This is a genomic window from Noviherbaspirillum malthae (assembly GCF_015352985.1).
Lineage (GTDB): Bacteria > Pseudomonadota > Gammaproteobacteria > Burkholderiales > Burkholderiaceae_D > Noviherbaspirillum > Noviherbaspirillum malthae.
Map to the genome: position 1 here is coordinate 1 of NZ_JACYXF010000012.1, position 113784 is coordinate 113784.

Annotated in this window: 109 protein-coding genes and 1 pseudogene (1 of these 110 only partly in view); 33 read left to right on the plus strand and 77 right to left on the minus strand. The window is 60.4% G+C overall.

Annotated elements, in window-relative coordinates; translation table 11 throughout:
- Together IGW03_RS39260 and IGW03_RS16250 are read right to left on the minus strand one after the other, a co-directional pair.
- The coding region (locus IGW03_RS39260) for a transposase (protein ID WP_194723616.1) at positions 1–384 on the minus strand (384 nt) is incomplete at its 3' end.
- Positions 385–711: 327 nt separating this feature from the next.
- Positions 712–1422 carry a right-handed parallel beta-helix repeat-containing protein gene (locus tag IGW03_RS16250; RefSeq protein ID WP_194723617.1) on the minus strand — a complete coding sequence of 237 codons (711 nt, stop codon included), beginning with the start codon at positions 1420–1422 and terminating at the stop codon, positions 712–714.
- 814 nt (positions 1423–2236) lie between these two features.
- Between IGW03_RS16250 and IGW03_RS16255 the strand changes: the two genes are divergently transcribed.
- Entirely contained in the window at positions 2237–2518 is a 282-nt protein-coding gene (locus tag IGW03_RS16255) for a hypothetical protein (protein ID WP_194723618.1), read from the plus strand.
- Positions 2519–2672: 154 nt separating this feature from the next.
- On the opposite strand, the gene IGW03_RS16260 is transcribed toward IGW03_RS16255, so the two are convergent.
- The 5 genes from IGW03_RS16260 to IGW03_RS16280 all read right to left on the minus strand — a co-directional run bounded on the left by IGW03_RS16260 (position 2673) and on the right by IGW03_RS16280 (position 8643).
- Complete coding sequence (locus IGW03_RS16260) at positions 2673–2972, minus strand: hypothetical protein (protein WP_194723619.1); 300 nt, start codon at positions 2970–2972, stop codon at positions 2673–2675.
- A gap of 422 nt (positions 2973–3394) precedes the next feature.
- Positions 3395–4375, minus strand: a complete 981-nt coding sequence (locus tag IGW03_RS16265) for a Bug family tripartite tricarboxylate transporter substrate binding protein (RefSeq protein ID WP_194723620.1) — start codon at positions 4373–4375, stop codon at positions 3395–3397.
- Positions 4376–4439: 64 nt separating this feature from the next.
- Positions 4440–6113 carry a dihydroxy-acid dehydratase gene (gene ilvD / locus IGW03_RS16270; protein ID WP_194723621.1) on the minus strand — a complete coding sequence of 558 codons (1674 nt, stop codon included), beginning with the start codon at positions 6111–6113 and terminating at the stop codon, positions 4440–4442.
- Positions 6110–7498 (minus strand): FAD-dependent oxidoreductase, encoded by a 1389-nt coding sequence (locus IGW03_RS16275; protein WP_194723622.1) that lies wholly within the window; start codon positions 7496–7498, stop codon positions 6110–6112. Before IGW03_RS16275 ends, ilvD begins: the two co-directional genes overlap by 4 nt.
- Before the next feature lie 113 nt (positions 7499–7611).
- Positions 7612–8643, minus strand: a complete 1032-nt coding sequence (locus tag IGW03_RS16280) for a LacI family DNA-binding transcriptional regulator (protein WP_228535620.1) — start codon at positions 8641–8643, stop codon at positions 7612–7614.
- A 375-nt stretch (positions 8644–9018) separates the two neighbouring features.
- Between IGW03_RS16280 and IGW03_RS16285 the strand changes: the two genes are divergently transcribed.
- A complete protein-coding gene (locus IGW03_RS16285) occupies positions 9019–9975 on the plus strand; it encodes a Bug family tripartite tricarboxylate transporter substrate binding protein (protein ID WP_194723624.1) in 957 nt (318 codons plus the stop codon).
- 92 nt (positions 9976–10067) lie between these two features.
- On the opposite strand, the gene IGW03_RS16290 is transcribed toward IGW03_RS16285, so the two are convergent.
- Positions 10068–10832, minus strand: coding sequence for a FadR/GntR family transcriptional regulator (locus tag IGW03_RS16290; protein ID WP_194723625.1), 765 nt, complete (start codon positions 10830–10832; stop codon positions 10068–10070).
- Between the two features lie 242 nt (positions 10833–11074).
- Between IGW03_RS16290 and IGW03_RS16295 the strand changes: the two genes are divergently transcribed.
- Positions 11075–11944, plus strand: coding sequence for a TauD/TfdA dioxygenase family protein (locus tag IGW03_RS16295; protein ID WP_194723626.1), 870 nt, complete (start codon positions 11075–11077; stop codon positions 11942–11944).
- A gap of 155 nt (positions 11945–12099) precedes the next feature.
- On the opposite strand, the gene IGW03_RS16300 is transcribed toward IGW03_RS16295, so the two are convergent.
- Together IGW03_RS16300 and IGW03_RS16305 are read right to left on the minus strand one after the other, a co-directional pair.
- Positions 12100–13278 (minus strand): M20 aminoacylase family protein, encoded by a 1179-nt coding sequence (locus tag IGW03_RS16300; protein ID WP_194723627.1) that lies wholly within the window; start codon positions 13276–13278, stop codon positions 12100–12102.
- 5 nt (positions 13279–13283) lie between these two features.
- The gene (locus IGW03_RS16305; protein WP_194723628.1) at positions 13284–14282 is read right to left on the minus strand and encodes a Bug family tripartite tricarboxylate transporter substrate binding protein; all 999 of its coding nucleotides are present in this window, start codon (positions 14280–14282) and stop codon (positions 13284–13286) included.
- 111 nt (positions 14283–14393) lie between these two features.
- Between IGW03_RS16305 and IGW03_RS16310 the strand changes: the two genes are divergently transcribed.
- Positions 14394–15293, plus strand: coding sequence for a LysR family transcriptional regulator (locus tag IGW03_RS16310; protein WP_194723724.1), 900 nt, complete (start codon positions 14394–14396; stop codon positions 15291–15293).
- 30 nt (positions 15294–15323) lie between these two features.
- Here IGW03_RS16310 and IGW03_RS16315 read toward each other — a convergent pair whose 3' ends face one another.
- From IGW03_RS16315 to IGW03_RS16370, 13 genes and pseudogenes are all read right to left on the minus strand, one after another.
- Entirely contained in the window at positions 15324–15764 is a 441-nt protein-coding gene (locus IGW03_RS16315) for an SRPBCC family protein (protein WP_194723629.1), read from the minus strand.
- 6 nt (positions 15765–15770) lie between these two features.
- Positions 15771–17510 carry a flotillin family protein gene (locus IGW03_RS16320; protein ID WP_194723630.1) on the minus strand — a complete coding sequence of 580 codons (1740 nt, stop codon included), beginning with the start codon at positions 17508–17510 and terminating at the stop codon, positions 15771–15773.
- Positions 17511–17523: 13 nt separating this feature from the next.
- Positions 17524–18354, minus strand: a complete 831-nt coding sequence (locus IGW03_RS16325; RefSeq protein ID WP_194723631.1) for a phosphoenolpyruvate hydrolase family protein — start codon at positions 18352–18354, stop codon at positions 17524–17526.
- Between the two features lie 8 nt (positions 18355–18362).
- On the minus strand, positions 18363–19589 hold the full coding sequence (locus IGW03_RS38080; protein WP_228535650.1) for a Tm-1-like ATP-binding domain-containing protein: 1227 nt from the start codon (positions 19587–19589) through the stop codon (positions 18363–18365).
- 546 nt (positions 19590–20135) lie between these two features.
- Positions 20136–20666 (minus strand): annotated as a pseudogene (locus tag IGW03_RS38085) (ABC transporter ATP-binding protein); the annotation flags it as partial.
- A complete protein-coding gene (locus IGW03_RS16335) occupies positions 20647–21447 on the minus strand; it encodes an ABC transporter ATP-binding protein (protein ID WP_194723632.1) in 801 nt (266 codons plus the stop codon). The gene IGW03_RS16335 and the pseudogene IGW03_RS38085, both read right to left, overlap by 20 nt.
- A gap of 102 nt (positions 21448–21549) precedes the next feature.
- Positions 21550–22788, minus strand: coding sequence for an ABC transporter substrate-binding protein (locus IGW03_RS16340; protein ID WP_194723633.1), 1239 nt, complete (start codon positions 22786–22788; stop codon positions 21550–21552).
- A 36-nt stretch (positions 22789–22824) separates the two neighbouring features.
- Positions 22825–23946, minus strand: a complete 1122-nt coding sequence (locus IGW03_RS16345; RefSeq protein ID WP_228535622.1) for a branched-chain amino acid ABC transporter permease — start codon at positions 23944–23946, stop codon at positions 22825–22827.
- Entirely contained in the window at positions 23943–24908 is a 966-nt protein-coding gene (locus IGW03_RS16350) for a branched-chain amino acid ABC transporter permease (protein WP_228535625.1), read from the minus strand. The genes IGW03_RS16345 and IGW03_RS16350 overlap by 4 nt, the downstream gene beginning before the upstream one ends.
- On the minus strand, positions 24905–26200 hold the full coding sequence (locus IGW03_RS16355) for a metal-dependent hydrolase family protein (RefSeq protein WP_194723634.1): 1296 nt from the start codon (positions 26198–26200) through the stop codon (positions 24905–24907). The genes IGW03_RS16350 and IGW03_RS16355 overlap by 4 nt, the downstream gene beginning before the upstream one ends.
- A gap of 53 nt (positions 26201–26253) precedes the next feature.
- Positions 26254–27039: an alpha/beta fold hydrolase gene (locus tag IGW03_RS16360; RefSeq protein WP_194723635.1), complete on the minus strand. Its 786-nt coding sequence runs from the start codon at positions 27037–27039 to the stop codon at positions 26254–26256.
- 41 nt (positions 27040–27080) lie between these two features.
- Complete coding sequence (locus tag IGW03_RS16365) at positions 27081–27866, minus strand: alpha/beta fold hydrolase (protein ID WP_194723636.1); 786 nt, start codon at positions 27864–27866, stop codon at positions 27081–27083.
- Between the two features lie 25 nt (positions 27867–27891).
- Positions 27892–28764, minus strand: a complete 873-nt coding sequence (locus IGW03_RS16370; protein ID WP_194723637.1) for a fumarylacetoacetate hydrolase family protein — start codon at positions 28762–28764, stop codon at positions 27892–27894.
- Between the two features lie 234 nt (positions 28765–28998).
- Between IGW03_RS16370 and IGW03_RS16375 the strand changes: the two genes are divergently transcribed.
- Positions 28999–29847 (plus strand): AraC family transcriptional regulator, encoded by an 849-nt coding sequence (locus tag IGW03_RS16375; protein ID WP_194723638.1) that lies wholly within the window; start codon positions 28999–29001, stop codon positions 29845–29847.
- Positions 29848–30022: 175 nt separating this feature from the next.
- Here IGW03_RS16375 and argH read toward each other — a convergent pair whose 3' ends face one another.
- Together argH and IGW03_RS16385 are read right to left on the minus strand one after the other, a co-directional pair.
- A complete protein-coding gene (argH, locus tag IGW03_RS16380) occupies positions 30023–31555 on the minus strand; it encodes an argininosuccinate lyase (protein WP_194723639.1) in 1533 nt (510 codons plus the stop codon).
- Between the two features lie 120 nt (positions 31556–31675).
- The gene (locus IGW03_RS16385) at positions 31676–32644 is read right to left on the minus strand and encodes a Bug family tripartite tricarboxylate transporter substrate binding protein (protein WP_194723640.1); all 969 of its coding nucleotides are present in this window, start codon (positions 32642–32644) and stop codon (positions 31676–31678) included.
- Between the two features lie 359 nt (positions 32645–33003).
- On the opposite strand from IGW03_RS16385, the gene IGW03_RS16390 reads away from it, so the two are divergent.
- Positions 33004–33873, plus strand: a complete 870-nt coding sequence (locus IGW03_RS16390) for a LysR family transcriptional regulator (protein WP_194723641.1) — start codon at positions 33004–33006, stop codon at positions 33871–33873.
- Between the two features lie 211 nt (positions 33874–34084).
- On the opposite strand, the gene IGW03_RS16395 is transcribed toward IGW03_RS16390, so the two are convergent.
- A complete protein-coding gene (locus IGW03_RS16395) occupies positions 34085–34528 on the minus strand; it encodes a YjjA family protein (RefSeq protein ID WP_194723642.1) in 444 nt (147 codons plus the stop codon).
- A 112-nt stretch (positions 34529–34640) separates the two neighbouring features.
- A complete protein-coding gene (locus IGW03_RS16400; RefSeq protein ID WP_194723643.1) occupies positions 34641–34847 on the minus strand; it encodes a DUF6494 family protein in 207 nt (68 codons plus the stop codon).
- Between the two features lie 294 nt (positions 34848–35141).
- Here IGW03_RS16400 and IGW03_RS16405 point away from each other — a divergent pair, with 294 nt between their 5' ends.
- Together IGW03_RS16405 and IGW03_RS16410 are read left to right on the plus strand one after the other, a co-directional pair.
- Entirely contained in the window at positions 35142–36548 is a 1407-nt protein-coding gene (locus IGW03_RS16405; RefSeq protein WP_194723644.1) for a selenium-binding protein SBP56-related protein, read from the plus strand.
- A 23-nt stretch (positions 36549–36571) separates the two neighbouring features.
- Positions 36572–37207, plus strand: a complete 636-nt coding sequence (locus IGW03_RS16410) for a hypothetical protein (RefSeq protein WP_194723728.1) — start codon at positions 36572–36574, stop codon at positions 37205–37207.
- A gap of 17 nt (positions 37208–37224) precedes the next feature.
- Here IGW03_RS16410 and IGW03_RS16415 read toward each other — a convergent pair whose 3' ends face one another.
- The 9 genes from IGW03_RS16415 to IGW03_RS16455 all read right to left on the minus strand — a co-directional run bounded on the left by IGW03_RS16415 (position 37225) and on the right by IGW03_RS16455 (position 47066).
- Positions 37225–38172, minus strand: a complete 948-nt coding sequence (locus IGW03_RS16415) for a 2-hydroxyacid dehydrogenase (protein ID WP_228535627.1) — start codon at positions 38170–38172, stop codon at positions 37225–37227.
- A gap of 64 nt (positions 38173–38236) precedes the next feature.
- Positions 38237–40273: a TRAP transporter permease gene (locus IGW03_RS16420; protein WP_194723645.1), complete on the minus strand. Its 2037-nt coding sequence runs from the start codon at positions 40271–40273 to the stop codon at positions 38237–38239.
- 143 nt (positions 40274–40416) lie between these two features.
- Positions 40417–41376: a TAXI family TRAP transporter solute-binding subunit gene (locus IGW03_RS16425; protein WP_194723646.1), complete on the minus strand. Its 960-nt coding sequence runs from the start codon at positions 41374–41376 to the stop codon at positions 40417–40419.
- A 169-nt stretch (positions 41377–41545) separates the two neighbouring features.
- Positions 41546–42697 (minus strand): mandelate racemase/muconate lactonizing enzyme family protein, encoded by a 1152-nt coding sequence (locus tag IGW03_RS16430; protein ID WP_194723647.1) that lies wholly within the window; start codon positions 42695–42697, stop codon positions 41546–41548.
- A 30-nt stretch (positions 42698–42727) separates the two neighbouring features.
- Positions 42728–43954: an alpha-hydroxy acid oxidase gene (locus IGW03_RS16435; RefSeq protein WP_194723648.1), complete on the minus strand. Its 1227-nt coding sequence runs from the start codon at positions 43952–43954 to the stop codon at positions 42728–42730.
- Between the two features lie 83 nt (positions 43955–44037).
- Entirely contained in the window at positions 44038–44973 is a 936-nt protein-coding gene (locus tag IGW03_RS16440; protein ID WP_194723649.1) for a dihydrodipicolinate synthase family protein, read from the minus strand.
- Positions 44974–45054: 81 nt separating this feature from the next.
- Positions 45055–45780 (minus strand): ribonuclease activity regulator RraA, encoded by a 726-nt coding sequence (locus IGW03_RS16445; protein WP_194723650.1) that lies wholly within the window; start codon positions 45778–45780, stop codon positions 45055–45057.
- A gap of 30 nt (positions 45781–45810) precedes the next feature.
- Positions 45811–46596: an SDR family oxidoreductase gene (locus tag IGW03_RS16450; RefSeq protein WP_194723651.1), complete on the minus strand. Its 786-nt coding sequence runs from the start codon at positions 46594–46596 to the stop codon at positions 45811–45813.
- Between the two features lie 47 nt (positions 46597–46643).
- A complete protein-coding gene (locus tag IGW03_RS16455; RefSeq protein ID WP_194723652.1) occupies positions 46644–47066 on the minus strand; it encodes a VOC family protein in 423 nt (140 codons plus the stop codon).
- Between the two features lie 160 nt (positions 47067–47226).
- On the opposite strand from IGW03_RS16455, the gene IGW03_RS16460 reads away from it, so the two are divergent.
- The gene (locus IGW03_RS16460) at positions 47227–48138 is read left to right on the plus strand and encodes a LysR family transcriptional regulator (RefSeq protein ID WP_194723653.1); all 912 of its coding nucleotides are present in this window, start codon (positions 47227–47229) and stop codon (positions 48136–48138) included.
- 77 nt (positions 48139–48215) lie between these two features.
- On the opposite strand, the gene IGW03_RS16465 is transcribed toward IGW03_RS16460, so the two are convergent.
- Complete coding sequence (locus tag IGW03_RS16465; protein WP_438943651.1) at positions 48216–49217, minus strand: tripartite tricarboxylate transporter substrate binding protein; 1002 nt, start codon at positions 49215–49217, stop codon at positions 48216–48218.
- Between the two features lie 166 nt (positions 49218–49383).
- Positions 49384–51132, minus strand: coding sequence for an IlvD/Edd family dehydratase (locus IGW03_RS16470; RefSeq protein ID WP_194723731.1), 1749 nt, complete (start codon positions 51130–51132; stop codon positions 49384–49386).
- Between the two features lie 233 nt (positions 51133–51365).
- Between IGW03_RS16470 and IGW03_RS16475 the strand changes: the two genes are divergently transcribed.
- Positions 51366–52271 carry a LysR family transcriptional regulator gene (locus IGW03_RS16475; protein ID WP_194723654.1) on the plus strand — a complete coding sequence of 302 codons (906 nt, stop codon included), beginning with the start codon at positions 51366–51368 and terminating at the stop codon, positions 52269–52271.
- 44 nt (positions 52272–52315) lie between these two features.
- On the opposite strand, the gene IGW03_RS16480 is transcribed toward IGW03_RS16475, so the two are convergent.
- Entirely contained in the window at positions 52316–53137 is an 822-nt protein-coding gene (locus IGW03_RS16480; RefSeq protein ID WP_194723655.1) for a pentapeptide repeat-containing protein, read from the minus strand.
- A 329-nt stretch (positions 53138–53466) separates the two neighbouring features.
- Between IGW03_RS16480 and IGW03_RS16485 the strand changes: the two genes are divergently transcribed.
- From IGW03_RS16485 to IGW03_RS16500, 4 genes are read left to right on the plus strand one after another with little or no spacing between them, the layout of a single operon-like run.
- Positions 53467–54489 (plus strand): ABC transporter substrate-binding protein, encoded by a 1023-nt coding sequence (locus IGW03_RS16485; RefSeq protein ID WP_228535629.1) that lies wholly within the window; start codon positions 53467–53469, stop codon positions 54487–54489.
- Positions 54459–55256, plus strand: a complete 798-nt coding sequence (locus IGW03_RS16490; protein ID WP_228535631.1) for an ABC transporter permease — start codon at positions 54459–54461, stop codon at positions 55254–55256. Before IGW03_RS16485 ends, IGW03_RS16490 begins: the two co-directional genes overlap by 31 nt.
- The gene (locus IGW03_RS16495; protein ID WP_194723656.1) at positions 55253–56053 is read left to right on the plus strand and encodes an ABC transporter ATP-binding protein; all 801 of its coding nucleotides are present in this window, start codon (positions 55253–55255) and stop codon (positions 56051–56053) included. The genes IGW03_RS16490 and IGW03_RS16495 overlap by 4 nt, the downstream gene beginning before the upstream one ends.
- Positions 56037–56591, plus strand: a complete 555-nt coding sequence (locus IGW03_RS16500; protein ID WP_194723657.1) for a hypothetical protein — start codon at positions 56037–56039, stop codon at positions 56589–56591. Before IGW03_RS16495 ends, IGW03_RS16500 begins: the two co-directional genes overlap by 17 nt.
- Before the next feature lie 23 nt (positions 56592–56614).
- Here the strand turns inward: IGW03_RS16500 and IGW03_RS16505 are convergent, their stop codons facing one another.
- Positions 56615–56989 (minus strand): hypothetical protein, encoded by a 375-nt coding sequence (locus IGW03_RS16505; RefSeq protein ID WP_194723658.1) that lies wholly within the window; start codon positions 56987–56989, stop codon positions 56615–56617.
- Positions 56986–57999, minus strand: a complete 1014-nt coding sequence (locus tag IGW03_RS16510) for an alpha/beta fold hydrolase (protein ID WP_194723659.1) — start codon at positions 57997–57999, stop codon at positions 56986–56988. The genes IGW03_RS16505 and IGW03_RS16510 overlap by 4 nt, the downstream gene beginning before the upstream one ends.
- A gap of 124 nt (positions 58000–58123) precedes the next feature.
- Here IGW03_RS16510 and pqqA point away from each other — a divergent pair, with 124 nt between their 5' ends.
- From pqqA to pqqE, 5 genes are all read left to right on the plus strand, one after another.
- Positions 58124–58198: a pyrroloquinoline quinone precursor peptide PqqA gene (gene pqqA, locus IGW03_RS16515; RefSeq protein ID WP_194723734.1), complete on the plus strand. Its 75-nt coding sequence runs from the start codon at positions 58124–58126 to the stop codon at positions 58196–58198.
- Between the two features lie 83 nt (positions 58199–58281).
- Positions 58282–59202, plus strand: a complete 921-nt coding sequence (gene pqqB, locus IGW03_RS16520; RefSeq protein WP_194723660.1) for a pyrroloquinoline quinone biosynthesis protein PqqB — start codon at positions 58282–58284, stop codon at positions 59200–59202.
- The gene (pqqC, locus tag IGW03_RS16525) at positions 59199–59909 is read left to right on the plus strand and encodes a pyrroloquinoline-quinone synthase PqqC (RefSeq protein WP_194723661.1); all 711 of its coding nucleotides are present in this window, start codon (positions 59199–59201) and stop codon (positions 59907–59909) included. The genes pqqB and pqqC overlap by 4 nt, the downstream gene beginning before the upstream one ends.
- A gap of 19 nt (positions 59910–59928) precedes the next feature.
- Complete coding sequence (pqqD, locus tag IGW03_RS16530) at positions 59929–60192, plus strand: pyrroloquinoline quinone biosynthesis peptide chaperone PqqD (protein WP_194723735.1); 264 nt, start codon at positions 59929–59931, stop codon at positions 60190–60192.
- Positions 60185–61390 carry a pyrroloquinoline quinone biosynthesis protein PqqE gene (gene pqqE, locus IGW03_RS16535; protein ID WP_194723662.1) on the plus strand — a complete coding sequence of 402 codons (1206 nt, stop codon included), beginning with the start codon at positions 60185–60187 and terminating at the stop codon, positions 61388–61390. The genes pqqD and pqqE overlap by 8 nt, the downstream gene beginning before the upstream one ends.
- A 12-nt stretch (positions 61391–61402) precedes the next feature.
- On the opposite strand, the gene IGW03_RS16540 is transcribed toward pqqE, so the two are convergent.
- The 6 genes from IGW03_RS16540 to IGW03_RS16565 all read right to left on the minus strand — a co-directional run bounded on the left by IGW03_RS16540 (position 61403) and on the right by IGW03_RS16565 (position 67238).
- On the minus strand, positions 61403–62209 hold the full coding sequence (locus IGW03_RS16540) for an ABC transporter permease (RefSeq protein ID WP_194723663.1): 807 nt from the start codon (positions 62207–62209) through the stop codon (positions 61403–61405).
- Entirely contained in the window at positions 62206–63447 is a 1242-nt protein-coding gene (locus IGW03_RS16545; RefSeq protein ID WP_228535633.1) for an ABC transporter substrate-binding protein, read from the minus strand. The genes IGW03_RS16540 and IGW03_RS16545 overlap by 4 nt, the downstream gene beginning before the upstream one ends.
- Complete coding sequence (locus tag IGW03_RS16550) at positions 63440–64456, minus strand: PQQ-dependent catabolism-associated beta-propeller protein (RefSeq protein ID WP_228535635.1); 1017 nt, start codon at positions 64454–64456, stop codon at positions 63440–63442. The genes IGW03_RS16545 and IGW03_RS16550 overlap by 8 nt, the downstream gene beginning before the upstream one ends.
- A 62-nt stretch (positions 64457–64518) precedes the next feature.
- Positions 64519–65280 (minus strand): ABC transporter ATP-binding protein, encoded by a 762-nt coding sequence (locus IGW03_RS16555; protein WP_194723664.1) that lies wholly within the window; start codon positions 65278–65280, stop codon positions 64519–64521.
- Positions 65281–65426: 146 nt separating this feature from the next.
- A complete protein-coding gene (locus IGW03_RS16560; protein ID WP_194723665.1) occupies positions 65427–66035 on the minus strand; it encodes a glutathione S-transferase family protein in 609 nt (202 codons plus the stop codon).
- A 93-nt stretch (positions 66036–66128) separates the two neighbouring features.
- Positions 66129–67238, minus strand: a complete 1110-nt coding sequence (locus IGW03_RS16565; RefSeq protein ID WP_194723666.1) for an S-(hydroxymethyl)glutathione dehydrogenase/class III alcohol dehydrogenase — start codon at positions 67236–67238, stop codon at positions 66129–66131.
- Between the two features lie 187 nt (positions 67239–67425).
- Between IGW03_RS16565 and IGW03_RS16570 the strand changes: the two genes are divergently transcribed.
- Both IGW03_RS16570 and IGW03_RS16575 read left to right on the plus strand, forming a co-directional pair.
- Positions 67426–67653, plus strand: a complete 228-nt coding sequence (locus IGW03_RS16570) for a hypothetical protein (RefSeq protein WP_194723667.1) — start codon at positions 67426–67428, stop codon at positions 67651–67653.
- Positions 67654–67716: 63 nt separating this feature from the next.
- Positions 67717–69693, plus strand: coding sequence for a sigma-54-dependent Fis family transcriptional regulator (locus IGW03_RS16575; RefSeq protein ID WP_194723668.1), 1977 nt, complete (start codon positions 67717–67719; stop codon positions 69691–69693).
- A 93-nt stretch (positions 69694–69786) separates the two neighbouring features.
- Here IGW03_RS16575 and IGW03_RS16580 read toward each other — a convergent pair whose 3' ends face one another.
- Positions 69787–70254, minus strand: a complete 468-nt coding sequence (locus IGW03_RS16580; protein WP_194723669.1) for a DUF6647 family protein — start codon at positions 70252–70254, stop codon at positions 69787–69789.
- Positions 70255–70506: 252 nt separating this feature from the next.
- On the opposite strand from IGW03_RS16580, the gene IGW03_RS16585 reads away from it, so the two are divergent.
- Positions 70507–71469, plus strand: coding sequence for an ATP-grasp domain-containing protein (locus IGW03_RS16585; protein WP_194723670.1), 963 nt, complete (start codon positions 70507–70509; stop codon positions 71467–71469).
- Between the two features lie 39 nt (positions 71470–71508).
- On the opposite strand, the gene IGW03_RS16590 is transcribed toward IGW03_RS16585, so the two are convergent.
- The 9 genes from IGW03_RS16590 to IGW03_RS16630 form a co-directional block, all read right to left on the minus strand.
- On the minus strand, positions 71509–72165 hold the full coding sequence (locus tag IGW03_RS16590; protein WP_194723671.1) for a hypothetical protein: 657 nt from the start codon (positions 72163–72165) through the stop codon (positions 71509–71511).
- A 27-nt stretch (positions 72166–72192) separates the two neighbouring features.
- Entirely contained in the window at positions 72193–73107 is a 915-nt protein-coding gene (locus IGW03_RS16595) for a quinoprotein dehydrogenase-associated putative ABC transporter substrate-binding protein (protein WP_228535637.1), read from the minus strand.
- Positions 73104–73505, minus strand: coding sequence for a c-type cytochrome (locus IGW03_RS16600; RefSeq protein ID WP_194723672.1), 402 nt, complete (start codon positions 73503–73505; stop codon positions 73104–73106). The genes IGW03_RS16595 and IGW03_RS16600 overlap by 4 nt, the downstream gene beginning before the upstream one ends.
- A 107-nt stretch (positions 73506–73612) precedes the next feature.
- Positions 73613–75442 (minus strand): methanol/ethanol family PQQ-dependent dehydrogenase, encoded by a 1830-nt coding sequence (locus IGW03_RS16605; RefSeq protein ID WP_194723673.1) that lies wholly within the window; start codon positions 75440–75442, stop codon positions 73613–73615.
- A gap of 348 nt (positions 75443–75790) precedes the next feature.
- Positions 75791–76255: a DUF3280 domain-containing protein gene (locus IGW03_RS16610; RefSeq protein ID WP_194723674.1), complete on the minus strand. Its 465-nt coding sequence runs from the start codon at positions 76253–76255 to the stop codon at positions 75791–75793.
- Between the two features lie 87 nt (positions 76256–76342).
- A complete protein-coding gene (locus IGW03_RS16615) occupies positions 76343–76681 on the minus strand; it encodes a hypothetical protein (protein WP_228535639.1) in 339 nt (112 codons plus the stop codon).
- An 82-nt stretch (positions 76682–76763) separates the two neighbouring features.
- Positions 76764–76949, minus strand: a complete 186-nt coding sequence (locus IGW03_RS16620) for a hypothetical protein (RefSeq protein WP_194723675.1) — start codon at positions 76947–76949, stop codon at positions 76764–76766.
- 26 nt (positions 76950–76975) lie between these two features.
- Entirely contained in the window at positions 76976–77608 is a 633-nt protein-coding gene (locus IGW03_RS16625; protein WP_228535641.1) for a c-type cytochrome, read from the minus strand.
- Between the two features lie 100 nt (positions 77609–77708).
- The gene (locus tag IGW03_RS16630) at positions 77709–79436 is read right to left on the minus strand and encodes a pyrroloquinoline quinone-dependent dehydrogenase (RefSeq protein ID WP_228535643.1); all 1728 of its coding nucleotides are present in this window, start codon (positions 79434–79436) and stop codon (positions 77709–77711) included.
- Between the two features lie 240 nt (positions 79437–79676).
- On the opposite strand from IGW03_RS16630, the gene IGW03_RS16635 reads away from it, so the two are divergent.
- The 7 genes from IGW03_RS16635 to IGW03_RS16660 all read left to right on the plus strand — a co-directional run bounded on the left by IGW03_RS16635 (position 79677) and on the right by IGW03_RS16660 (position 86220).
- A complete protein-coding gene (locus IGW03_RS16635) occupies positions 79677–80351 on the plus strand; it encodes an ankyrin repeat domain-containing protein (RefSeq protein ID WP_194723677.1) in 675 nt (224 codons plus the stop codon).
- A 388-nt stretch (positions 80352–80739) separates the two neighbouring features.
- A complete protein-coding gene (locus IGW03_RS16640) occupies positions 80740–81330 on the plus strand; it encodes an RNA polymerase sigma factor (protein WP_228535645.1) in 591 nt (196 codons plus the stop codon).
- Positions 81327–81977 carry a zf-HC2 domain-containing protein gene (locus tag IGW03_RS38090; RefSeq protein WP_323744985.1) on the plus strand — a complete coding sequence of 217 codons (651 nt, stop codon included), beginning with the start codon at positions 81327–81329 and terminating at the stop codon, positions 81975–81977. Before IGW03_RS16640 ends, IGW03_RS38090 begins: the two co-directional genes overlap by 4 nt.
- A complete protein-coding gene (locus IGW03_RS16645; protein ID WP_323744986.1) occupies positions 81974–83242 on the plus strand; it encodes a S8 family peptidase in 1269 nt (422 codons plus the stop codon). Before IGW03_RS38090 ends, IGW03_RS16645 begins: the two co-directional genes overlap by 4 nt.
- 4 nt (positions 83243–83246) lie before the next feature.
- Positions 83247–83957 (plus strand): TorF family putative porin, encoded by a 711-nt coding sequence (locus IGW03_RS16650; protein WP_194723678.1) that lies wholly within the window; start codon positions 83247–83249, stop codon positions 83955–83957.
- Positions 83958–84554: 597 nt separating this feature from the next.
- On the plus strand, positions 84555–84746 hold the full coding sequence (locus IGW03_RS16655) for a hypothetical protein (RefSeq protein ID WP_194723679.1): 192 nt from the start codon (positions 84555–84557) through the stop codon (positions 84744–84746).
- 124 nt (positions 84747–84870) lie between these two features.
- A complete protein-coding gene (locus tag IGW03_RS16660; protein ID WP_228535647.1) occupies positions 84871–86220 on the plus strand; it encodes an OmpP1/FadL family transporter in 1350 nt (449 codons plus the stop codon).
- Between the two features lie 445 nt (positions 86221–86665).
- Here IGW03_RS16660 and IGW03_RS16665 read toward each other — a convergent pair whose 3' ends face one another.
- The 6 genes from IGW03_RS16665 to IGW03_RS16690 all read right to left on the minus strand — a co-directional run bounded on the left by IGW03_RS16665 (position 86666) and on the right by IGW03_RS16690 (position 92061).
- Positions 86666–87427 carry an SDR family oxidoreductase gene (locus IGW03_RS16665; RefSeq protein ID WP_194723680.1) on the minus strand — a complete coding sequence of 254 codons (762 nt, stop codon included), beginning with the start codon at positions 87425–87427 and terminating at the stop codon, positions 86666–86668.
- Between the two features lie 443 nt (positions 87428–87870).
- On the minus strand, positions 87871–88185 hold the full coding sequence (locus IGW03_RS16670; protein WP_194723681.1) for a non-heme iron oxygenase ferredoxin subunit: 315 nt from the start codon (positions 88183–88185) through the stop codon (positions 87871–87873).
- Between the two features lie 8 nt (positions 88186–88193).
- Complete coding sequence (locus IGW03_RS16675) at positions 88194–88670, minus strand: aromatic-ring-hydroxylating dioxygenase subunit beta (RefSeq protein WP_438943653.1); 477 nt, start codon at positions 88668–88670, stop codon at positions 88194–88196.
- A 2-nt stretch (positions 88671–88672) separates the two neighbouring features.
- Positions 88673–89935: an aromatic ring-hydroxylating dioxygenase subunit alpha gene (locus IGW03_RS16680; RefSeq protein ID WP_194723683.1), complete on the minus strand. Its 1263-nt coding sequence runs from the start codon at positions 89933–89935 to the stop codon at positions 88673–88675.
- Between the two features lie 77 nt (positions 89936–90012).
- Positions 90013–91059: a gentisate 1,2-dioxygenase gene (gtdA, locus tag IGW03_RS16685; RefSeq protein WP_194723684.1), complete on the minus strand. Its 1047-nt coding sequence runs from the start codon at positions 91057–91059 to the stop codon at positions 90013–90015.
- A 15-nt stretch (positions 91060–91074) separates the two neighbouring features.
- Positions 91075–92061 carry a 2Fe-2S iron-sulfur cluster-binding protein gene (locus IGW03_RS16690; protein WP_194723685.1) on the minus strand — a complete coding sequence of 329 codons (987 nt, stop codon included), beginning with the start codon at positions 92059–92061 and terminating at the stop codon, positions 91075–91077.
- Positions 92062–92191: 130 nt separating this feature from the next.
- On the opposite strand from IGW03_RS16690, the gene IGW03_RS16695 reads away from it, so the two are divergent.
- Positions 92192–93094, plus strand: a complete 903-nt coding sequence (locus IGW03_RS16695) for a LysR family transcriptional regulator (RefSeq protein WP_194723686.1) — start codon at positions 92192–92194, stop codon at positions 93092–93094.
- Between the two features lie 176 nt (positions 93095–93270).
- On the plus strand, positions 93271–94437 hold the full coding sequence (locus IGW03_RS16700) for an extracellular catalytic domain type 1 short-chain-length polyhydroxyalkanoate depolymerase (protein ID WP_194723687.1): 1167 nt from the start codon (positions 93271–93273) through the stop codon (positions 94435–94437).
- Positions 94438–94534: 97 nt separating this feature from the next.
- On the opposite strand, the gene IGW03_RS16705 is transcribed toward IGW03_RS16700, so the two are convergent.
- From IGW03_RS16705 to IGW03_RS16720, 4 genes are all read right to left on the minus strand, one after another.
- Positions 94535–96745 carry a hybrid sensor histidine kinase/response regulator gene (locus IGW03_RS16705; protein ID WP_194723688.1) on the minus strand — a complete coding sequence of 737 codons (2211 nt, stop codon included), beginning with the start codon at positions 96743–96745 and terminating at the stop codon, positions 94535–94537.
- A 787-nt stretch (positions 96746–97532) separates the two neighbouring features.
- Positions 97533–98318: an enoyl-CoA hydratase/isomerase family protein gene (locus IGW03_RS16710; RefSeq protein WP_194723689.1), complete on the minus strand. Its 786-nt coding sequence runs from the start codon at positions 98316–98318 to the stop codon at positions 97533–97535.
- 35 nt (positions 98319–98353) lie between these two features.
- Positions 98354–99550 (minus strand): CaiB/BaiF CoA transferase family protein, encoded by a 1197-nt coding sequence (locus IGW03_RS16715; protein ID WP_194723690.1) that lies wholly within the window; start codon positions 99548–99550, stop codon positions 98354–98356.
- Positions 99551–99579: 29 nt separating this feature from the next.
- Positions 99580–100548 carry a Bug family tripartite tricarboxylate transporter substrate binding protein gene (locus tag IGW03_RS16720; protein ID WP_194723691.1) on the minus strand — a complete coding sequence of 323 codons (969 nt, stop codon included), beginning with the start codon at positions 100546–100548 and terminating at the stop codon, positions 99580–99582.
- Between the two features lie 209 nt (positions 100549–100757).
- Between IGW03_RS16720 and IGW03_RS16725 the strand changes: the two genes are divergently transcribed.
- The gene (locus IGW03_RS16725; protein WP_194723692.1) at positions 100758–101726 is read left to right on the plus strand and encodes a LysR family transcriptional regulator; all 969 of its coding nucleotides are present in this window, start codon (positions 100758–100760) and stop codon (positions 101724–101726) included.
- A gap of 73 nt (positions 101727–101799) precedes the next feature.
- Here IGW03_RS16725 and IGW03_RS16730 read toward each other — a convergent pair whose 3' ends face one another.
- Together IGW03_RS16730 and dinB are read right to left on the minus strand one after the other, a co-directional pair.
- A complete protein-coding gene (locus tag IGW03_RS16730; RefSeq protein ID WP_228535649.1) occupies positions 101800–102930 on the minus strand; it encodes a DUF6607 family protein in 1131 nt (376 codons plus the stop codon).
- Between the two features lie 167 nt (positions 102931–103097).
- Positions 103098–104258 carry a DNA polymerase IV gene (dinB, locus tag IGW03_RS16735; RefSeq protein WP_194723693.1) on the minus strand — a complete coding sequence of 387 codons (1161 nt, stop codon included), beginning with the start codon at positions 104256–104258 and terminating at the stop codon, positions 103098–103100.
- A gap of 327 nt (positions 104259–104585) precedes the next feature.
- Here dinB and IGW03_RS16740 point away from each other — a divergent pair, with 327 nt between their 5' ends.
- Positions 104586–106256, plus strand: a complete 1671-nt coding sequence (locus tag IGW03_RS16740; RefSeq protein ID WP_194723694.1) for a methyl-accepting chemotaxis protein — start codon at positions 104586–104588, stop codon at positions 106254–106256.
- Between the two features lie 164 nt (positions 106257–106420).
- Here IGW03_RS16740 and IGW03_RS16745 read toward each other — a convergent pair whose 3' ends face one another.
- The 8 genes from IGW03_RS16745 to IGW03_RS16780 form a co-directional block, all read right to left on the minus strand.
- On the minus strand, positions 106421–107401 hold the full coding sequence (locus tag IGW03_RS16745; protein WP_194723695.1) for a Bug family tripartite tricarboxylate transporter substrate binding protein: 981 nt from the start codon (positions 107399–107401) through the stop codon (positions 106421–106423).
- A gap of 281 nt (positions 107402–107682) precedes the next feature.
- A complete protein-coding gene (locus IGW03_RS16750; protein WP_323744987.1) occupies positions 107683–108270 on the minus strand; it encodes a DUF2239 family protein in 588 nt (195 codons plus the stop codon).
- Entirely contained in the window at positions 108270–109337 is a 1068-nt protein-coding gene (locus tag IGW03_RS16755) for an SDR family oxidoreductase (RefSeq protein ID WP_194723697.1), read from the minus strand. Before IGW03_RS16755 ends, IGW03_RS16750 begins: the two co-directional genes overlap by 1 nt.
- A 190-nt stretch (positions 109338–109527) precedes the next feature.
- Positions 109528–110187, minus strand: coding sequence for a DUF1028 domain-containing protein (locus tag IGW03_RS16760; RefSeq protein ID WP_194723698.1), 660 nt, complete (start codon positions 110185–110187; stop codon positions 109528–109530).
- 179 nt (positions 110188–110366) lie between these two features.
- Positions 110367–111290, minus strand: coding sequence for a LysR family transcriptional regulator (locus tag IGW03_RS16765; RefSeq protein ID WP_194723699.1), 924 nt, complete (start codon positions 111288–111290; stop codon positions 110367–110369).
- Positions 111291–111362: 72 nt separating this feature from the next.
- A complete protein-coding gene (locus IGW03_RS16770; RefSeq protein ID WP_194723700.1) occupies positions 111363–112526 on the minus strand; it encodes an acyl-CoA dehydrogenase family protein in 1164 nt (387 codons plus the stop codon).
- Between the two features lie 3 nt (positions 112527–112529).
- Complete coding sequence (locus IGW03_RS16775) at positions 112530–112919, minus strand: cupin domain-containing protein (protein WP_194723701.1); 390 nt, start codon at positions 112917–112919, stop codon at positions 112530–112532.
- On the minus strand, positions 112916–113784 hold the 3' portion of the coding sequence (locus IGW03_RS16780) for a CaiB/BaiF CoA transferase family protein (RefSeq protein WP_194723702.1). The gene runs 367 nt beyond the window's last position; only the last 869 of its 1236 coding nucleotides appear in the window; the start codon falls outside the window, past its right edge; the stop codon is at positions 112916–112918. The genes IGW03_RS16775 and IGW03_RS16780 overlap by 4 nt, the downstream gene beginning before the upstream one ends.

Here is a 113784-nt window from a genome sequence, read left to right on the forward strand (position 1 = left end):
TAGCTTAAGCAAGAACTCACAGCCGCTTGCGCCGATACGTTTGCGAAAGCGTGACATCTGGCTGGGATCGATAGGTAAGCGATACTGGAAATACTGTTCTCCGCAAAAGTACTGCCAGTATGGGTTCTCGGCCCAATGCATGACGACTTGTTCATCTGAGAGATTGAAGGCATGCTTAAGATAATGCAGGCCCACCATGAGGCGAATTGAAATGGCAGGTCGACCACGGCCCGGGACATACAAAGGACCGAACTGGGCGCTTGCCGCCTGCCAATCCATCTTGCCAGCCAAGGTAACCAATGCATGCCGAGGGTCAACCATGTTGGCCAGCTCACGGGGCGCAAGGGCTGGATCTTGCGCGGGAGGAATCTCTTTGGGGGCCATGAATTCACCAAAAAATCGTAGCGGCGTACCCTATTTCTGGTGAATCCAAAACCCCAAAGTTCCCCGCCAACCCGCACCAGTACTGGCTCGCATCAGTACTTCAGGCACGACTAGCTAATATCGTCCTGGGCGACTTTTGACATCATCGCTCGAATGTCTGGAATCACCCTGTCGCCACCTCGTATGATGATCACGTCCACGCAAGAGGCAATGCTGAAGGAGCGAGTTGGGGCTCCATCCTACCGCACCGCTTGGCATAGGGCAGAGACAGTGATTTTGGTAACCATACTGTATTTCACACGCGGTCTCACTGCTTCGTACTCAGCCCTACCGAAATAGGTTATTACTGCAAGCCATTGCGTTACACAAGTTGCCGCTGTGTGAAGTTGCATGGGCATCGACCTGTATGCCATTGTTATTGTTTCCACCGAAAGTACTATCGGCATAGGATGAATCGCCATACGCCTTGAAACCATATTGCCGATTCTCGCTGATGACGCTTTCCTTCAAGAGGATGTCGACGCCGGCAATACCATCTCCACCGTTGTGTTCAATGACGCTGTTGCGGATGAGACCGCCAAACATGACGATGCCGCCGCTTCCGTTACCGGACACGTGTACGCTTTCCAATTGGCTCGAATTGGATTTCAGATATATCCCGACGTTTCCCATTCCGTAGATGCCGCCGTTTTTAATGACAACTCTCTCCCGTCCCAAGGCGTGTATTCCATTGCCCGTTCCGACCAAGGAACAGGATACAGGCGGCTGTGTGCAGGAGCCGGTACCGTAAATCGAAAAGCCGTTCAGGTCGATTGTCACATCATCGGCGTTGATCTCGATGGCGGTCGTGTGTGCGTCAGTCACGACCAAGTCCTCGCTGAGTCGGTAGGTTCCCGGTTCATTGATGACCATTAAGAACTTGGCCTCCACGTCGCCCCCGACATCTCCACCTGCCAGTGCACTGGCCGGAATTGTCAATGCTGCACCTGCTACACGTATGGCAAGCACTTTCCACATTCGGTGGCACATCTGGTTCATTTTGATTTGCACCCAAGTGTGCGCAGTATGAGTTAGCTACTGTCAGGATAGTCCTTCGAATTTACGTCATCAAGCTTGTTTCCAGTAACGCCTTTAAGCAAGGCACGCATCCGTTCCCAGGGGCTACCTTCCCGAAATAATTTCATGCAAACCTTGCAGGTGGAGAACCTTTCCTAGCGTGCCAGCATACCTGCTGGTCTCAGTCACCTGCCATTGCAAGGGAGCAGGAGATTTCATGCCTTGGGGCTCGGCAAAGACAGCGGGCCCTGACCGCCATTTCGCTCCCTCTACAAAATGATTTCACCTTCAATATCTAACTACTGATGCTGCAGGACGCGGCTGATAAAACCGTCATTGCCCCCCTGTTGAATATATTGAGCGGCGATCCCATGGGATCGCCAGCAGTTTCAAAGGCAAGCGCAAGGGTGCACCTCGTGGAGGGAGGCGACCGTAACCCATGCGCTTCTAACTCTCAGGACCGCTGGACATTGTCTTCTTCGACGGGCTCGGCTTGAAATCGAAAACGTCTGCCTGATAGGGAACAAGCGGGTTTCTTGTCCGCAAGCACATTCGTAGCTAGACGTCTCTGCTCCGCCGCGCATCGCTTGAATTTTTCCATCACTTTGGATGAACCGTTTCGCCTTGGCGTGGCATATACCGTCATGACCGCATGGCATGCAAGTGCAACGGCGGTGCGGCGCTGTCTGAACCGACATGTATCTCTGATTTCGACGATGTGGAGCAAGCCCATGAAGACGACCCATAACAAGATGGCGATATCACCAGTGATCATCCTGCTCGCCCTGCTGGCTGGATGTGGCGGCGGAGGAGGAGACGATACGGCACCGGCACAGACGGCGGAGCCAGCGTCGACACCGACCGCCGGGACACCTACACCCACACCTGCCACGCCGACTACTTCTGCGCCGGAAGTGCCGCCTGCGCCACCTGCACCTGTCCCGCCTGCGGCAGCAGCACCTACACCTACACCTACACCTACACCTACACCTACACCTACACCTACACCTACACCAGCCCCTGCCTCGCCAGCCTCCCCGATGGCGCCGACGCCGAGCGTGGCATTCAGCCAGATTAGGGAGATCGTGGCTGCACGCTGCTTGCTGTGCCACTCGGCAACCAGTGGTACCAGAATCGGTTTCAACCAATCTGGACTGGCCTTTGACTCGCCGGCGCAGATCGGTGCGGCAGCGCCGTTGATGAACGCTGCAATCCAGGCGCGCCGCATGCCGTTAGGCAATGCGACGAATATGACAGACGCCGAACGTGCCACATTTAATCAATGGATCGTGGAGGGAGCGAGTATCAATCAATAGTGCCGCTACATCGATGCGCTCAGGACGATGTTGCTTAAGCCGTCCGCTATTATTCGATGCCAGGCCCTTGTACCCTGCATTGCCATCCGCGTTGTCGATCACCCGGATGGCGCGGATCATGTCGACCGCCAGCGACCGTGCAGTGATCCAGCCATCTTCCGGTGGCAAAGATGAGCCGGCTCGCTGCAGAGGCGGCACCTCCTGCCACGTTTCCAATGCCAGTATCCTGAGGTAAGAAATGGGGACTGAATGGATTCGAATTATTCAATCCGTATAGCGGGCCATCGGGTTGTGTCGAGGCATGCAAATTCGCTGTTGACAGTGCTAAGGCGTCGTTACTGAAGCATTGGCGGTCCTTCCGTGGGCATCGATTTCGACATCTTTCGCCCGCAAGTCGCTGATCAGCATCTAGTACCGTGCCGGCCATTTGCAACACCAGGCGGTTCAAAAGTGCCGGATTTGCCCAAGTAGACCACACGGAGGTGACCTCGCTTTCGGACATGAAAGCCCGACAGTCCACCGATTGGTTGCCCGCCATACGGCACGGTCGCCCCAGGTAAGCCGATTGGCGCAAGAAACAGTTTTTCAGGCAGACCGGCCTTTTCCATCATAATCGCCCGGCTGCCTTCTCCATATCTTCAGTTGACCGTCGCGCCGGATTCCTTGACGACTTTCGCCCACTTGCTAGTCTCGGACTTGATGTATTCGCCGAACTGCTCCGGCGTACTGGCAACCACGTCAGATCCGAGCGCTTGCATCTTCTGCTCGACATCCGGCATCTTCAGAATCTTCACAGTGCCTTCATGCAGCTTAGCGATGATTTCCTTCGGCGTGCCGGCCGGCGCCAAGATGCCGCCCCAGGAACTGGAGTCGAAGCCGGGAACGCCTGAATCCGCGATCGGCGTAACACCGGGCAGTACTGCGGATGGCTTTGCGGTTGCCATTCCTATTGGGCGCACCTTTCCAGACTTGATATGCGGCAGCGCGGCTGGCAAGGTGGCGAACATCATTGATACCTGACCGCCGATCACATCATTCATCGCCGGGCCGTCTCCCTTGTACGGCACATGCATGATGTCGATGCCCCCCATCGATTTGAGCAGTTCGCCGGTCAAGTGGTTTGAGGAACCGTTCCCGGCCGAAGCAAACGTGAGCTTGTTAGTCTTCGCATAAGAGATGAGCTCCTTCACATTCTTTACTGGCAGCGAGTTGTTGACCACCAATACGATAGGAACGGTTGTGGTCTGGGTCACCGGCGCAAAGCTCTTGACTACATCGTAGGAAAGCTTGTACATGCTGGCGCTAATTGCATTCGGACCGACATTTCCCATCAGGATGGTGTAGCCGTCAGCGGGAGCCCGAGCCACGAATTCCGAGGCAATGTTGCCGTTGGCGCCGGGTCGGTTTTCCACCACCACCGGCTGCCCCCAGATCTCCGTCATTTTCTGACCCAGCACGCGCGCCGTTACGTCGGACGCGCCGCCCGGAGGATAAGGCACGATGAAACGGATAGGCTTATCAGGAAAATTGGCAGCACTCTGCGCCAATGCCGAGGTTCCGAATCCAGCGACAGCCACAGTACAGCACAGTACGCTAAAAATTCTGGTGATGGTCTTCATCAGATGCTCCTTTCAACTCTTTATATATGGACTTCGAACAAGTACTTGGCACCACTGGTGCGAATCATGTCTTTGGTTTCAGCGTGCCTCCTTCGGAAAGCGGACGGACCATGTGCTGATAGATGCGCAGCCAGCCTTTCGGCTCGGACGGCAGGAACGGTTTCAAAGCAGCGCGCCGGCTGTCAATTTCCAGAGCCGGCAGTTCGATCTCGACCTTGCGGCTCTCGACATCGATCAGCACTTCGTCACCGTCGCGCAGGAGAGCGATCGGTCCGCCGTCGGCGGCTTCCGGCATCACCTGGCCGATCGTGAAACCACGGTTCAGTCCTGACAACTGGCCGTCGGTGATCACCGCGATTTCCTTGCCAAGGTCGGAGCCGTTGACGGCGGCTACAAACCAGGATGCTGAAGCGACACCAGGGCCGCCGCGTGCGCCGAGACCACGCAGCACGATCACTTCGCCGCCGCGGATCTCACCGTTCGAGAGTGCGCCCATCGCGGCCTCCTGTGTCTCGAAGACCCGGCACTTGCCACGGAAGGAAGATGCCTTGTCGCCGATTCCGAGCTTCATGATCGCCCCTTCGGGCGCCAGCGAGCCGTGCAGGATCACTACCGAAGGCCCGGGGCTGACCGGCTTTTCCAGTGATGTAATCACGGCTTCATCGAGTACTTTCGCATGCTGCAGATTGTCTTTCAGCGTCTTCCCGGTTGCGGTCAGCACACCGGTTGCGAGCAGCGGCTCGAGCCGCTTCATCACCGCATGCGCGCCGCCCGCAGCATCGAGTTCCTCAATCCGGCCCGGGCCGTTGGGCTTGATCGCGGACAGCAGGGGCACCTTGCCGTCCAGTTCCTCCACTAGCTTGTAAACATCGACCGGGATCTCGCCCTCCGCCGCCACGCCTTGCAGATGACGCAACATGTTGATCGAACCGCTGACGGCCAACCCGACCGTAATGGCATTTTTGAACGCAGCCGGCGTCATGATCTGATGCGGCCGCAAATCTTCATTCACCATCTCGACAATGCGGCGCCCCGCAGCGCGCGCGTACTCCTTCATCTTTTCGCTACGGGCCGCGACCGGCGCGCTGCCGGGCAAGGTCATCCCAATTGCCTCCGCCATAATATGCATCGTGTTCGCAGTACCCATCCCAGCACAGACGCCCGGCCCCTGTACCGCGACGTTGCACATGTCGGAGATATCCTTGATCGAGATCTTCTTCGACGCCAGTTCGCCTACCGACTCGAATACATCCTCGATATCAACCGGCTTGCCTTCGTGCCGGCCGCATCCCTGGTAACCGCCTATGACCAGGATCGAGGGAATATCAAGCCGTGCCGCCGCCATCATGTGCGCCGGAGCGGTCTTGTCGCAGCTGCTCAGGCAAACCATGCCGTCCAGTACCGCGCCTTCGACCGAGACTTCGATATCGTTGACCATCAGGTCGCGCGCCGGCATCAGGTAGCGGCCGCTGCGGCCGGCGCCGGTGATGAAGTCGCTGGGTGCGGTGGTCTTGATTTCGAACGGCACGCCGCCGGCATCCCGGATCGCCTGCTTGACGATGTTCGCCACCTCGTCGAGATGGCTGAAACAGATCGACAGTTCCGAAGACGTATTGATCACCGCGATCTTCGGCTTTTCCATGTCCGCTTCCGGAATGCCGAGTGCATGCCATTGCGCCTTGCGCAGTGCCCAGCGGGTAGTGCCAGGTTCGAAATTGGAACGGTATTTTTTCGTCATGACGTGCTTTCTGTTTGCAGTTGTTCGGCAGCGGCCTTGCCAGCCGCCGGGGAGAGAATTGCGCCCTGCTTCAGCAATTGCGATTGCAGCAAGGCGATGTCTATTGCATCGAGTGCCACCCCGGAATCACAGGCGAGCGCGGCGGCCGTTCCGGCGGCTTCGCCGAGCGCCATGCATACGGCCGCGACCCGCATCGATGCATGCGCATCGTGTGATGCCGATGAGCAGCGGCCGGCAACCAGCAGTCCGCTCGCGCCTGCCGGCAGCATCATCCGGTATGGCAGCTGGTAATAGGCACCGGGTTCCAGAAATACCCATTTCGTAGCGCGCCCGGCGCCGTGCTCCTCGACAGGCCAGGCGCTGCAGGCGACTGCATCGGCGAAGCGCGCCTGGCCGAGCACATCCTGCAGCGACAGAGAGTACCGGCCCTGTATGCGACGGCTCTCACGCACTCCGATGAAGGCGCCGATGTCGGCGATGTAGCAGTTTTCATAACCGGGAACAAAGTTGCGGAAAGCTTGCAGATACATCTTCAGCTGCCTGCGGCCTTCCAGTTCCGCCTCGGTCAGTTCTGCGGTATCGAGCGGATCGGGGGCGCGATCGTCCTTGACGACGCGAGTGATGTTCATGTGCATCGAATTCGGCTGCGTGCTGAAGGCGCCGCCTGCAGTGCGGGGCAGATTGAGCCCGCTGGCAACCGCCTTTTCCAGATGGCTGCGCAGTTCGTCCCGCGAAATCCGGGTTGCCCGCGCCACATCGACGCCGCCGAAACGGAACATGGTGGTCGGCGCCTGGATCACCGCGGGGTCATGCTCGAACGGTACTCCGGCAAGCGCCGCAATATCTGCGTCGCCGGTGCAGTCGATGACAACGTCAGCCATACAGGCCCAGCGTCCGTCACGCCCCTCGAAGATCACGCCGCGCACACGGTCGTCCTGCTTGTGTACCGCAACTGCAGTGCAATGGAATGCAAGCTGCACCCCGGCTTCCGTCACGATTTCATCGCACGCTATCTTCATCGCCGACGGGTCATAGGGCATGGAGGCCGTCTTCAGCCAGCGCATCGGCTCGCTCGGCCCGCCCATCTGCTCCAGCCGGTCGATCAGCTCCTGCGCAAAACCGCCGACCACCGGCGTCACCTGCTCGCCGTCGACGGTATACATTCCGCAAATGCTGCCCAGCGTGACCATGGTGATGGTCCCGCCGAGAAAACCGTTGCGCTCGACCATCAACACCTTTCTGCCCAACCTGGCTGCTGCGGTCGCTGCCGCAATGCCTGCAGAGCCGCCGCCGACAACAAGGACTTCGACGACATGCCGAATCGGCACTTTCCGTGACGGCTCTTCCAGGTTGCCGGCTTCAATGTCTTTCGTTGTTAATGCCATGGATGACTCCTGCCTCGTTTGCAATTTTTTGGGCAAAGCGACCCCGTTGCGCCGGCTATCAGCGGCGGTCTGCGTCGCGTAAACTAGTTCTTTTCTTCCTGCGTTTGCCTGGCTCAGCCGCTGGCTGCGTACCGCGCGGTCGAACTGCGGATCACGAGGTCGTTCGGAAGGCAGACGTGCTGCCAGCCGTCGCCGATGCCACGCATCCGCTGCAGCAGCAGTTTGATCGCTGTCTCCGCCATCAATGCGAGCGGCTGGCGAATCGTGGTCAACTCGAAGCTGTGCCAGGACGCCATTTCGATATCGTCGTAGCCGACGATCCAGAGATCGGCCGGCACCTCGATGCCCCTGGCGCGTGCGGCATCCCTGGCACCCAGGGCGATTACATCATTCACGCAAAAGATTGCGTCCGGATAGTCGGCGAGATCGAGCAGGCGCGATGCGGCATCGAATCCGGTCTTGTACGAAAAAACATCGACTGCGACGCAGTGCATGCTGTCGATCGGGTTGCCGAGCGCTTCCAGCCTCCGGCGGAACCCGACTTCCCGATCGCGTATGGTGCTGGCATCGTCCGGGCCGGTGATCAGGCCGATGCGTCGCCGTCCGGATCTGAAGAGATATTCCGCGACTTTGCGGCCGCCGCCAAGGTTGTCGCTGGAAACCTGATCGCATGGCCATCCATCGACCACCCGGTTGATCAGCACAACCGGCGCGTTCAGCCGCAGCGCTTCGTACAAGGGGGTTGAATCGGCGGTTGCGGTGGTCATGATGACGCCATCCACGCGGCTTTCGTGAATCGCATCCATTGCCGCCTTCTCATCGAGTTCGTCGGAATTCCAGACCACCATCCTGAAACCGGCCTCGTTCAGGCTTTTTCCGAGAATCTGCAGCAGTTCGGGATACAGCGGGTTCGCGAGCCGGGAGACGACCACGCCGATGTTCCCGGTCTGGCTGGTGCGCATCGCGCGCGCCATTGCATTCGGGCGGTACCCAAGTTCTCGCACGGCGGCAATCACCCTTTCACGGGCTTCCTTGCCAACCTTTGTGTTTCCCGTGAGGACACGCGATACCGTGGATTGCGACACCCGTGCACGGCGCGCGATATCGTGGCTCGTGACAGGGCTGCCTTTCGAATACGTATGCAAGCTTGTCTCCAACATGCGTTCACTTGACGAGACGATTAAAGCATGAATACGTATTCATGCCAACCTGATTGGAAAATCTTTAATTTCTTAAATGCAAGCTACTTCTACGTCGAGCCTCTGCCTGGGGCGACACCTTCTCTGCCGAATTCTGCGAACCGGCGTATCGTCGCTGATATCGGCAGTCGGGCCATGCGGTTCAGCCTTTATCCTGGCGCAAACACGTCTCTTATTTCCTTGACATTTGGCGTCTCCAGTCCCTAGAATCCACTCAAAATACTGGTCCTACCACTTATCTTACATATTCAAACGCATTACTCGCCAGAATATCGGCTGAATATGCAAAAGACCGACGCATAATCAAATCAGGAGACATGTATGCTATCGCGCGCTTCAGTCCTTGCTCTAGCCTTGGTGTTCGCAACTGCGGCTCATGCGGAATATCCGGATAAGCCAATCAAGATCATCGTTCCGTATCCGCCCGGCGGCTCGACCGATGTCATGACCAGGATCATTGGCCAAAAGCTGCAAGACCAGCTGAAACAACCGGTGATCGTGGAAAACCGCGGCGGCGCATCTGGCATTATCGGCAGCGAGGTGGTGGCAAAAAGCGCCCCCGACGGCTACACGCTGCTGATGACCGGAAGCGGTCCTCACACCATCAACGTGAGCCTGTTTCCGAAGCTTCCCTATCATCCGACCAAGGATTTCGCGCCGGTCATCCTGACTTCGATCCTGCCCCTGCTCATGGTGGTGCCGGCTTCCCAGCCCGGCGATATCAAGGAGTTCATCAAATGGGCGCAAGACAACAAGGACAAGGGAAATTACTGCTCCATCGGCCCGGCCACACCCTCGCATCTTGCCGGCGAACTGTTCAAGACCATGGCCAAAGTGGATCTGACGCACATTCCATACAAAGGCAGCGCTCCGGCGCTCATGGATGTTGCGGCAGGCACATGCAACGTCATGTTCGACAGCGCTTTGTCTTCAGGACCGCAGGTCAAATCGGGGAAATTGAAGCTGCTTGGGGTTGCAACGAAAGAGCGGCTCAAGTCCTGGCCGAACGCCCCGACGCTGGCCGAATCGGGGCTGCCCAATTATGAAGCGTACTCCTGGACAGCGCTGCTGGCCCCCGCGGGCACGCCCAAGCCGGTCATCGACCGCTTGCAGAACGAAGTCGCCAAGATACTGAAAATGCCGGACATCACCAGCAAGCTGGCCGCACAAGGGGCGGAGCCCGGTGGCGGAACATCCGAGGAGCTTGCCGCATTCACCGAGTCCGAAATCAAGAAATGGGGCAAGGTGATCAAGGACGGCAATATCAAGATCGACTGATATCGTCACGTAACAAGGCAGGCAGTGAATCGGCAGCGCGGCAATTCTGGGCCCGGCCGTTCACTGCATGCGGAAGCAAAAGATTTAGCCGCTCATTCGTCCGGCTTGCCGCGCCCTGAGGCATTGCCGGGCTGCGCCGCCTTCGCGCTGAAGATTTTCTCCCATACCTTCGCGCCCTCCTTGAGGTGCTGCTTCATTACTGCAACGGCTTCCGCGGCGTCTTTTGCCTCGATCGCCTCGTACATCCTGCGATGATGCAGGTGCGAGCGCTGGCTGCGTTCGCCGTCGGAGAAGTAGACCATCCGGCGCGAACGCGACATGAGGTAAAAAACCTTGAGCATGCGACTGAGCACCGAATTCTTGGTCGCCGCGGCGATGGCCATGTGAAAAGCCTCGTCCTGCTCGTTGATCGACAAGCCCTCCGCGCTCCGTTGCTCGGCCTGCTTCAGTATCTGCTGCAGCTTTTCAAGGTCCGCATCGGTTCGACGCCGGCAGGCCAGGCGTATGGCCTGCAGTTCAAGTATGGAGCGCACTTCCATGGCCTGAAAGATGTCATCGACATTTCCCGGGAGCCCCAAGTCGGCCTGCAGCACAAGCAGGTCCACGCTGCTTTCAGTGCGGATATCCTTCACGTAGACACCGGAATTGGGACGGCGCTCGATGACGCGCATCGAATCCAGCACGGAAAGCGCTTCGCGGATCGTGTTGCGGGTCACGCTGAAGCGCTCCGACAGATCGCGCTCGGAAGGCAGACGGTCACCCGCTTCCAGACGGTTTTCCCGGATCAGCGAAAGAATGCCGGAAACAGCGAAATCGATATTGTCGGTTTTCTGGGTTTCCCCTGCCTGTTCTTTCATGGGTGTCTTCATGCCTCTTGTCGCGATAAGCGCCCAGACCAGTGCCGGAAGCCAGCGCGATTATATCGAATTACCCTCTATTTCCTTGAACGAAGGATAGAGCGCCGCGAGCAGAAGATTGATGTCGCACAAAACCGGTTCCTCGGGCCGTCGAACCGGCCCGCAGCGAATTGACGCCAGGGAGTGGCGATGCTATATTGGCCCCACCAATCTGGTAGTACCAATTAGAAGGAAAATGAGACATGAACTTATCATTCCGGCAGCTCCACCCTAAATTCGTCGCAGAGGTAAGCGAGATCGATCTCAAGGAGGCGCGCGATCAATCGGTTCTTGACGAAATACGCGCAGGCATGGACAAGTATGCCGTTCTGGTATTTCGCAACCAGCAGCTCACGAACGAGGAACAGCTGGAATTCTCGCAGCGCTTCGACGGCAAACTGCATACGCAAACCTCGCTGTCAGTGCTGACCAAGAACCGCCACGGCAATGAAGCGCTCTCAGATATCGCCAACGTCAATGAAAAGGGCGAACTCATGGCCAAGGATGATCGCCGGCGCATGAATAATCTTGGCAACCGTCTCTGGCATACCGATGCTTCATTCGTGGATCCGGCCGGCCGTTATTCCCTCCTGCTCGGCAAAGTGATACCGCCGGTACGCGCAGACACCGAGTTCGCCGACATGCGGGCCGCCTACGACGCGCTTGACGACGAACTCAAGGCCACCATTGAAGATTTGCATGTGCACCATTCCATCGTGTACTCGCGCCAGGTGCTTGGCTTCGAATTCACCCAGGAAGAGCAGGACAAGCTCAAGGGAGCCGTGCATCCGCTCGTGCGTACCATCCCCGGATCGAAGCGGCGGGCGCTGTATCTCGCTTCGCATGCTTCGCGCGTGGTCGAGTGGCCGGTGCCGGAAGGAAGGGCGTTGCTGCGCGACTTGACCGAGCACGCGACCCAGCCGGAATTTGTCTACCAGCACGAGTGGCGGACCGGCGATCTGGTCATCTGGGACAATCGCGCCACCATGCATCGCGGCCGTCCGTTCGACGATGCCAAGCATCGCCGCGAACTCACGCGTACGACAACGCTCGATATCGCTTTAGCGTCCTGAGCAAGCTGCCGCGGAGCCGACGCCCTGCGGCAACTAGTCGGGAACACCGCCGCACATGCAACCGATATGCATGGCGGCATGCGTAACGCTCGTTTTTCATGCGTTCACTGGATCACTGGATATGATGTCTTCTCGAACGAAGACATTATTTGCTCTTACTGCAAGAAACGTTCAGCTAACGAACTCCAGTAAGCACTGCCTATCGCGATATTGTCGTCGTTAAAGTCATAATTCGGGTTGTGCACCATGCAAGCACCATGACCACCGGTTGTCCGATCTCCATTCCCGATAAGCAGGTAACTTCCAGGCACCTTTTCCAGCATGAAGGCGAAGTCTTCGCTGCCAGTTAATGGCTCAGTCTGGGAAACCACCTGTTGTTCTCCAAACAGTTCGCGTGCGACGGCGCGCGCAATTTCGGTCTCGGCCAGGGAATTGACAAGCACCGGATAGCCGCCGTGGAAGTCAATACGGGCTTGTACGCCGTAGCTGGTTGCCTGGGCGTTCACCAGCTCCTCAATACGGCGTTTTACCATTTGGTTTACATCACGATCAAGCGTACGCACGCTCAAGCGCAAGGTCGCCGTCTGCGGAATTACATTATTGGCTTGCCCGGCGTGCAAGGCTCCCACAGTAATGACGGCCATTTGCAAGGGCGGTACATTGCGCGAGACGATGGTTTGCAGCCCGAGCACGATGGCTGCGCTGGCGACTACCGGGTCTGCTGCATGATGAGGCATCGCACCATGGCCGCCGACGCCTTCCAGCGTAATGGTAATGTTTTCACTCGACGCCATTGTGGCACCGTCGCGCAACAGGATCTGCCCGACCGGAAAACCCGGCATGTTGTGCAGCGCGAAGATCGCATCGCAGGGAAAGCGCTCGAACAGCCCGTCGTCCATCATTTTCTTGGCACCGCCCAACCCTTCTTCCGCAGGCTGAAAGATCAGGTTCAGAGTGCCGTTGAAACGGCCGTGCTTAGCCAGATATTTTGCAGCTGCAAGCAGGATGGCTGTATGGCCGTCATGTCCGCATGCATGCATGACGCCGGCATGGCAACTGGCGTGCGGCAATCCGGTCGTTTCATGAATCGGCAACGCATCCATATCGGCGCGCAAGCCGAGGGATTTGCTGCCGCTGCCACGCCTTAATTGCCCGACGACACCCGTGCCGCCCAAACCGCAAGTCACCTCATATCCCCATTCGCGCAAGCGTTGCGCAACCAGTTCGCTGGTGCGCGTTTCCTCGAAGCCAAGCTCCGGATGACGATGGATGTCGCGACGCAGCGCCACAAATTCCCTGGACTGTTCCAGGAGTCGATTCTGCAACTCCGTCATGATGCTTACTCGGGCTGGAGGTTAATGGACTTTGCGATGGCGCGGAATTGCCCTATCCCATCCGCATAGGCTTTTCCCACAGCGGCCAGGGGAAGCGGCTTGGGCAGCAGCTGGCTGTTATCTTCCAGTTTCCCGCGTACGGCCGGATCGGTCAGCGTCTCGGTGATTGCCTTATGCAAGGCATTCACGATCGGTTCGGGGGTATCTTTCTTGACGAAATAGCCGGTCCAGATGTTGAAGGTAAAGTTCTTCAGGCCCTTGCTCTCGCTGATCGCCGGATAGTCCTTCACCCCGTCAAGACGCTCGCTGTTTAGCATGGCCAGTATCTTCAGCTTGCCTTGTTTATGCATGCTGTCGTACTTCTTGCCATAGGGAGCCAGGAATATATCTACCTGGCTGCCCATCAAATCCTGCTCCGCCGGCGCGGCGCCCTTGTAAGGGACATGCAGCATCGGGATATGGGTAAGCTTGGACATGTGCTCTCCCAGCAGGTGGTAGAACGAACCAGGGCCTACGCTGGCAAAAGTGATCGGCTTGCCTTCCTTGGCCATTTTTTGCGCATATTCGAGAAACCCGTCCACGTCGTTGACGGGAAGATCTTTCCGCGCGAGAAACGCAATTTGCGCTGTCGCGATCATTTGCACCAGACGGAATTCTTCGCTCTTGAACTTGATGGCCGAGTTGGCAAGCGGTGCAAGGATCAGTTCGTTGGGCGACCCTTGAAAAATGATATGGCCGTCAGCCGGAGCGTTCAGCGCTCGCTGCGCCGCCACGGATCCGCTGCCGCCCCCGAGATTTTCCACAATCACCGGTTGCCCAAGCTGCTTGGCAAGTACTGGGTTAACCGTGCGGGCGATCAAGTCTGACAGGCCTCCGGCAGGATAAGGCACCAGTAGCGTCACCGGCTTGCTTGGATACTGTTGAGCTAAAGCTGCACCAGTCAAAGCCAGGCTCGCCGTCATAGCAATCAAGGTGCGTTGCAACAAATGTTTCAGCATGATCATGTCTCCGTCCTTTTATTGTGGAAAACCGCCAGTGAAACTATGCTACGACTACTGTTTTCAATGTGTCCAATGTATTATTTTTCTTATTATCATTCGTTTTCCGAATGGATCATGAACATCAAGCACCTTGAACACTTGTTGGCGGTGGCGGACACGAAATCCTTCAGTCGCGCGGCGGAGAGCCTTTTCATCACACAATCGGCATTGAGCCGAAGCATCCAGGCGTTGGAGGACGAACTCGGTAGCCGCCTGTTCGACCGCATCGGCAAGCGCAATGAACTCACTCCATTGGGACAGGACGTGGTCATACGCGCCCGCCAGATTGTGCAGGACGCTTGTGAATTGCGGCGCAGCGTTCAATTATTCCAGCAAGGCAGCGGTGGTGAAATTCGCGTTGGATTGGGTTCAGGACCGGGCGCCCTGCTGATGACTCCCCTGCTGCATCATATTGCCGAGCACCATCCTGAGGTACGCGTCAGCATTACGCGCGGGACGACCGAACTTCAGCTGGGACAACTACGGGCGCGTCAGCTCGAAGCATTAGTGGTTGATGCTCGCCGGGTCATACCGGCTCCTGACCTGTTGATCGAACAGGTAGCGGAATTGCGGGCATGCTTCATATGCCGAGCCGATCATCCGTTGGCCAAGTCTCCGTCGGTAACAATCTCACAAGTATTGAATTATCCAGTGGCATCCACGCCTTTGTCGGACGAGGTTGCCCGCATCATGGTGAATCACTATGGGGCCGAAGCTGACCCGGCTCAAATGACCACATTGCAGTGTGAAGACGTGGGAAGTCTGATCGACACCGTCGAGCATTCCAAGGCAGTGTTTCTCGGCGTGGCTGCAGCGGCGCGTGACGGTTTGCAAGCGGGACGGCTGGTTGAGTTGCGCATGACGCCGAAGCTGGAAGCGACTGCTCGCTATGCCTACGTCACTTTGGTTGGTCGTTCCGAGGCCCCGGTGATGACACTGTTCCGCCAGTTCGTAGCGGAACGGCTACAGGAGTAACACTGGCTTGCAACCCGCTCCAAGGGAGCATCAGCGCCCGACAACCATATTCTTGAGCGAATCGAACGCAGCCTGAAACACGCCCTTCCCGATCGACTCGGCAAGTTCCTTCTCACGCTCCCTGGCGCAGTCGAATTCCGCCGACCATTCAGCGAAGGTGCGATTGCCGTCGGTGACAGGAGTCAGCTTCAGCGTCGCCACATAATTGTCGACGCCCATCGGGCTCTCAAGTATCGAATAGACGCAGGTGAACTCGTAATCCGATAGAGAGAGCAACTGTTCGCGTATCGTACCGCCCGATCGAAGCCGGAAGTTGCGGACGCAGCCGATCCTGTCGGAGGGAAGATTGCCCTCGATCCGGCTCTCGGCAACAAACGGTGTCCACTGCGGCAGGCCATTGAAGTCACGCAGTTTTCCCCATACCTGATCGGCCGGAGCATCGATAACGCTGCTGGTATATACACGTATCATGAGGCTCTACTCCGACGACGTGCCATCTTTACGCTCCGCCGCGGTAGTTGCAGCCGATGTCGTGGCGGCTGGCACCGCCGCAGGCAATGCCGCTGCGGCAGCGCGGGTCAGGTCCTTGGCATCCAGTCCGATTTCACGCAGCAGCTGATCAACGATGGGGGCCTGCGCGCGGTAACGCAATGCGGAGCTCACCACGCCGTCCGCCAGTCCAGCGCCCTGTCCGTGATCGCCTCCGCCGCCACCGCTGCCATTGCCACCAGCGCCGCCGAAACCGTCGAGCTGCAGGATCTTGATGCTTTCAATGCGCTCCATCGGCTTGACCGATTCTCGGATGATGGCATCCATTCTCTCGACGACTTTCATGCGCAGCGCCGAGGTACGGGCGTCTGCCGACAGCACGTTGGAGGCCTCGTTCATCTGACGCAGGCCTTCCGCTTCGATTTCCTGCCGAATACGGGTTGCCATGGCACGGATTTTCTCAGCCTCGGCCTCAGCCTCGGCATGGGCACGAATCGCTTCGCCACGGTCGGCGGAAGCAAGCTTTTCCGCCTCGGCTGCCAAACGCTTGCCGAGGGCTTCACGTTCAGCGGCCTGGCTGGCGGCGATCAGCTCGATCTGTTTTCGGCGCTCGGCAATTTCCACTTCACGCGCCGAGAATACCCTTTCCTCCGCAGATACTGCCTCTGCCCGGGCAGCATCGGCTGCGGCCTGTGCCTCGGACTGCGCCTTCGACTGCTGGGCCACGGCGATGGCGCGCTGCTGCTCGGCCAGCTCCAGCGCCTGGCGGCGCTCGATGTTGGCAGCCTGGATCTCGCGCTCCTTCATGATGCGTTCGGCCTCGATCAGCTTCTCGGAACGCACGCGCGCCTGCTCGATCGCCTCTCGCGAAGCAATCTGGGCACGCTCGGCCTGATGATCGGTCTCCGCACGTTCCCGCGCCAGTTCGGCACGCTGCTGGGCGCGGGCAATCTCGACCTCCCGTTCCTGAGACAGGCGCGCATACTCGGCCTCCCGGTCGATCGACAGCGACAGCTTCTCGGCTTCCAGGTTCTTGGTGCGAATGGAGATCAGTGTGTCCTGCTCGATGTCGTTGCGCTGCTTCTTGCGGCGCTCGATCTGCTCGGTCAGCCTTGTCAGGCCTTCGGCGTCGAACTGGTTGGAGGGATTGAAATACTCCATCGAGGTCTGGTCGAGCTGCGTCAGGGATGCCGCTTCCAGTTCCAGTCCATTCTTCGTCAGGTCGTCGGCAACGATGGCGCGCACGCGTTTGACGTACTCGCCGCGCTTCTCATGCATCTCCTCGATGGTCATTTCGGCGGCGGCGGTGCGAAGCGCATCCACGAACTTGCCTTCGACCAGTTCCTTGAGCTGCTCCGGCTCCATGCTGCGCTGGCCGAGCGTTTGGGCAGCGATGGCCACCGCCGATGCATTCGCAGCCACGCGGACATAGAACTCGGCGATGACATCCACCCGCATGCGGTCCTTGGTGATCAGCGCCTTGTCGCGGCCGCGCTGAACTTCCAGCCGCAGGGTGTTCATGTTGACCGGAATGACATCATGCACGATCGGCAGCACGAACGCACCGCCGTTGAGCACCACTTTCTCGCCGCCCAATCCGGTGCGCACGAAGGCGCGCTCCTTGGACGAGCGCAGGTACAGCCAGTGAAGCAGCCAGAATGCCACCGCAACAACAATGGCCGCCGTGACGAGGCCCAGCATGAATACTCCGAAATCAGCACCGCTCATGGTCATACTCCTCTTAATACTTGATGTTCTTGAATTCGCGCGTACGTTCAGTCAACGCAATCTCGACCGGCAGGCGCTCCATGCTGGAAGCGCCGTAGAACCCGTTGCATTCGCGGCATTCGCCAAGGATGAATTGCGCATCGGCCGGCGTCGCGATCGGCCCGCCATGGCACAGCACGATCACGTCAGGATTGACGCGCCGCGCCGCGGCAGCCCACGCCTGTATTCGGGGAACGCACTCGGCCAGGCCTAGCGCCGTTTCCGCACCGATCGCACCGCCGGTGGTGAGGCCGAGATGGCAGACCACGATGTCGGCACCGGCGCGGGCCATGTCGGCTGCATTGCCCTCGCTGAATACGTAAGGCGTGGTCAGCAGGTCGAGTTCCCGGGCCTTGCGCACCAGATCGACTTCCAAGCCGTAACCCATGCCGGTTTCCTCAAGATTTGCCCGGAAGCTGCCGTCGATGAGCCCGACGGTCGGAAAGTTCTGGATGCCGGAAAATCCGAGATCGATCAGGCTGCGCAGGAATGGCTCCGGAATCATGAACGGGTCCGTGCCGTTGACACCGGCCAGTACCGGCGTGTGCCTGACCACCGGCAAGACTTCATGCGCCATTTCCACCACGATCTCATTGGCATTGCCGTAGGCCAGAAGTCCGGCCAGCGAGCCGCGACCGGCCATGCGGTAGCGCCCGGAGTTATAGATCACGATCAGGTCGATGCCGCCGGCTTCCTCGCATCTTGCCGACAGTCCGGTGCCGGCGCCGCCGCCGACAATCGGTTCGCCGCGTTCGATCATTGCACGAAACCTGGCCAGGATCCGTTGCCGTTCGATTCTTGCCATATCCTCTCCTAGCGTGCCTGGCGCAGCGGTGCGCCGTGGTTGCCCGCAATCTCCAGCCACGCTTCGACCAGAGCCTGCGCGAATTGCGCATCGTTGATGTTGCAGGGCAGTTTGAGCAACTTGCGCTGCGGGCCGGGACGGAAGTTCTTCTCGATCGCCGCAAACAGCGCCCGGTCTGCCGACGGGTCATGGAAAGGCTGGCCCGGCGCATCCAGCATCGAAACGCCGCCTTCCGGAATCAGGAAGCGCACCGGCCCTTCCATGCGATTCAGTTTGGCCGCGATGAATTCACCGAAGCGGCGGTTTTCTTCAGGCAGTGTGCGCATCAGCGTCACGTTGTCGTTATGCCTGACCAGGGTGCGGCCGCGGAACCGGGCCGGCACGGTATCGATGCCGTGAAAGTTCACCATGTCGAGCGCCCCGCAGGAGCCGACATAGGGCAAGCGGCTCCGTATGATGGCGTCCATGCGCTGCTCGCCGGCCGAGAACACTCCGCCTACGAAGTGGTCGGCGATCTCGGTCGTGGTGATGTCGATGACTCCGTCGAGCAATCCGGATTCCGCCAGCTTTTCCATCGACTGGCCGCCGGCGCCGGTGGCATGGAACACCAGGCAGTCGAAGCGCTCCTCCAGCGCCCTCGTCACCGCCTGCACGCATGGCGTGGTGACGCCGAACATGGTCAGCCCAACCGCCGGTTTGGCATCGGATGCGAGCTGCACCGGGTGGGCGATCATGCCGGCCAGCGCATGCGCGGCGTTGCCGAGCACCTGTTCGCTGATGCGGTTCAAACCGGAGACATCGGTGACCGAGTAGATCATGCAAATATCGGTCTGCTCCACATACGGTTTGATGTCGCCGGATGCAACGGTCGACACCATTACTTTCGGCACGCCCACCTGTAATGCACGCATCGCAGGCGTGGCCAGCGCGGTGCCGCCGGAGCCGCCCGCGGAGATGATGCCGCCAAGGTCGCGCCGGGTAGGCAGAAAGGCCTTGAACGCTTCCGCCATTGCGCTGACCGCGGCACCGCGGTCGCCGCAGAACACTGCCTGCTCGCCTCCGGGATGAAAGCGCGCCACTTCGCGCGGGTGCACGCTGGCGGGAGACGGCGCGCCGCTGGTAGACAAATCCACTGTGACCGTGCGGATGCCCATGCGGTCGATGCAGCTGCGCAGGTAGAGCAGTTCGCGGCCCTTGGTGTCGAAGGTGCCGACGATATAGGCTGCGCGTTCCATGGTTGCTGCGACCGGGAAGTCGTAGACGCGGGCTTCGCCCGCCGCTTTGGCAGTCGCCGGCGCAGGCGGAGCTGGAAGCTGCGCCGGCAACGAAGGCTGTGCCGATGCGGTGGAATGCGGCGTTCGCTCCCAGCGCGTCACCCGCTCCAGGCTGGCATCGGCATCGCCGTCCATGCCTGAGAGGTCGCCGCCGCGACGCACCGTGAGCACGTTGACGACAGAGCCGCTCGGTTCGCCTGCGGCGTCGTTTTGTTCACCTGCGTGCGCCGGCGCAATGCGCGGTACGGATTCTTCATTCTCTTCTTCGCCGCCGCGCACGCCCAGCAGCCTTTGCTGCATGTCCCGGTCGGCACCGAGTTCGGCAGCCGGCAGCACCCGCGCCACACGGCCGTTGACCATGACCGCAACCGTATCCGAGACATCGATGGCGACGCCGAGATTCTGCTCGATCAGCAATACCGACACGCCTGCTTCCCGCGCCAGCCTGCGGATCATGTCCGCCACGTGTTCAACGATCACGGGCGCCAGCCCTTCGGTCGGCTCGTCCATGACCAGCAGCTTCGGGTTGAACAGCAGGGCCCGGCCGATCGCCAGCATCTGCTGCTCGCCGCCCGACAACTGGGCGCCGCCATTATCCTTGCGTTCGCCCAGCCGCGGGAACAGCTCGTAGATCCTTTCCACTGTCCACTCACCGCGCCGCGCCGTTCGGGAGGCCAGCCGAAGATGTTCGTCCACGCTGAGCGACGGCCATACCCGCCGCCCTTGCGGCACGTATCCGATGCCGGCATGGGTAATCCGGTGTGCCGACATGCCAAGCATTTCAGTTCCCTGAAAGCTTACGCTGCCGCGCGCGGGTACCAGGCCCGTGACGGCGTTGCACAGCGAGGTCTTGCCCATGCCGTTCTTGCCGACCACAGCCAGCACGCCCTTGTCGAGCGTCAGCGATATGCCCTGCAGCGCATGCGCTTGCCCGTAGTAGACGTCTAGATCGCGGATCGCGAGAATCGGCGTATCGGCCGCACCGGCCCTACCGCCGGTCTGGCCGCGCAACATCCCCTTAATGCTGACCATGGCCATGCTCTCCCATGTAGATTGCCTGCACCTGCGGGTTGTCTTCGATCTCTTGCGGCGTTCCGTGGCACAGCACGCGCCCGTTATGCATGACCGTGACGCGCTCGACCACGTTGAGCGCAATCTCCAGGTCGTGTTCGATGATGACGAAACCGATGTGCTGCGGCAGGCCCTTCAACAGCGCGACCAGTTCCTTGCGCTCGGCCGGCGACAGTCCCGCGGCCGGTTCGTCGAACAGGATCAGGCGCGGCGCTCCGGCCAACGCCATGCCGATCTCAAGCTGGCGCTGCTGGCCATGCGACAGTTCCGACACTGGCGCATCGGCCAGATGCGCGAGGCGCGCATGCTCGAGCAGGTCCCTTGCCGACACCGCGCTGGCGTCGTCCATCCTCGGACGGATAAAACTGAAGCGACCGCGGTTGATGCCGCGAACGGCCAGAAACAGATTGTCTCGTACCGTCAGATCGCGAAACAGCAGCGACGACTGATAGGTCCGGCGGAGCCCGCGCCGGATACGCTCCTGCGGCGGCAGCACGGTCACATCCTCGCCGAACAGCAGCACTCGTCCTGCGGTCGGCAGGAAGTCGCCTGTGATGGTGTTAAACAGCGAGGTCTTGCCGGCACCGTTCGAGCCCAGTACCGCATAGCGCTCGCCGGCGGCGACGTTGAATGAGACGTCATCGATGGCCTTGAGCGCACCGAAGCTGCGCGAGACGCCGTGCAGTTCGAGGGCATTGCCGGAATTGAATCCGGTTGCCGCTCGGGTTGCAATGCTGGTTGCATTCATCGATTATGGTTCCGAATGGGTCCTGATCGCTTGGCACCGGCAATCCGCTACCCGCCGAGACACGGCGGGCAGCGGCGCCGATGGTTCTGGTTGGTTCGCTGCTTACTTGCACTCGGGGTTGCTGCGGGAGCCGATGCCCATCTTCTGGAAGTCGTCGCGGCTCATGCCCAGCGTCTGGCCAACGTTGGGAGTGACCTTCACCACCTTGTTGTACAGATTTCCATCCGGTCCCTTGGCGACTTCAGTCAGGAAGATGCTGGCCACGCCATTGCGGTTTTCATCTAGCTTGACATCGCCGGTGGGCGTTTTCAGCGTCATGGAGGCAAGCTGCTTGCCGAGCTGCGAGACGTCGCCCTTGGTGGCCTCGAGGCCGTTGAGCACCGCCTTGGTGTTGACATAGTAGGCATGGGCAAACAGACCCGGGGTCGGATAGGCATCCTTGAAGCTGGCTTTCTGGTAGGAAGCCACGAATTTCTTCCAGTCGGCATTGTCCCAGTTGTCGGCGATCGGCCCGGCGGCCGGCGTGCCGACGAGGCCATCCCGGCGCTTGCCTTTGTAGCCGAGTACGGTCTGGTCGACGGTGATGGAGCCGGCGATGAACGGCTTGTTGCCGCCGGCCTGCTCGTACTGCGAGAAGAAGTTGACCGCATCCGAGCCGCCCAGCACGACATAGATGGCATCGATATCGTTCGGCAGCTTGGCAATGACCGAGGAGTAGTCCTTGGTGCCGAGCGGCACCCACTGCTTGTCCACCACCTTTCCGCCCACCTTGCAGAACTCGGCCATGAAGCCCTGCACTTGGGAATACGGGAAGGCATAGTCTTCGGCCACGACCGCCACCTTCTTGTAGCCCTTCTGGTAGGAGTAGGAACCAAGACCGTAGGACCACTGGGCGCCGTCGGTCGTGAAACGGAAGAAGTTGGGTGAAGGATCGGACAGCGTTGTCTGCTGGGCCGCCGAGGAGCCATTGACGAAAATCACGTTGGGCTGGGTCTTGGCATAGTCCTTGATGGCGATGCCCTCGGAGCCCGACAGCGGTCCGATCAGTATCTGCACCTTGTCCTGCTCGACCAGCTTGCGGGCGGCGTTGACGGCCACGTCAGGCTTGCCGTTGGAAGACGCACGGACCACCTCGATCTTCTTGCCGCCGGCGCTGAAATTATGTTCCTTCATCGCCAGCTCCATGCCGCGCATGCCATCCTGGCCCGATACCGCGAGAGCGCCTTCGAGAGTGGCGAGTACGCCAACCTTGATCACCTCCTGGGCCTGAACCGACATGCCGATGCCGGCCAGCGACAGGGCAAGGACCGTGGCGCGCAATGTTTCAATTTGCAGATTCATCTTTCGTCTCCTGGTTTTGGTTATGGAAAGCTCACCCTATCGCTTGGTGGCCGGGTGAAGGTAGCCACGCGCCCGATGCCACAATCCAAGCAGGCCATCAGGGGAAAACAGCACAATCAGCAGGAAGGCGCCGCCGATCACGAGGTTGAAGCGCTCGCGGTCGATCAGGTCGATCGCAAAGTTCTGAAGCAGCACGAACACCAGTGCGCCAATGAAGGGTCCGATCGGATGACGCATGCCTCCCAGCACGGCGACGATCAAAATGTTGATCAGGGCGTCGGCACCGATGGTGCCTGGAGAAATGGCGGCGTTGTACCAGACCAGCAGCACGCCGCCGATACCGGCGAGCAGGCCGGCGAAGGCATGTGCCGCTACACGGTGCGCCGTCACGTCGAACCCCAGCGCCCGCATGCGGCGGGCATTGTCGCGCACGCCCTGCAGCGCCATTCCGAACGGTGCCCGAACGAGATACTTGACCGCCGCATATGCGCCCAGTGCCAGCGCCAGAGAAAGATAAAAGAATGGAATGGGATCACGCAGGCTGATGCCGCCAATCATCGGGGCGGTGACGCGCGAAAATCCCTGGAAACCGTTGAACACGGTATGGTTCTGCTGTGCCAGGTAAAACATGGCGACGCCGATGGCCAGCGTGATCATGATGGTGTAGATACCGTCGGTGCGCACCGAGATCATGCCGATCAGGGTGGCGACAATGACGGCCAGCACCACGCCCGTCAGCGCTGCGAGCCACCACGGCCAGCCCAAGCTGATGTGACTTACCGCCGACTGCCCGAAGATGGCCACGGCATAGCCGGCGATGCCGGCCACGGTCATCTGCGACAGGCTGACCATGCCGCCGTAGCCTGCCAGAAAAGCGAGAGACAGGCCGATGATGCCCAGCACCAGTGCCTGACCTGCAACCTGGAAGGTGAAGAAAGAGGAAGCCACCCAGGGATATACCGCAAGCGCGACCAGTACCACGGCATAGCGCAACGCCTGCATTGATCGCCGCGGTCCTGCCGGGGATGCCACTGCGGATGCCGGCGTGGCGGCAGCGAGCTTCAGGTGCGGCCGGGCCGCGGTTCTTGATGCTGCGGATTGCTCATGCCGCGTCGCCGGGACCGTGCTGGTGGCGTGCCGCCATTTGTTTGCGCTCATGCTTTTTTCCCCATCAGTCCCTGCGGACGGAAGGCCAGCACCACCACCATGATGATGAAGGTGAACACCACGCCGTAGGTGGGTGCGTAGGCCATGCCCATGGTTTCGGCGATGCCGATCAGCAGCGCGCCGACCGCCGCGCCGCTGATGCTGCCCATGCCGCCGACGATGACCACGATCAGCGAAGCCAGCAGATAGCGGGTGTCTTCGCCGGGCGCGATCGACAGCGCGGTGCCGCCGATGACGCCGGCCGCCCCCGCCAGCCCGGCCCCGATGGCAAACGTCAGCGCAAAAATCCGCTGCACGTTGACGCCGCTGGCCGAGAGCATTCGCTTGTCGTCGACACCGGCGCGTATCATCATGCCGATGTGGGTGCGGTTGAGAAACAGCCACAGCACCAATCCCACCGCGACCGCCGCCAGCAGCACCAGCAGGCGGTAGCCCGGATAGGCATTGATGATCGGCAGAGGTACCGGAAACTGCGTCCACTCCGGCGGGTCGAACTGGTAGGTGTCGCCGCCCCAGATCCACAGGTAGATGTCGGCCAGCACGATCGAAATGCCGATGGTGACCATGGTCTGGCGCAGGTCTTGTCCATCCATGTGGCGCAGGACGAGAACCTGCAGGAGCAGGCCTGCCAGCGCCGCGAACAGAAATCCGGCGGCGACCGCCAATAACCATGATCCCGAGGCGTCGCCGACGCTGTAACCGACATAGGCGCCCATCAGGTAGAGCGAGCCGTGCGCGAGATTGACATTGCGCATCAGGCCGAACACCAGCGTAAAGCCGCTCGCCACCAGGAAGTAGAGCGCAGCCAGCGTCAGGCCATTGAGCAGCGAAAGGATGAACAGCTTGGGCTGGGTGGATAGCGCCAGGATGGACAGTGCCAGCAGCGGGATACCGATCACTGCCGCTGCCGCCAGCGTCGACGTACGCGGCATCGAGGCTTGGGCGAGCCTCATGCGTAAGCCGCCCAGCGCGAGGTGGACGTGCTGCGGGCACTGCGGATTGCCGGCGCCTTGTGGAACTCGCCATCCTTCATCACCGCCAGGATGCGCTCCGGATCCTGCAATATGCGGATATCCGCCAGCGGGTCGCCGTCGATGAGAAGCATGTCGGCCAGGTAGCCCTCCTTGACCTGTCCCAGTTCGTTCGGCCGCATCATCATCTCGCCGCCGAACTTGGTCGCCGAGAGCAGCGCTTCCATCGTGGAAAAGCCGAGGTATTTGACGAAGTACTCCAGGTCGCGTGCATTGGTGCCATGCTTGATCCAGGCAAAGCCATAATCGCCCCCCGGCAGGATGCGCACGCCGCGCTTGTGGATTTTTTTCATCGACTCGATGGCATGTTCCAGCTCGCGGTGGTAGCCCATTTCCTTGGCGGCCTCCGGGGTGATGCCGTACTCGCTGGCGTTGTAGCTGGTATTGATCAGCCAAGCCAGACCGGGCGCCACGAACACGCGGTGCTTGTTGGCTTCCAACATGTCCAGCGCCTCTTCATCCGTAAAGCTGGCGTGGTAGATCACTTCGATGCCGTGACGGATGCACTGCTTGATCGATTCGCAGGAACGGGCATGCGCTGCGACGCGCTTGCCGTGCCTGCGCGCCTCTTCGACCAGCGCTGCGATCTCGGGGTCGGTGAACGGGCTGGATTCGGCCGAGCTTCCGGCGATGTATTCGCCGGAAAGATTGATCTTGAGCGAATCGACGCCATGCTTGATGAAGGTACGTGCGACCTTGCGCATTTCGTCGGCGCCGGTTGCCACGCAGCCGAAGCTCAGCTCCGGATACGGCAAGTGCGGGCGGGTTTCATCGCCGAGGCCGCCGATGGTGGTGATCTCCTGGCTGGCGGCCAGATAGCGGGGCCCGGGGAATTCGCCGGCTTCGATCGCATTGCGCAGCACTACGTCCAGCCGTGCCTTGGCGGTCGCCGCGCCGACGCAGGAGGTCCAGCCCATGTCCAGGTAACGTTTGGCCACGCGCACGCACCAGAGAATGTGTTCTTCCGGCGGCATCATCTGGATCGCCGACAGCGAAGGCTGGTCGTTCCAGGCGAAATGAGTGTGGGCCTCGGTCATGCCCGGCATCAGGAAGGCGCCGGCGCCGTCGATCACGGTAACGTCGCCGGGATGGAACGTCCGCGCGCTGCGAGCGATGCGGGTGATGCGCTTTCCCTCGACCAGCACTTCGCCGCTGTAGGGCTGGGTGCCGCTGCCGTCGAAGATGCGCACATTCGTGAACAGTACATTGGCCATGCTTGTCTCCTTGTCGGTGTTTTATGCTGCCTGCGGCTGCTGCCCGGAAATACTCAGAAACGCCCGGCGTGGAAGTCCCTCAGGTCGCGCAGGCACTCCTCCGGCCGCTCAAAGGTGGTCCAGTGCCCGCATTGCGGATAGATAACGGTACGGCTGCCGGCGATGCGTTCGCCAATGGCACGCACCGACTGCGGCGGCGCGACCGCGTCTTCGTCGCCGGTAATCAGCAGTGTCGGACAGTCGATCTGCTCTACCGGCGGCGCAACGGCCTCTGCCAAGGCTTCGCAGCTGCGTGCATAGCCCTCGGGGTCCTGGCGCATCACGCTTTCGCGCACCATGGCCACCGTGACCGGCTGCTCGCGCCTGGTGCGGGCTGACAATGCGGCCCCGACAATGGCATCCGCGATCTCCTGCATCGCCGCAGCTCCGCCTTCGCGTGCCTTGGCGGCACGGGCGCGGATGTTCGGGCGCGCGCCGTCCGGCGGACACAGCATCGGACCGAACAGCGCCAAGCTGCGTACCAGGCGCGGCTCCATGACGGCCGCCTGAAAGCAGACGATGCTGCCCAGCGAATGGCCAAGGAAACGGGCGCCGGTGATGTCAAGACGCCGGCAGACCTCGATCACGCTCTCGGCCAGGCGCTCGATCGACAAGGGCCCCTCCACCCGGGCGGAACGCGCACTGCCCGGCATGTCGATGCGGACCCGGCGCATCCCTGCCAGAGCCTGCTCGACCGGCGTCCAGTTGTTGGATGAGCCGCCCAAGCCGTGGATGCACACCACCGGCTCGCCTTCGCCTTCGACTTCCACGGCGATGCGGTCAAAGAATGTCGTCGTCATCGGCTTGCTCTTTCAATGAGAAGTTTTTCGGCATCGGATATTCATGCGGCCATGCGCAGGAAGCTGTTGAGTTCGGCTCCGCAATGGACCGGCTTTTCGAAGGTCGGCCAGTGACCGCATCCCGCCAGCACCACCACGCGACTGGATCGGATGCGCGCCGCCATTTCCTTTACGGCCGCCACGGGAGCCACGCCGTCCTGATCGCCGGTGACCAGCAGGGTCGGCACTCCGATGCGCTCAATGGCTGCAGGCTGGGCGCTTGCCAGCGCCAGGCAACTTTGCGCATACCCCTGCGGCGACTGGCGCATGACGCTTTCCCTGACTAGTGCAACTGCAGCCGGCTGCTCGGCCCGGGTTTCCTGGCTGGTGGCCGCGGCGACGATGGCGTCGGCAATTTCCTGCATGGCTGGCAGGCCACCGCTGCCGGCCTTGGCCGCGCGGGCAATGATGTTGGGCCGTGCCGCGTCCGGCGGGCAGGTCAGAGGGCCGAACAGCGCCAGGCTCAGCACCAGCTGCGGATACCGGATCGCGAGGTGCTGGCAGACGATCGTGCCCATCGAATGTCCGATGAAGTGGGCGCTGGAAATGCCCAGGTGCCGGCATACCGCCGCTACCGCCTCCACCATCTGCGCAATGCTCAAGGCAGTGTCGGCATTGGCTGAGCGGCCGCTCCCCGGAAGGTCGATGCGCACCACGCGATAGCCCTGCATCACCGGCAGCAGGGGCGTCCAGGTATTGCTGCTGCCGCCCAGGCCGTGCACGCAGACAATGGCGGCCCCTTCGCCTTCTATCTCGACTGCGAGGTTGGTGATGATTTGCGTCGCCATGGTTTTCCTCTGCTGGAGTGCGGAATCAGACAAAGCGGTTTTCAATGGCGCCGAGACCGTCGATCTCGATGCGCACCACATCGCCGGACTTGAGAAACCGGGGCGGCTGCAAGCCCATCCCGACCCCGGCAGGCGTGCCGGTGGCAATGACGTCGCCCGGATACAGGGTGATGCCGCGCGAGACGGTCTCGATCAGGGTCGGGATGTCGAAGATCAGATTCTCGGTCGGACCGTCCTGGCGCAGTTCGCCATTGACCCAGCAGCGCACGCGGGTCCGGGTGCCGTCGAGTTCATCGGCCGTCACAAGCCAGGGACCCATCGGGCAGAAATTGTCGAAGGACTTGCCCATGTCCCATTGCTGGTGCCGCATCTGCACGTCGCGGGCAGTCACGTCGTTGACGGCGGTATAGCCGAAGACATGCTGCATTGCGTCAGTGCGCCGGATGTTCTTGCCGCCGCGGCCGATCACCACCGCCAGTTCGGCCTCGTAGTCGATCGGCTCGGAAACCGCGGCGCCCGGCAGGCTGACGTCGTCATAAGGACCCACCACGCATTCCGGCACCTTGGTAAAGACAATCGGCCAGGACTCCGGATTGGCATCATTGCCCTTGAAGACAGATGCCTGCAATTCCTTTGCATGCGCATGGTAATTACGTCCAACGCACCAGATGTTGCGGCGCGGCACCGGAATCGGCGCCTCCAGCCTGACGGACGATATCTCCAGCGCCGGCCCCTCCGCCGGCGGCAATGCCTGCCCGGCTGCCGCCATCTCGATAATGGCCAATGCGCCGCGCTCGGCCTGTTCCTTTGACAAGGCCAGTGGTATTACCTTGGTCCGGTCTTCCGACACCAGGCCGACAAAACGCCGGCCGTCCACTCGATAACTTGCAATCCGCATTCCTACATCCTTCCAGGATATTGTTGCCACCAAGGCAGGTTGCCAAGGCGCTGTTCAAGTGGATTCGAGTGTAGGAAGGGATTGCAAAAGCCGCTTATCGGCCCGTCGCTTGACTTATCCGGCCGTCTTCAGGCTTATCGCTGAGTCTGATATCTTTTACGTGAATACGTGATATCACAAAAAAGTGTGGTTACAATCGGTCAACACGCCGCATAACGGCGGGAGGAGACAAGCATGTCAGAGGCATACGCTTTTCATGAAGGCCCCTTCGGTCAGGCCATTGTGCTGGAATCCCGCACCAATCTGGTGGCGCACTCGCACACCGAGTCTCAGGTCGCGTTCTGGCTCGGCGGCGCGCGTGCCAAGGCCCAGGTAGGCAAGGACGTGGTGCATTACGCCGAGGATGTGGGGGTGGCGACCAATGCCTATCAACTGCACGACATGACATTGCTGGAGCAGAACGGCACTGCGGTGTTCCTGCTTCTGATGATTTCCCGGGATTGGCTCAATGAGCAGCGCAGGACCACCGGCCGCCCTTTTCTCTTTCCCTGTCCCCGCATTCCGATCGACGACACCCTGCGCAAGGCCTGCTGGCGGCTGCTGAATCTTCTCATGACGAACAGCGGCAACCGGGCCTTGATCGATGCCGAAGCCGAAAGCCTGATCGGCGCCTCGGTTGCAGCGGCGACCGGCTCCAAGGAAGCGGCTGCCGTGCGCATGTTGCCGCCGCTGCTCGACCATCGGCTGCGCGCCGCCATTTCCCTGATGCGGGAACATGTCGGAGGCAGTATCGGCGTAGAGGAAATCGCTGAGAAGGTGGGCATGTCGCGCGCGCATTTCTTCATGCTCTTCAAGGAGCAGCTCAACACCACGCCTCAGGTATTCTGGAGCGCGCTGCGCGTGGAGGAAGCAATGCGGCGGCTGATTTCACCGAAGGCGACGCTGACCGACGTCGCCTTCGATCTCGGATTTTCCGCGCCCAGCAATTTTTCGCGCTTCTTCAAGGAACATATCGGCGTTTCCCCTTCCACTTTCCGTCGCGCGGCAATTGGTCAGTCCACAGCACCGCAGATGACCAACTGAAGGGGCCACTAAACTGCGCGGATGCATGCTTGCATGAATGGAAAGCTTGTCTCCCAAGTTTCAACAAGTCAGTGAGCCGGATCCCGATGCGGGGCGCAGGTGATGACCAAGCCCTGACCCTTCTTCGTCAGGCTGCAAGGCAGCCCGGACGTCTGATGTCATCACGCCAAGACTGCTATTGCATGGAGGCGTGTGCGTCTTCCAGAACCTCCGCAGCAAGTGCCGTGACTGCATTCTTCAGCCCTGCACGCGCCTCTGTCGAATGCATCCTGCGCCGATCATTGTTTGCAATCGTGTCCATGCACGATGCCATGGCAATTTCGATATGTTCCCGCACCCGCACCGGCGCAGGACCTCCGGCGACGGTGCGTGACTGCACGCCTGCCGTAGGGTCGACGCAGCGGCGCACCGTCTCTTCGGCCAGATGCACCTTGCGTCCGATGTGTGCTTCAGCAGCGGTATCGACCATGGTGCTGGTAATCGAGTGTGCAGGAATGCCGGCGTCCATCGCACTCCTGACAACCGCGCCTACCACATGGTGGGCTTCCCGAAACGACAGGCTCGCGTCGCGGACCAGCGCGTCGGCGAGGTCCGTCGCGGAACTGAAGTCCTCAGACACCCGGCGCAACATCGTCGTCTCCATCGGACGGGCGGTACGGACGACGAGCTCGAGCAGTTTCACTATGCGCAGACACTCGTCACCCGCCTCCCACAGACTGCGCACGCTTTCGCGATTGCCGTCGCCCGTGTGCGTGAAATTAACGCCCTTGACCGTCGTCATCGCGGCCATCAGCAAGCCCACCAAGTGCCCGGCCTTCCCCTTCAAGTGCTCAAGCACGACCGGATTCTTCTTCTGGGGCATGATGCTCGAGGTGCCGGCCACGCTGTCCGGAAAATCGATCAGGCCGAATTCATGCGTGCACCAGACGAAATAGTCCTGCGCCACGCGGCTCCAGGTCACGCCGCCGATCGCCATTGCCGATAGCAGTTCAAGCGCGAAGTCGCGGGAAGCCACCGCGTCCAGCGCATTGGGAACGATACCCTTGAAGCCCAGCAGCCGGGCGCTTTCTTCCCGCTGGATGGGAAAGGCGGTGCCGGCGAGCGCTCCCGCACCGAGCGGACACAATTCCAGCCGTGCATGTACCTGTTCGATGCGCTGGATGTCGCGTGCAACCGCTTCTGCCACTGCAGCGAGGTAAAACCCGTAGGTCACTGGCTGCGCGGGCTGCAGGTGCGTGTATCCGGGCATGACTGTGTCTGCATACGTCTTTGCCTGCCTTAGCAGCGTCTTCTGCAGCGTGCAGAGCGCTTCGATCAACGAGAGCACCAGTTCGCGTGCTCGCAGGCGGTCCTGGGTGGCCAAAATGTCGTTGCGGCTCCTTGCCAGATGCAGGCGTCCGCCCGCTTCCGGACCCGCCAGTCTCATCAAATGGGCTTCATAGTTGAAATAGGCATCCTCGCGGGCAGGATCGAGTTCCACCTCGTCAGGCCCGGCCTCTTCCATCTCCACCATGGCTCTGGCAATCGTGGATGCAGTGGTGCGGTCGAGCAGACCAGCGCCCTCAAGCATGACGAGATGCGCCTGATTGATGTCATTCAAAAACCGGAAACCAGGACCGAAATCGCGCTGGAGACGGGGGGCATAGATGTAATCGCAGACTTCCTGTGCCGTTGCTTCCTTGAGCCGGCGACTGACTTTTGATTCCATATGGAGTGATCCTGTTATACGTGACGACGACATACCGACGCCTGCCAGTTCGTCCGGTCAACGTCATGGACGGCACGAACAGGCTGCGGCATGAGAAAAGAGAGAAGTATCGAGACGGCTTTACTGTGCCTGGAGGCCGACAGAGCGGGCAACCTTGGCCCAGCGTTCGGCCTCGCTTGCGAAGTATTTCGCGAACTCGGCCGGCGTGTTGGTGACGGGCTCGACGCCTTGCTTGATGAGCGCAGCCTGCGCATCCGGCGTGGCGACGACCTTGGCGACATCTCTGGCGATGGCATCGATAACGACCTGCGGCGTCCTGGCCGTCGTGAAGATTCCGTACCAGGTCGAGACATCGAAGCCCGGCACGCCGGATTCCGCGACCGTAGGAATATCCGGCAAGCTCTTCACACGGCTTGCCGTGCTGACGGCAAGCATGCGTATCTTGCCGGTCTTGACGCCGGCAAGTGCCGCCGGAAGGGTTGTGAAAGCCATCTGCACGTTACCCGCCATTACGTCGGTGACCGCGGGGGCGTCGCCCTTGTAGGGAACATGGGCGATATCGACGCCTGCCATGCTTTTGAACAATTCAGCGGTGAGGTGCGCACCGGTCCCATTGCCGCCGGAGGCGTACATGGTCTTTCCCGGATTGGCCTTAAGGTAAGTCACGAGCTCGCGCATATCCTTCGCCGGCACCGCGCTGTGAACGACCAGGGCGGTCGCTGTTCTGGCGACCAGCGTCACCGGAACAATATCCTTGAACGGGTCGAACGTCAGTTTCGTGAACAGCAACGGCGCGATGGCCTGGCCGCCGGTCGAACCCATCAGCAGCGTGTGCCCATCCGGCTTTGCCTTCGCGAGTTCGTCGGCGGCCAGCGTGCTGCCTGCGCCTGGCTTGTTGAACACCAGGACCGGTTTGCCGGACTGGACCTGCAAGCCCTGCGCGACGATGCGTCCGATGGCATCGTTTGCGCCTCCAGGCGCCCAGCCGACCAGCATGCGCGCTTGCTGTGTCGGGTAATCCTGTGCCATGGCCAAGGAAGAGGAAGCAAGGAGAAGCAGCGCAGCAGCTGTTTTGCGGAAAAGCATCATAAGCACTCCTGTCGGGAAAATAGTACACCCTCGGATGAATGAAGGTGCATGCAGTGTGCAAGGCGGGGAGACATGGCGTCAAATACCAATTTCCAGCGCATCCATACGAAAATGATATGGGCTAGAATTGGGCATGTTTGCTTTGTCCTGGCATAGGCATTGCGCACCGATATGTGCCGATTCCAGCCCCGGCCTTGCACCCGGCGAGTGCGACATGAGGCGTCATCATTGAATGACGCTCCCTTCCGGTGCGGCTTGGCCGGGTGCATCGGACAATGCGTTTCGAGCAGGCGCGGCGCCCCATGGAAGGCCAACCATGCCGCATCAACGTTCTCTTACAAGCAGGCGGAAAAAAATCGATGAACTACAAGCAGGTTGAAGCCTTCCGTACCGTCATGCTCACCGGATCGATGACAATCGCGGCGCAAAAGCTTTTTACGTCGCAGCCCAACATCAGCAGGCTGATGAGCCAGCTGGAAAAAGACACCGGCCTGCGGCTCTTCGAGCGCAAGGCGGGAAAAATACTGCCGACTCCGGAAGCCGAAGCACTGTTCAGGGAAGTCGAGCGCTCATTCATCAGCCTGCAGACGCTGGATGAAGCGGCAGCATCGATCCGGCGGATCGGTGTCGGCGAACTGCGCATAGGATCCGTTTCATCCATCGCGATCGGGCTGCTTCCCCAGGTCATCAAGACCTTCCGCGACCGCTATCCCGACGTTCCGGTATCGGTGCAGATAAGCGATTCGCCAACCGTCAGCAAGTGGACGGCAACAGGCTACGTCGACTTCGGACTTGTGGCATATATCGTCGATACGCCCGGCACCGCGGCGAGCATCTTCCATCGGGAGAAAGGGATGTGCGTCGTCCCGGACACGCACCCGCTGGCAGTAAAAAAGCGTATCCGCAAGTCCGACCTGCATGGCCAGCCTTTCATTTCGCTGCCCAAAGGGGATGCTACGCGCACGGTGATTGATGCGGCGTTTCAACCTGATAGCCGCAACCACATATTGGAGGCGACGTTTGCGCCGGCGATCTGCACGATGGTTGCGGCGGGACTCGGCGTAAGCATCGTCAATCCGCTTGTGGTCCGTTATCTGCACATTCCTTCGCTGAAGGCTATTCCGTTTGAACCCGCCATCACTTTTGAAAGCTATTTGCTGCGCCCTCAGAACCGGGTCGAACACTCGCTGTCCACGGCATTCTATGCATGCCTGCATGAGTTCGCCTGAACATGATAACTCGTGCCGACACCCTCTTCATCCGTTGAAGACATTCTGCGAAAGGTCCTTGCGCTGCGGTACCGATGCCATACGATCATCGAATGATCGCACAGCGGCCACACGTCGACAGATCAGAACCTCTTGCGCGTTAATCTGTCCGGTGCGAAATTGGCTGGCATGAACGGACGGCAAGGCAGGCGCGGACACAGTGCAGCTATTGTCACAGCATGGATTTTCCCTGAGCAAGAATCTTGTCACAGACTTGCCTGGTGACTTCTCCCTTCAGGCCACCGCCGCTCAAATTGAGCTGCTTGCCATCGCTCCCATTCAGCAGGCCTTTTGCACCGTCGCTATATCCCGCGTCGGATGAAGTTTTGCCGCCGGAGAGCTTGCCGAGCAGCTTGTCCTTGACCGAAGAGGCGCCGTCACCGCCGAGGTAATTGTTCTTGATGCAAAATTCCAGGATGCCCGCGACATTGCCGGTACTGCCTGATGTGACGGACTGGCCGGACAAGGCACCGCCCAGACTTCCCAGGCCGCTGGACGATCCGGCGTTCTCGCCCCGCTTGAGCAAGTCCCCAAGCTGCGCATGTGCGGCGGTAACGGGCAGCAGGAAGGCCATCACGGCACTCACCGATGCAGCACGACAGATAATGGCTTTCATGGCAACCCCGCTTCAGGTGAAGTCGATCCGGCTTTCACTATAGTGCATCTCAAGCCGGCGGCCCTAGCAGATTGGTCGCTCATCGAGGTTTGCCCGGCTTCTGCATCGCAGTTTATTCAAGTGTGATTTTCCCGTCGAACTTTACGTTCAAGCGGATGCCTGGAATATCCAGAGTCATCGTCGCAGGCAGGGTCTCATTGCCGTTGATTGTCTTTTCCGACAATGCCTGCGCTACCGCTTTTTCAATTTCCCCTTGAGAACTTACGCCAACCATCTTCAAAAACTTGCGCAGGCTTAAATTGAATGTTTCCTCGTTCATGAGCCGCCCCTTTCAGTCACGATACCGGCTGTCGGTAATGCATTCGATTCTGACAGTACACGCCTGCCGGGGGTGGATCGACAACTAGAACTAGATCAAGACTCTTTCGGATCGGGGCAGGAAGCACGCACAATATTTTTCCCTGGCGGAAGAACGCGACACTCCTTTCTTGACATCGGATAGTTCAGCGTACAGCATGAAAACTGGTGAGAAAACCCGGTGCGAACCGAGGCCGAATGGTCACGTGAGTCGACATTCTCGCTAGCCATCCTTATGCCAGGAAGGAGGACTGCCATGCTGGAAACATTGCGTCCCGACCCCAGCTTCTATCCATCGCCGAAGCTGGCAATGGAAGCGGAAGCGGAGCATCTCTCTTACACTGCCCTGCTATCTCCGGACCGCTCCCGGCCCGATGCCCTTGCAGTGGTTGATGTCGATCCTGCCTCGAAAACCTATGGTTCGGTGCTGTACCGGCTGGACATGCCGCATGCAGGCGACGAGTTTCACCACTTCGGCTGGAATGCATGCAGTTCCGCGCTGTCGCCGCTGTCGGCTCACGGGGAGCTGAGAAGACGGTATCTGATCATCCCCGGCATCCGCTCGTCCCGCATCTACATCGTCGATACCCATCCGGATCCGGCTGCGCCGAAACTGGTGAAGACGATAGAGCCGGAAGAGGTCATGCGCAAGACCGGTTATTCCCGCCCGCATACCGTGCACTGCGGTCCTGAAGGCGTTTATCTCAGCACCCTGGGCGGCGCCGGCGAAAGCGGTACGGAGGGGCCGCCGGGCATTTTCATTTTGGATTGCCAGAGCTTCGACATCCTGGGCCGCTGGGAAATCGATCGCGGTCCGCAAAAACTGCATTACGATTTCTGGTGGAATCTGCCGCGCGACTACATGGTCTCCAGCGAATGGGGACTGCCGCCGCAATTTGAAAACGGCATCGTTCCCGAAGACCTGCTCGGCAACAAATACGGCCATGCCCTGCACTCCTGGGACTTGCGCGATCGGCGTCATCTGCAGACCATCGATCTCGGCGAGCAGCACCAGATGCCGCTCGAAGTTCGTCCAGCACATGATCCGACCCGGGAGTACGGTTTCGTCGGCGTGGTCGTGGATACCACCAACCTGGAAGCGTCGATCTGGACCTGGTACCGCGAGAACGGCGAGTTTCATGCGAAGAAGACGGCGACCATTCCTGCCGAGCCGAATGATCCCGACAAGCTTCCGCCGCTGCTCAAGGGTTTCGGCGCGGTACCTCCGCTGATCAGCGACATCGATCTCTCGCTCGACGACCGCTATCTTTACGTCGCCTGCTGGGGCACGGGCGAACTGCGGCAATACGACGTGACCGATCCGATGAAGCCGCGGCTGGCCGGAAGCGTGCGGGTCGGCGGCATCGCGGACGGCGTGCCGCATCCATCCGGCCGCGCATTCGACGGCGGCCCACAGATGACCGAAATCAGCCGTGACGGCAAGCGCGTCTATTTCACCAATTCGCTGTACAGCAGCTGGGACAAGCAGTTCTATCCGAAGGGCGTGCGCGGCGTACAGGTGATGTGCAAGGTGAACCCGGACGGCGGCATTACTCTGGATCCGGATTTCTATGTCGACTTCGGGGCGGAGTACGGCGCCCACCAGATCCGCTTGCAGGGAGGCGACTGCTCCACCGACTCGTTCTGCTACCCCTCGGCTTGAACGCAAGCACCTCATTGTGGCCGATGATCGCTGCGCTCGGCCTGTATCACGGCATCAATCCCGCGATGGGGTGGCCGCTGGCCGTGGCTAACGGCATGACCGCGCGCCGGGCCGGTGCGGTGTTCTCCACGCTGCTGCCGCTGGGGGCCGGTCATTTGATGGCCATGATGGTCGTGCTGGTGCCGTTCGCGTGGCTGGGATGGTTTATGGAATGGAGCCGTGAAATCCGCATCAGCGCCGGCGTGCTGGTGGTCGCGTTCGGTGTGCGCCAGCTCGTCGCACGGGGCCATCCGCGCTTTCTTGCACGCGTCAAACCCACACGGCTTGCGTGGTGGTCATTTCTGATGGCCACCGCCCACGGTGCCGGCCTGATGCTGGTGCCGGCCATGCTCGGCCTGTGCGGCTCGGGAACGGCAAGCGAGGTAACGGAAGGACATGCCGCGGTCATGACTTCGCTCATGCGTTCCGGCGTCCTTGCTGCCGTTCTCGTGGCGGCCGTCCACACGCTGGCCATGCTGCTCGCCGGAATGGGCATGGCATGGCTCACCTACCGCTATCTTGGATTGAATTTTGTTCGGCGGGCCTGGTTCAATCTTGACAAGGTCTGGGCTGCGAGCCTGGTCGCTGCGGGAGGCGCGGGCATCATGCTTGCGGTGTGAGCCGACGGCTTGCTGCACTATGCCGCCACCGGCGTAAGCAAACGGCCGGTCTCGAAAAAACTCTTCAGGTTCGACAGCACGAGATTGCCCATCGCCGCCCGTGTCTCATGGGTGCCGCTGCCGACATGAGGCAGCACCACGACGTTTTCCATCGACAGCAATTCCTCCGGCACCTGCGGCTCGTTCTCGAATACATCGAGCGCGGCACCGGCAATGCGCTTGCCGGCCAGGGCGGCGACCAATGCGTTTTCATCGACCACGCTGCCGCGCGAGATGTTGATGAGATAGCCCTTGGGTCCAAGGGCCTCGAGCACCGTTGCAGATACGAGGTGCCTTGTCGCCGGACCGCCTGCACAGGCAACCACCAGGAAATCAGCCCATTCCGCAAGCTCCGCAGCCGAGGCCGAGTACTGCCACGACACGTCGGCAACGGGATGCCGTGAATGGTAGCGGATATCCATGCTGAACCCGAAGGAGCGCTGGGCGATTGCCTTTCCAATGCGGCCCAGGCCGAGTATTCCAAGCCGCTTGCCGGTAACCTGGGTCGCAAGTGGAATGGCCGCATTGCGCATCCAGTCGCCACGGCGTACAAAGCGGTCACCGAACGAAATGCCGCGTGCCACATCGATCAGCAGGCCGAATGCAAGATCGGCCACGCAGTCATTGAGGACGTCGGGCGTATTGCTGACTGTTACGCCCTGCCGGCGCGCGGCATCGACATCAATCGTTTCGTAGCCGACGCCGAAACTGGAGATGACCTTGAGGTTGGGCAGCGAGGCGATGATCCTGGCATCCGCTCCTGTCCGCGCAGAAGTCACCAGGCCGATGAACTCGCCGCCACGCGCGGCAAGGAAGCCGGAAGGATCGGCTTCCTTCCAGAGGGGAAGGATGTCGAAATCGGCCTGCAGTTGCGATTCAAGCGCCGGCATCAGGCGGCCATGTTGCAGCAAACGGGGTTTTGTCATGAGAATCCTGTGTTCAATGATAAGCAGGCCCTTGAAGCTCGCTCCTATCAAGCCTTGACGACGCTCACGCCCTGAGCGCCACGCGCCGGCTGCGCAGATACTGCGAGACGAGCGCCACCAGCACTAGGCCGAAGCCGAGCACGTCTGCGATCATGCCGGGATAGACAAGCGCGAAGCCGGCGACGATCAGCATGATTCTTTCCGGCAGCGTGGTGCGCACGAACATCCATCCCTGGAAGCCGGCCGCAATCGCGGCAATGCCGATGGCGGCGGTAATCGTCACCTCGGCGATCGACCACCAGTTGGCAGCGGCCAGCGCCTTGGTGGAACCCATCAGCAGCAGTCCCTGGCCGCTCGGGTCAAGAACGAACATGAACGGCAGCAGGAAGGCGGGCACCGTGTACTTCCAGCACTGCATCGTGGTCTTGTAGGGGTCGCCGCCGGTGATGGCCGAGGCTGCAAACGGCGACAAGGCGGTCGGAGGCGACACTTCGGACAGCACCGCGTAATAGAAGATGAACATGTGGGCGGCGAAGTCCGGCACGCCGAGCTTGGTCAGCGCCGGTGCGGCAATGACGGCGCAGATGATGTAACTGGCCGTCACCGGCACTGCCAGTCCGACAATCCACACGACCAGCGCGGTATAGACCGTGGTAAGGAGCAGCGAGCCGCCCGCATAGTCGATGACGATGGAGCTGAATTTCAGTCCCAGCCCGGTCAACGTGACGACGCCGACGATCAGCCCCGCGCCAGCGCATGTCGCTGCGACATTGAGCATGCCGACGGAGCCGGCTTCGAGCGCCTTCACCAGCTTGGAATTGAGGACGTGTTCCTTGAAAGATCCCTTGCCGCGGAACAGGTCATAGGAGAGCAGCGTGGTATCGGAGCGCAGGAAGCTGACCAGGAAGGTGACGACGGTGGCCCAGAATACCGACAGCACCGGCGAATAGCCGAGCATCATGAAGACGACGATGGAAATCAGCGACAGGAAGTGAAACCAGTAGCGCTTCGTCAGGTTCCATACGGTGTCGACCTTCTCGAAGGTCGTGTCGCCCATGCCGTATTTGCGCGCATCGATTTCGACCATCAGGAACAGCGCAAGATAAAACAGGATGGTCGGGATGGCCGCCATCATCAATACGTCGAGATAGGAAATCTTGAGGAACTCTGCGATCAGGAACGCTGCAGCGCCCAGCACCGGCGGCGAAATGATTGCTCCGAGGCCGCCGGCCGCGAGCAGCCCCCCGGCCGCATTGCGCTCGTAGCCCACCTTGGCCAGCATCGGCCAGGCCACCGAGCCCAGGGTAACGGTGGTTGCCACTCCGGAACCGGACGGACCGCCGAGGAGGAAGGAGGCGAGCACCACGGTACGTCCGGCGCCGGTGGGCTTGCCGCCCATCGCGGAAAACGAAAAGTCGATATAGAACTTGCCGGCGTTGGAGAATTGCAGGAACGCGCCGAAGATCGTGAACAGGATGATGAGCGACGACGACACGTCGACCGCCACGCCGAAAATGCCTTCCAGCGTCATGTACATCTGGCCGACGAGGCGGCCGACCTCATAACCCTTGTGCGTCCATGGCTGCGGCAGGTAGGCGCCGAACAGCGCATACATCAGAAAACAGATCGTCACGATCGGCATGATCCAGCCGGTGGTGCGGCGCATCGCTTCGAGCACCAGCACGATCAGCGCCACGCCGAAAAAGATATCCAGCGGCTCGGGCATGGTATTGCGGTCGGTGAAATCGTCGCCGCCCATGATGGCATACACCACGATGGCAATCGTCAGGAATGCCGCAATCCAGTCCCACCACATGATGCGATGGCGAAAGCGCCTGGCCACGGGAAACATCAGGAAGGACAGGAAGAGCACGAACGCGACATGCACGAACCTCAGTATCTGCGTCGGCACGATGGCATAGGCCGCATACAGGTGAAACAGCGACATGACGACTGCGACCAGCACCAGGAAGCCGCCGATCCATCCGCTCATGCGATTCGCCGCGCCTTCTTCTTCCTCGATGTATTGTTCTGCTTTTCGCAAGGCCTCTTCGCTGATGACCGGCTCGGTCTGCGGAATCGATTCATTTGGTGCGCTCATTTCCTTGTCCCCACGTTTTTTATGCGGCATGGCGCAGCGCGTTACTGCGCATGCGATGCTTATCGCTCTTTCGGTGAAACCGTTACAAATGGAACAGCCCCGCGTGCAGGCGGGGCTTCAAGACACAATCGCTTTGTGATGGCCTAGTTGAGCTTGATGCCCTTTTCATTGAAATACTTCACCGCGCCGGGGTGGAACGGCACCGGTGAATTGGCGGTCTTCTGGTTGTCGAGCTTGAAGTTTTCCGCTTCCTTGTGCACTGCGATCAGTTCGTCGCGCTTCTCGAAGATGGTCTTGACGATGTTGTAGGCGGTCTTGTCGTCCATGCTGGCATTGGCGACCAGGATGTTCATTACCGTGGCCTGCTTGTTGTCGGCTTCCATGCCCTTGTACGCAGACTTCGGAATGGTGTCCTCGATGTAGAGGTTGCCGTATTTCTTGTTCATCGCATTGACCACCTCGGAATGGTCAATCATCTTCATCTTGGTGCCGGGCGTGTTGGCAAGGTCGGTCACGGCCGCGGTCGGCAGGCCGCCGACCCAGAAGAATGCATCGATCTTGTTGTCCTTGATCGCATTGACCGATTCCGCTACCGAGAGGCGTTCGCGTTTGACGTCCTTGTCCTTGTCGAGGCCGGCGGCTTCGAGGATGCGGAAGGCCATGACTTCGGTTGCGCTTCCCGGCGAGCCGGTGGAGATGTGCTTGCCCTTGAGGTCGGATAATTTATTGACGCCGCGTCCCTCGACCGTCACCAGGTGCATGCGGTTCGGATACAGCACGGCGAGCGTGCGCACGGCCACCTTGCCGGACTTGAACTTGTCTTCGCCCTTGAAGGCGTCCTGCGCTGCGTCCGACATGGAAAAACCGACATACGGCTTGCCGCTGCCGACCAGCTTGAGGTTGTCGACCGAGCCGCCGGTCACTTCCGCAGTGGCCTGCATGCCGGGGACATACTTCGACAAGACCGAAGCCAGACCGCCGCCCATCGGATAATAGACGCCGCCGGTGCCCCCGGTGGCGACCGAGATATTCTGGGCCGAGGATGCGGCTGCCAGACAGAAGGCGGCGACTGCAAAAGAGGCACGTAAGATTTGACGGAACATTTCATCTCCTTTTGTTTTAATGCATCAGGGAACGACGCATGGGCGGTCGTTCTTGTCTCCAGTTGTATTGCATGGCGTCCGCTGCAGACCGTGCAATGCCATCTACTCTATCAACATGCCGGCCCGCAAAGTACCGCACTGCAGCACAGCGCATGGCACATCGTGCTTTTCAAGCCCATCCATCGAGCGCATGGCGCTCCACCGCTTTTTCATCAAACCCGAAGCCCAGGCCCGGCCGGTCGGGAACGATCAGGTCTCCGTCCGAAAACTCCAGCTGCGTATCCACCAGCCTGCGGAAATTGAGTACCTGGTCATCGGGGAAGAACTCGACCAGGCGGGCATTGGGTGTCGATGCCACCAGATGCACATGCAGATCATGGAACCAGTGCGGGCATAGCGTGACGCCGAAGCCGGCCGCCATCGCGGCGATGCGCCGGAATTCCGTGATGCCGCCGCATACCGCGGCATCGGTCTGCAGGATCATCGCAGCCCGCTTTTCCAGAAGTTCCTGGTGGCGCCAGCGGCCCGCCTCGATCTCGCCGGTCGCCACCGCCACCGAGGTGCGGCGCGCAAGCTGCGCATGGTTCTCGATATCGTCGGGGCTGAACGGCTCCTCGATCCAGTACGGGTCATAGGGTTCGTAGCGCTTCATGTACTCCAGCGCGGTAGGCAGGTCGTGCCAGGCATTGTTGGCGTCCAGCGTCAGCAGGATATCGTCGCCGATCGCTTCACGCGCGGCCGCGATGCGCAGCTCCTCCTCACGCGGCGACAGCATGCCCACTTTCATCTTGACCGCCTTGAAGCCGAGCGCGACATAGCCGGCCATTTCCTCGGCGAGCTTGTCCGGGGTCTTGCACTCGAGATAATAGCCGCCGCTGGCATAGGCCGGTACACGCTCCTTCGCCATGCCGCCGAGATAGCGCGACAGCGGCAGGCCGGCCGCACGGGAATTGCGGTCCCAGAGCGCGATGTCGAGAATGGAGAGCGCGCGCATCACCGATCCGGCGCGGCCGTGCAGGAGCGATTCCTGGTACATCTCCTGCCATAGTCCTTCGACGCGCAGAGCGTTCTGGCCGATCAATTGCTCCTTGAACAATTCGCGCACCGCGAGGGTCACCAGCCCGCCGGCCCGGCTGCCGGCATAACAGAATCCGATGCCCTCGGCGCCATCCGCCGTGCGCACCCGCACCAGCGTGTAATTGCGCGCAGTAACCTTGCGCGTGGAGAACGAGGTCGCATTATCCAGCGGAATGCTGACGCTGCGCGCTTCCACCGACACGATACGTGCATCGGCATCGCCTTGAACGGCTGTGTTTGTCATCCTTGTCTCCTCTTCTTCTGGGCGGCTACCCTAGCGGTTTCGAAACAGATGCATGTCGGCATCGAGTTCATCAAGCCTGGTGATGCCCAGCATCGCCATGTTGCGTGAGACTTCCTGCGTCAGCAGGTTGATCGCATGGGTCACGCCCTGCGCGCCGCCGACCGCGAGCGCGAAACCGAAGGGCCTGCCGACGAAGACGAATTTCGCCCCCAAGGCCAGCGCCTTGATCACGTCGGTGCCGCGCCGAATGCCGCCATCCAGCATCACCGGAATGTCCGGGCAGGCCTTGACGATATCAGGCAATACGCGAAGCGGCGCAACCGCACCGTCGAGCTGGCGGCCGCCGTGGTTCGATACGATGATGCCGTCCGCTCCCATGTCGCGCGCGATGCGGGCATCGTGTTCATGCAGGATGCCCTTGACGATGATCTTGCCGCGCCACATGCCGCGAAGCAGTGCGAAATGCTCCCAGTTCAGATGCCCGCGGTCCGAGAAATCCCGCGTGACCGACGACGACAGGATCGGGGCGCCACGCCTTGCGTAGTTGTTCTCGAAGTGCGGCACGCCGTGACGTGCAAATGTCTTGAGAAACGTGCCGAACAGCCATCCTGGATGGGTGACGCCTTCCCAGAACAGCCGCAGGCTGGGACGCAGTGGAGAGGTAAAGCCGTTGCGGGCGAAGTTTTCCGGATTGGGCGTGACCGGCGTGTCGACGGTGATGACCAGGGTCGTGAATCCGGCCCTGGCAATACGCTCGGCAAGCGCGGCAACGCTGTCCGCATCGCCGGGCAGATAAGCCTGGAACCATGCGCCCAGCTTTTCGCTAGCAACGTCTTCCATCCTGATCAGCGAGGAACTGCTCATGATCATCGGGATGTTGGCCTGTGCCGCAGCGCGCGCGAGCACCAGGTCGCCACGATAGGCATACAGGGCGCTGATGCCCATGGGCGCCATGCCGAACGGCGCCGCGTACTCCTGTCCGAGCAGGGTGGTTGCCGTCGAACGCTTGGACACATCGATCATGACCCTCGGCACGAAACCGAAGTCGTCGAAGCTTTCCCGGTTGCCGCGCAACGACCGCTTTGTCTCCGCCGCTTCAGAGAGGTAGCCGAATATCGGCCGCGGCAGGCGCAATCGCGCCGCCTGCTCGAAATCGTCAAGGCAGCGAAGCGATCGCAATCGCGGCGGAACAGCGGTTGATGCCGGAGCGGGATGCGAGGTGGAAGATGTTTCCCGGGATGCAATCACAGCGGTCATGGCAGCTAAGGGTCGATGTTTTAGGGAAATGCCATCTCTATGAAACGCCATCGCCGCCCGGCCGGCAGCGGCACGTCAGCGCTTCACTGGATCTCGCGCAGCCGCCTTTCCTGCCGCCGCGTCAGGCGCTCGATATCTGCAATGTCGGCCGGCGTCAGCTTCGGTCCGGGCTTGCGTACCGCAGCAGAAGCGATCACGCCGCGTTCGGCCATGATGTGCTTGCGCACCGCGAGACCGATATTGGGCTGCTGCTCGTAGCGCGCCAGCGGCAGATAGGCATCGAAGATGTCATGGGCCCGCTCGATGTCGCCGGCGGCATGCGCATTGACCACGCCCACCATCATTTCCGGATAGGCAAAGCCCGTCATCGCGCCATCGGCGCCGCGCGTCATTTCTTCCGGCAGGAAGAGGCCGCCGCCATTGCCCGTAAGAATGGAGATGCGCCTGATGTCGCCGCGCTCGCTTGCCGCCCGTATCGCCGACAGCTTGGCAAGGCCCGGCATGTCCTCATGCTTGAGCATCACGCAGCTCGGGGAATTCTTGAGGATGCGGAGGATCACGCTAATCGACATCTGCACGCCGGTCGATACCGGATGATCCTGCAGGCACCAGGGCACGTCGGGTCCAAGGGTTTCGTTGACCATGTCGAAGTAGGCGGCGATCTGGTCATCGGTGCGCACCGTCGAGGGCGGCGCCACCATCACGCCGGACGCCCCCATTTCCATCACGCTGACCGTCAGCTCCCGCATCGGCGCAAACCCGGGCGCCGATGCGCCGACGATGACCGGCACCCGGTTGTTCACGCGCGCCAGCACCCGCTTCACGAAGATGCGGGACTCCTCGGCGGTCAGCTTGGTCGCCTCACCCATGATGCCGAGGATGGTGAGGCCGGTGGCGCCCTTGTCAATATAAAAATCAACCATGCGGTCGGTGCTTTCCAGGTCCAGTTCGCCGTTCTCGCGGAACGGCGTGACTGCGATCAGGTAGACGCCCCTGGCGGATGTGTCGAGTGGTTTCATGCTGGTTCCTTGATGCTGCACCTTGTTGCCATGCGATGTGAACGCGCCCGGTGGCATCACCAGGCTCTCACGACTAATTCGTTACCCTTGCTTGCCTGCCTTGAATGCCTCGTACCTTGCCTTGTTTTCCGCATTCGGCGGATACAGTCCCGGCAGCGGCGTTCCCTGCTCGATCTGTTCCATGATCCAGCCTTCCAGCCGCTCCTGCTCCGCAGAAAGCGCCACCACCTCGTCCAGCAATGCGGCCGGAATCAGCACTGCGCCGTCCTGGTCGACCACCACCACGTCGTTGGGAAACACAGCGACGCCGCCGCAGCCGATGGGCTCCTGCCAGTTGACGAAGGTGAGACCCGCCACCGAGGGCGGCGCTGCGGCGCCGCGGCACCAGACCGGCAGGCCGGTGCCGAGCACGCCTGCCAAATCTCGCACCACGCCGTCGGTCACCAGCGCCGCGATGCCCCGCTTTTTCATGCGGGCGCACAGGATGTCGCCGAAGATGCCGGCATCGGTGACGCCCATGGCATCCACCACCGCTACGCAGCCTTCGGGCATGGCTTCGATCGCCGCCCTCGTCGAGATCGGCGACGACCAGGATTCCGGCGTGGCAAGGTCTTCACGCGCAGGAACGAAGCGCAGGGTGAACGCGCGTCCGACGATGCGCGGCTGGCCTTCCGCAATCGGCACGGTGCCGCGCATCCAGACGTTCCTCAGGCCTTTCTTGAGCAGAACGGTCGTCAGCGTGGCGGTCGAGATGCCTGACAGTGCTTCACGGATCGCGGGATCGAGCGGCTTGGATTCGGTACCCATGGGTTTCCCTTTCTGTATGGTTGGCTTGGATCAGACGCTGGCGATCAGGCCGCCATCGACGCGCACCGTCGAGCCGGTCACGTAAGCCGCCTGCTGGCTGGCAAGGAAGGCTACGACGGAACCGTATTCCTCCGGACGGCCATAGCGCCCGACCGGGATGGCGGCCGTGCTTTCGGCGGTCACCTGCTCGACCGGACGCCCTTCGCGCTTGGCCTTCTGTTCATCGAGGAAGGTGATGCGCGAGGTGGCGACGCGGCCCGGCAGCACAATGTTGGCCGTGATGCCGTCGCCGCCGACTTCACGGGCCAGGGTTTTCGACCATCCGACCAGCGACATGCGCAGCGCATTCGACATGCCGAGATTGGGAATCGGCGACACGACGCCGGAAGAAGTGCTGGTGATGATCCTGCCCCACCTCCTGGCACGCATGCCGGGAAGCACGCGGTCGGTGATCGCAATGACCGACATCACCATGGCCTGGAAATGCTTGGCCCACACCTCCGGCGGCTGACCCGCGGCCGGCGTGGGCGGCGGTCCGCCGGTATTGTTGATCAGGATATCGACGCCGCCAAAGCGCTGCTCGATGGCGCCGATATGGGCGTCGATCAGGGACAGGTCGGCCAGATCCCATGTCAGCGACATGGCCTGCGCGCCGGTGCCCTGAATGTTTTTCGCCGTTGCGGACAGCGCTTCGGCGCTGATGTCGGCCAGCACGATATTGGCCCCCTCCGCCGCCAGGGCCTGCGCGATCGCGCCGCCCAGTCCGCCGCCGGCGCCGAAGACCAGCGCGGTCTTTCCCTTGATTCCGAGATCCATGTTGTCCCTCTTCGCTTCCTGCTGTCGATTTCGTTGTATTGGACGGCTTACTTAGCGAAAACCTGGCTAAGGTCGCCGAAAGCCTTGAATTCAAGGGCATTGCCCGACGGATCGAGAAAGAACATCGTGGCCTGTTCGCCGATTTCCCCCTTGAAACGGACATGGGGCTCGATCACGAAGGCGATGTTTTCCCTGCGCAGCCTGTCGGCCAGCGCTTCCCATTGCTCCATCGGCAGGATCGCGCCGAAATGGCGAACCGGCACATCATGGCCATCGACCGCATTGGTCGGGCCCTGACTGCTTTCCTGCGGTGCGAGATGGGCAACGATCTGGTGGCCGTGGAAATTGAAATCCACCCATTCATCGGAACTGCGGCCTTCGGGGCATTGCAGCAGGCCGCCGTAGAAACGGCGCGCCTCGGCAAGATCGTTGACGGGAAACGCGAGGTGAAACAGCGGGTTGGCCGACATGGGGCTCCTTTCTGAATGCTGGGTAATACCTTTACCTTTGGCGGGCGAGCTTGAAAACCGTGCCGGCTAAGGCCGCGGCGCATTGCCAATTGATTATAGTGAGACGAATCTTTAATATGAAACGAAAGATTTTTAGCCTTGGCATAAAAGATTTTCATACATGATCCGATATCTGCGCACCTTCATCGTCGCCGCCCAGACCTCTTCCTTTTCCGCCGCCGGCATGAAGCTCGGGCTCACCCAGTCGGCGGTGAGCATCCAGATCCGCAAGCTGGAAGAGGAATTCGGCGCCGTGCTGTTCGAACGTACCGGCAAGTCGGTCTCGCTCAGCGATGCCGGCCAGGCCTTGTTGCCGGACGCCATCCACATGATCGAACTGTACGACCGCATGAAGGGCGCCAGCCAGGGTTCGTCGGACAGCCGTCCCATCGACCTAGGCGCGATATCCACGGTGCAGACCGCCCTTCTGCCCAAGGCCCTGCATCGCTTCCGCTCGCACTTTCCCAATGTCCATATCAACATCATTCCCGGCATGTCGACCCAGCTCCTCACGCAGATCGATGCCAAGGAGCTAGACATTGCCGTGATCATCAAGCCGCGCCTGGGCATTCCTCCCGACCTGAAATGGATACTGCTGGTGGAGGAGCACTATGTCGTGGTGCTGCCCGCCGGCTGGCCGCAGGACATGGCCCAGCTCTCGGCCACCCTGCCCTTCATCCGCTACAACCGCAATTCCTACGGCGGCCATATCGTCGACCGCTACCTGAAGCAGCATCATCTCTGGGTGCAGGACGGCATGGAGCTCGACGAGCCGTCCGTCATCCTCGAAATGGTCAGTGAAGGCCTCGGCTGGTCGATCATCCCCGGCGGCCTCGTGCCCCTGCATACCACCAGGGGCATTGCGGTATTGCCCCTGCCGGGACGTCCTCTGAGCCGGGAAATCGGCGTGCTGGTCCGGGTATCGACGCTGAAGCGGCAGACGACCGTCCTGCTGATCGACAGCCTGCGTGAAGAAGCAAGGCGCAGGCAGGGAATCGACCCGACGGCGCAGGCGGCCGCCAAGGCTCCGTGATGCCGCCTCGATGCCGCGTCGGTGTCGCGTCGGTGTCGCGTCGGTGTCGCGTCGGTGTCGCGTCGGTGCCGCCCCGATCAATCGTTGGTGATCTTGGCCTCCTCGATCACCTTGGCCCACATGGAAATTTCCTGCCTGATCCGCTCGCTGGTCTGGTCAGGCGAAGTCGACATCGCGTAGGCGCCCTGCTGGAGCAATTGCTCCTTGACTTCGGGCATCTGAAGAATCTTGACCAGTTCCGCATTCAGCCGGTCGACGATGGGTTTCGGCGTATTCGCCGGCGCCAGCACGCCGAACATCGAACTGACCGAAAAGCCGGTGAGGCCTTCCTCGCTGGCGGTGGGCACGTCCGGCAGCATGGAAATGCGCTGCGGCGTGGTGACCGCGAGGGCGCGCAGCTTGCCGGCCTTGATGAAGCCCTGCGCCGCAGGCACCGTCTCGACCATCGTCAATACCTGGCCGCCGACCAGATCGTTCATCGCGGGGCCGCTACCCTTGTAGGGCACATGCATCATGTCCACGCCTGCGGTGCGCTTGAACAGTTCGGCCGCCATGCGCTGCGGCGCGCCGGCGCCCGATGAGGCGTAAGTCAGGTAGCCGGGCTTGGACTTGGCATAGGCGATCAGTTCCTTCAGGTTCTTGGCGGGCACCGACGGGTGCACGACGAACACCAGGGGCACCGAGCCCACCATGGTGATGGGCGCAAAATCCTTTTCCAGGTTGTAGCCCAGCGACTTGCGCTCCAGCGTCTGCATGATGGAATGCGAGGTCAGCGCGCCCATCAGGAGCGTGTAGCCGTCGGGCTCCGCCTTGGCCACCGCGGCCGCGCCGATATTGCCGCCCGCGCCGCCGCGATTGTCGACCACCACCTGCTGGCCGAGCGCGCCTCCGAGCTTCTGTGCGACCACGCGGCCGATGATGTCGGTGGCGCCGCCGGGCGGATAAGGCACCACCAGCTTGATCGGCTTGTCGGGATAGGCAGCCTGCGCCGGGCCGGCGGCTGCAAGGGTGAGGCCTGCGGCCGCGCCCAGCAGGCCGAGCATGCGGACGATGGTCTTGCACGTGGTTGGAAATTTCATGGGTGTCTCCTCCTTTATAGGTGGTAATGCGGATCCGTTCCGTCAGCCGGAATCCATGCCATGCAGGCGCGCAGGTTCGTTGTCCGTCTTCTCTCCATGAAGCTCCATGAAGCGCCCTGCTCTTTCCCTGCATGCGACGAGCATCTATCTCGTCTCGCCGCGGTCTTCAGCCGCGGTCGCGCGGAATGCGCTCCGTCGTTTCGCCGGCGCGCAGGAAGTCGAAGTCCACGCCCTTGTCCGCCTGCGTCACGCATTTCAGGAACAGCTGGCGATAGCCGCGCTCCGCAGTCGGGGGCGTGACCGGATTGTCCTTGCGCCGGGTTTCCATTTCAGCCTCGGATACCAGCATGCTGATCTCGCGGTTCTTCACGCTCAGGCGGATGCGGTCTCCGCTCTTCACATAGGCAAGCGGACCGCCGACGGCCGACTCCGGCGTGACATGCAGCACGATGGTGCCTGCCGCCGTGCCGCTCATGCGGCCGTCGGAAATGCGCACCATGTCTTTCACGCCGGCACGCGCCAGCTTCTTCGGAATCGGCATGTACCCGGCTTCCGGCATGCTGGCGCCGGTCGGGCCGATATGCTTGAGCACCAGCACGTCATCGGCTTTCACATCGAGGTCTTCATCGTCGATGCGCGTCACCAGGTCTTCGAGGTTTTCGAATACCACGGCGCGGCCTTCATGCTCCATCAGTTCCGGGTTGGCAGCCGACTGCTTGATGATGGCGCCGCCGGGGGCGAGATTGCCGCGCAGTACGGCAATGCCGCCCTGGGGATAGATCGGCTGGGAGAACGGGCGCACCACGTTCTGCGGAAAGCCGGGGCCGGCGCTTTCCAGTTCCTCGCCGAGTGTGCGGCCGGTGACCGTCAGCGTATCGAGATGCAGCAGCGGCTTGAGTTCGCGCAGCAGCGCATGCACGCCGCCGGCTTTATGCAGGTCTTCCATGTAGTACTGGCCGGACGGCTTCAAGTCGATCAGCACCGGCGTTTCGCGCCCCATCGCGTCGAGCCGCTCGAGGTCGATGTCAAAGCCGAGGCGGCCGGCCATCGCGGTCAGGTGAATGATGCCGTTGGTGGAGCCGCCGATGGCCAGCAGCACGCGCAGGGCATTCTCGAAGGCCTTGCCGGTCATGATCTTGTCGGGCGTCAGGCCTTGCTTTGCCATAGCCACGGCGGTCGCGCCGGTACGCTCGGCGACGCGGATGCGGTCGGCGGTGACCGCCGGCGGCGAAGCGCCTCCCGGCACCATCATGCCCAGCGCTTCGGTCACGCAGGCCATGGTGCTCGCGGTGCCCATGACGGAGCAGGTGCCGACGCTGGCAACGAGCTGGTTGTTAACGTCGGCGATCTCCTCGCCGTCGATTTCCTCGGCGCGGTACTTGCCCCAGTAGCGGCGGCAGTCGGTGCAGGCGCCCACGCGTTCGGCGCGGTGCGATCCGGTCAGCATGGAGCCCGTCACCAGCTGGATTGCAGGGATGCCGGCCGAAGCTGCACCCATCAGCTGAGCGGGCACGGTCTTGTCGCAGCCGCCGATGAGCACCACCGCATCCATCGGCTGGGCGCGGATCATTTCCTCGGTGTCGATGGACATCAGGTTGCGCAGATACATGGAGGTCGGCGAGGCGAAGCTCTCATGGATGGATATCGTGGGGAAGTCCATCGGCAGGCCGCCGGCCAGCATGACGCCGCGCTTGACCGCTTCGATCAGCTGCGGCATGTTGCCGTGGCAGGGGTTGTAGGCGCTGCCGGTATTGGCAATGCCGATCACCGGCCGGTCCAAGGCATTGTCGGTATAGCCGGCGCCCTTGATGAATGCCTTGCGCAGGAACAGCGAAAAGCCGCTGTCCCCATAGCTGGTCAAGCCCTTGCGCAATCCCTCTGCCGGTTTGTCGTCCTTCTTGTTCGAATCATCCATCCAGTCCTCGATAAGCGTGTGAATCATCAAATTGCGCATGCCGGCGATCGAGCTGCTTCAATGACGAACCAGCCCGACGCCGGAAAATGCCTTTGAAATACCTTTGAGATGTCTTTGAACCACTTTTGGTTGAGGCAGTATCAATCTTCCAACACGAAAATCAAAGTAGCTTCTTTCATCTTCAAACCATAAAATAATTATCTTTTTAACCCTCCTCGGGCGATGGATCAACCATGGACATGCGTTACATACAGAGCTTCGTGGAAGTGCTGCAGTGCGGATCGATCGCCGAGGCGGCGCGGCGCCTCGATCTGACGCCGGCTGCCGTGGCGGCCCGCATCCGGGCGCTGGAAGAAGACCTGGGCGCGTCGCTGATCCAGCGCTCGGGCCGCTACGTGCGGCCGACTGCGGAAGGCGTCAAGATCATGGACAGTGCGCAATCGGTGCTGCGGGCGGTCCGCGACATGCGGGCAGTGGCGCAGGACGGCGACACCCTGGCCGGGGAACTGCGCCTGGGCACCTTCCATTCGGCAATGACAAGCGTGCTGCCAGCGGTACTGGAGCGGCTGTATGCGCGTCATCCGGATGTGAAGATCTTCGTCGAACCCGGCAAGTCGGTTGATCTGTGCCGCAAGGTCGGCGCTGGCGAACTCGACATTGCGATCGTCGTCGAGCCGCAGTCTGCGCTTCCCAAGACCTGCGAATGGCAGGTGCTGACGGAAGAACCGCTCGTGGTGGTCGCGCCGCGGCATTTCGCGGGACGGGATGCGCATGCCTTGCTGAAGGAGGAGCCGTTCATCCGCTATGACCGTTCGGTACTGGGCGGGCAATTGGCCGACCGGTATTTGCGCGACCACGGCATCCGGCCTCGCCAGCGGCTCGAGATCGACGGATTGCTGGCCATCGCGGCGCTGGTCGACAAGGGTTTGGGGGTGGCACTGCTGCCTGACTGGCCATCGATCTGGTCGAGCGGCCTGTCGCTGGCCCGCATTCCCTTGCCGAACCGCGCGCCGGTCCGGCGCATCGGCCTCGTCATGGCAAGGCACACAGCGCATTTGTCGCTCGCCCATGCATTCTCGCGCGAGGCGGATGAACTGTTCCGCCCGGCCGGCACCCGGCAACAACATAACCCGTCATGAAGCGGCAGGTGCTGAAACAAGGGCAACTTTCGATGTGCGCCCGCTTACTTCAACCCGGCTTCAAGGCCGCGGGCACCTTGGGTATTCGCCTTGTCGAGTCCGATGACGCTGCGAAATGTGGCGCCGGTGAAATTGGCGTTCGTTAAATCAGCGCCCGTGAAGTCGGTATCGATGAATTTCGAACCGCTCAGGTCGGCATCCACCAGCCTTGCATGACGCAGATCGGTGCCGCTGAACTCGGCGCCCTGCAGCCGGCTGCCCGTGAGGTCGGCGCCGGACAGGTTTGCAAAGCTGAAATCCGCGCGCGATAAATTCGCGCCGGACAGATTGGCATTCTTCAGGTTGGCCGAGGCCATGTTCGCGCGCATCAGCCCCATCGACTGGTTCTTCATGTCCGCTGCACCATCCATGTTGGTAAGCACTGCCTTTTCCAGATTCGCCCTGCGCAGGTCACCGACGAAACGCGCTCCGGAAAGATTGGCGCCGGACAGGTTGGCACCCTGGAGCTGCATGGAAAACATCATTGCGCCTTGCAGATTGGCGCCGGACAGATTCGCGCCTTCGGCGAAACTGACGGTCAGGTTGCAGCCGGAAAGATTGGCGCCCGCAAGCTTGCTGCCGTTCAGGACGGCGGCGGCGAGATTGGCCCGCTTGAAGTCGACTCCCGACAAATCGAGCCCGGACAGGTTCTTTGCATAAAAACTGACCGGGGTCGAGGAGCTTGCCTTGTCCAGCATCTCGATGATCCTGTCCCGTTCGAGCTTTTCATACCCGGACCAATCAGCCGTTGCGGCGGGGCGCATTATCAATATCGGCAGCGCCAGCAGTAATGCAAACGGGCCGATCCTCATACGGTTCCATGTCATGTGAGCGCACCCTGCCCTGCGCCGTCGCGCGGCTGGCGCCCGGCGCTTTCCCCCCTGCTCGGCGCCGCAGCAATGGAAATGACTCTGACATTCATGAAGGTTGTTGTTCCGGTTCCGGGACAGCTGTTCCGGTACGAGTGTCAATGCGTTCGAATCGCCCGCGTCCGGGATGGCAAGACGCAGCGAGGCAATACGGGCCAACCTGAGCAATACCGCGCATGGCACACGCGGATACAGCAGGGTTCATGCCAATGGTGTTCTCCTGATCCACGGAATGGATATTGCTTCAAGCCTCTGACGATTCCTCGGCAAACGGAACAGCGATCGACATGTTCAGCAAGAATGCTCGTCAGCCTTATCGGCTGCGCCTGGTGTGGATGGCTGTGGCCGTCGCCGCCACGCTGGCCTGTTCCGCTCATGCCAGCGACAAGGCGCCTGCCAAGGTGCGTGTCGGCGTGCTCGAATTCGGTTCGGTCAACTGGGAAGTTGATGTCATGCAAGCGCATGGACTCGCCCGCAAGCAGGGTATCGAACTGGTCGAGGTGAAGCTGGCTTCCGGCGATGCTTCCACCGTCGCGCTGCAAGGCGGTGCCGTGGATGTGATCGTGTCCGACTGGATCTGGGTGTCGCGCCAGCGCGCGCGGTCGAATCTCTATGCATTCGTTCCGTTCTCCAATGCGGTCGGATCGCTGATGGTGAAGAATGACAGCCCCTATCGCAAGCTGGCCGACCTGAAGGACCGCAAGCTCGGCGTTGCGGGCGGCCCCAACGACAAGACCTGGCTCTTGCTGCGTGCCTATGCTCAAAGACATCTGGACGCCGATCTGACGCGCTTCCTGAAACCGAGCTTTGCCGCTCCTCCCCTGCTCAACGAACTGGCTATGCGCGGCCAGGTCGACGGCGCGCTCAACTACTGGCATTACGCCGCACGGCTTGAAGCCAACGGCATGCATGCCCTGGTCACGATGCCGGAAATCCTTCGCGGACTCGGCATCGACAAACCGATTCCCCTGCTCGGCTGGGTTTTTCGCGATGACTGGGCGGCCGGAAACCAGGACGCCGTGAAAGGCTTTCTGAAGGCTTCCTACGAAGCAAAGGCGCTCCTTGCACATTCGGACGCCGAATGGGAAAGGCTGAGGCCAAGGATGCGCGCCGAATCGGAGGTGATCTTCAAGGCCCTGATCAAGGGTTTTCGGGAAGGCATACCTACCTGTTCGGGGCAGGCAACCATGGCTGCCGTCGAGAAGACCTACGGAATTCTGGCCGAGGTCGGCGGCAGACAGCTCGTCGGCGACACCACCACTCTTGCACCGGGGACATTTTGGCCGAGCTTTCAACTACCGGCGTGCTAAGGCCCGCGAAGTCCGGCCGTGCTTCCTGGCCTGATGTCGGGCAGCGGCTTGCGTCGGTGCTTGTTCTGCTGTGCATCTGGGAACTGGCGGCGCTCGGACTGCAAAGCAAAAGCCTGCCTTCGCCGCTGGACGTGCTGCGTGCCTTATGGGAAGAGCTCTATGCGGGCGAATTGCTGTTTCACCTTGCCAAAACGCTCTTCAGGGTGGCAGTCAGCTTCCTGCTTGCCATGCTGATCGGCGTCGCGCTCGGGATTGTCATGGGCAGCTTCCGGCGCTGGGACAGCCGGCTGGACATCCTTGTCGTCCTCGGCATGAACATTCCGGCGCTGGTCACGATCATTCTCTGCTATGTCTGGCTCGGCCTCACCGAAACCGCCGCCATCATTGCCGTGACGCTCAACAAGATTCCGATGGTCGCCGTGACCATCCGTGAAGGCGCGCGCACGATCGACCGGCAGCTGCTGCAGGTGGCCAGCGTCTATCGTCTTTCGCGGCGCGATACGTTTTTCGCGGTCTATCTGCCGCAGCTCTACCCCTACCTCTTCGCGTCCGCCCGCAACGGCTTGTCGCTGATCTGGAAAATCGTCCTGGTCGTGGAACTGCTCGGGCGCAGCGACGGCATCGGATTCCGGCTTGCAAGCTTCTTCCACTTTTTCGACATTGCAAATATTCTTGCCTACACGCTCGCGTTCATCCTCGTCATTTTCATCATTGAAACCCTGCTGTTTCGTCCGCTCGCCTCCCGTTTGACCCGGTGGAGAACATGACTTCGCTCGCCGTCCAGGTCCGCAGCAAGATGTTTCCCAACGGTGTCTGTGCGATCAGGGACCTGGCGTTCAATGCTCAACGCGGCGAGTTCGTGGCCATCGTCGGTCCGTCCGGAGCGGGAAAAACCACGCTGCTCGGCCTGGTCGCGGGGCTCGATGCCGACATGGACGGCTGCATCCGCATGGAGGCCCGCGGCGCGTCCCAGGATTCGCCAAGGATAGGATTCATGTTCCAGGAACCGCGCCTGATGCCATGGCTGACCGTGCGCCAGAACATCGACCTGGTATTGAGGCCGTACGCCGGTACGCGCAATGCGCTGCAGGACGATGCACGTGTCAGGGAGATGCTTGACATGGTGGGATTGAAGGATTTCGCCATGATGTTTCCGGGCCAGTTATCGGCAGGCATGCGCCGGCGCGTCGCCTTGCTGCGCGCATTCATCATCGAACCGGCCCTGCTATTGATGGACGAGCCTTTCGAATCGCTGGATGCGCCGACCGCCGAGCAGCTGCGCAGCATGCTGGCCGACCTGTGGCGGCGTACCTCGCCTACGGTGCTGTTCGTCACGCACAATCTGGCTGAAGCGGTGAGCCTTGCCGATCGCATCCTGTTTCTTTCCGCCCGCCCGGCCCGCGTCATCCTGGACTATGCCGTTCCACTGCCTCGCCCTCGCGCGCCGGCAAGCGCTTCGGTGCTGCAGGTACAGCATCATCTCCTTGCGCGTCATCCGCAGCTGCTGGAGGGGCTGGTGCAGCCGGCCGTAAAGACCGGCGCTTGCCATGCCGGTGCAGGCTGAAGAGACCGTCATCGCCATGCCGCATCCGATCATGCATTTATTCCGTGTACCCGTTTCGCTGCCTCCCTGCGGACCATCAGGGGTCTCCGGAAAGTTCAGGGTTGGCTTGTTCGCATCCGTGCTCGGCATGGTATCGGTTCCCTCGCCCGCAAAGGCGGAGCAGGCCGCCTGCAGAATGTACGATGTTCTAGTTGAAACCGTAATGCCGCATCTGGAAGAAAACCTCCGCCAGGCTGCGGTCCGGGAGCTGCGTTGCCTGATGCCGGGGAATGTCCCGGCGACCTTCCCGCTCCTCGGCCATCCCGCGCTGCAAGGCTGCCGGCTGGGCGATGAGCGGCAGGCCGCAGAAACCGCTTCCTATTTGCTGCTATGCGGCGAAGGAAGCGGCACCACCGGATCAGCCCGCTGGGAACGCTGGAACAGCCGGATCATGGGCACGCTGGAAGTCAAGCTTGGCGGCAAGAACATGACGCTTATCCAGCGAATCACCATGACTCCTTCGGAGAGCATGGATACAGGCGCGGGCGCTTCCCGATAAGCGGGGCCGACGGAAAACCACGCCTACTGGCTGGATTTGGGCTGTTGTCCGCTCTGTGTCGTCGGGCTGCCCGGTATGCCCTTCGCATCCGACTTCGATTCATCCCTGGACATCGTCACCTCTTCCCCGGATTTCGCCGCCCTGTCCGTACTCGGTCCGGATGCACCGGATGCGTTGTCGGAGGCTGAGCCGGAAGACGAGCCGGTAGAAGATCCGGATGCCTCGGCCGGCGCCTTGCCGCCCTGTGTGGAAGGACTGCCCGGCACGCCTTTCGGGTCCATCTTCGCCTCATCCTTTTCCGGAGCGGCAGGCTTGTCCTGGGCCTGAGCATAAAATGGCCCGCCTGCGACCCCCATGCTCAGCAACGATGCTGCCACCAGCTGAATAACGATCTTCATGGCAACCTCCTTCTTGAATTGAACGGTTCATCATTATTGGAACCCGCCGTCGGCGGGTCATGCGCGATGCGTGCTGGCGCCGGGTCCTGCAAGTCCCGGATCGCCTGCCGCAAAGCTTCAAGAATCGCCGGATCGGACGGCGCGTGCGTTCCATTTGCAACCCAGCGCAATTGCGCATGCGGCATGAAGCGGGCCAGCCGCAAGGCGTTTTCAGGAGGGCAAATCCAGTCGCGGGTGCCGTGCAGCAAAATTGCGGGTATTCCGGCGGCACGCTGCGCGCAACGAAACAGCCGGCGCGGACTTGTGAAGCAGGCATTGCCGAGGTAATGGGCCTGTATCCGGTATTTGGCGAGCCAGGCAGGATCGAACTCGACGGCTGCAGCAGGCCGGCCGCTCATCGCCTGCATTACCGCTTCCTCATATTTTCCCCACCGGTGTGCCGCCTCGCGCTGTTCCTGCTTCGGAACATTCTGTAACTGCGCTATCAAGGTTTGGAGCACATTCCGCTTCTGCAATGCCGTCCAGCCGACGGTCAATTCCTGCCATCCAACCGGCACCATCGCTCTCAAGTCCTGGAAGAACCACTCGGCTTCCCTTCTGCTTGCAAGGAACACGCCTCTCAGCACCAGGCCGCGAACGGCATCCGGATAGTGCCCGGCATAACACAGCGCCAGCGTGCCGCCCCAGGAGCCTCCGACCAGCAGCACGCGGCCAAGGCCGAGATGCGTACGAACGCGCTCTATGTCCTCCACCAGGTCTGCGGTGCGGTTATTCCCGGTTTCTCCGCCGGGACGGCTTCTTCCCGCGCCGCGCTGATCGAGCAAGACCACCCGGTCTTGAGCCAGATCAAACCAGTCGAGCATATTGAGCTTGCACCCGCTGCCGGGTCCGCCGTGTAATACCAGGGAGGCGCTCGCATCCGCGCGGCCGTACTGGGCGACATACAGTTCATGTCCGCCGCCCACCGGAAGATATCCATCATGAAACGGTAGCGATGCAGGCTTCGGCATAAAGATTGCCTGTTCAATTCAATGCACCGGCTTGGCCCAATAAGGACGTTGGGAGACGTGCAGGATAAGGGTAATTGCCAGGGATCTTTCAACCCATTCATATTTGCCATGCAAGGAGACTGCCATGAAATGGACCAAACCCGAATTTTCCGATCTGCGCTTCGGATTCGAAATCACCATGTATATCGCCAGCCGCTGAAGCGAATCTGACGCGGCCGGTGAATGGGGCGCGGCGAACGCGGAAGCGTTTCGCCGTGCTCCTTCCTGCGTCCCTGCCCTGCAATGAAGATCATCATCCTGGGCTCCTCGGCGGGCGGCGGTTTTCCGCAATGGAATTGCAACTGCCGCAACTGCGACGGCATCCGCAAGGGAACGATACGGGCCCGCGCCCGCACGCAATCCTCGATCGCCGTTTCCGCAGACGGCGTGAACTGGGTGCTGATCAATGCCTCGCCCGACATACTGGCCCAGATACAGGCGACCCCGGCATTGCAGCCTGGCCGCGCCGACCGCGATACCGGGATCGCGGCGGTGATGCTGATGGATGCGCAGATAGACCATGTTGCCGGCTTGCTGATGCTGCGCGAGGGCAAGCCCCTGGAGTTGTACTGCACGCCATCGGTGTGGGACGATCTGAACCACGGCCTGCCGCTGGCTTCCGTGCTGGGGCATTACTGCGGCATGCGCTGGCATCCCATCGCAGGCGCCGCGGACGATCTTTCGCCGGTCGCCATACCAGGCATTGCCGGTATCCGCTTCATCCCGGTGGCCTTGAAAAGCAAGGCGCCGCCTTATTCCCCTCACCGGCAGCAGCCACGGGCGGACGACAACTGCGGCCTGCTAGTTGAAAATACGGCAAGCGGCAAAGTGTTGTTTTATGCGCCGGGACTCGGGGAAATCGATCCCCGTGTCGAGACCGCCATGCGCAGCGCCGACTGCGTGCTCGTCGACGGCACCCTGTGGACCGGAGACGAGATGATACGCATGGGATTGTCGGCCAAGACGGCATCCGACATGGGGCATCTGCACTTGTACGGCACCGGCGGCATGATCGAACTCCTGGATACGCTCGGGCCGCGGCGCAAGATCCTTGTTCATATCAACAATACGAACCCGATACTCGATGAAGATTCCGCCGAGCGGGCGCTGCTCTCGCGGCACGGCATCGAAGTCGCGCATGACGGCATGGAGATCCTGCTATGAACACGGTCACCGACCGCAAGCTTCTGCCGCCATGGAGCCGTGAAGAATTCGAGCAGCAGCTGCGGGCGAAGGGAGCGGGATATCACATTCATCATCCGTTCAATATCAGGATGAACAGCGGCCTGCTCTCTCCGGAGCAGATTCGCGGCTGGGTGGCCAATCGCTTTTATTACCAGATCAGGATTCCGCAGAAGGACGCGGCAATCATCGCCAACTGTCCGGACCGTGACACGCGGCGCAAGTGGGTGCGGCGCATTCTCGATCACGACGGCGACGACAGCCATGAAGGCGGCATCGAGGCATGGTCCCGGCTCGGCGTGGCGGTCGGCATTCCGCGCGATGAGTTATGGTCGCTCGGGCTGGTGGTGCCGGGCGTGCGCTTCGCGGTGGATGCCTATGTCAATTTCGCCAGGACCGCCCCGTGGCATGAGGCGGTCTGCTCCTCGCTGACGGAAATGTTCGCGCCGCGCATCCACAAGGATCGCCTTGCCGGCTGGCCGCAGCATTACCCCTGGATCGACCCCGACGGCTTGCGCTACTTCCGCGAACGCATCACGCTGGCCGAACGTGATGTCGGCCATGGCTTGCAGGTAACGCTGGATCATTTCACCAGCCGCGCGCAACAGGAGCGCGCGCTGGAGATCCTGCAATTCAAGCTCGATATCCTGTGGGCCATGCTCGATGCGGTGGAAAAAGCCTATCCTTGACATGGAGGGGGAGATGACGATGACAACTGTTCCCGACAAGCCGAAACTCTCCCGCCTGTTTCGTTTTCAATGGGAGGAAACGCAAGGCAATTACGTCCTGCTCTACCCGGAAGGCATGGTGAGGCTGAACCAGAGCGCGGCGGAGATCCTGAAGCGATGCGACGGCGAGCATGATGTCGGCCAGCTTGTGCGCGAACTGGAGCAGTCTTTTTCCACCTCGGGCCTCGAAGACGATGTCAAGAGTTTCCTGAGCACCGCAACCGAACGAGGCTGGCTTGTCTGAGTTCCATGGCGAAGCCGCCCAAGGCGCCGCGGCCCCCGGTATCGCTCCTCCGCTCTGGCTGCTGGCGGAACTGACCTATCGCTGCCCCATGCACTGCCTGTACTGCTCCAATCCTCTCGATTACGCGGCGAGCGGGCCGGAACTGAGCACCGCACAGTGGATCGATGTCATGCGCCAGGCGCGCCGTCTCGGGGCGGCGCAGATCGGCTTTTCGGGCGGCGAACCGCTCGCGCGCGACGACCTGGAAGACCTGATCGGCGAAGCCCACCGCCTTGGCTACTACACCAACCTCATCACTTCCGGCGTCGGCATGAACGAGGCACGCATCGCGCGCATGCGGCAGGAAGGGCTGGACCATATTCAGCTGTCGTTCCAGGACTCCGGCAAGGAAATGAACGATTTCCTGTCGAATACCAGAACCTTCGAACTGAAGTCGCGGATCGCGCGATTGATCAAGCAGCATGAATATCCGATGGTGCTGAACGTGGTGCTGCACCGCTATAACCTGGATCATGTGGACCGCATCATCGACATGGCGCTGGAGATGGGAGCGGATTACCTGGAGCTGGCCAATACGCAGTACTACGGCTGGGGGCTGGCAAACCGCGACGTCCTGCTGCCCAGCCGGGAACAGCTGGAGCGGGCGGAAGCGGTCGTGAGCCACTATCGGGCCCGCCACGGCAATCGGATACGCATCCTGTTCGTCGTGCCGGATTATTTCGAAAGCCGGCCGAAGGCCTGCATGAACGGATGGGGCTCGGTTTTCCTTGCCATCTCGCCCGACGGCATTGCCCTTCCCTGCCATGCCGCGCGGACGCTGCCGGGTTTGGAGTTCCCCAATGTCAGTGAATGCAGTCTGCATGACATCTGGTACCGCAGCGCCGCCTTCAACCGCTATCGCGGAGACGGATGGATGCGGGAGCCGTGCCGGTCATGCCCGGAAAAGACCAGAGATTTCGGCGGATGCCGTTGCCAGGCCTATGCCTTGACGGGCGCCGCCGAAAACGCCGACCCTGTCTGCAGCAAATCGCCGTTGCATGGGGACTTGCAGGCCATCGTCCTGCAGGCCGAACGCAGGCAAAGGGAGCAGCAGCAGGCGGCGGGATCCCGGAACGAACAGCCCATCCTGTTCCGCAGCGACGCCAATTCGAAGCGCTTCGCTGCTGGAGTTGCTGGGACCGCTGAATCAGGCAAATAGCCAGCGTCACGTTCAAGCCGGACGCACCGCGCGGATCAGGCTGCCCTGCGGGTTGTAGCCGATGAGCGCCACGAAATAGAACACCGCCGTGCACAGCACGAGGACCGTCAGCGACGTCGCCTCAACCTGGAGATACAGCGCGAAACGCAGGGCTTCGACCGCGTGCGTAAACGGATTCAGGCTGGCGATCCGGTAAATCCATTCCGCCCCGGACTCGCGGACCTTCCACAGCGGGTACAGCGCGGAAGACAGGAAGAACATCGGAAAGATCACGAAATTCATCGTGCCTGCGAAGTTTTCCAGCTGCCTGATATAGACCGACAGCATCAGGCCGAAAGCGGACAGCATCAGCGCGCCAAGCACGATGACCGGCAGCCCCGTCAAAATCTGGAGTGGGCCGAGATCCACGCCGAACAGCAACGCCAGGACAATGAAGGCGATGGCTTGCAGGACCGACAGGAAGGTGCCGCCCGCGAGCTTGCAGGCCAGCAGGTAGGTTCGCGGCAGAGGCGCCGTCAGAAGCAGGCGCATGACGCCCATCTCGCGGTCGTACACCATGGCCAGCGAAGATTGCATGCCGTTGAACAGGCACACCATCATCACCAGCCCCGGCAGCAGGTAGACGCGGTATTCGATATAGGTGTCGTAGGGCGGAATGATCGCGACGCCGAACACGTTCTGGAAGCCGGCGGCAAACACCACCAGCCAGAGCGCCGGCCGCACCATCGACGATACCAGGCGGCCCGGCTGGCGCAGGAACTTGTGCACCTCGCGGCCGGCAATGGCGCGCAGCGCAAGCAGTGCATGACCGGTTCTCATTTTTTCGCTCCCGTTTGGGTCTGTCCGGTCGCGCCGGGTGCATCCCCCAGCCTGCAGGACGATTCCTTTTCATCGGCGCCCAGCGTGTCCAGGTTGTTCTTCGGATGCAGGAATCCGTCGAAAGGTGCAATCCCCGCAATGCCCCCGCCGATGCCTCCATGCGCCAGAAACACCGGCTGCCGCAATTGCTGGTCCCAGGGCCGGAACGACAGCCGTGCGCCCTTGAAGCCGTCCAGCACCAGTTCCTGGCTGCGCAGTGCGGCACGATGCCGGCTTGCGTCCGGCAGCTTGAGCGCTACTTCAATGATGGCCTTGGTTGCCATCCATGCCGCCCAATCCTCGGCTGCCATGACCCGGTTCTCCGCCTTCCTGAAGCGCCGGTTCAGCTGCGGCGCGCCGTTGCGCTCCCAGGAGGAATGCCAGCCTTCAGCCACCAGGCCGGCGCTCCCGACGACCGGACGCGGCAGCACGGTACGGTAAGGCACGTCGCGCGCGAACTCGCCGTCGCTGTCGACTACCCACACTACATCGCTGTCGATGCCGGCGGTGAGCAATGCGACGTTTGCCATGTCGCGCTCACGCGGATCATTGGACAGCTTGAAGCTCTTGCTCGCCACCGGCTTGAGTCCGTAGCGCTTGATCGCCCCCTGCGCCGCCGCCAGCATGACCTGGTCGGCCGGCGAGGTGCCGGCAAGGAGCAGAACCTTGCTCCATTTGCGCGTGACAAGAAACTGTGCGATCGCATCCGCGCGCATGGATTCGTCGGGCAAGGTATGGAACAGCTGGGCGTGGCATGCCGCTCTTCGCAAGGCGGGATCGGAGGCGGAGACATTGAACAGCAGCGCGGAGCCAGGCTGCGCCGCCTTGCTCAACTGCTCCACGGCGGAGCCGGGCAGATCGAGCAGGAAATGCATGACCCCTTTCTTCGCGAGCGCCTCGATCTTCGCATGCGCGTCTTCGATATTGTCGGCCGCCACGTCGATCAGGCTGACCTTCAGGTCCGCCTGCGCCAGGCTGAACTCGGATTCGGCGATGGCCAGCGCGGCGCCCGCCTTCGGCCGGCCCAGCGGCTGGCCGGGATAATTCTTTTCCAGCCGCGTGCGGTCATAGCGCGAATCGGCCGGATCGAACACTACGCCGATCTGCAGCTCCCGCGCCGGCAGGGCCATGCTGATGCAGGCCAGCGTGCCGGCCAGAGCCATTCCGCGCAGACGACGCTGAAAGAGATCTTCAGTCATCGATCGCCACGCTATGCGGCACCCGCCCGACCTTGACGGACTTGATCGCTCGGCCGGCCGCGACATCGACGACGGACACATCGTCCGACAGGCCATTGGCAACGTACAGCAATTTGTTGTCCCGCGTCAGTGCGACGCCCCAGGCGCGCTTGCCCACCAGCACCATGTTCCTGACCGACTTGCTTTCCACGTCGACGAACGCCACATGATTGGCGCGGCCCAGCGTGACGAACGCCGTCTTGCCGTCGCCCGACATGACCATGCCGACCGGCGTGACCTGATCGGAACGAATGCCCTTGGGTTCGAAATTGATGGTATGGCTGACTGTATAGTCTGACGTGCGGATCACGCTGACCGAGGAACCGAGTTCATTCGTCACCCACAGTTCCTTTCCATCCGGTGTAAGCGCAAACCGTCGCGGGCGCTTGCCCACCGCGACGTTCTTGACCACCTTGCCGCTGCCCAGGTCAATCACATGGACCAGACTGGCGACCTCGGAGGTAACGTACAGGTTTTTTCCATCGGGAGCGATCAGCACGCCTTCCGGCTCCTGTCCGACCTTGATCTGGCCGGTTGTTTTCTTGGTGGCGAGGTCGACGGCCACCACGGCAGCTTCGTCTTCGTTCGAAAAATACAGTGTCTTGCCGTCATGGGACAGATCGAAAATCTCGGCCCCCTCTTCCAGTGCGATTTTATCAACGACTTTTCTGGCGGCGACGTCGACCACCACGGCGGCACCGTCATCCCCGCAGGCGGCGATGAGCCGCTTGCGGTCGGGTGTGAACTGCATGTGGCGCGGGCGCTTGCATGTCTTGATGAGACCGATCTGCTGCTGCGTCTTGCCGTCCAGCACGGTGATCGTGTTGTCCTTTTCGCTGGACACAAAGACGGCGCCGGTCGCCGACCATTCCGGCACATGCGGCGCGAGCAGGAGGAGACCGGCGAGGGCGCCGGCAGGAATGGCGGCCATTGCAGTCAGATGCCGATATTTCCTCGTCTTCTTATCCATCTTTTCGTCTCCTTTGCACAGCGCCCGAACTTCCCGGCACCGGCATTCTGCAATCGGCGATGTCAGCGCGTCAGATGAAGGAAGGCATCGGTCACGGAGCCGTGCCCGTGACCGGCCTTCAGTTCCATGACCGTGCCATCGAATTTCACCTGCCCCTTCGCCAGCACCACGATGCGGTCGGCGGCCTCGGCTTCGTCGACCAGGTGCGTCGCCCACAGCACGCCAAGGCGCTGTTCCCGGCACAAAGCCTTGACATCCGCAATGATCTGAATGCGCGATGCCGGATCGATACCGACCGTAGCTTCATCCATCAGCAGAAGACGCGGACCGGATAGCAGGGCACGGGCCAGTTCAACCCTGCGGCGATTTCCTCCCGATAAGGTGCGTACCGGATCGTCGGCGCGATCCGCGAGGCCGAAACGCGCCAGCCAGTGCACGATACGACGGCGAGCTTCGGCGCGAGGAATACCGTGGAGATCGGACTGGAACTGCAGATTTGCCCTGACGGACAGATCAAGGTCAATGGCCGGCTGCTGAAACACGATGCCGAGCTTGGCCAGTGCGGGCAAGGGAGCAGTCGCTATCTCGGCGCCGAAAATCGCTGCACTGCCGGCGTCGGCCGTAAACAGGCCGGAAAGCATCTGGAACAAGGTGGTCTTGCCGGCGCCGTTGGGCCCAAGCAAGACCACAAACTCGGTTTCGGCAACGGTCAGGCTGATGTTGTCGACCGCCTTCCGGCTGCCGAACGATTTGCTCAGCCCGCGCACATCAAGCGGAAGCAGCAACGAGCGGGCCTTGCTGTGTTCGCTTCCGATTTCCGTCATTACAGGGATGGCATTGGCGGCGGGCAGGATGGCTGAACTCCTTCGAAAGAACGGGATGAACCCGAAAGCAGCATGTGCAGCAGCGTGCGCAAAGGCATGGCCGGCATCCGGGCGAACCCTGGCGCGGCCATGTCAGTCTGCTGCGCTCATGCAGCTGCCGGTATGCCCGGCATCGTAATGAAGCCGGGAATGCGCTTCATGTTGTTGATCCATTTCAGGATATTCGGATACGGCGCAAGATCAATACCGCCTTCGCCTGCCATCGCGGTGTATGGGAAGCAGGCAATGTCGGCAATGGTCGGACGGCCCAGCTCGAGGAAGTCGCGGGTCGCCAGATGGTCGTCCATGATCTTGAAGACACGCTTGGCCCCGGTCTGGAGCTTTTCCAGATCCAGCGGATAATTCAGGATCTTGACGAGCCGTGCTCCGGCGGAATTCATGATTTCGCCGCCGCCGGTCGACAGCCATTGCTGGATCTGTCCCATCGACCTGGCATCGTCTGGATACCACTGATTGCTCTTGTCATACTTCTTCGCAAGATAAACCAGGATCGCCTGGGCATCGCGCAGGCGCAGATCGCCGTCATCGAGAATCGGGATTTCCCCGAATGCATTGAGCGCCGTGTATTTATCCGTCTTGTGTTCCTTGTTGACGAAGTCGACCGTCACCGTTTCGTATTGCAAGTCGAGGATATTCATCATCATCCGGATCTTGTAGCAGCTTCCGGACAATTCGAAGTCATATAGCTTGATCATGTTGCCTCCTTCGTTGGGTTTCCTTAAACAACAGCACAGCGGCTACAACAGATGAATGGCGCGCCCTGTCGGCTCGACCGGCTTCGGCCTGCGTCAGAACGTCACCACGGAACGAATCGATTTTCCTTCGTGCATCAGATCGAATGCCTCATTGATTTTTTCCAGCGGCATGACATGCGTGATCAGATCATCGATGTTGATCTTGCCGTCCATATACCAGTCGACGATCCTCGGCACATCGGTGCGTCCGCGCGCACCTCCGAACGCAGTGCCCTTCCATACCCGGCCGGTGACCAGCTGGAATGGCCTGGTCGAGATTTCCTGCCCCGAGCCGGCAACGCCGATGATCGTGCTCACCCCCCAGCCCTTGTGGCAGCATTCGAGCGCCTGCCGCATCAGATTGACATTGCCGACGCATTCGAAGCTGTAGTCAGCGCCGCCCTTGGTCAGGCTCACCAGGTGCGGGACGATGTCGCCTTCGACTTCCTTGGGATTGACGAAATGGGTCATGCCGAACTTCTCCGCCAATTCCTTGCGGCCGGGGTTGATATCGACACCCACGATCATGTCGGCGCCGGCCAGGCGCGCTCCCTGGATCACGTTCAGCCCGATTCCTCCAAGGCCGAAGACCACGACCTTTGCCCCCTCTTCCACCTTTGCCGTGAACAGCACGGCCCCGATTCCCGTCGTCACGCCGCAGCCGATATAGCAGACCTTGTCGAAGGGAGCATCCTCCCGGATCTTGGCCAGTGCGATCTCCGGCACCACGGTGTAATTGGCGAATGTGGAGGTGCCCATGTAATGAAACAGATCCTTGCCGTTCAGGCTGAACCGGCTTGATCCGTCCGGCATCTTTCCCTGCCCTTGCGTGGCCCGGATTGCCTGGCAGAGATTGGTCTTGCGCGACAGGCAATATTCGCACTGGCGGCATTCCGGCGTATACAGCGGAATGACATGATCTCCGGGCTTGAGGCTGTTGACGCCGGCACCGACTTCGACGACGATGCCGGCCCCCTCGTGCCCCAGAATGGTAGGGAACAGCCCTTCGGGGTCTTCGCCGGACAAGGTGAAGGCGTCGGTATGACAGATGCCGGTCGCCTTGATTTCGACCAGCACTTCGCCGGACCTTGGGCCCTGCAGCTGTACGGTCTCGATTGTCAGTGGCTTTCCTGCCTTGTGTGCTACTGCCGCGCGTACGTCCATGTCCTGCTCCTTGATAAGTAAGCGACGATGTGTCTGCGCATGTTTGCCGGAAGCAAGCAGCAAAGGCGGCTCAACGGCCGCTCAATGACCACTCAAGGCCGCTCTCCCGGGCCGGACATGCCGAAGGCAACCCGCCGGATTCATTCTCTCCATCCATGCTTCGATGTTCGGATTCGTAACAGTCCTCATGGTCAGTGTTCAGCGCACTGCACAGTTGCAGCGGCACTCTGCGGTGCTCGCTTGCGGATTTATCCATGCTGCAGAATGGGTTCCCTTTCTGACAGAAGCGCGTACCATACAAGATGCAAAGGCAGCAATTTCCGACTATTCTTATAAAGAGACCAAGAGCAAAAAGCAGACCATTGGAATCAAGGCTCACCGCTGTTCCATGACGAAGAAAATTCAAGTGGAGTAAGAAAGCAGGCCATCTTGAAGAGACATCAAGAAGTTCTGGATGGCATGCGCACAGGAGACACCCATGTCCGGGATTGATGTTAATCATGTCCGGCGCGTACACTCGGCAGTCCGGGATGAAACGCGTTGCAATGGCGGCACCAACGTCAAGAGCGAGATTACGGAATCATGGATCCGATGTTTCAGGCAATACCATCTCGACCCCGAACACAGCCACGAAATTGTCGTTATCCCGCGCCCGGAACTGCAGGAGCGCCAGGAGAAGATATCGGATGTGCTTGAAGTCGCCAGCATCGAGATGGCGAACCTGTATCAGCAGTTGTCCGGCTCCGGCTATGCAATCATGCTGACGGACCGCGAAGGTGTCGTGCTGAACTACTTCGGCGACCCGAGCTTTACGCATGCCGCATCGAAATCGGGGCTGATGCAGGGCGCGCTCTGGAGCGAAGCCGCCCAAGGCACCAACGGGATGGGAACATGCCTCTACGAAAAGCGCCCGCTGATCATCCACAAGGACGAGCACTACCTGTCGAAGAATACCGGCATCACCTGCGCGGCGGCGCCGATCTATAACCATCGGGGAGACATCGTGGCTGCCCTCGATGCTTCCGGCGAATCGCGGCTCGCCCAGCAGCATACCCTCGTGCTGGTCAACATGTCGGTACACATGATCGAGAACCGGGTATTCCAGCGCCAGTTCCACAATGACTACATCGTGCATTTCCACGGCCGACCGGAGTTCGTCGGCACGCTCAATGAAGGCCTGATTGCGTTCAGCCCCGACGGCATGGTGCTTGGGGCTACGCGGACCGCATTGTTCCAGCTCGATATCGCGGCACCCGCCGACATAGAAGGCTTGCAGATCGGGCAACTGTTCAATGCCTCGTTGCCCGTGCTGGTGGCAAACAGCCTGAGCAAGGGACTGCGCCCCATTCCCATCTTCGATGTGCGGCGAGGCGGCCGTTTCTATGCCGTTGCCTATCCGCCGGAACCGGCTACGCGCGCCGTACGCCAGGTGAGCGCATCGCGCGGCAGGCACAAGCCCGACATCAGGATGCCCGAGGCCGACCGCACGCCACTGGACGGCCTGCATTTCGGCGATGCCGCGATGGAAGCCAATATCAGGTCCGCAAAGCGTGTCCTTGAACGCGATGTCGCGGTTCTGCTCTACGGCGAAACCGGCTCCGGCAAGGAGTGGTTCGCCAAAGCCATGCATCAGTCCGGCGGCAGGTCCGGCAAGCCGTTCGTTGCGATCAACTGTGCATCCATACCCGAGTCCCTGATCGAGAGCGAACTGTTCGGCTACAAATCCGGCGCCTTTACCGGGGCCAGCCGGGAGGGCCAGCGCGGCAAGCTGTTCCAGGCCAACGGGGGAACGCTTTTCCTGGATGAAATAGGAGACATGCCTATCCTGCTGCAGGCGCGCCTGCTGCGCGTGCTGGAGGAGCGCGAAGTTCTTCCGCTGGGCAGTGAAACGCCGGTCAAGGTCGATATTTTCGTGATCAGTGCAACGCACTGCGACCTGATGCAAAAAATCGAAGCCAAGGAATTCCGCGAGGATCTCTATTACCGGCTGCACGGCTTGACCATCACGCTTCCGCCCCTGCGCGAGCGGGGCGACAAGCGTGCGCTGATCATGCATGTCCTGGAGAGGGAGGGTGACGGCGACTTCGGCATGGACGAGCAATTGCTCGATGCACTGATGCATTACGATTGGCCAGGCAACCTGCGCGAGCTTCGCAACACCTTGCGCACCATGATCGCGCTGTCAGGCTCCAGTACGCTGACGATCAGCGACTTGCCGAGGGACTTCCCCGGAAGAAACATCGGATTGGCCGGAGAACACGGCGGAGCATCCGGAGAGCCGGGCAGCTTGAATCCGCTGGAAAACGCCGAGCGCGATGCCCTGCTCCAGGAACTGGCTCATCATCACTGGAATATTTCGAACCTGGCGAAAGGCCTCAAGATGAGCCGCAACACCTTGTATCGCAAGCTGCAGCGTTTGAACATCAAGGATTCGGACAAGACGGCCAGGCATTAGAGCGGGTTCAACGACGAAAGGACGAGATCGGATGACGCCTGCGATGCGTTGAAAGACGCATTGCAGCCCTGTCCTGACCGTCGCGCCGTTCATCTACGGGGGTACTGCATTGCCGTCGCCATCCGGCTTTTTGGCGGGCGGGCACTTCATATGGCGCAACATGGTGCCTTCCCGCTGCCGCAGGCCCAGGGATTCCATGTAGCGGTTTTGCGTATCGAAGGCCTCGCGCTCGCTCTCGATCACGGCCTCGCAGCTCATGAAGCGCGTGCTGCCGTCCTTCTTGTACTGCAATACGTGCACCATTTCATGAACAAGGAAGGAGTTGTCGCCAGGCTCGTCCATGTCCAGTGTATCCCGGATCACGATCCGGTAACGCTGGGTATCGAATGCCGCCATGACGGGGCCGCAGCGTGCCGGCTTGAATGGACACACCGTATTGAGAAACACTTCCGTGCTGACCACATCGATCGGCGGCAGATCGCTGGCCTCGATAGGCGGCAAGCCCGAAAACTGGATGGCTGCGGCCAGCAGGCGGCCGAGCAGCGGCAAGGGTAAAGGCATGAAACAGGAACCGTCGATACCGGATGGGGCTGGGCATGAGGGAGCCGATTGACTTGACACGTCAGGAGGCGTCATGCCGTGCAGCTGCTTAGACACTCGCCGCGATTCTGTAGTTTTCACTATACCCTCGCCGATCATCGTTTTGTAACGCGACGGCTTGACGATGGCATATTAGTTGCGTACATCGCAATACTTCCCTATGCGACGGCAGCCGTGAAGATATTTGCCTATGAGTATGGATCAGGCGGTGGCATGTTCGACCTGACGATGAGGCCCCCCTTGGTGTATCAGGGCGATTTCATGCTGCGCGCTCTGGTCTGCGATCTGGCAGACCTTTACGGCATCGAGGTTCTGACGACGCGCGACATGCGCTTGCCGGCGCTGGACTTGCCGGCTTCGGTACAGGTCGTCTCCTGCGATGCACAATCGGATGAGGGATTCAAGGTTTGCCTCCGAGCGGCGGACGCGGTCTGGCCCGTCGCGCCGGAATGCGCCGGCATTCTGGAAAGGCTGTCGCTGAAGGTCGTCAGGAGCAGGCGCATCCTGCTCGGCAGCCGGGCCAGCGCCATTCGCGTGGCCGCCAGCCGCCTGCTCACCGCGCGCCGCCTCGCGCGAGCCGGTATCATGGTCGTCGATACCTATCTTCCATCGGACGACTTGCCGAGGGACGTCCATGCATGGGTGGCCAAGCCGGATGATGGGGTTGGATTCAATGCCACTCAGATATTCCATGGTGCAAGCGATGCCCTGGACTGGATTGCCGAAAGCGGCGTAAGAAATTATGTTCTCCAGCCTTTCCTGCAAGGCAAGCCATGCAGTCTTTCGCTGCTTTGCTGTGACGGCAGGGCGCATGTGCTGAGCTGCGACGAACAGCGTTTCGCCGTCAGGAACAACCAGTTTCATTATCTCGGCACGTCAGTCAACGGCATCAATGACACAGCGGCGCAATGCGATCGCCTTGCCAGCAGGATCGCCCGAGCCATTCCAGGCTTATGGGGTTATGTGTCGGTTGATTTCATCCTGACCGGCTCAGGCCCGGTCGTGCTTGGCATCTATCCGCGATTGACGGCATCCTATGCGGGCTTGCGTGCTTCGCTCGGCTGCAATCCCGCCGAACTCGTGCTTGGACTCTTGAAAGAGAACGTCGACGTCAAGTCTTTTCCGTTCAACAAAGTTGTCGTGAATGTCGATGCGCAGGTCTTTGCATTGGAATAGGCAGGTAGCGGACGCCTGGCTCAGGCCCGCTGTTCATGCTTATTGTCTTGGCTTTCGATCCGCCGACATGAGCGTCAGTGTTTCAACAACGCCTGACTGGTCCTGCATGGATGAACTTCTGATTCGATACAGGCTGCCGGGCAGATCCTGGCAGAAGATGAAGACATAGGCCTTGTTCTCGAATTTCGGGAAACGCTCGCGCATCGGGTCGTTCAGATAGGGCTGTATGCGCACTTCCTTTCCTTCGAAGTCCTTCCCGGCGTAGCTGACACGGATGGGCTTTATCTCCTGGGTGTTAGCCAGCGCCATGCGGATTCGCTTGCGGAAATAGCCGGTCGAGCCGCCGGTCAGGCGCTTCATCTCCACGATATCCCGCTCCAGGAAGCCCAGCACGGCCGGATTGCCGTGCGCCCCTTCTATCGCGGGAAGCGGCACGTTCCTGTCGCCGGACAGGAACTGAGTGGTGACGGCGACAGTGGCATCCGGGTTAATCCTGGTAATGTCAACCTTGACCTCGTCCTTGAAGCCGTCTTCGCCGGCTGCTTCCTTCTGATAGGAATACGTCAGGATCGTCGGCGCCTGGATGCCTTGCATATGGTTGGTATCGAACAGCAGGCGCTCGGCGGCAGAGATACCCTGCGCCGATGCCATGGCGATCCACGGGAACAGGAAAAGAACGCATATCGATTTGACCAATCTCGCTTTCAATGCACGCACGGCGGCCTACCTCCCCGCCGTCGGCACGAGCAATTCGCCGCGTTCATCAACCCGCGGCACTCCATACGCGCTGAGGATGCCGTTGATCTTGTCCTGATTTTTCTCGATCAGCTGGTCGATGCGGTCCCTGAATTCCTTGTCGCCATGGCGTACCGCCATCGCGATGCTGAAATCGAATTTCATGTCGGGCTGCGATCTGAACGGTATCGCCATGATGGGGGTATTCGCGGAATTCCTGGCGAAGTAGGAAACGATCGGACCCCACGCGAAAGCGAAGTCGATTTTGCCCTGCGCCAGATCCTTTTCGATGATTTCACCCGGATACTGGTTCTCGTCACCGGTTTGCGGCTGATAGGGAACGATCTGGCCGATCAAGCCATTGTTCAGCAGCCAGTCGACCGCGGGCGAGCGCGCGAAGACACCAAGCCGCAAGGTCTTGCGTTTCTCCGGATCGAGCGCCAGCAGGTCTTCCGGAGTCTTGATGGAATCGAAACCCCTTCCCTTCACATAGGCCATCTCATAGGTGGAACGATAGTAGGGACGCGTCGTCGCACCGAGTTCGAACTCCTTGGGTACGCCGACGATCAGGTCGCACTTGTACTGGTTCGAATCCGGCAATTTGGCGCGCAGCGTATTGCGCACGAATCCCATGCGCTGCGGATACCAGGTGTACTCAACCTTCCAGCCGAGTTCCTGCCCCAGCAGCTGGGCAATCTTGTTCTCGAAGCCCATCAGGTTGCGATTCGAGAAAGGCAGGTTGTTGGGATCCTGGCATACCCTCAGGGTCTTGTCCTGCTCGCCGGCGCCTGCCGGCGGCAGCAGCGTGCCTGCGAGGATTGCGCTCAGCATGCCGCCCACGACGGCTCGCCGTTCGCATGCCGCCCGAGCCAGCCCGCGGATAAAGGAGGAGATGGTCATCATTGGTCGATGGCGGAGACGCGCCCTGGTTCAATCTTGCCGTCCGACCGCCCTTTCAGATACGCGTACAGAAAATCGATATTGTTCCGCACCTGTTCGCTGCCGTTAAAGTTCGGCATGCCTTTGTCCGGCCTGCCTTCCAGCACGGTCTTTTTGAAGTCTTCCTTCGACAGTACCTTCAGGCTTTCCACCAGCGAGGGACCGACCAGTCCTTCCTGCTTCGCGCCATGGCAGCGCTCACAGGCGGCGGCCCGCCAGGTTCTCCAGCCCTTGAGGGTATTGGCATCGACCTTGGTTCCGTCGACGACCTTGTAAAGCGGCGCATCGTCCGTCCGGGCAATACCGGATAATGTGCCGGACAATATGAGCAAGACCAGGATGCCTTTCGCCAAGCGTCTCATCTCAAGCCTTCCTGTCAATAGCGATTAAAGAAAGTCCGACATTCCGGCCGAAGCCGGAATGTCGGCAAACAAACGTGACGAACCACTGTCACGATAGGAGACCAGGCTCAATTGCCTGACGACGACGTTGATCTGTTCGGCAGCGCGAAAACTGTCAGGACACCGCCAAGTTCCGTGTACTTCGACAGTTCCTTGTATCCGCCCACCGCGCCGAGACCATCCGTATCCTTTTCCAGCCCCGCAGCCATGCCGATACCTGCCCAGCCGCCTATGCCGGAAAGCACGCCGACATACTGCTTGCCGTTGTACTCCCATGTCGTGACATTGCCGATGATGCCGGACGGAGTCTTGAATCTCCAGAGTTCCTTGCCGCTGTTATCGACCGCCTTGATATGGCCTTCGAGCGTGCCATAGAACACGACATCTCCCGCCGTCGACAGCGCACCGCTCCACACCGAGAATTTCTCCGGCCGAGACCAGACGATCTTGCCGGTGGTCGCGTTATAGGCGATGAAGTTGCCCATGCCGCCGTGGCTGTCCATTGCCGGGTACATCGAAAGCGTCGCACCTACATACGGCTGACCGGCCGTATAGTCGACCTGGAACGGTTCATAGTCCATGCAGACATGGTTGGTCGGCACATAGAACAGCCCGGTCTTCGGCGAGTACGATGAAGGCTGCTGATCCTTGGTTCCGAGCGCCGCCGGGCAGATGCCCTTCGAATTGACATCAGGCCCATTCTGCTGGGTGCTGTATTTCGCGACCACCTGCGGACGGCCGGTCTTCATGTCGACGTGAGTCGCCCAATTGACCTTTGGGTCGTATTTTTCCGCCACGAGAAGTTCGCCCGTCTCGCGATTGAGCGTGTAGGCAAAGCCGTTGCGGTCGAAATGCACCAGTGCCTTGACCGGCTTGTCCTTGATCTTGAGATCGGCCAGGATGTTTTCGTTGACACCGTCATAGTCCCACTCGTCGTGAGGCGTCATCTGATAGGCCCATTTCGCCTTGCCGGTATCGACGTCGCGCGCGAAGATCGTCATCGACCACTTGTTGTCCCCCGGCCGCTGGCTCGGGTTCCATGTGCTCGGGTTGCCCGTCCCGTAGTACATCAGGTTCAGCGCCGGATCATAGCTGTACCAACCCCAGGTGGTGCCGCCGCCGACCTTCCACTGGTCGCCCTTCCATGTCTTGATCGACGAGTCCTTGCCGACCGGCGCCATCTTGCCGTCGGTCCAGGTCATGGTCTTTTCCGGATCGATCAGCATCTCCTCGTCGGGGCCGACGCTGTACGCTTTCCATACCTGCTTTCCGGTATTGATGTCATAGGCCGTCACATGCCCGCGCACGCCGAATTCGCCGCCGCTGATTCCGGTGATGACCTTGTCCTTGAACACATGCGGCGTATTGGTATTGGTTTCTCCGATCTTCGGATCGCCGTTCTTGACCTTCCAGATCTCCTTGCCCGTTTTTGCATCGAGCGCAACGAGATTGGTGTCGGCCTGCTGCAGGAAGATCTTGCCTTCGGCGTAGGCCAGGCCGCGATTGACGGTATCGCAGCACATCACCGGAATGACGGCGGCGTCCTGTTTCGGCTCGTATTTCCAGTTGAGGCTCTGGTCGGAGAGCTTGATCGAGAAAACCTTGTTCGGGAACGGGCTGTGCAGATACATCGTATCGCCGATCACCAGTGGCCCGCCTTCATGACCGCGCAGTACGCCGGTGGAAAAGGTCCATGCAACCTGCAGATCCTTGACGTTGCTCTTGTTGATCTGCTTGAGTTCGCTGTAGCGTCTGTTGGCGAAGTCGCCCGCCTGCATTGCCCAGTTTTTCGGGTCCTTGGTGAGTTTAGCGACATCGGCATTGGCCTGCGCTACAGTCGGCACGCTGATCAAGAGCGCGCACGGCCAAAGGCCTATCCAGCTTTTGGTGGATGACATCTCAGATCTCCTTGAATAACGTATTGTCAGCAAGGTGCCGGCTTGTTTAGCCGGGCTTTGGCCAGAGCCGGACGATACGCGAACTATACGGCCTGCGCACCGGCATTACCCCGGGTACAAAGTAGCAGTTAGCATGCCAATGGCCCCGATATGATCGACATTCAAATTTGCTGCCCTTGCAGTCTTCATTAAAGATGAGATTATTCCTGTGACGCAATGTCGTGTTGCAGGGCACCATGTACTGCTTAATGAACATGCTGCGCCGTGGCGTGTCACGAATTCGTACCATGTCGATAAATGCCTGCTGAAAGCGCGGTGGAATCAAATGACAGGCCCGACATTTAACCGTCAACGGTTGCCTTGCTGCTTGTCCGCCATGCCGCGGACCATGTAGCTGATGCCGCGCGTCCAGGTCTGGTCGGTGTTCCCTCGGATATCCACCGACTTCAGCAAAACCGTCTCGCCGGTGCCCGCATCCTTGATTTCGATGTTGAGGTTCAAGATGAGATTGCTGACTTTTTGCACCCAGGCCGTGAGGACGCGGTCGGCGTGTGCGGCCTTGGCGAGATCCAGCTCGCAGCCATTGCATTCATGAAGATCGAAGCGACTGCGCTGCTGGTCGATCAATGGCTGTATGGGCGCCCTGTCGACCAACGCATAGAATTGCCTCTCCTGGAACTCCTTGCGCAGTTGCTTGCTGATCAGGTCCAGACGCGCAATCTGAGCCCGCACGGAGGCTTCGTCGCCCGTATGGTCGATGATCTCGAAGTCGAGCATGAGCAGGGTCTTCAGCGGCGGGTCGGCCGCCCACACGGGGAAAGCGCATCCGCTTGCAAGAACCAATATCAGCCGCTTCAGCCATGATTGTCGACCAAGGCGATTCCGACTCGGGTTCACAGGTCACCCGGAGAAACAGGCTGTTTGCGCAGCATCCTCGATGGCCTTGTAATTCTTCGCTGCCTTCTTCACATTCTGCGGATCACGGAACACCGCTCCCCGTTCGCCGCCCAGATTTTGGTAACGCTGCGCGGTCGATGCCTCGATATAGTCCTTGTACTTGAGCTTCCCGGCGATCTGATCGATAGCACAGGAACACTTATAGAGGTACTCCTGCTTGCCTTGATGATTTTTCATGCATTCAAGCACATATTCGACACGGTCGGTTGTCGGAAAATCGTTGGCATGGGCGGTCAGTGGCGCCATGGCCGCCAGCAGGATAAGTCCTTGGGCAATAGTCATTGCAGTTCCCTCCCTTCAACATTGGATTGCTGCCGCAAAGACTCCTGAGCAGGTTGCATGCCAATGAACAGGCTTAATGTTGTCAGACGGGCACAACGGCCATCCACGCTACGGTGAAAAACCTGCGCGGATTGGTCGTCCCGCCGGCGGCAAGACAAAAAAAGCGGGCCGGCAGCAGGCTGAAGAGCCCCACGATAACAGTCGCTTTTCCCATGCGGATTTTTATACTTCGAGCAGGCTCGCTGCGAATGCCCGCAGCGGCAACCATGGGGTGCCTGCGCCTCTCCGGTCACATCATGGCCCGGAGAATTTTTCAGGCCCGCTTGGCAAAGGGGCCGGGCTTTCCACGACGGGCGGCAGGCTGCCGATGAAGTGCGCGAGGTCGAGCATGTCTTCGCCGCTCAGCGTGCGCGTGATATTCTGCATGGTGCCTCCGTCATAGATCCGCAACTTCTCCTTGAAATTCATCAGCTGTCTTGCCACATAATCGGGATGTTGTCCTGCCAGCTTCGGGATTTCATTATGCCCTTTCAATCCTGCCGCATGACACCCCGCGCAGGACGATTCCCGGCCCAGTTGCGCACCGCGCGCCACTCGCTGCGGATCGAGGGCGTCGGTGATGGGGACCGGAGTCTGGGATGAAAAGAAAACAGCCAGATTGATGATGTCTTCATCGCTCAGGCCGGCTGCAATGGCCGACATGGTGGGATTGATACGCCGCCCCTCCTTGAAGTCGTGGAGCTGGAAATAGATGTACGTGGCCGTCTGTCCGGCCAGGACAGGAAATCTCCCATTGGTCGAGTTTCCATTCACGCCATGGCACTGGATGCAAGCCGCGGACTTGGCCCTGCCGGCCTCGATATCCGCATCGTTGGCAAGCGCGCCGCTAACGCAAACCAGAAGTGCGCCGAACAGATAAGGTGCCAAAGCGATGGCTCTGCTGTGTCTCATGATTCATCGTCCCGTGGTTGATGAGGACGGATGTCATCCAGGATGACATCCTCCTATGAGTGGCTGATACCCCCGGCTACAGGCTGAAGACAAATACGCTGTCTCCGCGCTTGTAGTTCAATTGCGCGTTTCCGCCTGCTGCAACGGCGATGTACTGCTTGCCGTTCACCATATAGGAAACCGCCGGCGCATTGACTCCGGCATTGCACTGGAAACTCCAGAGCGCTTTTCCGGTGAGCGCGTCATAGGCCTTGAACAAGCCGTTTCCTTCGCCGGCGAATACCAGCTCGCCGCCCGTGGCAAGCACCCCGCCGATCATCGGCTGTTCGGTCCTGGCCTGCCATGCGATCTTGCCGGTATCGATGTTCACCGCGCTGACGTTTCCATATTGCTGTTCGCCGGGAACGCTCTTGAACAAGCCGCCCAGCCACAGCTTGCCGCCGGGGTAAGGCGCGGTCTCCGCGTGATACGTCATCGGCTGATGCAGCAGCGCGACGTAGGCAAGCCGGGTATCCGGATTGAACGCAATCGGCGACCATTCCACGCCTCCGTTCGCACCGGGCAGCATGCGCGTTCCTTCCGGCGTGGGCAGCGCCCACAGATTCTCCTGCGGAACCATGGCCTCCGAGAAGCGGATCAAACGACCGTCGCGGCGGTCATGGACATAAACATGGCCGATTTTTCCGCCATGGATCACTCCGGGAATCATTTTTCCATCCGTATCCATGACATCGACAAGGACCGCCGGACTGACCGCATCCAGATCCCAGACGTCGTGCGGGATATATTGGAAATGCCATTTGTACTGGCCGGTCTCGAAATCAATGGCCACCAGTGAGTTGGTGTACAGATTGTCGCCGGGCCGTTCCGCGCCGTACAGGTCAGGAGACGGATTTCCGACCGCGAAGAACAGCGTCCTGGTGGCTCGGTCGAATGCCGGCGGCATCCAGACGCCGCCGCCGAGGGTCTCGAAGAAACTGCTGTTCCTTGCGAACTGCGCCTGCTCCGCTGCGATATCGCGGTGCAGATCACGGCCTGTGGCATCGGTCGTTTTCCAAACGCCTTCATGGCCCGATTCCGGAATCGTAAAGAAAGTCCACACCAGTTTGCCGGTGTCGGCATCGAATGCCTTGAGAAATCCGCGTACGCCATACTCGCCGCCGTTCGTTCCGATGAGTACCTTGCCATCGACGGCGACCGGCGCCATGGTTTCGCTATAGCCTTTCTCCGGGTCGGCGATCTGGGTCTCCCATAACAGCTTGCCGGTCTTCGCGTCCAGGGCAATCAGTTTCGAATCCAGCGTCCCCATGAAAACCTTGTCGCCGGCGATGGCGACGCCCCTGTTGTTGGGACCGCAGCAGAAGGTAGTGATCGGCCCCAGCTTGTGCTGGTAATGCCAGTATTCCTTGCCGGTCACCGCGTCGATGGCAAAGACATGATTGAACGAGGTGGTGATGAACATGACACCGTCGACAACGATCGGCGCCGTCTCCATCGACTCGACCACACCCGTATGGAACGCGAAAACCGGCTTGAGTCCGGCCACGTTCCCCTTGTGGATTTGCCGCGCGGGATAGAAGCGGGTTTGATCATAGCTGCCGTTCGAGTGGAGCCAGTTGGTTTCATCCTTCGCGGCGGCATCCAGCATTTGCTGCGTGACAGGAGCCAGCGTACGAACGACGGAAGCGTGATGGTGGTGGTGGCCTTTGCCGCTGCGCTCCGCCTGTGCGGTGCCGAAGAATGAAGCCAGCAGCACCGAGGTGCCCATCACCGCGCCAAGCACTAATGACTTGCCCGTTCCCATATTGCCTCCTTAACCAATGCCTGCTTTCGTATTTATTCCGTATCCGCCGTAGACGCGAATATCCGCCCGGATTTCTCCGGTATAAACACCGCCAATACATGAATAAAAACCCCGAATTGATCAAATTTCGATAGCTCTTGAACCTTGACTTAACGCGGTCATTCACCAACGATGACGTTAAGGTTAATCCCCTCCCGACGTGAATCGGATCACGGCTTTTTAAGGAAAAGAGGAGGACATATGACGAAGCTCAAGCTAATGGAAATATTTGTCGCCGCCCTGCTTTGCCTGCCGGCAGCGGCGCAGGATCACGCATCGCACGAGACCGGCGAACTTAACAGGCAGTCGCTGGCGGCCGTGCGGACCGGCAACCTGGACATGCTCAGGCAGTTGATCAGACAGGGTGCAGCGGTCAATACACGCAACCGCAACGGGGATACCTTGCTGATGCTGTCCATCAAGGAGCAGCGCCTGGACATGATGGATTTTCTGATCCGCAACGGTGCCGACGTGAACCAGGCGAACCTGGCGAAGGTGACGCCGCTGATGAGCGCCGCATTTTCCGGCCGACAGGATATGGCTGCAGCCTTGCTGAACCATCAGGCCGACCTCCATGCAAGCGATCGCCTGCACAAGACGGCAATGGTTTACGCCGCCGGTACCGGCAAGACCGCCGTCGTCGATATGCTGTTATCGAAGGGAGTAAAGCCCGACGAGCGTTACGCGAATGACTTGACTGCATTGATGTGGGCTGCCGGCAGCGGACATTCCGATACTGTCAAGTTACTTCTCGATAACGGCGCCGATCCCAGGCTGCGCGACAATCGGGACAAGACTGCATTGCAGATGGCCGAGGAAAATCGGCATGCAGAAGCGGCAAGGCTGCTCCGGGAAAAAATGGGTGAAGGCCGCTGATTGTGCCGGTGCCTTCAAGCGGTCTGACGACGTGTCGGCCCGGCATCCGGCGGGAGAGCGCGAGAATGAAGCTTGCATGCCATGCAGCGGACGCGATACATGCCGGTATGTTTCCCTGCGCCGGATTGCGCTTGACATATCTCATTCATAACCGGGCATGCCTGTCCATAATGCGAAGACGGACGTGCGGTGCTTAGCATGATGCCGGCCTGACCTCGGCGGTGCAGTGGAAACGAATACCATGAGCCAAGCTAACTGTTGTGGTGCACCCCATTGGGCCGCGAGCCGGCCGGATCAACATGCAGCGCAAGACCGGCCTTTACCGCCGGTCGCGGCACCGAAAGACAATGTTGACGGAGCGCCAATGGTCGATGGCGGAAATGCTCGCATGCCGGATGCAGCCGACACGCCCCATGCGGCAACCGGCATGGTCAATGAGGATGACGCTCGACTGATTCATCTTGTCGCTGCTGGCGATCCTCATGCGTTTGAATTGCTTTACCGCAGTTACTTTCCCAAGCTCACGCGGTTTCTGGCCCGCATGACCCGCAGGCCGGACCTGATCGAGGAAGTCGTCAACGACACCATGCTGGTGGTCTGGAAAAGGGCAGACAGTTTTGACGGCAGCTGCAAACCATCGACCTGGATCTTCGGCATCGCCTATCACAAGGGACTCAAGGCAGTCGGGAGACTGGACGACCCCGTCGAGTTCGACTTCGAGAGCACGGCGGACGAGCGCGCGCATGGCCCGGAAAGCGAAGCCCAGTACCATGAATTGCGCGAGCAGTTGCTCAAGGCCCTCGATGCCCTGTCCGTCGAACAGCGCGCCGTGGTCTGTCTGACCTACTTTCACGGCTTGGGCTACAGTGAAATCGCCCACGTCATGGAGTGCTCGGTCAATACCGTAAAGACACGCATGTTCAGAGCCAGGTACCGCCTGGAATCTCTGCTGGTTGACCGCATGGAGGAGATGAAGTGAACGGCCGTGTCGTTCCTCCAGGCAGCGCGACGCATGATGCCGTTCAGGAGCTGCTGCCATGGTTCGTGAACCATACCTTGAACGCCGATGAGACGGCACTGGTTCGGGAGCATCTGCGTAGCTGCGCGCAGTGTCGCGCAGACATGGAACGCCAGAAAAGGATATGCGCGATCGAGCCGCCAACCACCGCCGAGATGGATGTCGATCAGTCGTTCCGCCGGCTCCTCGGTCGTATCGAGGCTCCGCAGGGCCCGCCTGCGCCGGCCGCACTGCCCCGCCCTCTCCGCCAGGCAGCCGGTGCAGGCGCCCGCTGGCTGCGCTGGGCGCTGGCTGCGCAGGCGGCGGTCATTGCCATGCTTGCCGTCCTCCTCTTGCCGGCTTCCGGTCTCCTGCCCGCTTATTACGGATTGGGCCAGTCCGTGAAGGCAGAGGCCAACATCGTCGTGATCTTCAAGCCCGATACGAGCGAGCAGGATTTGCGGCAGATTCTGCGGGAAGCCGGAGCGCGGATGACGGATGGTCCGACCGCTGCCGATGCCTATTTGCTCAGTGTCGACAATGCCGGGCAACAACATGCGCTCGGCGTGCTGCGGTCCAGAACCGCTGTCGCCCTGGCCGAGCCACTGACTTCGGGAGGCGGCCGGTGAAGGCAATAGGCTTATGTCTTGCTCTCGTTCTCGTACTGGCGATTTCCGGCTGCGCGGCAACCGGGAGCAGCATCGGCGATGCCCTAGGGGATGCGCAATCCTCGGAGCACCGGATCCTTGTCATGCTGCACTTGCCGCCGCAGCATTTCCGTCCCCTGGCCGACTATGGCGGCGGGTACATGGATGTATCGGGTCAGGCTGCCCGGCGGCGCATTGCGGCAAGCCTTGCGCGCGAACATGGCTTGAAAACGGTAAGCGATTGGCCGATGCCGGTATTGGGGCTTCATTGCTTCGTGATGGAGGTACCGGAACAGGCTTCGCCTGCTGCCGCAGCGGAACTCGTAGCGCGCGACCATCGGGTGAAATGGGCGCAACCGGTTCAGCTGTTTCACGCCATGGGGAATGGCGATCCGCTGTACACGCTTCAACCGTCCGCGCGGCTCTGGCACCTGGCGGAAATTCACAAGACCGCCACCGGCCGCAGCGTGCGTATCGCGGTGGTGGATAGCGGAGTCGACGCGGACCATCCGGATCTCACCGGGCAAGTCGTACTGAAGGAAAATTTCGTTGAAGGGACTGCCTATGCCGCCGAAGCCCATGGCACTGCGGTTGCCGGAATCATTGCTGCCCGGGCGGGAAACGGCATCGGCATAGCGGGAGTCGCTCCGGGAGCACGCCTGCTTGCCCTGCGGGCATGCTGGGAAAATGCCATGAAGCCAGCCAGATGCAATAGTTTCACATTGGCCAAAGCGCTTCATTCCGCCATCCTTCACGGCGCCCAGATCATTAACCTGAGCCTGTCCGGCGCCCCGGACAGGCTGATGCGCGGTTTGCTGGACGAAGCGCAGGCGCGCGGTATCAAGCTGGTCGCTGCGGCGGATCCGAAAAGCAAGGACGGCGGCTTTCCGGCTTCCCACGGTGGCGTACTCGCCGTGACGGATGGATCAACGCCCGCCGGCATGACAAGGGAAGCGCGCATCCTCAGCGCCCCCGGACGCGATATTCCGGCCACGGTCCCTGCCGGACGCTGGGGCTTCGTTTCCGGGCCTTCCTTCGCAGCCTCCCATATTTCCGGACTCGTTGCGCTGATCACCGAATTGCAACCGACGCTGTCTGCGGACCTGATACAACAGGCGCTCGCTGACGAGCCGAACGGCATTGGTGCGACAGGCTATGTTGATGCCTGCATGGCTTTGTCGCGGGTGACGCGGTTCTGTTCCTGCGCATGCGTCGCGCCGCAGGCAGCCGCAGATAGCGGTTCATGAGGCGATGGGGGCCGGTTCATCGTTATTGCGTCCGTTCATCATGGCAGGCGTCATGGCGATTGCCGGTTCCCAGGCATGCGCACAGATCAGCGGCAATGTTTCCCTGGTTTCCGGTTACTGGTACCGTGGCGCCATGCTGAGCAATGCACATCCGCAACCTCAGCTTCATCTCGGATACGACGGCAAGGACGGCTGGTATGCGGGCGGCTTCGCTTCGGGTGTGGACCTCGGGCCGAGGACCGGCAGCCAGGTACAACTGATGACCTACGCCGGATATCTCGGTCACCTGCCAGGCGATATCCGATGGGAAGCCGGGCTAATCAAGTCCGCTTTCCTGAATGCCGCCGCCTATAACTACCTCGAAGGGTTTGCCGGCATTCTTGCCGACAATTTGAGCGCCAGGCTGTATTTCTCGCCGGATTATTTCGGCGCCCGCATCCGAACGATTTATGCGGAGCTCAATGGTTCGTATCCGCTGATGGAAAGAATCCAGCTCGTCGGTCATGTCGGACATTTGCAAATCTTCCCGGATGCGGCAGGCCGCGGTCCGGAGTCGCGCAGCCGTCACGATATCAGTATCGGGTTAAGCGCCGGCTTTGCGGATTGGTCCATGCGTGTCGCGTGGGTTGCGGGAAGACCGTATGCCGACGGGCCGCAGTTCTATGGAACGCCAAAGCCTTCCGCCTGGATACTGAGCGTATCGACCTCATTCTGAATTGCGAGACTGTGCATGTCCGCAGCGCGAACCCCGCGCGAGCCGGCAAGATGCTGCGGCTCCACCATTCGGCAGCAGAGACGACCTGGCTTGGAATGGATCAATCTGCAAGAGAAAGCTTTGCAAGCTTGAGATTGGCATCAACCCTTTTTGAAGCAGAACTGTTCTACCTCATGGAAGGAAGAAAAAACAGGAAAAGGAACACTTGCATTCAAAAGCCTTCATCCTATGGTGAGCTTAGCTGTGGGTTTTCTTGTGCACTGCACTCAGGCAAACCAGACAATCCGACCGAGGGCATTACCTAACCGACAGGAGATTTCGATGAGAGCGATTGCGCTAATAAGTCTGCTGGTCATCTCCTCTACAGCCTGCTCGAGCATGGGAGGAATGTACTCGGGAAGCTCCCAAACGGGTTCCTCTTACAGCTCCACACAGAATCAAAACCTGAATATCTGGAACGGCTTTGACAGTCCTGTCATCGACCCGCGTACCGGACGACTCAACCTCTATCATGGTGGCTAGCCGGACGCGCCGGGGTGCTTGGCTATTCCATGTCTCGCCAACCGAAACAGCTCCTTTGGATGAAAGGAGAATGAAATGAAGGGCTCCGTGATTGTGCTCGCAGCAACACTACTGGCCGGTTGCTCCGGCATGGGTTCCCAGAATTTCGATTCGGCGCAAAGCGCCAATCAAACCCTTTGCAACGTGATGCGAAGCTACGAACCATACAGGCAGAACCAGTGCGGCGAGATGTCGGCAGGAGCGGCATCGGCCTATCGCTCCAGGTAACGTGGAAGCTCGGAATGCATGCTTTCGCAACGTTCGACGCGAAGCCGGAATTGGAACTTGACGCCCTCACCCGGAGATCATTGGAACGAGTCTCGCAACCTCAGCAGGAAGAAGGAGAATGGAAATGAATGACTTTCCTGCTTTTAATGCGAGGTCCGTTCGCTTTCTCCTCTGGATTTCCATGGCGAGTTATTGCGGAACTGCGATGGCGGCAGGATTCGCACTTAACGAAATGAGCGCCGGTGCCGTCGGCAACGCGTTCGCAGGCAATGCCGCCGTAGCCGAAGATGCCAGCACGCTTTTCTTCAATCCGGCCGGCCTCGCGCGCTTGCACGGCCAGCAATTCACGCTGTCCGGCTCCGCCATCCGGCCATCCATAGAATTCTCGAATGCCGGATCTCGCTCGCCCGCCGGCCCCCCGGCAACAGGCGGCGACGGCGGCAATGCCGGCGGATGGAGTCTTGTGCCCGCAATGTATTACGCCATGGACCTGACTCCTTCAATGCGATTCGGCATCGGCATTCAATCGCCGTTCGGCCTGAAAACCGAATACGAGGCGAACTGGGTGGGCCGGTACCAGGCGCTGAAATCCGATCTCAAGACCATCGATATCAATCCCTCGCTCTCCTATGCAATCAATGAACGCCTTGCTGTCGGCGCAGGCCTGAGCGCACAGTACGCCAAGGTGGAGCTTACCCGTGCCATCGACTTCGGCACGGTCTGCGCATCAAGGCTTGGCTTGGCGACCTGCGGGCCGATTGGTTTCCTGCCCCAGGCCAGGGATGGGAGGGTAGTGCTGAAGGGTGACGACTGGGCATTCGGTTTCAATGCAGGCCTGATGTTCATGCTTGATCCGGCAACGCGGTTCGGTCTCTCGTACCGCTCCAGGGTGCAGCAGAAAATACGCGGCGATGCCCGCTATGACAGGCCGGCAGGTCTGCCAGGCGTATTGGGAGCCGCCGCGGCGTTCACCGATGCCGGCGCTTCGGCTGACCTGACTCTGCCGGAATCGCTGAACCTGAGTGCTTACCGGAACCTGGACGCCAAATGGTCCGTGATGGGCGACATCAACTGGACTGGCTGGAGCCGCTTTGAAGAATTGCGGGTGCGGTTCGACAACGGTGCGCCGGACAGCGTGGTACGCGAAGAATGGCGCAATACCGTGCGCGTCGGCGCTGCCGTTCATTACCGCCATAACGATGCATGGAAATTCAGAAGCGGCGTCTCCTACGAGAACTCTCCGGTCCGCGATGCCAACCGGACGCCCACCGTACCTGATTCCCGCCGGATCGCATTCGGCGTCGGCGCACAGCTGCGCCAGTCAGATAAAAGCACCTGGGATTTCGGCTACGCGCATATCTTCATTCGTGATGCTTCGTTGAATCGCGCCGAGCCGCCGCTGGGAGGGACGCTGGTTGGTGATTACCAGAGTAACGTGAACATTCTTAGCGTTCAGTACAACCATTCGTTCTGAGAAGGAGATCGCCCCGAGGTCTGCAGCATTCCGTTTTCGGATGTGCAAAGGACCCGGATGAAAGACAATTGCGAGAGCAGTTCCAGCACTTCAGCCCTCAACCGACAGAACGAATTTCCGTACGCTCTCCTGAGCAAGGACAACGGTTGGTTCTGGCTGAAACACACCGTTGTTCCGCCTCGGCCTCGACTAATGCCGATCCCGAGTCATAACATGCCATGAGATCGATATCGCGTCTTTTTCCGCCGGCCGGCGTTGTGCTCGTCATCCATAGCTCCGCTATAAATCCCTGATTTGCAACCTCGGCCTTAGCAGTCGAAATAACCATCGAGCTCATCTGTCAATCTAGAATGCTTTCAGGCCGGCCCCGACCATGAGTTCAAGCGGCGGCCGCAGCTCGCACCAGGCGTCCTGTGCCTGCAGCCGCGCCTATTCCTTCAGCAGCTCATCCCCGGCCGACGAACGGCATCTTGGATGCCATTACCGTGTGGAACAGGACGTTCGCACTCAGCGGCAGGCTTGCCATGTAGCGCACGGATTGCGCGACGATGGCGACGTCGATGACCGGTTCGATGGCAACATCTCCATTTGCCTGGGGAACGCCTTTGGTCATCGCATTGGTCATGTCGGTTGCGGCATTGCCGATATCGATCTGACCGACGGCGATGTCATATTTTCGCCCGTCGAGAGACGCTGCCTTGGTCAGTCCCGTGACCGCGTGCTTGGTCGATGTATAAGCGATGGAATTCGGCCGCGGTGCATGCGCGGAAATCGAGCCGTTGTTGATGATGCGGCCTCCCATGGGGGACTGCGCCTTCATCACGCGGAAGGCTTGCTGTATGCACAGGAACATGCCGGTCAGGTTGACATCGACCACGCTCTTCCAGTGCTCGAAGCTCATGTCTTCCAGAGGCACGCTGGCGCTGAAGGCGCCGGCGTTATTGAACAGGAGATCGACACGGCCGCAGGTCTCGACCGTCTTCTCGAAGAGATTGCGGACCGATTCGGGATCGCTCACGTCGGTCGACACGATCAGTGCCCGGTCGGGGCTGCCGGAGGCGGCAGCGACGGCTTCCAGCGGCTCGACCCGACGCCCGGCGAGCGCTACTTTCCAGCCGTCTGCCAGCAATGCCAGAGCGACTGCTTTTCCGATTCCGGAGCCGGCTCCGGTAACAACGGCTATCGATTGTTTTTCCACTGCTTCCATAGGACCTGATGAAATTGAATTAGGGGCAACGCCCCGGGCAAAGGACCGGCGCCCGTGCAAGGCGCGGACTTCGGTCCGAACAAGAAAAATGCAAAAGCGTCACTATACAGCCCTTCGCAGTCCTTCGCGTCGCTCCAGCCGACGGTCCGCAGCCCCGTCTCCTGCGCTGCAGGCAGGCCAGTCGGGGTGCCTTGATGATTCATTCCAGTTTGATATCGGCCGACTTGACCAATTGCCTCCGCGCTTGTTTTCGCTGGCGATCAATGCTACAGACCGCTCGTGCATGGCACTCCGACTTCATTGGCGTGGTCGGTAATCTTTGCACGCAGGTCGCGAATCGCCGGCACGACATTGAAGCTTTCGTTGAGCTTCTTCATGATGGCGGGCAGCAAAGCTGCGGACGCATCAACTTCATGGGTCCGACTCCCGCCAGCCTGCGCATTTCAGCCCAGCTTGATATACACCCGCCCTTCTTCGATCCTGATCGGATACGACCGGATATCCTCTGTCAGCGGTTCGCACATGGCCTTGCCGTTGCGTATATCGAAGCGCCCCTGATGCAGCGGACACTCGATCTCATGCCCTTCGAGGAAACCGTCGCACAGGCGCGCATGGCCGTGCGTGCAGATGTTGTCGGTCGCAAACACATCGTCTCCGACGCGGTAGAACGCAATCTCCCTGCCCTGCACCTGCACACCGATGACGTCGTCTACCGGAATCTCGTCGATGCTGCAGCTAGCAATCCATTGTTGGCTCATTGTTCTTCTCAGATCGGATAAATGATGGAATTGGGAATCATCTCGGTGTCGTAGATGCACAGCCTTGATTCGAATTTCATGCCTTGCGGCGTCGATCTCACCCGGTCGATATAACGTCCCACATTGAACACGGTCGACTCCTGGCTCAGCTTGGTGCGGAAGACGCTGTAGTTGGCCTCCGACACGATCAGGCCGTCTTCAACCGACCGCACCAGCGGCAGGCCGACGACGTGGCGCTGGTAGTAAGGGTCATGGAACAGCGTCTCCTTGATGCCATAGGCGCGGTCGCGCAGCATGCCCTTGCTGAGCAATGACAGCGTCGCCAAGGGAAAGCCGCGCTCGAAGTTTTCGCGCGGCTGCAGCTTGTATTCGCAGTCATCGGTGAAGAAATCGACCCAACCCTCCCAGTCGCCCGCGTCCACGGTCGACGCATAGTTCGCATACAGGCTTACCAGATCGCAGTAGCTCTGAAAATCTTTCAGCATGGTCATACTCCCATCACCTTGCGCCAGTAGTCATACATCCCCCTGATCAAAGTCTCGGTCACCATGTGGTCGGTATTCTCGCATTCATAGCCGCCCAGTTCCGCAAGCGCGCGGTGATAGGGTTTCTGCTCGAAGCCCTGCTGCGAAAGCTCGATCACCTCTCCGTCATCGGCCGACACGAAGCCCGCCGGTCCGAAGAGATTGGCCTGGATGAGGCGGCGGTTGGTCATTTCCTCCGTATCGTCCTCAAAGCCGAAATGGGTCCAGACAAAATCGAAGGAGCCGGTGCCGTTCGGCTGGATATGCCGGGTCGACACGCTGTTGACCTGCTGCTGCAGGATCACGCTCGGGAACAGGGTCATCATCACGGCAGTCGGACCGCCCCACCATGGCTCGGGAACGATGTCGAGCAGGCGCTTGTCGTTGATTTCCATGGTTTCCTTGAAGCTGGTGACGCCCGCCGTGACTTCATTCCTGGCCTGCGCGTTGCCCCGTGTCGAAATCATGGCCGCATGCCGGAAGTGTTCATCCATCTTCAGCTCCGACTTGTTATCGGCGCGCCACAAGCCATAGGTGATGAACCAGGTATGCAGCAGGCCCGGGTGGTACGGGTCCTTGATGTTTTCCTGCATCAGTTTCCAGTTGCCGGGAATGCGCTGCCGATTGTAACCGAGGATGCGCAGCTTGCGGCCGTTGAACAGGCGGTCGAAGTAGGCAAGGATGGTCGGCCCCAGAAATTCTTCGAGCGACGGCAGATTGTGGTCGAACGAGGCGAACACCACTCCGCCGCGAATCGCCACCTTAAGCTTGTTCAAGCCATGGTCTTCGGTCTTGAACTCCTTAGGCATGCCGCCGTTGACCTTGCCGTCCTGCTTGACGCCGCGCCGGAACGGCACGCCCTGCAAATCGCCGTTGAGCTTGTAGTTCCACTGGTGATAGGGGCAGACAAACTCCTTGCGGTTGCCATGCCGTTCGCGGCAAAACTGCATGCCGCGGTGCGCACAGACGTTTTCGACCACGTTGATGCCGCCGTCGGCATCCCGCACCATGATGACGGAGCGCTCGCCGATGACGGTACGCTTGAAATCGCCGGGGTTCGGAATCTCGGCCTCAAGCCCGACATAGCACCAGTGCCCCTGATAAAAAAATCGCTCCAGCTCACGCTTGTACAGCGACTCGTCGGTATAGGCCCAGAACGGGATGCGGCTGGTGCCTTGGCCTTCCCATACCGGATTGATCGGAAAAACCTTCTGCATGTCACCCATGTTTGTCTCCTCTTGCATTACTTTATTTAACCAGCCATGCGAACCGCAATCTCGCCGAATCCGGCTGCGCTGTCTGATCAGGTTTTTTCCTGGCGCCACAAGCCAAGCGCCTGCTGCACGGGACGGTCCGAAAAGCTGAACAGGATGGTGTCGCTGGCAGCCCGCAATTGCAGCATCTGCCACGATGGCACGACAAAGACGTCGCGTTCCGCAAAATCGAAGCTCTGGTCACCGATGGCGGCCTTCCCCTCGCCTTCCAGGCACACATACACGGTGCCATCGGTGCTGCGGCAAGGGCGCGTTTCGAAGCCTTTCTTCAGGATCTGGGCAAATGCGCCCATGGTTGGCATCGGTGAAGCGCCCGTGGACGGATTTACATAGCGCAGCTTGTGACCGAAATGCGGATCGGCATCGGATTCGGAAATGCCGAGCAGCGACTCCCGCGTTTTCGCGTACGGGTAGACGAAGACCTTGGTCGGTTCCGACGAGGTCTGATGGAAGTCGACCGGCACCATGTTGTTGCCGTAACGAAGCAGCGCATCGCCCTCAGGGCGCAGGGCTTGCTGCGAGTCCTGCCTTGCGTGCTCGGCAAAACCTGCATCGAAGAAGCGGACTATCGGAATATCCAGGCCATCAAGCCACACCACCGGCTCATCGCCGAGGTTGCCATGGTCATGCCAGGTCCAGGACGGCGTGATGATGAAATCGCCGCGCCGCATCGTGGTGCGCTCGCCGTCGACCGCGGTGTAAGCCCCCTCGCCATCGAGCACCAGCCGCAATGCGGACTGCGCATGCCGGTGCGCGGGAGCCACTTCGCCGGGCAGGATGAGCTGCAGTCCTGCATACAGCGACTGGGTGATGGAAGAATTGCCGCGCAGTGCCGGATTTTCCAGAATGAGAACACGTCGCTCGGCTTCCTTCGCCGTAATCAGGCGCCCGGCTTCCATCACATGCTCGCGCACCTCTTTGTAGCGCCAGATGGCCGGAGCCGCAGTCGGCCGAGGCGATGGCGGCACCAGTGCGCCCAGCACTTCCCAGAGCGGGGTGAGACTGAGCTGGCCTATGCGCCGGTAAAACTCGGCACGTGCATTCGCAAGGTCTTCGGGAATGGTTTTCGCGTGCATGCTGTTCTTCCTTCCTCAGGTACTGCTTGCATAGAATGCGTCGGCATGGACATGCTCAGGCCGGACGCCGCGTTGCCTGACGAGCATGGCGGCGGCCTCCACCATCGGCGGGGCGCCGCACAGATAGGCCCTCCAGCCGGTCATGTCGGCCCAATCCGCTGCGACGGCATCGGTCACCAATCCGCTGCGCAGTGATGGGTTTTGGTTTCCGCTGGCAACCACGGTATGGACATGCAGATTGCGATGCTCCTCGGCCAATGCTGCAAGCCAGTCCAAGCCGTAGATGTCGGCCGGCGAGCGTACGCCGAAATACAGGTGGACAGGATTGCGCATGCCTTCCGACATCGCCCCGCGGACGATGGACAAGACGGGGGCAAGGCCGGTGCCGCCGGCAACGCACAACATCGGACCTTCATGCTTCCTGCGCAGGTAGGCCGTCCCCAGCGGCCCGCTGATGCGGACCGGGTCGCCCACCCGCAGGGTACTGGCGACATAGCCGGTAACCCGGCCGCCGGGCACCAGGCGAACATGGAAATGAAGTTCATTGTCGTCGGGCAAACCTGCCATCGAATAGGGCCGGATGTGCTCGCCGGTGAACTGAAGCATCGCATACTGCCCCGGGGAGAAGGCGAGCGGCTTGGAGGGCTGCAGCACGAGACGCTTGATGTCATGCGTCTCGTCGATGATGTCGGCCACCCGTGCCTTGATGATGCGAGCCGGGTGGGTGATCACCTCATCCGGCTCGGGCAGTTCGATCACGCAGTTCTGCGTCAGCACGCTGCTGCACGCAAGAACATATTGCTCCTCATCGGGATCGGTGATCTTTGCTTCGCGGCCCGCATCAAGGACATTGCCTTCGATCACCTTGCAGCGGCAGGTGCCGCATCGGCCGGCCGTGCAGCTATAGGAAATCGGGATATTGTGCTCGCGCAGAACATCCAGCAGGTTTGCGCCGGTCTCCACGGCGAGAGTACGGTTTAGCGGGCGTATGACCAGTTCCATGCTTCGCCTTGCCTTGTATTTATGTTCAGCTGAACTGTTAAATGATTGGCAAAAGTATAGGAAACGGCGCTTTATTTTGATATAGAATCCCGTGAATTCATCAAATCACTAAAATGAATATTGCCAAGCCATGGAGCTGAAGGATATCGACCTCAACCTGCTGGTGGTATTTCACCAGTTGCTGATGGAGCGTCGAGTCAATGCCGTGGCCGACAAACTGGGGCTGAGCCAGCCGGCGGTCAGCAATGCCCTGAACCGCTTGCGGCGCCTGCTGGACGATGAACTGTTCCTTCGCACCGCCAGGGGCATGGAGCCGACACCTTACGCGCTTCAGTTGGCGGAACCGATTGCATACGCCCTCACCACCATTCATGGTTCGCTGAACCAGCGCTCCAGTTTTGAGCCGGAATCAAGCAACCGCAAATTCACCCTGGGCATGACGGACATCGGCGAGATCTACTTCATGCCCAGGCTGATGAAGATCCTCGCCGACGTCGCGCCCGGCGTCTCGGTGAGCACGGTACGCAACACCTCGGTCAATCTGCGCGACGAGATGGAAGCAGGTCATGTCGACATGGCGGTTGGCTTGCTGCCGCAGCTTAATACCGGCTTTTTCCAGCGTGCGCTGTTCAGGCAGCGTTATGTGTGCATGTTCCGCGCCGGTCATCCATTGGACAAACCGAAGATGAGCCTGAAGGATTTCGAATCGGCAGAGCATGTCACCGTTGTTTCGGCAGGAACCGGTCATGCAAAGATTGACGAATTCATTGCCCGCAAAGGCGTGCAGCGCCACATCAAGCTCACCGTTCCGCACTTCGTCGCGGTCGGCCATATCCTTGCGACCACGGACATGATTGCCACCGTGCCCGAACGCTATGCGATGGAATGCGCGAAGCCGTTCGGGCTCAAGTACGTCGGGCATCCCTTGCCTATGCCGGAAATCAGCATCAACGTGTTCTGGCATGCGAAGTACCACAAGGAACCGGGTAATCAGTGGCTGCGGGGCCTGCTTTTCGATGCGTTTGCAGATTGATAAACAGGCAGGACCGCGCAGCCGATCCGATGAAAAATCCCCTTGCTGGTGCAGATCTGACGCAGATCCGGCGCGCAAGCCCCATCGATGCAGCAGCAAGGCCTGATGCAGGCATGCAGCGTTGAACCTTTGCACCGATTTTTCGCCAAATGGCCTCATTTCGAGGATCGTGAACGATGGTGAAAAATTTGACAGGCCTGTGGCTGCGCGGCATGAAGAAGCTTGCAAAGACGCAGAAAACCCAGACTGCGAAACTTGTCAAAAGCCTGCTGCCTAAACCCAAGGCGCCTGCCAGAATGGCCAAAACCGCCTTCGCAAAGCGGAAACCGTCCAAGGCCTCCATCGCAATGCCGGCACCGGCTATCGAACCTGTCAGCCGGAAGGCGCCCGGGAAATGGATGGCCTATTTCTACTCGTCGTTCGCCGAGGATTGCGTCCTGCCGGTGCAGCGCATGGGGTATTGGCTGTATCTGCCGTCGTCCGTTGCCGATGAGCCCTTGCCCCTGGTCGTCATGCTTCACGGATGCAGCCAGACCGCCGCGCAGTTTTCGCAAGGAACACGTTTCAATCAACTCGCCGAGGAAAAAGGTTTCGCAGTCGTCTACCCGCAGCAGTCCCTGCGCAGCCATTCGGCACGCTGCTGGAACTGGCATGAAAAAGACGTTCAGGAAGGCCGAGGCGAGGTCAAATTGATCATCGGCGTGATCGAGCAGGTCGTACGCAAGTACCGCATGGACCGCACGCGTATTTATATCGCAGGACTGTCGGCCGGTGCATCCATGGCAAACATCGTTGCGCTCAATTATCCGGAGCTGATTGCGGCTGTCGGCATGCATTCCGGTCCGGCGTTCGGCGCGGGACACTCCCGTCTGGGCGGATTGGCAGTCATGCAAGCGGGTGCGGGTCACCAGGGCCGGCACGCAGTCAGCGCGCTGCTCGAACGAACACCCGGCATTCCTTCCCTTCCCGCCATCGTCATTCATGGGCAGCAGGATGCCGTGGTCCGGCCGGTCAATGCTTCTCAGGTCGCATCGCAGTTTCAGATGCTTAATCAGCTGAATCCGGACACAGCGAAGCCCGTCATCTTCAAGCCCGCGAAACAGCGGGCAGGACGAACCCTCTCCAACCCGTATCGCATCCACGATCATCACCTGGGACGCAAACTGATATTGCGGGTCTGCGAAATCGAGGGACTCGGGCATGCCTGGAGCGGCGGCGATCCCTCGCTACGCTTCAATGCCTCTGAAGGTCCGGATGCAAGCAGCCTGATGTGGGACTTTTTCAAACGCCACCGGCGCCTGCCTTCCGCTCGCGTGCGGTCCGTGCGAAATCAAACGGAATGAGTCGGTGTCTCGAACGACTCGCTAACCGTATCTCGACCAGACCAAACCTTGCCAGGACTCGTTAATCCCCGTTTTAAAAAGACCGAGGCCTCAAGATTCAACTGATGGTATGCCGATGCTCTGCATTTCGACGATGCACTTCACGCAAGGCCGTACGCAGTTCCGCAAAGTTGACCGGCTTCGTGAAATGGTAGTCGAACCCGGCTTCGAGCGCCTTTTCTCTATCGTCCTGAAGGCCGTACCCGCTCAAGGCAATGATGACCGTATTCCGGCTGCCCGGCAGGGAGCGCAGTCTTCTTGCCAGCTCGAATCCGTCCATCTCGGGCATGCCGATGTCCAGGATGTAAATGTCCGACAAGGCCGCCTCTGCAGCCTCCAGCGCGACATGCGGATTCAGATGCCGAGTTACTGTAAAGAGCCCCGTCTCGCGCAGATACATCGCCAGCGTTTCGGCAGCATCGGCATTGTCATCCACGATCGTGATGCTTTGATTCATGGCCGGTGCTTGCGCCTCATGCGACGGGATCCTTTGCCGGGCCGTCTCCGAAGGTAATTCCAGTTGCTTCAATCGCACGGTAAAGTCGCTGCCCAGCCCCGGTCCCGGGCTTGCCGCGCGGACTTCGCCTTCATGCAGCTCAATCACGCCCTTTACAAGCGAAAGCCCGAGACCCAGGCCTCCCTGGGCGCGCTCCAGGGTTCTTTCCGATTGCACGAACAGGTCGAAAATCCGAGGCAACAACTCCCGGGATATGCCTACCCCATTGTCCTTTACCAGGATCTCGTTCATGCCCCCGGCACCTCGGGTCGTCAACTCGATGACGCCGCCTTCGGGAGTATATTTGGCTGCGTTATGCAGCAGATTGACGATGACCTGAACAAGCCTCGTCTTGTCTGCAGAGATCCATAGCGGATCTCGACTCAACGCCACGACAAGACGATGATGGCGCTCATTGATCAGTTGCTGAACCTGCTCAATGGCTTCAGGCACGATGTCGTTGATGTTGACGACTTCTTTTTGAAGAACGATACGTTTGCTGATCACCCGCGCCACATCCAGCAGGTCATCCACCAGATGGGTCAAGTGGTCGGTCTGACGTTCGATGATTGCGCTCAGCCGTTGAATGCGGTCTCGATCCAGGTCTGGCAGTTTCAGCAACTGCGCCGCGTTGTAAATGGGCGCGAGCGGATTACGCAACTCATGGCCGAGCATGGCAAGAAATTCATCCTTCGCACGATTGGCGCTTTCGGCGGCGAGCCTGGCTTGCCGCTCTTCCGAGCGGGCGATACGTTCCTTGCCGAGCAAGGCCTCACGTTCGACATGGACCATGGCCAATGCCAGGCCGACTTCGCGGATTTCAGAGATATCCGTCTCCGGCGGGGCGGGTTTCACGCCCTGCCCCATGGAGACCGCCGCACGCTCCAGCTGCTTCACGGGACTAATGATGGACCGTCCTATGACGAAGGCAGCTCCCAGGCCCAGGAGAACGGACAGCACGATGGCTCCGGCGAGGATGGCATACGACCAGTGCACCGGTCCATCGATCACGTGACGCGGTATTCCGATCACCGCAGTCCAGCCCGTTTTTGCAGAGCGCGTGAAGACGGTGTACACGGGGACGCCTTCCAGCGTTGTTGTCGTTGTCCATCCCGATGGCTTTCCTGCTTTGAGTACTTCGACCAGGCTGGGTGACGCCGATTTTCCCAAATTGCTGTCCAGATTGTGCGAGCGCGCCACGATTCTGCTTTCCGGGTCAAGAATGGCGATCACCGAAGACTGGGGAAAATGCTGCTGCGATATCAGGTTCTGAAGCAATGCGGGACGTGCCGCGGCAGCCAGCACATATTTGACCTTGTCGCCTTGCTTGATCGGAACCTGGATGGCGAAAACTTGCGTTTTCAGCACTGCGCTCATGATCAGATTTCCGACCGTCGGTTTGGCCAGGCTTGCCGTTCTCTGCGAGGAGGCCGAATCCACGCGGCGAGGCAATGAAGTACCGTACGGCAGATTCGCGTTGATGATCTGCTGCCCCGCCGGATCGGAGAGGACAATATTCGCCCATCCCGGACGGCGCTTCAGCAATCCGATCGCTTCCGAGTAAAACCCGAGCAGGTCGTCATCCTGAAGATGCATGCTCGCGCCAAGGGTGTCCAGCGCAGAGATTGAAACTTCGAATTCCGCGTCAATGGCTGTTCCAAGCGCATCCATCGTGTTCTGAACGGCATCGATCAGATCGGAACGCTGACGCTGGCCGCTCTCGATCAGGAGTGAAGCAGACAGCATGACAAGCGGCAGCAAACCGACGAGCACGATGAGAAATAGCCTCCTCTCCAATGCTCCAAGTCGAAGACGATGACTTTCCGGTTTCATTCGCGGCCTTTATTAATATTTTTTCATCATCTCGAACATATGCATGATGTCTTTTTGAAAACATCAAGCGCTGTATTTACTGCTCAACTTGCCAGCACACGCATAGGCATCGATTATTTTTGCTTAAAATTTTGCACGAGGAGTCTGGCCGGGGAACGCGTTTATTAAATACGCAAGTATATATTGGCTTGGCGAGGCCATTGGGAAAATGGCGACTTATCCCATCGTCAGGAACCGACGCTCGATACTGAAACGGTTTTGCCGAGCATGGGAAGTGCTTTCGCTGTCAGGACAAGTTTCAAAGCAATTTGCCCTGAACCGGTAATGCGTCAGCTGGTGTGGTGTAACCTAGGAAGGGAAGTCACATGGCTGCATTGCCATGATGCGGGAGTTCTATCAAGTGGTGCAGCGCGTTAACGCTTATTGCAACGAGCGTTCATGTCCAGCAATGTCACTGGCATTAACAAGAAACAAGCGGCGGGCAACCTCATCTTCCGACCTCCATGCCGCATGTCGGAGATTTTCCGGTAGTCCTGCCGCCAAGGCCTTACTGCGATCTAACCCGAACCGATCGAAGTTTATTTCAGGACGCAATTGCGCGTATCGAACTTGCCTTCAATCTGTCAAAGCGGATTTCGTCCTTGCCGAGAAACTCCGCTTGAATTCAGAATGCATTGTCCACCAGCCAGCGGCATTCTGCATTCAGCGCTGAAGTTGAGCTTGAACATCATTTGAAACGCCATGCAGGCTTTCGCTTTTCCACAAATGCGGCAATTCCTTCCCTGGCATCGGGCATTGCGGCGACCGTACAGAAGCTGTCGGCGGCCGCCGATACCGCCGCGCGGTAACCGTTATCGTTGGCATGCATGAAGGCTGCGCGCCCTACCTGCACCACCTGGGCCGGCTTCTCCGCAATCGTCCGCGCGAGTCGGCGCGCCTCTTCCAGTGCCTGGCCTTCGGACGCGGTCCGGGATACCAGTCCCAGGCTGACGGCCTCGTCAATACCGAAGGTACGTCCGGTGAACAGCAATTCAAACGCCCTGTGCCGCCCGATAATGCGCGGCAGGTGGGTGAAATGAATCGAAGGCAGGACACCGGCATCAATTTCCGGATAGCCGAAGCTCGCCCCCTTGCCCGCGACAATCATGTCGCAGGAGATTGCCAGCGTCATGCCGCCGCCGCGGGCCGTGCCGTCAATGGCGGCAATGGTCGGCTTGCCCATGCTGAATTGGGTATCGGTCATCTGGACATACAGGCGTTGCAGCAGGCTGCGCACCTTGGTGTCATCGCCCTCATGGATCGCCTGCAGATTGAGGCCTGCGCAGAATCGGCCGGGAATCGCGCTGGCGACGATCACCGCACGCACGCTGTCGTCGGCCGCTGCCCGCCGCAATGCGGCGAGATAGTCGTCGAGCATGGTTTCGCTCAGCGCATTGACCGGCGGATTATTGAACAGGATCTCGGCGATGCCGTTGCTGACTGTATAACTGAGTGCAGAACTGAGTGCTGACATGATGTGTCTCTTGAAATAGTGGATGTAGGTTGTCCTCAGGGCTGACGTGCGGCGATCACGCCTTCGGCCAGCAGATCGGCAATGCGCGCGTCGCTGTAGCCCAGGTTGCGCAACACTTCGGCGCTATGTTCACCGAGCAGCGGAGGCGGGCAAACTGCGGCGCGGTCTTCATTCTGGAAGCGTACCGGCAGTCCGATGTTGCGGATGGTGCCGAGCACCGGATGCTCGCTCTTCACCACCAGTCCCCGCGAAGCCACCTGCGGATGATCAAGTGCCTGGCCGAGGGTATGAATCGGTGAACAGGGCACGTTGGCGGCGCTCAGCAATTCGATCCACTCCCCGACCGTCCTGGTTGACATCTTTTCCTGCACGACCGAAACGGTGAAAGCCATGTTCTTGACGCGAAGCGCGTTGGTCGCGAGATCAGGATGCTCGACAACATCATCCAGCCCTGCTACCGCACAGAAGCGCCGCCATTGCGCATCGTTGCCGGCCCCCAGCATCATCCAGCCGTCCTTGGCCTGGAATGCCTGGTACGGGGACATGGAGGGATGCGCAGTACCCATAGGCCGAGGATTGCTGCCGGTGCGCCAGTAACTTTGCGCCATGTATCCCATGAATCCAAGTGCCGTGTCCATCAGCGACAGTTCGACGTACACCCCCTTGCCGGTGCGGCCGCGTTCGATCAGGGCAGCCAGCACGCCGCTCAGCCCGTGCATTGCCGTGCCGACATCGACCGGTGAGAAACTGGCCCGCGCGTACGCGCCGCCCGGCTCCCCCATGGTGCTGATCATGCCGCTGAAGGCTTGCAGCATCACGTCATAGCCCGGTTCCATACCCATGGGCCCGGTGCGTCCGTAGCCGGAGATCTCGCAGTAAATGAGGCGTTCGTTCAGTGCTGCCAAGGTCTTGTAGTCGACGCCCAGGCGCTCCGCAGTGCCACCGCCGAAACCCTGCAGCACCACGTCGGCATCGCGCACCAGATCATGGACAATCTGCCTGCCGGCGTCGGTCTTGAGGTCGACGGCAATGCTGCGCTTGTTGTGGTTGACCGCTAGGAAAATGGCCGACTGGCCCTGATCCTGCGGCAGCCAGCTGCGCGTCTCGTCGCCGGCGCCGGTGGTTTCCACCTTGATGACGTCAGCGCCCAGTTCGCCAAGGTATTGGCCGCACAGCGGTCCGGCGAGCACCTTGGTCAGATCGATTACCTTGATTCCCTTGAGTGGTTGCATTCCTGATCCATATCTTTATAACGTGATGATCAATCCGGCTTGATGCCGATCGCGCGCGCTGCGCTTAGCCAATGCTCGGTATCCTTCTTGACAAAGGCAGCCACTTCGCTCGGCTCTACATAAAACGGTTCCGCGCCGCGGGCAAGCAGACCTTCGATATAGCCCTTTTGCTGGACGGCTCGTGCCGTGGCCTTGCGCAGCTTATCCACGATATCGGCCGGCGTTTTGACGGGGACTTGCAGCGTGAACCAGAATTTAAGGTCGACATCGCCATAGCCGGTTTCCTTCAACGTGGGCACGTCGGGCAGCAAGGACGATCGCTGGGGCGACGTGATCGCGAGCCCAATCAGCTTGCCTGAACGGACATGGCTCACGCTGGTGGTCATGGAATCGAAGATGAAATCGATATTGCCGGCCAACATGTCATTGATCGCATTGCCGCTGCCTTTGTAGGGAACCGGGACGGCCTGGATGCCGGTTGCCTTGCGCAGCACGGAGCCGTACACGTGAGGCGAACTGCCCGGCCCGAAGGTGGCAAACGTCAGCTCTGCGCCGGGTTGCTTGCCTTTCCTGACCAGGTCGGCGATGGTCTTGATGCCCGAATTGGGATGCACGACCAGCACGTTGGGCAGCGCCGCGGTCATGCCGACCGGTACGAGGTCCCGCGACGGCAGGAACTTGGCACCGGGGTACATCAGCGGATTGACCGCCTGCATCGCCGCGGTGCTGTGCACGATGGTCATGCCGTCCGGCGCGGCGTCAACCACATTTTGCATGCCGATGTTGCCGCTGGCACCCGGCTTGTTTTCGACGATGACCGGTCCGCCGATCTCCTGGCTGAAGTACTGCGCAAACACCCGCGCAATGAAGTCGGTCGGCCCTCCCGCCGAGAACGGCACGACAATGCTGAGCGGCCTGGAGCCGAACGACTGGGCAAACGACGGTGCGGCTAGCGTGGCGCAGGCACCCATCAAGAAAGTGCGTCTGGTAATGGTCATCGTGTCTCCTTGCTGTTCTGGTCATGAGGTCCGTGCGGCTGCCACGGTCAAGCAGCAATATCGCCGATCGCTGGCTATACGTCCAAGACAGATTTATGATGGAGGCCATAACATTTTTATTATGGCCGGTTTTGCAATATGTCTTTTACAGTTTTTCGGGCGTGTGCCGCTTCCGGCCTTACCGGTACGGACGACGCATTGGAGGAGTCATGGGAATTGATATTCGCGGGATGCGTATTGTGGTCGCAGTGGCCGATGCGCAATCAATCTCCCGCGCCGCACAGCGCTTGCATATTGCGCAGCCTGCTCTGAGCCTTCATTTGCGCTCAATCGAGGAAGAACTTGGGGTCCAGCTGTTTGAGCGTTCGGCCCGCGGTGTCATCCCGACCCCGGCCGGCATGCGTTTCGTCGGGCATGCGCAAGACATTCTCAAGCGCGTGGACAATGCCTACCATGACGTACGCGATGCGGTAGCGCAGCCTGCGGGAGCCGTCACGGTGGCCATGCCGCAATCCATTGCCAAGGTGCTGGCGGTACCGGTGGTCAGCGAGGTGGTCCGACGCTGGCCGAAGATCAGCCTGCATATGGTGGAGCTGAGCACCGGATACATTCCAGAATACGTGGCCGGCGGGCAGGTCGATCTGGGCATCACCTTCGCGATTCTGGAAGGCGCCGGCATGCGGTTCGAGCACTTGTGCGACGAGGAACTGGTGCTGATTACCTCGCCAGAGCAATTGCATGCTGCGTTCGGCGACCAGCACACGCCGCGCAGCAGCGTGATGCTGCGCGAACTCTCGAAGCTGCCGATGATATTGCCGGGAAGCGCACATAGCCTGCGCAAGCGCCTGGAGGCCACCTTTGCCTTGCACAATGTCGCACTCGAACTGGTAGCGGAAGTTGACGTGATCCCGCAATTGATCGAGCTGGCCGCAGCCGGGATAGGCTCGACGATTCTGTCTTGCGCGTCGGCGGTCGGCTCGCCGCATGGCGACAAGCTGGCAGTGCTTGCCATCGACGAGCCGAAACTTCACCGTTCGGTTTACCTGTGCCAGTCGGCGACGGCGCCGCAGACCATCGCGACCACGGTGGTGTCAGAATTGATTTCACAGCTTGCACGCAAGCTGGTGGCCGAAGAGCAATGGCCGACGTCGGGCGCGTCATCTTGCTATCGGAGTTAAGACCGCTTTGCGCACTTGCCGCAACCGGCCGTTCAGCCGGAAAGCTTATGCAATCTCGCATGGCTAGGCTGCTCTAGCCGTTTGCCAAGTAGCGCTCGCGCAATATGCGCTCGATGAAAGCGCGAGCCTCTTCACGGTCGAAGGCGGCGCCATCATCAAGCCGCGCCGCGTATTCAAAGAAAGGCATGAACAGGGAGCCTTGGTCCACCTGAGACTTGAGCGTATAGCGTCCCTGCTTCTCCACGACTCTTGCCCACGCCGCGCGCACCTCGGTCCAGAACGGTTCGGTACGTTCGAAGTAGCGCCGGCCGGGAGCGAAGTCATAATCCCGGATGCGCTCGTAGCGCGCCACGCCGTATTCGCGCGCCAGGTAAGGAAGTTCGATGCGCGGCTTGCGATTTCCGTCCAGCGCAAGCTTCAGGTTGTTTTCCTCCTGCACCCAGCCGTTCGGGACGATGGTGTGCCGATTGGTGCCTTCCAGCACATCGTAATCCTTGCGCACGCTGAACTCGCGGCGCGGCAATGGCCGCCGCGTCTCATCGCTGATCCAGGTGGAGGAGCCGTCGGCATGCTGCCAGCGCCCGGCCGCGGCATAGCGCGCGGAATCATCGACCTGCAGCACGGTCTGCGTCCAGGCGCCGCGCCGCCGGTCCGGCGCAAGTGCCTGCAGTGCCCAGGTATTGCCGCCTTCATAGGCCAGCATGCGCTCCGGTTCATGGCGCCACTCCTGGCGCCAGTGGCGCATCACGATGGGTTCGCTGCTCTTGCCGTCAGTCTGCAAGACGCGCATGACCAGGATGTGCTGCAGCGCGATGAAATCGCCGTGATCCTCGGCAACGAAAACAAATTCGGTGCCCCAGCTCTGGTAGGGCACGTCCGGCTTTGCCGCCGGGTCGAAGCGCACCACTTCCAGGAAATCGAAGCTGACGCGGTACGGTCCAGCCATGGCCAGAATGGCGCGCCGGTCGCGCTCGAAGGCGCTCAGCTTTTCGGCCGTGCGCAGGGACTTCCATTCCGCGCTCGGTGCCGCGTCCGGCTGCACAGGTACGCCACGGGTCGTCGCGCCGCGGGGCTTGGCAGGTCCGTCGCCGAGCGGCCAGGCGAAAGTGAACTGGCTTGGTTGCGATACCTCGCCTTTCTCATTTGCGCCTGCATGGGAAACGAAGACCGCGGCGCCGACCAGAATCATCAGTAGTGAACGCATGATGTTCAGAGGATTGAAATTTCCAGGCGGAGTTCCGGTCATTGCAGGAAGCCTGATTTTTCCCATGGCTGCAGTTCTCCGATGCCATGCCTTTGGCAGGCGTTGCGATTGCCGATGTTCAACGTTGCCGCATGGCGGTTTCCTTGCAGCCTTCGCCAATGATGGCATCAACCCTGCTCGAACAGATCTGCCTGACGAGGCACGGCTCGCCTTGCGGGATCCTTTGCCTCCAACGTTGAAACCCTGACGCCCAGCAGCCTGATTCTCTGGTTCAGTTTCACCCGCTTCAGGCATTCGGTCGCCGCGCGCCTGATCACCGCCGGATCGTCGGTCACGTCCGGAAGCGTGTAGTCGCGGGTGACGGTCTGGAAATCCTGGAATCTCAGCTTGATGCCGACGGTGCGGCCCACATAAGCCTTGCGCTTCAAATCCTCCGACACCCGTACGCAAAGGTCGGTGAAAATCTGGCCGAGTTGTTCGCGGTCGCCCTTCGGATGCAGATCCCGCTCAAAGGTGGTTTCGCGGCTCATGCTCTTGCTCTCGCGCTCGGTCGTGACCGGCCTGCGGTCAATACCGTGGGCTGCGCGCAGCAGCCATTCGCTGTAGGTGCGGCCAAACGCTTCCTGCAACACCACGGGATCGGCCTTGGCCAGTTCCCCGATGGTCATGATTCCCATCTCGTTGAGCTTGACGGAAGCCTTGGGACCGATGCCGTTGACCTTGCTCACCGCCAGCGGCCAGATAATTTCAGGGAGCGCGGCCGCGGGCACGATCGTCAGGCCGTCCGGCTTGTTCAGATCGCTGGCGATCTTGGCGATCAGCTTCGAGTGCGCAATCCCGATCGAACAGGTCAGGCCGTCCGTTGCGGTCCTGACCGCATCCTTGATGCTTTGCGCGATATCGGCGAGATCGCCGGGCATGCCACGCAAGTCGATGTAGATTTCATCGATGCCGATTTCCTGGATGGTCGGCGCAATGCTTCTGACAGCGTTCTTGAAGAGCGTCGAATAGTGCCTGTACCGCTGGAAGTCGGTCGGCAGCAGCACCGCGTCGGGAGCGAGCTTGGCCGACTTCATCAGCCCCATGCCGGAGAAGACGCCGAATTTCCTTGCTTCGTAAGTGGACGTCGTGACGACTCCTCGGCCGACATAGTCTTTCAGCCTTGCATATTGCCTGCTCCCGTCCGGCATCAGCCTGGGCTGGTGCGCGCTGCCGCCTCCTACTACCGCGGCCACCCCCTTGAGGTCCGGATAGCGAAGGATTTCGGTTGAAACGAAATACGAGTCCATATCCAAATGGGCGATGCGCGGCTCGTCGATGTCTTGCATTCCAATCAATTCTGCAAATCTTCCAGAAGTAGGAAGTGTAGATCTTATTGATTCGGCCCGGAAAATGTTTCATTTTTCCGGGCCGCTGGTCTCACCCTCTCCCTCTGGGAGAAGGCTGGGGTGAAGGGATCGGGCCCAACATATTTTCGAGCGGAATCTATAGTTGGCTCCAGTACCGGCAAGAATCTGTTTCGTTTCTGCTACGGCGACTAGTTTCTTTGAGGAAACTAAGCTAGCATTGCGCCCTCGCGATTTATTCCGCCTGCCAGCCATCGGCCGCAGCGCAAATGAATTGCACCTTATCTGATCGACAATCCGAAACAACAAATGAAAAACTGGAAAATTGGCTCCCGCCTTTCGACGGGATTTGCACTGGTATTGACGCTCGCCATCGTCATGTCGGCAATCGGGCTGTGGCGGCTGAACGTCGTAGCCGACGCCACGGCGCACATGGCGGGTGTACCCCTGTCGAAGGAGCGGATGATCAGTGACTGGTACCGCTACGTCTACAGCGCGGTTCGCCGCACGACCGCGATCGTCAAGAGTACCGATCCTTCCCTGGGACAGTTCTTCGCTGCGGAAACCACTACCTCCACCCAGGCTTCCGCCGACCTGCAGAAGCAGATCGAGCCCCTGATTACGGGCGAGAAGGAGAAGCTTCTGTGGCAGGACATCATGGCGCAGCGCAAAGTGTATCTGAGCACGCGCGACGCTGCTACCAAGGCCAAGGCCGAGGACAATATCGAAGAAGCGACTCGCCTGCTCGAGCAGGGATTCATTCCGGCAGCCGACAAGTACATGAACCTGATCCAGCAGCTCGTGACCATGCAGCGCGAGGCGATCAATGAACATGCCGCCGACATCCAGGCCACCTACACCGCCAGCCAGACGCTCATCATCACCCTCTGCCTGTTCGTGCTCGCCATCGGCGCCGTGCTGTCCTACTGGCTCACGCGGGGCATCACCCGGCCGCTCGCGCGTGCGGTGGAAGTGGCTCAAACGGTTGCGAGCGGCAATCTCACCAGCCACATCGCCGTCACGTCGAAGGACGAAACCGGCCAGCTACTGCAGGCGCTCAAGGACATGAACGCCGAACTCGTGACAATGATCTCGGAAGTCCGCAGCGGCATCGAGACCATTGCCACGGCTTCCACTGAAATCGCCAGCGGCAACCAGGATCTGTCGGCGCGCACCGAACAGCAGGCAGGATCGCTGGAAGAAACCGCATCCTCGATGGAGGAATTGACGAGCACCGTTCGCCAGAATTCCGACAACGCCCGTCAGGCCAATGTACTCGCAGAGAGCGCTTCTGAAGTTGCCGGCAAGGGCGGCGCAGTGATCGCCCAGGTCGTGACCACCATGGGCGACATCAATGATTCCGCAAAGCGGATCGTCGATATCATCAGCGTCATCGACGGCATCGCCTTCCAGACCAACATCCTTGCACTGAATGCAGCCGTCGAAGCGGCGCGCGCAGGCGAACAGGGAAGAGGATTTGCGGTCGTGGCCAGCGAAGTGCGCAGCCTGGCGCAGCGCTCTGCCAGCGCCGCGAAGGAAATCAAGGCACTGATCGATACTTCCGTTGCCAAAGTCGAGAACGGCAGCATGCTCGTGAACGAAGCCGGCGCAACGATGAATGAAATCGTCGACAGCGTGAAGCGCGTGACCGACATCATGGCCGAGATCACCGCTGCCGGCCAGGAGCAGACTTCCGGTATCGAACAGGTGAATCAGGCCATCGGACAGATGGACCAGGTCACGCAGCAGAATGCCGCGCTGGTGGAAGAAGCGGCAGCAGCAGCCCAGCAGCTTCAGGATCAGGCTGCGACGCTGGCTCAGGTGGTGAGCGTGTTCAAGGTCGATGCGAGAAACGCTTCGCAGCCGTTCGCGGCGGTCGCAATGGCCGTTTCTGCAGCAGTACCGGCCATCAAGCCGCGCGCGGCGCTGATGAACAATGCGAAGTCACGTTCTGCGCAGGAGGAATGGGAGGAGTTTTAAACCGCTTGCGGCGCCGCATCGGCGCGGTGCGGAGAGGCGCAGCAGAAAACTGAATCCTCGAGCGCACATTCCGGCGGGCAGGAAAAGAGATTCCCTGCCCGCTTGCTGCATCTACACGGGCCGGCCTTGCGCCGGCCCGTTTCATTTACATCCTGCAGCCCGGATCAGTCGACCGTTGCGCCGCTTTCCTTGACCACCTTCGACCATTTCACGGCTTCGGCCTGAACGAACTTGCCGAAATTCTCGGGCGTGTCGCCGACAAAATCGGAACCGGTGTCAGCGAGCACCTTCTGGAAAACCGGATCCTTCATTGCCTTCAGCGTTTCCTGATTGATCTTCGCAATCACATCCTTCGGCGTCTTTGCAGGCACGAACATGCCGTACCAGGCATAGGACACGATGCTCGGATAGCCGGATTCCGCGAAGGTCGGCACGTTCGGGAGCAGAGGCGAACGCTTGTCGCCGGAAATGGCGATGACCTTGACCTTGCCGGATTTCACATGCGGCATGATGGCGATCATGCTGTCGAACATCACCGGCACGTGACCGCCGATCAGGTCCGAAATCGCCGGTGCCGAACCCTTGTAGGGAACATGGTTCATGTCCTGGCCGATCGTCGTGCGGAACAGCTCGCCGGTGAGGTGCTGCGGCGTGCCGGAGCCGGCCGACGCATAGGAAAACTTGCCGCCCTGCGACTTGATGTAGGCAACGAGTTCCTTCAAGTTGTTTGCCGGCACGGACGGATGCGCAACCAGCAGAAGCGGCACGCGCAGCAGGTTTGTTACCGGTGCCAGGTCCTTGGCCGGATCGAAGCCCATCTTCTTGTACAGGCTGGGATTGATGACGATAGGCGCGCTCGATGTGACCAGCATGGTCTGGCCATCAGGCTTGGAGCGGGCAACGGCCGCGCTGCCGATGTTGCCGCCGCCGCCGCCGCGGTTGTCGACCACAAAAGGCTGGCCAAGCTGTTCCGACAGGTTCTTGGCAATCGGGCGCGCTGCGATATCGGAGGGACCGCCGGCAGGCCACGGCACCATCACGGTGACCGTCGAATCCGGCCAGGATGCGGCGAGAGCGCCGGTGGTAAAACTGAGCGCGACAACGGCACCAGTGAAGAGTTTGCTGCAAAGGGAGTTGATTTTCATGCTTCCAGACATCTTTTCTTTTGAAGGTCCTGCTTGCACAGGACACAGAGTGGTTACGCTCTGCCGCGACCGCCGTTGCCGGTTGTCTCGGCAGGCCATCATTATAGGGGAATCAGAAAAACAGGCTTTGCTGCTGCAGGGCTGGCGAGATCAGCGTGAAAGAGAAAAGGCCGACAGGCAAGGTCGGCCTTGCGGGCATAATGTCTTTCCGGAGTGCAGCAATGATGCCAGGCGAACGGGATCAGGCCGGCGTGAGCCGGCCGTCCCTCTTCTGCTGCAGTTCAGCTAGCCGCGAACGCCGGCCCAAGCAGGGTGCCGACATGAGCGCGGATATCCTCGGGCCAGGAAGCGATGCAGGATTCGATCCTGGCTCGGTCGCCTTTGTACAAGGCGCGGATCGCTTCTTCATAATCACGTTCATCGCCTGCCATTGCTGTCATGAAACGATAGACTGCCTCTTGCGCGGCACGCCTGGCATCGGTCGGCCCGCTGGCGCGCATTGCTTGCTCCACCAGTTTGCGCAGTGCCACCGATTCACCGCCGGGCTGTGTCGCCAGCCACTCCCAATGACGGGGCAGCAGGGTGACTTCCTGCGGAACGAGGAATGGCTTTTGGCCAGTTGACGCATGTGCGAGAGCAGGCTTGTTCAGGTAGTCCACCACCCGTACCAGATGCTCGGTATCGATGCGCAGGTCGATATGGATCTGGTGACTGGTGGCGGCATCGAAGAACAGAATGCAGGCATCCGGGTGACTCTCGAAATATTCCTTTGCCTGACAGGCCATTTCGCGCGGCGCTCCTTGAGCGATACGTTTGGGACCGTCAAATGCGATCCATTGGGTCTCATTGGTCATGCAGTTCATTGTCATCAGGGGATGAGCCGCGAGCTTCGCAACAGTGAAAACAAATCGAAAAACGATTCATCGGTTGCCTGGAAGGGAGAAAAGCCGAGCTTGCGGCTTTTCGCCATATCGGTCATCACTTCGATAGGCCGGCCCAGATCAAGGTCGGTATGCCAGGGCGACGCCAGACGATCCAGATCCGGTTCGGCAAGCCCGTGGCGCCGAGCGATGTCGCGCCACAATGCATGATCGTTTGCCATCGCGGTTTCGAGCGGCTGCGTGCTGCCGCTGAAACCAGCCGCCTGTACACCGAACCAGTCGGCCAGCCTTCCCCACAACCAGCTCCAGCGAAATACATCGCCGTTCACGATATTGAACGCTTCATTGCGCGCTGCGTCAGTATCGGCTGCCCAGACCAGCTGCCTGGCCAGCATACGGGCATCGGTCACATCGGACAGGCCTTTCCATTGCGCTTCGGAGCCGGGGAACTGGAACACGCGCCCGGTCTCCTTGCATATCGAGGCATATACCGCCAGCGTCGTGCCGAGATTCATCGCATTGCCGACGGCCATGCCGATCACCGTATGGGGTCGATGAATGCTCCACGTGAACCTGTCGCGCTCAACGGCCGCATAGACTTCGTCTTCCTGGGCATAGTAGAAATTCTCGATGGGAAGGCGCGGCTGCGTTTCCCGCAACGGCGTCTCAGGCAGCGTACCCGATTGCGCATAGGCCTCGAACGGGCCGAGATAGTGCTTCAAGCCGGTGACCAGCGCCACGTGGCGCAGCGTTCGTTTCCCGGCGAGCGCCGCGAGCAGGTTCCGAACCATGGCAGCGTTGACCCGGATATTCTCGGCCTCCGTATCGTTGCGCATCCAGGTCGTGATAAATACATGGGTAGGTTCGACTTGAGCCAGTGCCGTCTCCAGGCTTTTCGGTTCGAGCAAATCCGCGGCGACCGGTTTTACGCTGCTGACGTCATGTATCGGCCGGCGTGCCAGCCCGTAGACGGTCCAACCGTTTGACACGAGCTCACGCGCGACATAACGTCCGCCGATGCCGCTGGCGCCTACCACTAAAGCGGTTCGTTGCATAACTTTTCTCCAGTACAAGTCGGGATGCAGATGCAGCCTCCGACCGCCGTGGGACACCGGGCGCATATGAAAGTGCAGAGCCTGGCGACCGTTTCGCCGTTCCCGGCGCCTGATCCGCGGCAGGCATCATTCCGGCGGGCGGCAAGCCGGCGGTCCCGCTCCAAACATCCTGCACGATGGCCTGCGCCTTTCAGCCGGGCCGGGGAATGTCTGCGCGCTTGGGAAGACCGAGGACGTTCGGCAGGATCTTTTCCTGATACACCTTGAACAATCGTCTAAGTTCTTGCATGGGCGCATCATGATCGTCGACCCGAATGTCGCACAGTGCGTATTCTTCGGCCGCAAATACCAGTACGTTCACGGAGCGTTCGCCCTTGAGGTCGCCGCCGGCCTCATCGCCCGCCAGCAAGGCCAGCGTAAGACGTTCTGCCAGATCAAGATGTTCCGTGGCATGCATCGATTCCAATGCTCTTTCAAGCACTTGCGGTCCGGGCAAGCGGTTTCCCTGGACGCTGCAATTGTGCCCCGGGATATGTCCCGACCACTTGATCGTATCCGGGCCAGTCCATGCCGCCGTGCGGCCTTGCTTGTCCACAATCCCGACTTGCCGCTTGGCTGCATTCATATCGGTTGCCAATACGCGTCTCAGCGCATCCTCGGCCGATGCGTCTTGCTCAAGGAGACGCAGGCCATCATAGGCAAGATAAGGGTTGGTTAACGCTTGCGAAGCGACCGCGCCGGCGTTGGCAATTGCATGGCAGGCCAGCTTGCCGACCGCCTGGACCGCTGTTGCCGCTGCCACGCCAACCTGTCCTGTGCGCACGCAACGTGCGACGATAGAAAACGTCATGACATATCTCCAAAGCGAATCGGATTGCAGGCAGTTCAGTGGCCGTTCACGGGAAATCTCATTCGGGCCGCAAGGATGAAAAGGCAACCGCCTGGTTCAAATAGATAAACGCGGCTTGAAGGTATCCGGCCGCCGCAACACTGGCTACGATACCGTTTGAATGGATCGCGCAACCACGATCAGGATAAGACTTGTTCGTGTTGCGCCTGTGACAGGGTGTGATTCGTCAAACTGCTGCTCGCTTCGCTGAGAAAAAACTGCAGCGCCGGCGTCTTGCTTTCAGGATGCCAGATGAGATAGGCGGACGACACTGCATGCGCATCCAGGATCGGTACGAATCTTGCGCCGGCGATGGCCGAGCGCGTCAGTGACTGCGGCACGATCGACACGCCCAGTCCATTGGCCACCAGCGCGGTAATGGTCAGCCACTGGCGGGCCGCGAAGCGTGTCTGCGGCTCGAAACCGGCCTGGCGGCAGATGGCGATCACGTTGTCGTAATTCGCCGGGGACACTTCGCGAGCAAACATGATGAACGGACAGTCGGCCAGTTCCTTCAATGCGATTTTCTGTCTGCCTGCAAGGGCATGGCTGTCCGGCAGGCAGCACACGAAGGGATCGTCCGGCAAGGGCTGCCCTGCCAATCCTTCCGGAACATGCGGCGTATTGATGAAGCCGGCATGCAGCCGGCCGTGCAGCAGGCCTTCGATCTGCTCCATCGATGACTGCTCGCGCAGCGTGACCTCGATGCCCGGATGGCGTTCGATGAAGTCCGATACGATGCCCGGCACATGCCGGTAGACCATGGACCCGGTAAAGCCGATGTCGAGCCGTCCCAGGTTGCCGGAGGCCACCGAACGAGCGGTGTCGTTGGCGAGCTTGATCCTTTCGAGGATTGCCTGCGCCTCGACATAATAAGCCGCACCGGCCGGCGTCAGTTCGACGCGCTTGTTGTCGCGTTCGAACAACCGGATGCCGAGTTCCTTTTCCAGCGACTGGATGGCAAAGCTGAGCGGCGGCTGGGTGATCGCCAGACGCAGCGCTGCCCGGCCGAAGTGCAGTTCCTCGGCGAGAGCGACGAAATAGCGCAGATGCCTGAGCTCCATGTGTCTCCGATGATTGAAGGTTGCCGCCCGTCGCACCGGACCGCAGCCGCTCCTTGCCGACGATGGCAGCGATCAATAGGACTTGGCCAGACCGAGCACCTTTTCCGCAATGAAGCACAGGATGAGCTGCGGACTGACCGGCGCCAGTCTTGGTATCCATGATTCTCGCAGATAACGCTCGACGTGGTATTCCTTCGCATAGCCCATGCCGCCATGGGTGAAGATCGCATTTTCGCAGGCATGGAAACAGGCTTCGGCTGCAAGATACTTGGCGGCGTTGGCTTCGGCCGCGCAGGACCTGCCGCCGTCGTAGAAGGATGCGGCCTTGAATACCATCAGGTTGGCGGCTTCGAGTTCCATCCAGGATTTGGCCAGCGGATGCTGTATGCCCTGGTTCTGTCCGATCGGCCGGTCGAACACGATGCGCTCCTTCGCATACTGCGCGGCGCGGCGCAGCGCCGCCTTGCCCAGGCCGACCGCTTCGGAGGCGATCAGGATGCGCTCCGGATTGAGGCCGTGCAGGATGTAGCTGAAACCCTTGCCCTCCTCCCCGATCCGGTCTTCTACCGGAATGCGCAAGCCGTCGATGAAGACCTGGTTGGAATCGACCGCCTTGCGGCCCATCTTTTCGATCTCGCGCACTTCCACGTACCTGCGGTCGAGGTCGGTATAGAACAGCGACAATCCGTCGGTGCCCTGCGCCTCCTCGACCGGCGTGGTGCGGGCAAGCAGCAGCATCTTGTCGGCCACCTGGGCGGTGGAAATCCAGACCTTCTGTCCGGTCACGACGTAATGATCGCCTTCGCGCACCGCGCGCGTCTTGAGCTTGAGCGTGTTCAAGCCGGTATTCGGTTCGGTCACTGCGAAGCAGGCTTTCTGCCGGCCCTGGATGAGCGGCGGCAGCCAGCGCTGCTTCTGCTCGTCGGTGCCGAACACCACGACCGGATGCAGCCCGAAGATGTTCATGTGCACGGCGGATGCGCCCGACAGTCCCGCGCCCGTGGCGGCGATGGTTTGCATCATCAATGCCGCTTCGGTGATGCCCAGTCCGGCGCCGCCGTAGGCTTCCGGCATGGCGATGCCCAGCCAGCCGGCTTCTCCGAGCGCGCGGTGAAAGTCATCCGGAAACGCACCGTCGCGGTCCCTCGCGGCCCAGTATTCGTCATCGAACGGGGAGCACAGCTTTTCGATGGCGCTCCGGATCTGTTCCTGGTCTTCGCTCAGCAGGAAATCCATCGCTTACTCCTGCTTTCCGGCCGCGGTCCGCGCGTTGGATTCCGCATAGGGCGGGCTGTAGATGACAAGCACGCGCGCGGGCTGTTCGCTGGTCACCGTAAAGACGTGCATCGCATCGGCGGGAAAAAAGCAGGTATCGCCCGGCTGCATGTCGAACGTCTCGCCGCCGACTTCGGCGCGCGCGCTCCCCTCCAGCAGATAGCACACCTGCTCGATGCCGGGATGGGCATGCGGCAAGGCGCCGCCATTGCGCTCGATGACGCCGAGCACCACCTCCACATGCTTAGCGCCAACGTTTTCCGCACCGATCAGGCGGCGGTTGAGCGTGCCGGTGTGATTGGCGGGCGAGTAGCCGGGCACGTCGCCGGCTCGCACGAGATATCGGTGGCTCATTCTCTTTTCTCCTTTTGGGTTGGACCGCCGGCGCTCACGCCGGCTGCCATCATTTGCTCGATTTCGTATTGCGAATAGCCTGCCTCCGCCAAGATCTCGGTCGAATGCTCGCCGAGCAGCGGCGCCGGCATGACATCCGGATTCGGCGCGGTGTGCGTCCATGTCACCGGATTGCGGGTGGTATTCAGCATCCCTTCCGTCGGATGCTCGACGCTGCGGATGAAACCTGTCTGCCGCAGGTGTTCATCGTCGAGCAGATCTGCCGGAGAGTTCATCGGCATGTTGGGAATATCGGCGCCATCCAGTATCGACTGCCACTCGGCCGTGGTCCGTTCGCGCATCAATGCACCCACTTCCGCATAGACCGCATCGATATGGGCGGCGCGCATGCCGTGCGTCGTAAAACGCTCATCCTCCATGAAGCGCTCCGGCGTGCCGATCGCGGCGAAGAAATTGCGCCAGTGCTTGTCGTTGTAGATCAGCACGCACAGATGGCCGTCGCGGGTGCGGTACGGACGCCGGTGCGCGGTCAGCAGCCGTGCATAGCCGGGTTCGCCTTGCGGCGGCTCGAACGACAGGCCCGCGAGGTGATCGCCAAGCACGAACTGCGTCATCGCTTCGAACATCGGCACGATGACGGCCTGCCCCACGCCTGTCTTCTCGCGTGCGTACAGCGCTGTCGTCACGGCATACACCGCATGCAGGCCGGTGACGCGATCGCCCATGGTGACGGGCGCATAGCAGGGTGTTTCCGAACCATATTGCTGCATCAGCCAGGGCAGGCCCGTCGCTCCCTGGATCAGATCGTCATAGGCCGCCTTCCCTGCATAGGGTCCGTCCTGGCCGAAGCCGCAGCAGCTGACAT

Bases quoted from the DNA above. Each gene is read 5' to 3' on its own strand.
- IGW03_RS16250 (WP_194723617.1), bottom strand. From the start codon at position 1,422: ATGAACCAGATGTGCCACCGAATGTGGAAAGTGCTTGCCATACGTGTA.
- IGW03_RS16255 (WP_194723618.1), top strand. From the start codon at position 2,237: ATGTGGCGGCGGAGGAGGAGACGATACGGCACCGGCACAGACGGCGGA.
- IGW03_RS16265 (WP_194723620.1), bottom strand. From the start codon at position 4,375: ATGAAGACCATCACCAGAATTTTTAGCGTACTGTGCTGTACTGTGGCT.
- ilvD (WP_194723621.1), bottom strand. From the start codon at position 6,113: ATGACGAAAAAATACCGTTCCAATTTCGAACCTGGCACTACCCGCTGG.
- IGW03_RS16275 (WP_194723622.1), bottom strand. From the start codon at position 7,498: ATGGCATTAACAACGAAAGACATTGAAGCCGGCAACCTGGAAGAGCCG.
- IGW03_RS16285 (WP_194723624.1), top strand. From the start codon at position 9,019: ATGCTATCGCGCGCTTCAGTCCTTGCTCTAGCCTTGGTGTTCGCAACT.
- IGW03_RS16290 (WP_194723625.1), bottom strand. From the start codon at position 10,832: ATGAAAGAACAGGCAGGGGAAACCCAGAAAACCGACAATATCGATTTC.
- IGW03_RS16295 (WP_194723626.1), top strand. From the start codon at position 11,075: ATGAACTTATCATTCCGGCAGCTCCACCCTAAATTCGTCGCAGAGGTA.
- IGW03_RS16300 (WP_194723627.1), bottom strand. From the start codon at position 13,278: ATGACGGAGTTGCAGAATCGACTCCTGGAACAGTCCAGGGAATTTGTG.
- IGW03_RS16305 (WP_194723628.1), bottom strand. From the start codon at position 14,282: ATGATCATGCTGAAACATTTGTTGCAACGCACCTTGATTGCTATGACG.
- IGW03_RS16310 (WP_194723724.1), top strand. From the start codon at position 14,394: ATGAACATCAAGCACCTTGAACACTTGTTGGCGGTGGCGGACACGAAA.
- IGW03_RS16315 (WP_194723629.1), bottom strand. From the start codon at position 15,764: ATGATACGTGTATATACCAGCAGCGTTATCGATGCTCCGGCCGATCAG.
- IGW03_RS16320 (WP_194723630.1), bottom strand. From the start codon at position 17,510: ATGAGCGGTGCTGATTTCGGAGTATTCATGCTGGGCCTCGTCACGGCG.
- IGW03_RS16325 (WP_194723631.1), bottom strand. From the start codon at position 18,354: ATGGCAAGAATCGAACGGCAACGGATCCTGGCCAGGTTTCGTGCAATG.
- IGW03_RS38080 (WP_228535650.1), bottom strand. From the start codon at position 19,589: ATGGAACGCGCAGCCTATATCGTCGGCACCTTCGACACCAAGGGCCGC.
- IGW03_RS16335 (WP_194723632.1), bottom strand. From the start codon at position 21,447: ATGAATGCAACCAGCATTGCAACCCGAGCGGCAACCGGATTCAATTCC.
- IGW03_RS16340 (WP_194723633.1), bottom strand. From the start codon at position 22,788: ATGAATCTGCAAATTGAAACATTGCGCGCCACGGTCCTTGCCCTGTCG.
- IGW03_RS16345 (WP_228535622.1), bottom strand. From the start codon at position 23,946: ATGAGCGCAAACAAATGGCGGCACGCCACCAGCACGGTCCCGGCGACG.
- IGW03_RS16350 (WP_228535625.1), bottom strand. From the start codon at position 24,908: ATGAGGCTCGCCCAAGCCTCGATGCCGCGTACGTCGACGCTGGCGGCA.
- IGW03_RS16355 (WP_194723634.1), bottom strand. From the start codon at position 26,200: ATGGCCAATGTACTGTTCACGAATGTGCGCATCTTCGACGGCAGCGGC.
- IGW03_RS16360 (WP_194723635.1), bottom strand. From the start codon at position 27,039: ATGACGACGACATTCTTTGACCGCATCGCCGTGGAAGTCGAAGGCGAA.
- IGW03_RS16365 (WP_194723636.1), bottom strand. From the start codon at position 27,866: ATGGCGACGCAAATCATCACCAACCTCGCAGTCGAGATAGAAGGCGAA.
- IGW03_RS16370 (WP_194723637.1), bottom strand. From the start codon at position 28,764: ATGCGGATTGCAAGTTATCGAGTGGACGGCCGGCGTTTTGTCGGCCTG.
- IGW03_RS16375 (WP_194723638.1), top strand. From the start codon at position 28,999: ATGTCAGAGGCATACGCTTTTCATGAAGGCCCCTTCGGTCAGGCCATT.
- argH (WP_194723639.1), bottom strand. From the start codon at position 31,555: ATGGAATCAAAAGTCAGTCGCCGGCTCAAGGAAGCAACGGCACAGGAA.
- IGW03_RS16385 (WP_194723640.1), bottom strand. From the start codon at position 32,644: ATGATGCTTTTCCGCAAAACAGCTGCTGCGCTGCTTCTCCTTGCTTCC.
- IGW03_RS16390 (WP_194723641.1), top strand. From the start codon at position 33,004: ATGAACTACAAGCAGGTTGAAGCCTTCCGTACCGTCATGCTCACCGGA.
- IGW03_RS16395 (WP_194723642.1), bottom strand. From the start codon at position 34,528: ATGAAAGCCATTATCTGTCGTGCTGCATCGGTGAGTGCCGTGATGGCC.
- IGW03_RS16400 (WP_194723643.1), bottom strand. From the start codon at position 34,847: ATGAACGAGGAAACATTCAATTTAAGCCTGCGCAAGTTTTTGAAGATG.
- IGW03_RS16405 (WP_194723644.1), top strand. From the start codon at position 35,142: ATGCTGGAAACATTGCGTCCCGACCCCAGCTTCTATCCATCGCCGAAG.
- IGW03_RS16410 (WP_194723728.1), top strand. From the start codon at position 36,572: ATGATCGCTGCGCTCGGCCTGTATCACGGCATCAATCCCGCGATGGGG.
- IGW03_RS16415 (WP_228535627.1), bottom strand. From the start codon at position 38,172: ATGACAAAACCCCGTTTGCTGCAACATGGCCGCCTGATGCCGGCGCTT.
- IGW03_RS16420 (WP_194723645.1), bottom strand. From the start codon at position 40,273: ATGAGCGCACCAAATGAATCGATTCCGCAGACCGAGCCGGTCATCAGC.
- IGW03_RS16425 (WP_194723646.1), bottom strand. From the start codon at position 41,376: ATGTTCCGTCAAATCTTACGTGCCTCTTTTGCAGTCGCCGCCTTCTGT.
- IGW03_RS16430 (WP_194723647.1), bottom strand. From the start codon at position 42,697: ATGACAAACACAGCCGTTCAAGGCGATGCCGATGCACGTATCGTGTCG.
- IGW03_RS16435 (WP_194723648.1), bottom strand. From the start codon at position 43,954: ATGACCGCTGTGATTGCATCCCGGGAAACATCTTCCACCTCGCATCCC.
- IGW03_RS16440 (WP_194723649.1), bottom strand. From the start codon at position 44,973: ATGAAACCACTCGACACATCCGCCAGGGGCGTCTACCTGATCGCAGTC.
- IGW03_RS16445 (WP_194723650.1), bottom strand. From the start codon at position 45,780: ATGGGTACCGAATCCAAGCCGCTCGATCCCGCGATCCGTGAAGCACTG.
- IGW03_RS16450 (WP_194723651.1), bottom strand. From the start codon at position 46,596: ATGGATCTCGGAATCAAGGGAAAGACCGCGCTGGTCTTCGGCGCCGGC.
- IGW03_RS16455 (WP_194723652.1), bottom strand. From the start codon at position 47,066: ATGTCGGCCAACCCGCTGTTTCACCTCGCGTTTCCCGTCAACGATCTT.
- IGW03_RS16460 (WP_194723653.1), top strand. From the start codon at position 47,227: ATGATCCGATATCTGCGCACCTTCATCGTCGCCGCCCAGACCTCTTCC.
- IGW03_RS16465 (WP_438943651.1), bottom strand. From the start codon at position 49,217: ATGAAATTTCCAACCACGTGCAAGACCATCGTCCGCATGCTCGGCCTG.
- IGW03_RS16470 (WP_194723731.1), bottom strand. From the start codon at position 51,132: ATGGATGATTCGAACAAGAAGGACGACAAACCGGCAGAGGGATTGCGC.
- IGW03_RS16475 (WP_194723654.1), top strand. From the start codon at position 51,366: ATGGACATGCGTTACATACAGAGCTTCGTGGAAGTGCTGCAGTGCGGA.
- IGW03_RS16480 (WP_194723655.1), bottom strand. From the start codon at position 53,137: ATGACATGGAACCGTATGAGGATCGGCCCGTTTGCATTACTGCTGGCG.
- IGW03_RS16485 (WP_228535629.1), top strand. From the start codon at position 53,467: ATGTTCAGCAAGAATGCTCGTCAGCCTTATCGGCTGCGCCTGGTGTGG.
- IGW03_RS16495 (WP_194723656.1), top strand. From the start codon at position 55,253: ATGACTTCGCTCGCCGTCCAGGTCCGCAGCAAGATGTTTCCCAACGGT.
- IGW03_RS16500 (WP_194723657.1), top strand. From the start codon at position 56,037: ATGCCGGTGCAGGCTGAAGAGACCGTCATCGCCATGCCGCATCCGATC.
- IGW03_RS16505 (WP_194723658.1), bottom strand. From the start codon at position 56,989: ATGAAGATCGTTATTCAGCTGGTGGCAGCATCGTTGCTGAGCATGGGG.
- IGW03_RS16510 (WP_194723659.1), bottom strand. From the start codon at position 57,999: ATGCCGAAGCCTGCATCGCTACCGTTTCATGATGGATATCTTCCGGTG.
- pqqB (WP_194723660.1), top strand. From the start codon at position 58,282: ATGAAGATCATCATCCTGGGCTCCTCGGCGGGCGGCGGTTTTCCGCAA.
- pqqC (WP_194723661.1), top strand. From the start codon at position 59,199: ATGAACACGGTCACCGACCGCAAGCTTCTGCCGCCATGGAGCCGTGAA.
- pqqD (WP_194723735.1), top strand. From the start codon at position 59,929: ATGACAACTGTTCCCGACAAGCCGAAACTCTCCCGCCTGTTTCGTTTT.
- IGW03_RS16540 (WP_194723663.1), bottom strand. From the start codon at position 62,209: ATGAGAACCGGTCATGCACTGCTTGCGCTGCGCGCCATTGCCGGCCGC.
- IGW03_RS16545 (WP_228535633.1), bottom strand. From the start codon at position 63,447: ATGACTGAAGATCTCTTTCAGCGTCGTCTGCGCGGAATGGCTCTGGCC.
- IGW03_RS16550 (WP_228535635.1), bottom strand. From the start codon at position 64,456: ATGGATAAGAAGACGAGGAAATATCGGCATCTGACTGCAATGGCCGCC.
- IGW03_RS16555 (WP_194723664.1), bottom strand. From the start codon at position 65,280: ATGACGGAAATCGGAAGCGAACACAGCAAGGCCCGCTCGTTGCTGCTT.
- IGW03_RS16560 (WP_194723665.1), bottom strand. From the start codon at position 66,035: ATGATCAAGCTATATGACTTCGAATTGTCCGGAAGCTGCTACAAGATC.
- IGW03_RS16565 (WP_194723666.1), bottom strand. From the start codon at position 67,238: ATGGACGTACGCGCGGCAGTAGCACACAAGGCAGGAAAGCCACTGACA.
- IGW03_RS16570 (WP_194723667.1), top strand. From the start codon at position 67,426: ATGGTCAGTGTTCAGCGCACTGCACAGTTGCAGCGGCACTCTGCGGTG.
- IGW03_RS16575 (WP_194723668.1), top strand. From the start codon at position 67,717: ATGTCCGGGATTGATGTTAATCATGTCCGGCGCGTACACTCGGCAGTC.
- IGW03_RS16580 (WP_194723669.1), bottom strand. From the start codon at position 70,254: ATGCCTTTACCCTTGCCGCTGCTCGGCCGCCTGCTGGCCGCAGCCATC.
- IGW03_RS16585 (WP_194723670.1), top strand. From the start codon at position 70,507: ATGTTCGACCTGACGATGAGGCCCCCCTTGGTGTATCAGGGCGATTTC.
- IGW03_RS16595 (WP_228535637.1), bottom strand. From the start codon at position 73,107: ATGATGACCATCTCCTCCTTTATCCGCGGGCTGGCTCGGGCGGCATGC.
- IGW03_RS16600 (WP_194723672.1), bottom strand. From the start codon at position 73,505: ATGAGACGCTTGGCGAAAGGCATCCTGGTCTTGCTCATATTGTCCGGC.
- IGW03_RS16605 (WP_194723673.1), bottom strand. From the start codon at position 75,442: ATGTCATCCACCAAAAGCTGGATAGGCCTTTGGCCGTGCGCGCTCTTG.
- IGW03_RS16615 (WP_228535639.1), bottom strand. From the start codon at position 76,681: ATGACTATTGCCCAAGGACTTATCCTGCTGGCGGCCATGGCGCCACTG.
- IGW03_RS16620 (WP_194723675.1), bottom strand. From the start codon at position 76,949: ATGGTTGCCGCTGCGGGCATTCGCAGCGAGCCTGCTCGAAGTATAAAA.
- IGW03_RS16630 (WP_228535643.1), bottom strand. From the start codon at position 79,436: ATGGGAACGGGCAAGTCATTAGTGCTTGGCGCGGTGATGGGCACCTCG.
- IGW03_RS16635 (WP_194723677.1), top strand. From the start codon at position 79,677: ATGACGAAGCTCAAGCTAATGGAAATATTTGTCGCCGCCCTGCTTTGC.
- IGW03_RS16640 (WP_228535645.1), top strand. From the start codon at position 80,740: ATGCCGGATGCAGCCGACACGCCCCATGCGGCAACCGGCATGGTCAAT.
- IGW03_RS16650 (WP_194723678.1), top strand. From the start codon at position 83,247: ATGGGGGCCGGTTCATCGTTATTGCGTCCGTTCATCATGGCAGGCGTC.
- IGW03_RS16655 (WP_194723679.1), top strand. From the start codon at position 84,555: ATGAAGGGCTCCGTGATTGTGCTCGCAGCAACACTACTGGCCGGTTGC.
- IGW03_RS16660 (WP_228535647.1), top strand. From the start codon at position 84,871: ATGAATGACTTTCCTGCTTTTAATGCGAGGTCCGTTCGCTTTCTCCTC.
- IGW03_RS16665 (WP_194723680.1), bottom strand. From the start codon at position 87,427: ATGGAAGCAGTGGAAAAACAATCGATAGCCGTTGTTACCGGAGCCGGC.
- IGW03_RS16670 (WP_194723681.1), bottom strand. From the start codon at position 88,185: ATGAGCCAACAATGGATTGCTAGCTGCAGCATCGACGAGATTCCGGTA.
- IGW03_RS16675 (WP_438943653.1), bottom strand. From the start codon at position 88,670: ATGCTGAAAGATTTTCAGAGCTACTGCGATCTGGTAAGCCTGTATGCG.
- IGW03_RS16680 (WP_194723683.1), bottom strand. From the start codon at position 89,935: ATGGGTGACATGCAGAAGGTTTTTCCGATCAATCCGGTATGGGAAGGC.
- gtdA (WP_194723684.1), bottom strand. From the start codon at position 91,059: ATGCACGCGAAAACCATTCCCGAAGACCTTGCGAATGCACGTGCCGAG.
- IGW03_RS16690 (WP_194723685.1), bottom strand. From the start codon at position 92,061: ATGGAACTGGTCATACGCCCGCTAAACCGTACTCTCGCCGTGGAGACC.
- IGW03_RS16695 (WP_194723686.1), top strand. From the start codon at position 92,192: ATGGAGCTGAAGGATATCGACCTCAACCTGCTGGTGGTATTTCACCAG.
- IGW03_RS16700 (WP_194723687.1), top strand. From the start codon at position 93,271: ATGGTGAAAAATTTGACAGGCCTGTGGCTGCGCGGCATGAAGAAGCTT.
- IGW03_RS16710 (WP_194723689.1), bottom strand. From the start codon at position 98,318: ATGTCAGCACTCAGTTCTGCACTCAGTTATACAGTCAGCAACGGCATC.
- IGW03_RS16715 (WP_194723690.1), bottom strand. From the start codon at position 99,550: ATGCAACCACTCAAGGGAATCAAGGTAATCGATCTGACCAAGGTGCTC.
- IGW03_RS16720 (WP_194723691.1), bottom strand. From the start codon at position 100,548: ATGACCATTACCAGACGCACTTTCTTGATGGGTGCCTGCGCCACGCTA.
- IGW03_RS16725 (WP_194723692.1), top strand. From the start codon at position 100,758: ATGGGAATTGATATTCGCGGGATGCGTATTGTGGTCGCAGTGGCCGAT.
- IGW03_RS16730 (WP_228535649.1), bottom strand. From the start codon at position 102,930: ATGCGTTCACTACTGATGATTCTGGTCGGCGCCGCGGTCTTCGTTTCC.
- dinB (WP_194723693.1), bottom strand. From the start codon at position 104,258: ATGCAAGACATCGACGAGCCGCGCATCGCCCATTTGGATATGGACTCG.
- IGW03_RS16740 (WP_194723694.1), top strand. From the start codon at position 104,586: ATGAAAAACTGGAAAATTGGCTCCCGCCTTTCGACGGGATTTGCACTG.
- IGW03_RS16745 (WP_194723695.1), bottom strand. From the start codon at position 107,401: ATGAAAATCAACTCCCTTTGCAGCAAACTCTTCACTGGTGCCGTTGTC.
- IGW03_RS16750 (WP_323744987.1), bottom strand. From the start codon at position 108,270: ATGACAATGAACTGCATGACCAATGAGACCCAATGGATCGCATTTGAC.
- IGW03_RS16755 (WP_194723697.1), bottom strand. From the start codon at position 109,337: ATGCAACGAACCGCTTTAGTGGTAGGCGCCAGCGGCATCGGCGGACGT.
- IGW03_RS16760 (WP_194723698.1), bottom strand. From the start codon at position 110,187: ATGACGTTTTCTATCGTCGCACGTTGCGTGCGCACAGGACAGGTTGGC.
- IGW03_RS16765 (WP_194723699.1), bottom strand. From the start codon at position 111,290: ATGGAGCTCAGGCATCTGCGCTATTTCGTCGCTCTCGCCGAGGAACTG.
- IGW03_RS16770 (WP_194723700.1), bottom strand. From the start codon at position 112,526: ATGGATTTCCTGCTGAGCGAAGACCAGGAACAGATCCGGAGCGCCATC.
- IGW03_RS16775 (WP_194723701.1), bottom strand. From the start codon at position 112,919: ATGAGCCACCGATATCTCGTGCGAGCCGGCGACGTGCCCGGCTACTCG.